At 41.4% G+C, this 115,343-nt stretch carries 99 protein-coding genes, 6 pseudogenes and 1 riboswitch (1 of these 106 only partly in view); of the genes and pseudogenes, 79 read left to right on the forward strand and 26 right to left on the reverse strand.

All coding sequences use genetic code 11. The features are described 5' to 3' along the window. From AC4HAO_RS01430 to AC4HAO_RS01445, 4 genes are all read left to right on the forward strand, one after another. Entirely contained in the window at positions 1 to 303 is a 303-nt protein-coding gene (locus tag AC4HAO_RS01430; protein ID WP_491092489.1) for a DUF3165 family protein, read from the forward strand. Between the two features lie 216 nt (positions 304 to 519). After that, positions 520 to 1,875 (forward strand): UDP-N-acetylmuramoyl-L-alanine--D-glutamate ligase, encoded by a 1,356-nt coding sequence (gene murD, locus AC4HAO_RS01435; RefSeq protein WP_491092488.1) that lies wholly within the window; start codon positions 520 to 522, stop codon positions 1,873 to 1,875. Positions 1,876 to 1,877: 2 nt separating this feature from the next. Then, complete coding sequence (locus AC4HAO_RS01440) at positions 1,878 to 2,957, forward strand: UDP-N-acetylglucosamine--N-acetylmuramyl-(pentapeptide) pyrophosphoryl-undecaprenol N-acetylglucosamine transferase (protein WP_491092487.1); 1,080 nt, start codon at positions 1,878 to 1,880, stop codon at positions 2,955 to 2,957. Positions 2,958 to 2,967: 10 nt separating this feature from the next. After that, positions 2,968 to 4,146: a cell division protein FtsQ/DivIB gene (locus AC4HAO_RS01445; protein WP_491134356.1), complete on the forward strand. Its 1,179-nt coding sequence runs from the start codon at positions 2,968 to 2,970 to the stop codon at positions 4,144 to 4,146. Positions 4,147 to 4,324: 178 nt separating this feature from the next. Here AC4HAO_RS01445 and lrgB read toward each other — a convergent pair whose 3' ends face one another. The 5 genes from lrgB to AC4HAO_RS01470 all read right to left on the reverse strand — a co-directional run bounded on the left by lrgB (position 4,325) and on the right by AC4HAO_RS01470 (position 8,839). Continuing rightward, the gene (gene lrgB / locus AC4HAO_RS01450; RefSeq protein WP_447452434.1) at positions 4,325 to 5,050 is read right to left on the reverse strand and encodes an antiholin-like protein LrgB; all 726 of its coding nucleotides are present in this window, start codon (positions 5,048 to 5,050) and stop codon (positions 4,325 to 4,327) included. Between the two features lies 1 nt (position 5,051). Beyond that, entirely contained in the window at positions 5,052 to 5,516 is a 465-nt protein-coding gene (locus AC4HAO_RS01455) for a CidA/LrgA family protein (protein WP_491134357.1), read from the reverse strand. 153 nt (positions 5,517 to 5,669) lie between these two features. After that, a complete protein-coding gene (locus AC4HAO_RS01460; RefSeq protein WP_491092482.1) occupies positions 5,670 to 6,404 on the reverse strand; it encodes a LytR/AlgR family response regulator transcription factor in 735 nt (244 codons plus the stop codon). Continuing rightward, a complete protein-coding gene (locus AC4HAO_RS01465; RefSeq protein WP_491134358.1) occupies positions 6,385 to 8,136 on the reverse strand; it encodes a LytS/YhcK type 5TM receptor domain-containing protein in 1,752 nt (583 codons plus the stop codon). Before AC4HAO_RS01465 ends, AC4HAO_RS01460 begins: the two co-directional genes overlap by 20 nt. A gap of 58 nt (positions 8,137 to 8,194) precedes the next feature. Continuing rightward, complete coding sequence (locus AC4HAO_RS01470; protein ID WP_491134359.1) at positions 8,195 to 8,839, reverse strand: HAD family hydrolase; 645 nt, start codon at positions 8,837 to 8,839, stop codon at positions 8,195 to 8,197. 315 nt (positions 8,840 to 9,154) lie between these two features. On the opposite strand from AC4HAO_RS01470, the gene AC4HAO_RS01475 reads away from it, so the two are divergent. The 4 genes and pseudogenes from AC4HAO_RS01475 to AC4HAO_RS01490 form a co-directional block, all read left to right on the forward strand. Beyond that, complete coding sequence (locus tag AC4HAO_RS01475) at positions 9,155 to 10,699, forward strand: peptide chain release factor 3 (RefSeq protein WP_491134360.1); 1,545 nt, start codon at positions 9,155 to 9,157, stop codon at positions 10,697 to 10,699. Positions 10,700 to 10,916: 217 nt separating this feature from the next. Next, positions 10,917 to 11,037 (forward strand): annotated as a pseudogene (locus tag AC4HAO_RS01480) (YSIRK-type signal peptide-containing protein); the annotation flags it as partial. Positions 11,038 to 11,381: 344 nt separating this feature from the next. Then, positions 11,382 to 11,576, forward strand: a pseudogene (locus AC4HAO_RS01485) (hypothetical protein); the annotation flags it as partial. Between the two features lie 33 nt (positions 11,577 to 11,609). Next, positions 11,610 to 13,328, forward strand: a pseudogene (locus tag AC4HAO_RS01490) (PHB depolymerase family esterase); the annotation flags it as partial. A gap of 60 nt (positions 13,329 to 13,388) precedes the next feature. On the opposite strand, the pseudogene AC4HAO_RS01495 reads toward AC4HAO_RS01490, so the two are convergent. The 4 genes and pseudogenes from AC4HAO_RS01495 to AC4HAO_RS01510 all read right to left on the reverse strand — a co-directional run. Further along, positions 13,389 to 13,648, reverse strand: a pseudogene (locus AC4HAO_RS01495) (transposase); the annotation flags it as partial. Positions 13,649 to 13,674: 26 nt separating this feature from the next. Further along, on the reverse strand, positions 13,675 to 14,052 hold the full coding sequence (locus tag AC4HAO_RS01500) for a hypothetical protein (protein WP_491092478.1): 378 nt from the start codon (positions 14,050 to 14,052) through the stop codon (positions 13,675 to 13,677). 350 nt (positions 14,053 to 14,402) lie between these two features. Beyond that, the gene (locus AC4HAO_RS01505; RefSeq protein WP_491134421.1) at positions 14,403 to 16,178 is read right to left on the reverse strand and encodes a glycerophosphoryl diester phosphodiesterase membrane domain-containing protein; all 1,776 of its coding nucleotides are present in this window, start codon (positions 16,176 to 16,178) and stop codon (positions 14,403 to 14,405) included. A gap of 451 nt (positions 16,179 to 16,629) precedes the next feature. Then, positions 16,630 to 17,487 (reverse strand): metallophosphoesterase, encoded by an 858-nt coding sequence (locus AC4HAO_RS01510; protein ID WP_491092477.1) that lies wholly within the window; start codon positions 17,485 to 17,487, stop codon positions 16,630 to 16,632. A gap of 172 nt (positions 17,488 to 17,659) precedes the next feature. On the opposite strand from AC4HAO_RS01510, the gene prfB reads away from it, so the two are divergent. From prfB to AC4HAO_RS01585, 15 genes are all read left to right on the forward strand, one after another. Then, a protein-coding gene (prfB, locus tag AC4HAO_RS01515; protein ID WP_491092476.1) for a peptide chain release factor 2 occupies positions 17,660 to 18,758 on the forward strand; the annotation gives its coding sequence in 2 pieces (ribosomal slippage) (positions 17,660 to 17,731 and positions 17,733 to 18,758; 1,098 coding nt in all). 22 nt (positions 18,759 to 18,780) lie between these two features. Next, complete coding sequence (gene ftsE / locus AC4HAO_RS01520; RefSeq protein WP_447452425.1) at positions 18,781 to 19,473, forward strand: cell division ATP-binding protein FtsE; 693 nt, start codon at positions 18,781 to 18,783, stop codon at positions 19,471 to 19,473. Beyond that, positions 19,466 to 20,380: a permease-like cell division protein FtsX gene (ftsX, locus tag AC4HAO_RS01525; protein WP_447452424.1), complete on the forward strand. Its 915-nt coding sequence runs from the start codon at positions 19,466 to 19,468 to the stop codon at positions 20,378 to 20,380. The genes ftsE and ftsX overlap by 8 nt, the downstream gene beginning before the upstream one ends. A gap of 656 nt (positions 20,381 to 21,036) precedes the next feature. Further along, positions 21,037 to 21,351 carry a PadR family transcriptional regulator gene (locus tag AC4HAO_RS01530; protein ID WP_491134361.1) on the forward strand — a complete coding sequence of 105 codons (315 nt, stop codon included), beginning with the start codon at positions 21,037 to 21,039 and terminating at the stop codon, positions 21,349 to 21,351. 31 nt (positions 21,352 to 21,382) lie between these two features. Then, on the forward strand, positions 21,383 to 22,024 hold the full coding sequence (locus AC4HAO_RS01535) for a DUF2812 domain-containing protein (RefSeq protein ID WP_491134362.1): 642 nt from the start codon (positions 21,383 to 21,385) through the stop codon (positions 22,022 to 22,024). A 536-nt stretch (positions 22,025 to 22,560) separates the two neighbouring features. Then, positions 22,561 to 23,553: an aspartate--ammonia ligase gene (asnA, locus tag AC4HAO_RS01540; protein WP_491092474.1), complete on the forward strand. Its 993-nt coding sequence runs from the start codon at positions 22,561 to 22,563 to the stop codon at positions 23,551 to 23,553. 956 nt (positions 23,554 to 24,509) lie between these two features. Beyond that, positions 24,510 to 25,595 carry an MmcQ/YjbR family DNA-binding protein gene (locus AC4HAO_RS01545; protein WP_491134363.1) on the forward strand — a complete coding sequence of 362 codons (1,086 nt, stop codon included), beginning with the start codon at positions 24,510 to 24,512 and terminating at the stop codon, positions 25,593 to 25,595. 48 nt (positions 25,596 to 25,643) lie between these two features. Continuing rightward, positions 25,644 to 26,183 (forward strand): 16S rRNA (guanine(966)-N(2))-methyltransferase RsmD, encoded by a 540-nt coding sequence (gene rsmD, locus AC4HAO_RS01550; RefSeq protein WP_491092472.1) that lies wholly within the window; start codon positions 25,644 to 25,646, stop codon positions 26,181 to 26,183. Continuing rightward, positions 26,173 to 26,664 carry a pantetheine-phosphate adenylyltransferase gene (coaD, locus tag AC4HAO_RS01555; protein WP_491092471.1) on the forward strand — a complete coding sequence of 164 codons (492 nt, stop codon included), beginning with the start codon at positions 26,173 to 26,175 and terminating at the stop codon, positions 26,662 to 26,664. Before rsmD ends, coaD begins: the two co-directional genes overlap by 11 nt. Next, positions 26,654 to 27,739 (forward strand): SepM family pheromone-processing serine protease, encoded by a 1,086-nt coding sequence (locus AC4HAO_RS01560; RefSeq protein ID WP_491092470.1) that lies wholly within the window; start codon positions 26,654 to 26,656, stop codon positions 27,737 to 27,739. The genes coaD and AC4HAO_RS01560 overlap by 11 nt, the downstream gene beginning before the upstream one ends. A gap of 195 nt (positions 27,740 to 27,934) precedes the next feature. Then, the gene (locus AC4HAO_RS01565) at positions 27,935 to 28,510 is read left to right on the forward strand and encodes a YutD family protein (protein ID WP_491134364.1); all 576 of its coding nucleotides are present in this window, start codon (positions 27,935 to 27,937) and stop codon (positions 28,508 to 28,510) included. A gap of 2 nt (positions 28,511 to 28,512) precedes the next feature. Beyond that, the gene (gene rlmN / locus AC4HAO_RS01570) at positions 28,513 to 29,619 is read left to right on the forward strand and encodes a dual-specificity RNA methyltransferase RlmN (RefSeq protein ID WP_491092468.1); all 1,107 of its coding nucleotides are present in this window, start codon (positions 28,513 to 28,515) and stop codon (positions 29,617 to 29,619) included. Further along, complete coding sequence (locus AC4HAO_RS01575; protein WP_491134365.1) at positions 29,619 to 30,158, forward strand: VanZ family protein; 540 nt, start codon at positions 29,619 to 29,621, stop codon at positions 30,156 to 30,158. Before rlmN ends, AC4HAO_RS01575 begins: the two co-directional genes overlap by 1 nt. Before the next feature lie 747 nt (positions 30,159 to 30,905). Then, entirely contained in the window at positions 30,906 to 32,648 is a 1,743-nt protein-coding gene (locus tag AC4HAO_RS01580) for an ABC transporter ATP-binding protein (protein ID WP_491134366.1), read from the forward strand. Beyond that, positions 32,638 to 34,380, forward strand: coding sequence for an ABC transporter ATP-binding protein (locus AC4HAO_RS01585; protein WP_491134367.1), 1,743 nt, complete (start codon positions 32,638 to 32,640; stop codon positions 34,378 to 34,380). Before AC4HAO_RS01580 ends, AC4HAO_RS01585 begins: the two co-directional genes overlap by 11 nt. 472 nt (positions 34,381 to 34,852) lie before the next feature. On the opposite strand, the gene AC4HAO_RS01590 is transcribed toward AC4HAO_RS01585, so the two are convergent. Continuing rightward, complete coding sequence (locus AC4HAO_RS01590) at positions 34,853 to 36,412, reverse strand: putative cross-wall-targeting lipoprotein signal domain-containing protein (RefSeq protein WP_491134368.1); 1,560 nt, start codon at positions 36,410 to 36,412, stop codon at positions 34,853 to 34,855. Positions 36,413 to 37,367: 955 nt separating this feature from the next. On the opposite strand from AC4HAO_RS01590, the gene AC4HAO_RS01595 reads away from it, so the two are divergent. From AC4HAO_RS01595 to AC4HAO_RS01615, 5 genes are all read left to right on the forward strand, one after another. Then, positions 37,368 to 38,210 carry a DegV family protein gene (locus tag AC4HAO_RS01595; RefSeq protein WP_491092463.1) on the forward strand — a complete coding sequence of 281 codons (843 nt, stop codon included), beginning with the start codon at positions 37,368 to 37,370 and terminating at the stop codon, positions 38,208 to 38,210. Continuing rightward, positions 38,203 to 39,054: an SGNH/GDSL hydrolase family protein gene (locus tag AC4HAO_RS01600; protein WP_491134369.1), complete on the forward strand. Its 852-nt coding sequence runs from the start codon at positions 38,203 to 38,205 to the stop codon at positions 39,052 to 39,054. The genes AC4HAO_RS01595 and AC4HAO_RS01600 overlap by 8 nt, the downstream gene beginning before the upstream one ends. Beyond that, entirely contained in the window at positions 39,032 to 39,631 is a 600-nt protein-coding gene (locus tag AC4HAO_RS01605) for a YpmS family protein (protein WP_491134370.1), read from the forward strand. Before AC4HAO_RS01600 ends, AC4HAO_RS01605 begins: the two co-directional genes overlap by 23 nt. A 214-nt stretch (positions 39,632 to 39,845) precedes the next feature. Continuing rightward, the gene (locus AC4HAO_RS01610) at positions 39,846 to 40,121 is read left to right on the forward strand and encodes an HU family DNA-binding protein (protein ID WP_002962273.1); all 276 of its coding nucleotides are present in this window, start codon (positions 39,846 to 39,848) and stop codon (positions 40,119 to 40,121) included. Between the two features lie 70 nt (positions 40,122 to 40,191). Next, on the forward strand, positions 40,192 to 40,377 hold the full coding sequence (locus tag AC4HAO_RS01615) for a hypothetical protein (RefSeq protein WP_491092460.1): 186 nt from the start codon (positions 40,192 to 40,194) through the stop codon (positions 40,375 to 40,377). 54 nt (positions 40,378 to 40,431) lie between these two features. Here AC4HAO_RS01615 and AC4HAO_RS01620 read toward each other — a convergent pair whose 3' ends face one another. Both AC4HAO_RS01620 and AC4HAO_RS01625 read right to left on the reverse strand, forming a co-directional pair. Further along, complete coding sequence (locus AC4HAO_RS01620; protein WP_491134371.1) at positions 40,432 to 41,469, reverse strand: oxidoreductase; 1,038 nt, start codon at positions 41,467 to 41,469, stop codon at positions 40,432 to 40,434. Positions 41,470 to 41,589: 120 nt separating this feature from the next. Continuing rightward, the gene (locus AC4HAO_RS01625) at positions 41,590 to 42,525 is read right to left on the reverse strand and encodes a dihydroorotate oxidase (protein ID WP_491134372.1); all 936 of its coding nucleotides are present in this window, start codon (positions 42,523 to 42,525) and stop codon (positions 41,590 to 41,592) included. A 277-nt stretch (positions 42,526 to 42,802) separates the two neighbouring features. Between AC4HAO_RS01625 and AC4HAO_RS01630 the strand changes: the two genes are divergently transcribed. From AC4HAO_RS01630 to recR, 3 genes are all read left to right on the forward strand, one after another. Continuing rightward, on the forward strand, positions 42,803 to 43,495 hold the full coding sequence (locus AC4HAO_RS01630; RefSeq protein WP_447452404.1) for a phosphoglycerate mutase: 693 nt from the start codon (positions 42,803 to 42,805) through the stop codon (positions 43,493 to 43,495). Positions 43,496 to 43,814: 319 nt separating this feature from the next. Then, on the forward strand, positions 43,815 to 45,983 hold the full coding sequence (gene pbp2b / locus AC4HAO_RS01635; protein WP_491134373.1) for a penicillin-binding protein PBP2B: 2,169 nt from the start codon (positions 43,815 to 43,817) through the stop codon (positions 45,981 to 45,983). Positions 45,984 to 46,047: 64 nt separating this feature from the next. Further along, the gene (gene recR / locus AC4HAO_RS01640) at positions 46,048 to 46,644 is read left to right on the forward strand and encodes a recombination mediator RecR (protein ID WP_491092456.1); all 597 of its coding nucleotides are present in this window, start codon (positions 46,048 to 46,050) and stop codon (positions 46,642 to 46,644) included. 376 nt (positions 46,645 to 47,020) lie between these two features. Here the strand turns inward: recR and AC4HAO_RS01645 are convergent. From AC4HAO_RS01645 to AC4HAO_RS01660, 4 genes and pseudogenes are all read right to left on the reverse strand, one after another. Next, a pseudogene (locus tag AC4HAO_RS01645) lies at positions 47,021 to 47,270 on the reverse strand (transposase); the annotation flags it as partial. Between the two features lie 168 nt (positions 47,271 to 47,438). After that, a complete protein-coding gene (locus tag AC4HAO_RS01650; protein WP_491134374.1) occupies positions 47,439 to 49,967 on the reverse strand; it encodes an LPXTG cell wall anchor domain-containing protein in 2,529 nt (842 codons plus the stop codon). Between the two features lie 583 nt (positions 49,968 to 50,550). Next, a complete protein-coding gene (locus tag AC4HAO_RS01655) occupies positions 50,551 to 51,117 on the reverse strand; it encodes an NAD(P)H-dependent oxidoreductase (RefSeq protein WP_491134375.1) in 567 nt (188 codons plus the stop codon). After that, entirely contained in the window at positions 51,114 to 51,710 is a 597-nt protein-coding gene (locus AC4HAO_RS01660) for a TetR/AcrR family transcriptional regulator (RefSeq protein ID WP_491092453.1), read from the reverse strand. The genes AC4HAO_RS01655 and AC4HAO_RS01660 overlap by 4 nt, the downstream gene beginning before the upstream one ends. Positions 51,711 to 51,864: 154 nt before the next feature. Between AC4HAO_RS01660 and AC4HAO_RS01665 the strand changes: the two genes are divergently transcribed. From AC4HAO_RS01665 to AC4HAO_RS01675, 3 genes are all read left to right on the forward strand, one after another. Next, positions 51,865 to 52,344 (forward strand): MarR family transcriptional regulator, encoded by a 480-nt coding sequence (locus tag AC4HAO_RS01665; protein ID WP_491134376.1) that lies wholly within the window; start codon positions 51,865 to 51,867, stop codon positions 52,342 to 52,344. After that, positions 52,334 to 53,572: an acyl-CoA thioester hydrolase/BAAT C-terminal domain-containing protein gene (locus AC4HAO_RS01670; RefSeq protein WP_491134377.1), complete on the forward strand. Its 1,239-nt coding sequence runs from the start codon at positions 52,334 to 52,336 to the stop codon at positions 53,570 to 53,572. The genes AC4HAO_RS01665 and AC4HAO_RS01670 overlap by 11 nt, the downstream gene beginning before the upstream one ends. Positions 53,573 to 53,653: 81 nt before the next feature. Next, the gene (locus AC4HAO_RS01675) at positions 53,654 to 54,700 is read left to right on the forward strand and encodes a D-alanine--D-alanine ligase (protein ID WP_491092450.1); all 1,047 of its coding nucleotides are present in this window, start codon (positions 53,654 to 53,656) and stop codon (positions 54,698 to 54,700) included. A gap of 257 nt (positions 54,701 to 54,957) precedes the next feature. On the opposite strand, the gene AC4HAO_RS01680 is transcribed toward AC4HAO_RS01675, so the two are convergent. Then, positions 54,958 to 55,848, reverse strand: a complete 891-nt coding sequence (locus AC4HAO_RS01680) for a MurR/RpiR family transcriptional regulator (RefSeq protein WP_491134379.1) — start codon at positions 55,846 to 55,848, stop codon at positions 54,958 to 54,960. A gap of 102 nt (positions 55,849 to 55,950) precedes the next feature. Here AC4HAO_RS01680 and gnd point away from each other — a divergent pair, with 102 nt between their 5' ends. From gnd to AC4HAO_RS01730, 10 genes are all read left to right on the forward strand, one after another. Continuing rightward, complete coding sequence (gnd, locus tag AC4HAO_RS01685; protein ID WP_491134422.1) at positions 55,951 to 56,904, forward strand: phosphogluconate dehydrogenase (NAD(+)-dependent, decarboxylating); 954 nt, start codon at positions 55,951 to 55,953, stop codon at positions 56,902 to 56,904. Between the two features lie 10 nt (positions 56,905 to 56,914). Then, positions 56,915 to 57,922 carry a D-isomer specific 2-hydroxyacid dehydrogenase family protein gene (locus AC4HAO_RS01690; protein WP_491134380.1) on the forward strand — a complete coding sequence of 336 codons (1,008 nt, stop codon included), beginning with the start codon at positions 56,915 to 56,917 and terminating at the stop codon, positions 57,920 to 57,922. A 1-nt stretch (position 57,923) separates the two neighbouring features. Next, the gene (locus AC4HAO_RS01695) at positions 57,924 to 59,030 is read left to right on the forward strand and encodes an iron-containing alcohol dehydrogenase family protein (RefSeq protein ID WP_491134381.1); all 1,107 of its coding nucleotides are present in this window, start codon (positions 57,924 to 57,926) and stop codon (positions 59,028 to 59,030) included. 11 nt (positions 59,031 to 59,041) lie between these two features. Continuing rightward, positions 59,042 to 59,866 (forward strand): PTS mannose/fructose/sorbose/N-acetylgalactosamine transporter subunit IIC, encoded by an 825-nt coding sequence (locus tag AC4HAO_RS01700; RefSeq protein WP_491134382.1) that lies wholly within the window; start codon positions 59,042 to 59,044, stop codon positions 59,864 to 59,866. A gap of 16 nt (positions 59,867 to 59,882) precedes the next feature. After that, positions 59,883 to 60,746: a PTS system mannose/fructose/sorbose family transporter subunit IID gene (locus AC4HAO_RS01705; protein WP_491134383.1), complete on the forward strand. Its 864-nt coding sequence runs from the start codon at positions 59,883 to 59,885 to the stop codon at positions 60,744 to 60,746. A 13-nt stretch (positions 60,747 to 60,759) separates the two neighbouring features. After that, a complete protein-coding gene (locus AC4HAO_RS01710) occupies positions 60,760 to 61,263 on the forward strand; it encodes a PTS sugar transporter subunit IIB (RefSeq protein ID WP_491134384.1) in 504 nt (167 codons plus the stop codon). A gap of 72 nt (positions 61,264 to 61,335) precedes the next feature. Beyond that, a complete protein-coding gene (locus AC4HAO_RS01715) occupies positions 61,336 to 61,770 on the forward strand; it encodes a PTS sugar transporter subunit IIA (RefSeq protein WP_491134423.1) in 435 nt (144 codons plus the stop codon). Beyond that, positions 61,757 to 62,428 carry an HAD family hydrolase gene (locus tag AC4HAO_RS01720; protein ID WP_491134385.1) on the forward strand — a complete coding sequence of 224 codons (672 nt, stop codon included), beginning with the start codon at positions 61,757 to 61,759 and terminating at the stop codon, positions 62,426 to 62,428. The genes AC4HAO_RS01715 and AC4HAO_RS01720 overlap by 14 nt, the downstream gene beginning before the upstream one ends. Positions 62,429 to 62,445: 17 nt before the next feature. Beyond that, entirely contained in the window at positions 62,446 to 63,081 is a 636-nt protein-coding gene (locus AC4HAO_RS01725) for a bifunctional 4-hydroxy-2-oxoglutarate aldolase/2-dehydro-3-deoxy-phosphogluconate aldolase (protein ID WP_491134424.1), read from the forward strand. Between the two features lie 249 nt (positions 63,082 to 63,330). Then, positions 63,331 to 64,281 (forward strand): bile acid:sodium symporter family protein, encoded by a 951-nt coding sequence (locus AC4HAO_RS01730; protein WP_491092449.1) that lies wholly within the window; start codon positions 63,331 to 63,333, stop codon positions 64,279 to 64,281. A gap of 149 nt (positions 64,282 to 64,430) precedes the next feature. On the opposite strand, the gene AC4HAO_RS01735 is transcribed toward AC4HAO_RS01730, so the two are convergent. Further along, positions 64,431 to 64,997 (reverse strand): folate family ECF transporter S component, encoded by a 567-nt coding sequence (locus AC4HAO_RS01735; RefSeq protein WP_491134386.1) that lies wholly within the window; start codon positions 64,995 to 64,997, stop codon positions 64,431 to 64,433. Positions 64,998 to 65,100: 103 nt separating this feature from the next. Continuing rightward, a riboswitch (THF riboswitch) is annotated at positions 65,101 to 65,190 on the reverse strand. Positions 65,191 to 65,375: 185 nt separating this feature from the next. Here AC4HAO_RS01735 and AC4HAO_RS01740 point away from each other — a divergent pair. From AC4HAO_RS01740 to AC4HAO_RS01810, 15 genes are all read left to right on the forward strand, one after another. Beyond that, entirely contained in the window at positions 65,376 to 66,737 is a 1,362-nt protein-coding gene (locus AC4HAO_RS01740; RefSeq protein ID WP_491134387.1) for a UDP-N-acetylmuramoyl-tripeptide--D-alanyl-D-alanine ligase, read from the forward strand. Positions 66,738 to 66,770: 33 nt separating this feature from the next. Next, a complete protein-coding gene (locus AC4HAO_RS01745; RefSeq protein ID WP_491134388.1) occupies positions 66,771 to 67,448 on the forward strand; it encodes a YwaF family protein in 678 nt (225 codons plus the stop codon). 388 nt (positions 67,449 to 67,836) lie between these two features. Beyond that, entirely contained in the window at positions 67,837 to 69,498 is a 1,662-nt protein-coding gene (locus tag AC4HAO_RS01750; RefSeq protein ID WP_491134389.1) for a ribonuclease J, read from the forward strand. An 84-nt stretch (positions 69,499 to 69,582) separates the two neighbouring features. Next, positions 69,583 to 70,368 (forward strand): alpha/beta hydrolase, encoded by a 786-nt coding sequence (locus AC4HAO_RS01755; protein WP_491092444.1) that lies wholly within the window; start codon positions 69,583 to 69,585, stop codon positions 70,366 to 70,368. Positions 70,369 to 70,474: 106 nt separating this feature from the next. Next, the gene (locus AC4HAO_RS01760) at positions 70,475 to 71,188 is read left to right on the forward strand and encodes a matrixin family metalloprotease (protein WP_447452389.1); all 714 of its coding nucleotides are present in this window, start codon (positions 70,475 to 70,477) and stop codon (positions 71,186 to 71,188) included. An 18-nt stretch (positions 71,189 to 71,206) separates the two neighbouring features. Next, the gene (locus tag AC4HAO_RS01765) at positions 71,207 to 71,572 is read left to right on the forward strand and encodes a hypothetical protein (RefSeq protein WP_491134390.1); all 366 of its coding nucleotides are present in this window, start codon (positions 71,207 to 71,209) and stop codon (positions 71,570 to 71,572) included. Positions 71,573 to 71,873: 301 nt separating this feature from the next. Further along, on the forward strand, positions 71,874 to 73,805 hold the full coding sequence (locus AC4HAO_RS01770; protein WP_491134391.1) for an ABC-F family ATP-binding cassette domain-containing protein: 1,932 nt from the start codon (positions 71,874 to 71,876) through the stop codon (positions 73,803 to 73,805). Positions 73,806 to 73,985: 180 nt separating this feature from the next. After that, on the forward strand, positions 73,986 to 74,954 hold the full coding sequence (locus tag AC4HAO_RS01775) for a thiamine pyrophosphate-dependent dehydrogenase E1 component subunit alpha (RefSeq protein WP_491134392.1): 969 nt from the start codon (positions 73,986 to 73,988) through the stop codon (positions 74,952 to 74,954). A gap of 102 nt (positions 74,955 to 75,056) precedes the next feature. Then, a complete protein-coding gene (locus tag AC4HAO_RS01780) occupies positions 75,057 to 76,055 on the forward strand; it encodes an alpha-ketoacid dehydrogenase subunit beta (RefSeq protein ID WP_491134393.1) in 999 nt (332 codons plus the stop codon). A 96-nt stretch (positions 76,056 to 76,151) separates the two neighbouring features. After that, the gene (locus tag AC4HAO_RS01785; protein ID WP_491134394.1) at positions 76,152 to 77,540 is read left to right on the forward strand and encodes a dihydrolipoamide acetyltransferase; all 1,389 of its coding nucleotides are present in this window, start codon (positions 76,152 to 76,154) and stop codon (positions 77,538 to 77,540) included. 189 nt (positions 77,541 to 77,729) lie between these two features. Then, positions 77,730 to 79,496 (forward strand): dihydrolipoyl dehydrogenase, encoded by a 1,767-nt coding sequence (gene lpdA, locus AC4HAO_RS01790; RefSeq protein WP_491092438.1) that lies wholly within the window; start codon positions 77,730 to 77,732, stop codon positions 79,494 to 79,496. 239 nt (positions 79,497 to 79,735) lie between these two features. After that, positions 79,736 to 80,725 (forward strand): lipoate--protein ligase, encoded by a 990-nt coding sequence (lplA, locus tag AC4HAO_RS01795; protein WP_447452383.1) that lies wholly within the window; start codon positions 79,736 to 79,738, stop codon positions 80,723 to 80,725. A 198-nt stretch (positions 80,726 to 80,923) separates the two neighbouring features. Further along, positions 80,924 to 82,759, forward strand: coding sequence for a GbpC/Spa domain-containing protein (locus AC4HAO_RS01800; protein WP_491092436.1), 1,836 nt, complete (start codon positions 80,924 to 80,926; stop codon positions 82,757 to 82,759). A gap of 113 nt (positions 82,760 to 82,872) precedes the next feature. Continuing rightward, on the forward strand, positions 82,873 to 83,106 hold the full coding sequence (locus AC4HAO_RS01805) for a hypothetical protein (RefSeq protein ID WP_491092435.1): 234 nt from the start codon (positions 82,873 to 82,875) through the stop codon (positions 83,104 to 83,106). A 317-nt stretch (positions 83,107 to 83,423) separates the two neighbouring features. Continuing rightward, positions 83,424 to 85,352: a GbpC/Spa domain-containing protein gene (locus tag AC4HAO_RS01810; RefSeq protein ID WP_491092434.1), complete on the forward strand. Its 1,929-nt coding sequence runs from the start codon at positions 83,424 to 83,426 to the stop codon at positions 85,350 to 85,352. Between the two features lie 178 nt (positions 85,353 to 85,530). Here AC4HAO_RS01810 and gatD read toward each other — a convergent pair whose 3' ends face one another. After that, positions 85,531 to 86,319, reverse strand: coding sequence for a lipid II isoglutaminyl synthase subunit GatD (gene gatD / locus AC4HAO_RS01815; RefSeq protein ID WP_491092433.1), 789 nt, complete (start codon positions 86,317 to 86,319; stop codon positions 85,531 to 85,533). Then, a complete protein-coding gene (murT, locus tag AC4HAO_RS01820) occupies positions 86,319 to 87,662 on the reverse strand; it encodes a lipid II isoglutaminyl synthase subunit MurT (RefSeq protein ID WP_491092432.1) in 1,344 nt (447 codons plus the stop codon). The genes gatD and murT overlap by 1 nt, the downstream gene beginning before the upstream one ends. A 113-nt stretch (positions 87,663 to 87,775) precedes the next feature. Here murT and cdaA point away from each other — a divergent pair, with 113 nt between their 5' ends. The 4 genes and pseudogenes from cdaA (at position 87,776) to tnpA (ending at position 91,661) form a co-directional block, all read left to right on the forward strand. Next, complete coding sequence (gene cdaA, locus AC4HAO_RS01825; RefSeq protein WP_491092431.1) at positions 87,776 to 88,633, forward strand: diadenylate cyclase CdaA; 858 nt, start codon at positions 87,776 to 87,778, stop codon at positions 88,631 to 88,633. Continuing rightward, complete coding sequence (locus tag AC4HAO_RS01830) at positions 88,623 to 89,609, forward strand: CdaR family protein (RefSeq protein ID WP_491092430.1); 987 nt, start codon at positions 88,623 to 88,625, stop codon at positions 89,607 to 89,609. The genes cdaA and AC4HAO_RS01830 overlap by 11 nt, the downstream gene beginning before the upstream one ends. Positions 89,610 to 89,663: 54 nt before the next feature. Continuing rightward, a complete protein-coding gene (gene glmM / locus AC4HAO_RS01835) occupies positions 89,664 to 91,022 on the forward strand; it encodes a phosphoglucosamine mutase (RefSeq protein WP_447452375.1) in 1,359 nt (452 codons plus the stop codon). A gap of 219 nt (positions 91,023 to 91,241) precedes the next feature. Continuing rightward, positions 91,242 to 91,661: pseudogene (gene tnpA / locus AC4HAO_RS01840) on the forward strand (IS200/IS605 family transposase). 75 nt (positions 91,662 to 91,736) lie between these two features. Here the strand turns inward: tnpA and AC4HAO_RS01845 are convergent. Then, on the reverse strand, positions 91,737 to 91,958 hold the full coding sequence (locus AC4HAO_RS01845) for a hypothetical protein (RefSeq protein WP_491134395.1): 222 nt from the start codon (positions 91,956 to 91,958) through the stop codon (positions 91,737 to 91,739). 251 nt (positions 91,959 to 92,209) lie between these two features. Here AC4HAO_RS01845 and AC4HAO_RS01850 point away from each other — a divergent pair, with 251 nt between their 5' ends. From AC4HAO_RS01850 to AC4HAO_RS01860, 3 genes are all read left to right on the forward strand, one after another. After that, positions 92,210 to 92,338: a DUF4044 domain-containing protein gene (locus tag AC4HAO_RS01850; RefSeq protein ID WP_447452374.1), complete on the forward strand. Its 129-nt coding sequence runs from the start codon at positions 92,210 to 92,212 to the stop codon at positions 92,336 to 92,338. Positions 92,339 to 92,671: 333 nt separating this feature from the next. Further along, the gene (obgE, locus tag AC4HAO_RS01855) at positions 92,672 to 93,985 is read left to right on the forward strand and encodes a GTPase ObgE (RefSeq protein WP_491134396.1); all 1,314 of its coding nucleotides are present in this window, start codon (positions 92,672 to 92,674) and stop codon (positions 93,983 to 93,985) included. A 143-nt stretch (positions 93,986 to 94,128) separates the two neighbouring features. Then, the gene (locus tag AC4HAO_RS01860) at positions 94,129 to 94,311 is read left to right on the forward strand and encodes a hypothetical protein (RefSeq protein ID WP_491134397.1); all 183 of its coding nucleotides are present in this window, start codon (positions 94,129 to 94,131) and stop codon (positions 94,309 to 94,311) included. A 731-nt stretch (positions 94,312 to 95,042) separates the two neighbouring features. Here AC4HAO_RS01860 and AC4HAO_RS01865 read toward each other — a convergent pair. Further along, the gene (locus AC4HAO_RS01865) at positions 95,043 to 96,548 is read right to left on the reverse strand and encodes an ATP-binding cassette domain-containing protein (RefSeq protein WP_491134398.1); all 1,506 of its coding nucleotides are present in this window, start codon (positions 96,546 to 96,548) and stop codon (positions 95,043 to 95,045) included. 533 nt (positions 96,549 to 97,081) lie between these two features. On the opposite strand from AC4HAO_RS01865, the gene AC4HAO_RS01870 reads away from it, so the two are divergent. Further along, on the forward strand, positions 97,082 to 97,870 hold the full coding sequence (locus tag AC4HAO_RS01870; protein WP_447452439.1) for a carbonic anhydrase: 789 nt from the start codon (positions 97,082 to 97,084) through the stop codon (positions 97,868 to 97,870). A gap of 80 nt (positions 97,871 to 97,950) precedes the next feature. Here the strand turns inward: AC4HAO_RS01870 and AC4HAO_RS01875 are convergent, their stop codons facing one another. Both AC4HAO_RS01875 and AC4HAO_RS01880 read right to left on the reverse strand, forming a co-directional pair. Then, positions 97,951 to 98,691, reverse strand: a complete 741-nt coding sequence (locus tag AC4HAO_RS01875) for an amino acid ABC transporter ATP-binding protein (RefSeq protein ID WP_491134399.1) — start codon at positions 98,689 to 98,691, stop codon at positions 97,951 to 97,953. Further along, positions 98,691 to 100,883, reverse strand: a complete 2,193-nt coding sequence (locus AC4HAO_RS01880; RefSeq protein ID WP_491134400.1) for an ABC transporter substrate-binding protein/permease — start codon at positions 100,881 to 100,883, stop codon at positions 98,691 to 98,693. Before AC4HAO_RS01880 ends, AC4HAO_RS01875 begins: the two co-directional genes overlap by 1 nt. 181 nt (positions 100,884 to 101,064) lie before the next feature. On the opposite strand from AC4HAO_RS01880, the gene uvrB reads away from it, so the two are divergent. Next, complete coding sequence (uvrB, locus tag AC4HAO_RS01885; protein WP_491092425.1) at positions 101,065 to 103,056, forward strand: excinuclease ABC subunit UvrB; 1,992 nt, start codon at positions 101,065 to 101,067, stop codon at positions 103,054 to 103,056. Between the two features lie 376 nt (positions 103,057 to 103,432). On the opposite strand, the gene AC4HAO_RS01890 is transcribed toward uvrB, so the two are convergent. Then, positions 103,433 to 104,026: a class I SAM-dependent methyltransferase gene (locus AC4HAO_RS01890; protein ID WP_491134401.1), complete on the reverse strand. Its 594-nt coding sequence runs from the start codon at positions 104,024 to 104,026 to the stop codon at positions 103,433 to 103,435. Between the two features lie 322 nt (positions 104,027 to 104,348). Here AC4HAO_RS01890 and AC4HAO_RS01895 point away from each other — a divergent pair, with 322 nt between their 5' ends. The 4 genes from AC4HAO_RS01895 (at position 104,349) to rpsU (ending at position 106,854) form a co-directional block, all read left to right on the forward strand. Next, positions 104,349 to 105,074, forward strand: coding sequence for a DUF554 domain-containing protein (locus AC4HAO_RS01895; protein ID WP_491092423.1), 726 nt, complete (start codon positions 104,349 to 104,351; stop codon positions 105,072 to 105,074). Positions 105,075 to 105,086: 12 nt separating this feature from the next. After that, the gene (locus tag AC4HAO_RS01900) at positions 105,087 to 105,551 is read left to right on the forward strand and encodes an 8-oxo-dGTP diphosphatase (RefSeq protein WP_491092422.1); all 465 of its coding nucleotides are present in this window, start codon (positions 105,087 to 105,089) and stop codon (positions 105,549 to 105,551) included. Between the two features lie 99 nt (positions 105,552 to 105,650). Then, entirely contained in the window at positions 105,651 to 106,469 is an 819-nt protein-coding gene (locus AC4HAO_RS01905; RefSeq protein ID WP_491134402.1) for a transporter substrate-binding domain-containing protein, read from the forward strand. A 208-nt stretch (positions 106,470 to 106,677) separates the two neighbouring features. Next, complete coding sequence (gene rpsU, locus AC4HAO_RS01910) at positions 106,678 to 106,854, forward strand: 30S ribosomal protein S21 (RefSeq protein WP_002963309.1); 177 nt, start codon at positions 106,678 to 106,680, stop codon at positions 106,852 to 106,854. 235 nt (positions 106,855 to 107,089) lie between these two features. Here rpsU and mscL read toward each other — a convergent pair whose 3' ends face one another. Continuing rightward, positions 107,090 to 107,470 carry a large conductance mechanosensitive channel protein MscL gene (mscL, locus tag AC4HAO_RS01915; RefSeq protein ID WP_447452363.1) on the reverse strand — a complete coding sequence of 127 codons (381 nt, stop codon included), beginning with the start codon at positions 107,468 to 107,470 and terminating at the stop codon, positions 107,090 to 107,092. Between the two features lie 242 nt (positions 107,471 to 107,712). On the opposite strand from mscL, the gene dnaG reads away from it, so the two are divergent. The 7 genes from dnaG to AC4HAO_RS01950 form a co-directional block, all read left to right on the forward strand. Continuing rightward, positions 107,713 to 109,488: a DNA primase gene (gene dnaG, locus AC4HAO_RS01920; RefSeq protein WP_491134425.1), complete on the forward strand. Its 1,776-nt coding sequence runs from the start codon at positions 107,713 to 107,715 to the stop codon at positions 109,486 to 109,488. Between the two features lie 8 nt (positions 109,489 to 109,496). Continuing rightward, positions 109,497 to 110,606, forward strand: a complete 1,110-nt coding sequence (gene rpoD / locus AC4HAO_RS01925; RefSeq protein ID WP_447452362.1) for an RNA polymerase sigma factor RpoD — start codon at positions 109,497 to 109,499, stop codon at positions 110,604 to 110,606. A gap of 486 nt (positions 110,607 to 111,092) precedes the next feature. Then, complete coding sequence (locus tag AC4HAO_RS01930) at positions 111,093 to 111,428, forward strand: metal-sulfur cluster assembly factor (RefSeq protein ID WP_447452361.1); 336 nt, start codon at positions 111,093 to 111,095, stop codon at positions 111,426 to 111,428. A 157-nt stretch (positions 111,429 to 111,585) separates the two neighbouring features. Beyond that, positions 111,586 to 112,512 (forward strand): glycosyltransferase family 2 protein, encoded by a 927-nt coding sequence (locus AC4HAO_RS01935; RefSeq protein ID WP_447452360.1) that lies wholly within the window; start codon positions 111,586 to 111,588, stop codon positions 112,510 to 112,512. A 98-nt stretch (positions 112,513 to 112,610) separates the two neighbouring features. After that, complete coding sequence (gene rfbD / locus AC4HAO_RS01940) at positions 112,611 to 113,462, forward strand: dTDP-4-dehydrorhamnose reductase (protein WP_491134403.1); 852 nt, start codon at positions 112,611 to 112,613, stop codon at positions 113,460 to 113,462. Positions 113,463 to 113,643: 181 nt separating this feature from the next. Then, positions 113,644 to 114,798 (forward strand): beta 1-4 rhamnosyltransferase Cps2T, encoded by a 1,155-nt coding sequence (cps2T, locus tag AC4HAO_RS01945; RefSeq protein ID WP_491092419.1) that lies wholly within the window; start codon positions 113,644 to 113,646, stop codon positions 114,796 to 114,798. Further along, a protein-coding gene (locus tag AC4HAO_RS01950) for a glycosyltransferase family 2 protein (RefSeq protein ID WP_491134404.1) crosses the window boundary here: on the forward strand, positions 114,788 to 115,343 show its 5' portion. 404 nt of this gene lie beyond the right edge of the window; 556 of the gene's 960 nt are visible here — the first part of the coding sequence; its start codon is at positions 114,788 to 114,790; its stop codon lies beyond the right edge, outside the window. Before cps2T ends, AC4HAO_RS01950 begins: the two co-directional genes overlap by 11 nt.

Here is a 115,343-nt window from a genome sequence, read left to right on the forward strand (position 1 = left end):
ATGTTTTATTTTATTGTAGCAATTCTCATTGCGATTTATTATTTCTTTGCGGCTCCTAAGACCGTCAAGAATACTATGAATATGATTTCAACCATGGGAATTGTGGCAGTCCTACTGGTTATGTCCATTTTGGGATTCGTCAAGTTGATTCAGTCGCCTCCTGAAGTTTTTGTAGGGATAGCGATGATTGGAGTGGCTTATTTTAGTCTGCGGGATGTTATCAGGCTTTCATCTAGGCCTAATAAACACCGCAAGTATATCATTGGTTTTAGAGATTTTATCATTAATCATTTTAAATCATAGTTTGAAGAGCCGGACGATTCAGTCAGGCTCTTTTTAGCTTAAACAAAAGGCCTTAAACCTCTGATGGGAGTCTTACCGACTACAGAAACTATAAAGCCAAAGAAGGCTGACTGTCCTCTTTATTAGAAAAGGATCAACATTTTTTCTTTATCTTGAAAAAGCAGGAGATTAAGGGTAAAATAAAGAGAACTATACTAGGTTAGAAGTGGGCGCGATATGAAAGCAATTAAAGAATTTGAAAATAAAAAAGTGCTGGTTCTGGGGTTGGCCCGTTCAGGTGAGGCGGCTGCCCGTCTTTTATCAAAACTGGGTGCTATTGTGACGGTGAATGATGGTAAGCCTTTTGAGGAAAATCCGTCAGCTCAAGCGCTGCTGGAAGAAGGAATTAAGGTTATTTGTGGTTCTCATCCTATAGAACTTTTAGATGAGGACTTTGCCTGCATGGTAAAAAATCCAGGCATCCCTTATGATAATGCTATGGTTGTTAAAGCTTTGGAGAAGGGGATTCCTGTCTACACAGAAGTTGAACTAGCCTATCGTATTTCTGAAAGTCCAATTATTGGTATTACAGGCTCCAACGGTAAAACAACAACAACGACTATGATTGCGGATGTTCTCAACAATGGCGGCCTATCCGGTCTATTGTCTGGTAATATTGGCTACCCAGCTTCTGAAGTTGCCCAGTCAGCTACCACAGAGGATATTCTTGTTATGGAGCTGTCTTCTTTTCAGTTGATGGGAATAGAGAATTTTCATCCTCACATAGCAGTTATTACCAATCTTATGCCAACTCATCTTGATTATCATGGCTCCTTTGAGGCTTATGTTGCGGCTAAGTGGAATCTTCAAAAAAATATGACGGCAGATGATTATTTAGTGCTTAATTTTAATCAAGATTTGGCTAAGGATTTAGCTACCAAGACTGCCGCAGGCATCGTACCCTTTTCAACACAAGAAGTTGTAGATGGCGCCTATCTGCTCGATGGTCAGCTTTATTTCAAGGGGGAGGCTGTTATGGCGGCAGATGATTTGGGAGTGCCCGGCAGTCATAATATTGAAAATGCCCTGGCGACAATTGCTGTTGCTAAGCTATCGGGGATTTCTAATCAAGCTATTGTTGAGACTTTGTCGCAGTTTGGGGGTGTTAAACATCGTCTGCAATCTCTAGGACAGGTCGATGGTGTAGCCTTCTACAACGATAGTAAATCAACTAATATTTTAGCTACTCAAAAAGCTCTGTCTGGCTTTGCTAATGGTAAGGTTATCCTCATTGCCGGTGGTTTGGATCGTGGAAACGAATTTGATGATCTAGTGCCTGACATTGAAGGACTTAAAAAGATGGTTATTCTAGGTGAGTCAGCTCCCCGTCTCAAACGAGCCGCTGATAAGGCTGGGGTCTCTTATATTGATGCTCAGGATGTTAAGGAAGCAGCGGGGTTGGCCTTTGAAGAAGCTGATGAGGGAGACACTGTTCTCCTTAGTCCTGCCAATGCTAGCTGGGATATGTATAAAAACTTTGAAGTCCGTGGTGACGAGTTTATCGCTGCTTTTGAAGCACTCCAAGGAGAATAGGCATGGCTAAAAGGATAGTTTTTACTGGCGGTGGGACGGTCGGTCATGTGACCTTAAATCTAATTTTGATTCCTAAGTTTTTAAAAGATGGCTGGGAAGTTCACTATATTGGTGATAAACATGGTATTGAGCATGAGCAGTTAAAACAATCAGGCTTTGACGTGACCTTTCACAGTATCGCAACCGGAAAATTGCGTCGGTATTTTTCTTTTCAAAATATGCTGGATATTTTCAAGGTTGGCTGGGGTGTTCTGCAGTCGTTAGCCATTATTGCTAGGATTAGGCCACAAGCTCTTTTTTCTAAGGGAGGTTTTGTTTCTGTCCCGCCGGTTGTAGCCGCTAAGTTGCTAGGTGTGCCTGTTTTTGTGCATGAGTCAGACTTATCCATGGGCTTGGCCAACCGCATTGCTTATAAATTTGCGACAAAAATGTACACAACCTTTGAATTGGGAACATCTTTAAGCAAGGCACAGCATGTCGGTGCCATTACTAAGGTTGTAAAGAAGGCTGCTGCAAAAATTTCGGAAGAGCCTGCTGAAATTGCTTCTATCAAGGCTCAGTTTGACTCACAGCTAAAGACCCTCCTGTTTATTGGCGGTTCGGCTGGTGCTAAGGTCTTCAATGATTTTATTAGTCACAATCCTGATTTACTGAGAGATTATAATGTTATCAATATTTCAGGTGATAAGAGCCTCAATAGCCTGAGCAAGAATCTCTATCGTGTAGATTATGTTACAGATCTCTATCAACCCCTGATGGATATGGCAGATGTTGTTATTACAAGAGGTGGTTCTAATACCATTTTTGAGCTCTTGGCCATGCGCAAACTGCATATCATTGTACCCTTGAGCAAAGAAGCTAGTCGCGGTGATCAATTGGAAAATGCTGCTTATTTCGAGAAAAAGGGCTATGCCCAGCAGCTGGCTGAGTCAGACTTGACCTTAGATGAGCTTGAATCCAAGTTAGATCAGCTTTGGGAAGAAAAAGATAGCTATCTGGCAGCTATGGCGGCAACAGAAGAATTGAAATCACCGGATGAATTTTACAAACTTTTAAGTGCTGCTATTATCCAGAAGAAATAGGAGGGAGACCTTGGCTAAAAAACCAACGAATGATTCCTCGAAAGGGGAAGAGAAAAACGGGCTGACGGAGTGGCAGAAACGCAATCTGGACTTTTTAAAGCAAAAAGAAAAAGAAAAGAAAGAGCAAGAAAAACTGCGTAAGGAACTGCAGGCACAAAAGCGAGCACATCTGCAAGCAAAATCTACTGGTAAAAAGGAGCTTGACGAGAAAAAAAGGGAATCTGAGTCTGCTACCCAGTCTAAATCTGCTAAGACCTCTTCAAAAAAAACAAAGGTGAAGCCAGTTAAGAAAAAAACGCAAAAGAAGGCAGCTGCCAAGTCGAAACCTAAAACTAACTCTCTTTCGACTAAGTTTAAGCGGCGAATGACTAGCGTCTTAGTGCCTGCTATTCTGGGGATAATCTTCTCACTTTATCTGATGACTCCAGCCAGCAAAATTAAGCAGGTTACCGTTGATGGGGCTAATAGAACAGACAGTCAAACTGTGGTTAAAGCTTCTGGATTAGCAGATGACTCCTATACCTTCTCAACGATTTTTAATCGTTCTGAATTGGCTCGCTCTATTGAGAAAAATGATGTTTGGGTTAAATCAGCCAAAGTAGATTACCACTTTCCTTTTACTTTCACCATTAAGGTAAAAGAACATAATATTGTAGCCTATGCCCAAACTGACCAAGGCTATGAGCCTATTTTAGAAAGTGGGACCCGTCTCAACAGTCTTGAGGCTAATGATTTACCTGAACAGTTTACAACGATCAATCTTGAAAATGGTAAGTACTTATCTAGTCTGATTAAAAAGTTAACCAAAATGGACCGAAACCTGATTTCAGAGATTAAGGTGATTAGCTTAGCAGGTTCGAAAACGACTTCTGACTTGTTGAAATTAGATATGCAGGATGGCAATATTGTTTATGTTCCCTTGTCGCAGATTGATAAGAAGCTGCCATACTATGATAAAATTAAGGATAATCTGAAGGACAACCATGTTGTCGATATGGAGGTCGGTATCTTTGCTACTAGTGATGAGGGTGATGACTCTAATCAGGAAGGTGAGACATCTGAAAGTTCGGCGGCAGATGATGCGGTCCCTGAAACTGACCCTAACCAAGACAATCAGCCTGATGTTTCTCAGCCTGAAGCTGAAAGTTCTGATAGTAATACAAATGAAGCAGCCAACTCAGAGCAGTAGGCTGCTTTTAAAAACTATAAGCTATGTTGTGTTTTAAGTGGAAGGAAGTGATAAAACTCTCTTTTTTTCTGTTAGGTTAAATGATTTGAGCTTGAATAAAAGTTGGCTTTATAAGGAGGTTTTGTCTACTTAGGCACAAGTTTTTAGAGAAGAGCGGATGACTCCCTTTTTTCTAGGTCTATAGGCCAGTTAGGTAGCTGAAAATAGGAATAACAAAATCAACAACTAGGCCGATAATAACCACAGCGATAGCAGCCATGGCTCCTTCCAGTTCTCCTAGCTCTAGAGCAAATGCCGCTCCAACGGTATGGCCTGAGGTGCCCAGCCCTAGGCCGACGCCAATTTCACTTTTATCAAGACGGAAGAATTTAACGAGTTTTTTACCTAAAGCGTAAATAATAACGGCGTTGAGAATACAAGCCATGGCGGTAACAGCTGAATTACCTCCAATGGCACTAGCGATAGGGAGGGCGATAGCTGTTGTTGCAGCCTGTGGCAGCATAGAAGCAGTGCTGACATGACTGAGCCCAATCATTTTAGAAATGCTAACAATGAGCATTAAAGAAATAACCATGCCTAATGTTAAGCTGGTGAGAATTTCCAACCAGTATTTTTTAATAGTGGCATTTTTCTTATAAAGCGGTACAGCAAAAGCAATGGTGGCTGGGTTGAGAAACCAGAAAATCAAATCGCCGCCGGGCTTATAGGCTTGGATGTAGAGGGTTTTAGCATCGGTACCCAGTCCTTTAGCCAGTAAAATCAAGAGAATAATACCGGCAACCATAGCAAAGAAAAGGGGCTGCAAGAGAAAGAATCCCTTGCTTTTCTTGAAGAGATACTGACCGATGGTATAGAGAATCAGTGAGAAGCAAATACCGAAAATAGGTGTTTTCAATAGTTCCATTTTATTTACCCTCTACTTCCTTTGCAAATTTTTTCGATGTATGAAAATGAAGTTTTTCTGCTAATTTAGCTAGACTGACTTGTCTTAGAGATAGAATAACTCGAGTAACATAAGTGACGATGACCAACATGGCAACTGTTGACAATCCAATGACCAGTATTAACTGTAAGCCTTCTGCCTGAAGGATATTGAGGTTGGCAGCGATAGAGATGCCTGATGGAACGAACATAAAACCAATCATACTGATAAGGAGAGAACCTAAGGAGTCTACCCATTCTATCTTGATGAGGTGGCTGCTGAGTAGAGCATACATCAAGATAAGCCCGATAACTGTAGCTGGAATGGGCAAGGCTTTGGGCAGCAGCTCAGAGATGATTTGAGAAACCAAAAGGATAGCTGTATAGATAGACATTTGGATAAACATAGGTGCTGATTTAGTTTGGTGGGACTCAGTTGTTTTTTTCATGATGCAGATAGCTCCTTTCTTTATTGAACGGCTTTATTATATAAAATTTTTTAGTAAACGTTTTCAACCCTAAGCTCGGTTGCAAAAAAAAGAAGCTGAAATGCAATTTTCAACTTCTCAACGACAACACATCTTTGTATTGATAGGTAACTTTTATAGGGTAAGGTGGTTGTTTAATGCTTTTAAATAGGAGCGTCCAACAGGGAATTTGTCACCATTAGTCATGACTAGCAGAAGGGTGTGATTAAACCAAGGCTGGATTTCTTTAATCATTTCAAGATTGACAATGGTATTGCGATGAATTTGCAAAAGATTGGGAGAAACCGTCCGCTTTTTAAACCAGTTTAGAGGCTTTTTGACGGTGTAACTTTTATCTTTGGTGCTGACAGTTAGCTCACCATCTTCAACGCTGGCGGCAACGACATCGGCTAGTTTTAAAACGACACTGCGGTCGGCTAGTGTCAAGGTCAGTAATTCAACACTTTTTTGTGATTTGGCAGTATCTGTCTCAGGGGTGTTTAGTTTCTGAATTTTTTGTACCTTAGCTAGAGCCTTGTCAACACGTTCCTGCTCAAAGGGTTTTAGGATATAATCTACAGCATTGCTGTCAAAGGCCTGAACAGCATAGTCGTCGTAGGCGGTGGCAAAAACAACAAGAGGCGGCTGGGCCAGTTGTTCTAATTGATTGGCTAGAGTAAAGCCATTCTCCTCACTGAGGGAGATATCCAGAAAAATCAAATCAATTGCCTGACGAAAGAGAATTTTTTCTGCTGAGCTAATATCTTCTGCCTCAAAAATTTCTGGCTGAGCAATCTGCTGGCTGTTCTGGATTAAAAAGTTTAATTCCTGCCTGGCTAGTTGTTCGTCATCAAGAATCAGAATTTTCATGCTTATCATCTCCGGTATTGATATTATTAGGAATAGTGTACCAGACAGTGGTTCCCTCAGAGTCACTGTCAAAATGCAGGCGGCTGACACTGCCGTAAAGAAGGTTAAGGCGATTGTTAAGATTGACTAAGGCAGTCCCCGAACCTGTACTTTCTGAGACAATTTCTTGACCTAGCTTATCAATGATGGCAGAAGAAATCCCTGTCCCATTATCCCTGACAACTATTTTATAACTGCCTTGCTCATCTGTTATCGTAATAAGAATACGGTTATTGGTTTTGCGGTCTTTAAAAGCATGGCGAACAGCGTTTTCGACTAAAACCTGAAGTCCAAAGGGGGGAAGAGTCATGGATTCTGGGACTGTAATGTTATAGTCTAACTGGTACTTGTCAGGAAAACGGAGCTTTTCAATATTCATATAAGCATCGACATGGGATTTTTCCTGCTCTAGGGTTACTTCACGATCTTGACCGCCTTGTAGGCTGGTTCTAAAGAAGGTACTCAGCTGCATGAGGGCGTAGCGTGCCTTACTGGCATCGATACGGATTAAGGCGCTGATGGTATTGATAGCATTGAAGAAAAAGTGGGGATTAATTTGAGCTTGAAGGGCTTTAATTTCAGCGATGCTGGCGAGCTTATTCTGCTCCTCAGCAATGCCTATGGCCAGCTGTCCTGAGAAGATCTGTGCTAAGCCTAGAGCTAAATTCTCTTCTACCTCTGTCATCTGTTTATCACCAGCAAAGTACATTTTCAGGGCTCCAACAGTCCTAGTGTTGATTTTGAGTGGAACGACAATAGCTGAATTGAGAAGGCAGCTTTTGTCAGGGCAGGAAATGGCTGATTTATCAAGGGCAGTCTGAGATTCTCCGCTTAAGATAACACTTTTAGAAAGGTCGGTTTTAACGGGCTGTCCAGCAATATGGTGATCCTGCCCTATTCCTATGTGGGCTAGAACATTAGTGCGATCCGTCAGACCTACGGCATCAAAATTGGTATGGGCTTTGATAATGGTGCAGACCTTAGCTGCTGATTGCTGACTCAGCCCCTGTCGGAGATAGGGCAGGGTTTGCCGCGTTAAATCTAGGACATCCCGTGTCTGGACAGCCCGCAGCTGCTGTTCATTAGAAAGATAAGTCTTGAGGATAGCCAGAAATAGGGTCGATCCCAGGCAGTTGAGCAGCATCATCGGGATGACGATTAATTTGACCAGATCCCAACCTGTAAAAAATCCAACAAAGAGCATCTGGATAGACTCTGCCAACAAGCTGATAAAGATCACTTGGGCCGTAGATGGATAGAGCCTTTTACCTCTTAGATAATCGCCAATGCGACCGCTGAGATAGCCGACTAGAGAAGAACTGACAATATAAAAGGCACCGGAAAAATTTCCTTGGAGGAAGCGATGAATACCGCCGATAAAGCCTACCACCGTACCGACTAGAGGTCCCCCTACTAGACTGGCGGTAGTGATGACTAGTGTCCTAGTATTAGCCAATGAATCAGAGTGTGAAATTGAGGTGAGGATCGGTCTTTCAACCAAGCTTCGATCTCCTCTGATTTCGATTCCCGTCATATTGGAGATGATGACAAAAATACCAAAGATGATCATCAAGGCAATTGTTTCACGCTTGGATCGTTCACCAATTAGCTGCCGAAAGTAACTGTTATTGACAAGTAAGAAGGCCAGAATCATAATAATTCCCAGCCTTTGGAAAAGCAGAATCATTAACATAGCGAGAGCCTCCCATAGCTGCCTGCTGTATGACTATCCCTAGTATCCCTCAAAGAGCCTATTTGGCTAAATAAGGATAGATAGCTTGGTAGTCTGTGATAATTTTATCAGCTGCACTTAAATCTTGGAGTGGATAATCGGGATTGGCAAAACCAAAGCAGTACATTCCAGCTGCTTTGGCGGCCAGACTGCCATTTTTAGTATCTTCGATAACGGTGCAGTCGGCGGGATTGACATTTAAAAGTTGAGCTGCTTTTAAAAAGACGTCGGGAGCCGGTTTTGAATGCGGTACTGCTTCACCAGTCACCATGTAATCAAAACAGTCTGCCAGCTCTAACTCTGTCAGCGCATACTGAATATCACCTAAGGGGGAGGATGATGCAACAGCCAAACGGTAATCATGATCGTAAAGCCAGTGTACTAACCGCTGGGCACCCTTGATGGGACGGATGCCATCGCGCGCTATCATTTCAGAACGCCGTTTATTCATTTCTGCAATGTAATCTGATACAGATTTAGGCAGTTGAAATTCGTCTTTCATTTTTTGCCACATGAATTCAAAGGTGGTCCCCATATACTGATATTGGTAACTTTCATCTGTATCAATCCCATGATCCCTCAGGATCTGCGTTTTTGTCTGCAAAAAAGTATACTCTGAGTCAACAATAACACCGTCCATATCGAAGATAATAATTTTTTTCATGGCTTCCTCCTCAATCTTGTGCCTCTATTGTAAACGTTATCTTTTACATTTTCAACTAGGAGATAGCCAGCCTGTTTCTTTGAGTATAAATAAGGAAAAGGCAAAGAAGCTATTAAAATTCAGTGGCATTAAGCTTTGAGGTTAGTTTGCAGGGGAACGAGAATTTTAAATCTAATTTGAAAATCTCTCCATCTTTCGCTATAATAGGACGTTGTTAGCTTGGCCTTTGGCCGGCTTGTAATAAATATAAGAATAGAGTTTGAAGTAGCAAGGGCTGGGGCTTGCCCTACTATTTCAAATAATAAAGGAAGCAAGATGACACTTCAAGATGCAATTAAAAGACGGCGAACCTTTGCGATTATCTCTCACCCAGACGCAGGTAAGACAACCATTACTGAGCAGCTGCTCTATTTTGGGGGTGAAATCCGCGAAGCGGGTACCGTCAAGGGAAAAAAAACTGGAACCTTTGCCAAGTCTGACTGGATGGACATTGAGAAACAGCGCGGAATTTCAGTAACTTCGTCTGTGATGCAGTTTGATTATGCTGGTAAACGGGTTAATATCCTCGATACCCCAGGGCACGAGGACTTTTCAGAGGATACTTATCGGACCTTGATGGCGGTGGATGCAGCTGTCATGGTAGTTGATTCTGCTAAGGGGATTGAGGCGCAGACCAAGAAGCTTTTTGAGGTGGTCAAGCATCGCGGTATCCCCGTTTTTACTTTTATCAATAAGTTGGATCGTGATGGGCGCGAACCCTTAGATCTCTTGGAAGAACTAGAGGATGTCCTAGGTATTGCCAGCTATCCTATGAACTGGCCAATCGGTATGGGGCGAGCTTTCGAAGGACTCTACGATCTTCATAATCAGCGATTAGAGCTCTACAAGGGGGACGAGCGTTTTGCGAGTATTGAAAAAGGTGATAGTCTCTTTGCTTCAAATCCCTTCTATGAGCAGGTTAAGGAAGATATCGAGCTTCTGACTGAGGCCGGAAATGAATTTTCAGAAGAAGCTGTCTCAGCAGGTGAGCTGACTCCCGTTTTCTTTGGTTCGGCTTTGACAAACTTTGGGGTACAGACCTTTCTTGATACCTTTTTAGAATTTGCCCCAGAACCACACGGCCACCAAACGACGGATGATCGTGTGATTGATCCTTTGGATAAGGATTTTTCCGGTTTTGTTTTCAAAATTCAGGCTAATATGGATCCCCGCCATCGCGACCGTATTGCTTTTGTGCGTATCGTTTCTGGTGAGTTTGAGAGAGGTATGTCAGTAAACCTAACGCGGACGGGTAAGGGGGCTAAATTGTCCAATGTTACCCAATTTATGGCAGAATCACGGGAAAACGTGGAAAATGCTGTTGCTGGTGACATTATTGGCGTCTATGATACTGGGACTTACCAAGTTGGGGATACTCTTACTGTCGGTAAGAATAAGTTCGAATTTGAGCCGCTGCCAACCTTTACACCCGAACTCTTTATGAAGGTTTCAGCCAAGAATGTCATGAAGCAGAAGTCTTTCCATAAAGGAATTGAGCAGCTGGTGCAAGAAGGGGCTATCCAGCTCTATACCAACTACCAAACCGGCGAATATATGCTGGGAGCTGTCGGTCAGTTACAATTTGAAGTTTTTAAGCATCGTATGGAGGGGGAATACAATGCTGAAGTGGTTATGACACCGATGGGCAGCAAAACGGTGCGTTGGATTAAGCCCGAGGATCTAGACGAGCGTATGTCGTCCAGCCGTAATATTCTTGCCAGGGATCGTTTCAATCAACCCGTTTTCCTCTTTGAGAATGATTTTGCCCTACGCTGGTTTGCAGATAAGTATCCAGATGTGGAGTTAGAAGAGAAAATGTAATTATGTGTAGAAGCTACCGTCAAGGGTAGCTTTTTATATGGGGTTCTTAGGTTAGGCAGATATTTAAGATTATCAAAACATCTCATTAATTAGTGATAAATCAGAAAAATTATTGATAGATATAGGTTTTGTAAGCAATTTGTTGTAGAGATGACAGCTTTTTTATATGAAAATTATGTTACAATAGCGTAAATTATCATTAAAAGGAGAAATGTCTATGTCATTGGAAAAAAAAGAATACTTCAGTTTTCGCAAATTGAAATTTGGGCTGGCTTCTGTCGCCGTTGCAGCCTCTTTAACAGGAGCAGCCAGCGCTGCTCAAGCTGATGAAGCGGATTATCAGGAAGCTCAACCAGGTAGTCAAGGGCAGACAGCTGTCAATCAGCTGCCAGAGTCAGAAGAGCACACTCAAGTAAAAGAGCAAGTAACAGCTGCTCCCACTGCAGTAGCGCCTTCAGAAGGACAAGATCAAGAACCTGCTTCCAGTCAGGAAGATGGAGCTGTTGGTAGCGAAGTTCAAGCGACTGAAACATCAGAAAATGCCGGCACAGCTGTCAGTCAATCGCTGGATTCTGAGTCGGTAGAGTTACAGACAGAAGCGGCGGTGTCTCGCATGCCAGCCCTTAGCCCAGAAGTCGCAAAATTAGCTTTTAGGCAGGCTGATGTTGCTAAGACGCGCTATCGTAACACTTTTGTTGATGATGGTCAGGGGAATTGGTACTATCTAGATAACGAGGGCAATAATGTCACAGGCAGCCAAACGATTCAGGGCAAGGAAATGTATTTTGCTCAAGATGGTAAGCAAATCAAGGGACAAGAAGTTACTATTGACGATAAGGTTTATTACTACGATGCCGATAGCGGTGAGAAGTGGTTCAATCGCTTCCGTATGGGTAGTGATGTCCAGACTTGGTTCTACTATGGCAATGATGGTGCCCGCGTGTCAGGAGCTCAATCTATCAATGGCCAGAATCTTTATTTTGATCCTGATACTGGTAAGCAAGCCAAGGGTGTTTTTGCGGTTGATAAGGATGGTAAAAACCACTACTATGATAGAAATAGCGGTAATCGTGTAGAAAATCGTTTCCTTCAAGTTGCTGATAAGTGGTATTATCTGGGATCGGATGGCGTTCCTCTAACCGGAGCGCAGACGATCAATGGTCAAGAACTTTACTTTAACGCCGACGGCAGTCAAGTCAAGGGAGATTTTGCAGAGTTTGATGGTGCTAAGCACTACTATGAGGCAGGTTCAGGAGATTTAGTCAAAAACACCACCCGAGTGATTGATGGTGTTACTTATGACTTTAATCATCAAGGGGAAGCAGTGGCTCTCAATCAGATTGAGACAGTTAAATCCAGTATTGTTGTCAGCAGCTATGAATTCGGTCCCAGTGTGTCAAAGGTGATCCTGCAGTTTAATCAACCAGTGACTCCTGCGGTTATCCACAATGAGGCGACTGTTACTACTGCAGGGCTTGAACGTAAAATTCTCAATTCTTATGTATCCGATGCAGAAGGCCATGTCGTCTATTTTGATAGTAGCAACTATGTGACCTTGGAGCTGGATGTTCCTTATGATACAGCAGATAGCAGTAAGAATGCTTCGCCATTCACTTTTGATCTTGCTGCCTTCCGTAATAACTGGGTTGGCAGTTACATAGTTAAGGTTGATAATTTACAAGTAGAGGCTGATGGTTCGGATAAGCATCAGACTGTAAATTCTGAACAAGATGCCATTAATAATCGTCTCTTACCCGATACTGATCGCTTTTCAGAACGCGGTAAACTCGGTCAATATCAGTATGCTGCCTACCAGCCTGAGCAGGCCAAAGCTGGTGAAAAGAATCCACTTATCGTCTGGTTGCATGGTGTTGGGGAGGTTGGTACAGATGTAAATATTCCTCTTTTAGCGAGCAATGCTGTTAAGCTAACTGAAGATTCTATCCAAGATCACTTTACATCAACAGGTAGGGGGAAGCAGAAAGGAGCTTACGTTCTTGTGCTGCAAACGCCAACGCCTTGGAATAAGGACGACACATCCAGTTTGATGGCAGCGATTCGTTCTTATGTAGCTGCGCATCCTGATGTTGACAGCCGGCGTATTTACCTATCCGGAGTCTCCAATGGTGGGGGGATGACCTTAGATATGGGGGTAGCCTATCCAAATTACTTTGCTGCCCTAGTACCAATCGCTGCTCCTTATGATGACTATCTTAGCAATAACAATGAAACGATTAGTGCTACGGCTATTAGCGCTTTGAGAAATCAACCCATGTGGCTGATTCATACGCGGGCAGATGATACTGTTGACCCTGATACTAATGTTTTGCCTTTCTATAAAGACTTGCTTAAAGCAGGTGCACAAAATAAATGGCTCTCTTACTTTGAGAGTAATGTCGGTCAATTTAATCCTAACATTACCTACAATGGTCACTGGTCCTGGATTTACTTCCTGAATGATCAGGTTACTGGTGTTCAAAATACGGATAATGCTAAAAACTGGGATGGTTTATCTGGAATGGTAGCGACTAATGCTACTCACGGTGGTGATGGTCAAGCTGTCGTAAATGATCGATCTTACGGCAATGTCTTTGATTGGCTCAATGCTCAGGTGAGACGCCGTCGGTAATCCTCTATAAAAAGAAAGATCTCAGATGTCCTATCTGGGATCTTTTTGTATGATGAATTGTCACATTAAGTGCATATTTTTTCCGTCGAACACTTCATAAGGAGTTTTCCAGCCTAGATATTTTCGTGGTCTGTTGTTTAACTTATCCTCCCATTCCTGAATGATTGGTATGCTTCTGTTAAATCCCTTCCTTTTGGGAAGTATTCCTGTAATAGTCTGTTTGTATTCTCATTTGTTCCACATTGCAAGGCGCATGAGTTAGGGAAATAAACCTCAACACTAAGCTTATAGGTGAGTTCATGATGTCTTGAGAATTCCTTTTTAAGCAGGCTTTAAGTGCATACAACTATTCTTTGAAATCTTTCAGGCCTTGTTTGTAAAAATAACCGCCTATGATACAGCTAATATCTGCGATAAAACCAAAGGAGATATTGACGGGGAGAGCAATGATAAAGAGGGTATGAGCTGCCGATGGAATGTTATTTTGTCCAGAATATTTTCTCTTAGCCAGAAGACCATAGATGAAGGTGATAATTTTTATTATGAGACTGATAAAAGCAAACACTAGATAGGTGAGTCCTGCTAGAGCTTCATCATCGGAAGTCGTTGACTGAATGGCCATATAGGAAAAAATGCTCCATTTTAACAGTCTTAAAACTAGAGCTAATCCCCCTCCATATAAGCCTAATTTAGCATTAATACTGGCTAAGTTATTCGATTCCATGTCTTTCTCCTTAGATACTTATCTTTGCTTGATTCAGTCTATCAGAGAGAAGCAGCTAATGCAAATTAAGTTGCGATGACAAAAGTTAAGCTGAAGTAGAATGGATAAACCAGCATCTGAGCATTGAACATTCATCACCTAAAAAGGCTCTGTAATTTCTGATGGGGATTTACCCACCGCAGGAATTACAGAGCCCAATAAATAGCAAGGGAAAACAAGGAAAATTGATAGCCTTACAATGATTGATTTTATTTTTCCTTTTCACAAGCGTTTTTTTGGCTAAATAACAGCAGAGAGGACTATCTATTATAAGTCAGGTTTTGAAAAAAGTAGATTTTAAGAAAGCACTATTAGGAGCCATTGAACTCAATGTTTAAGAGTCTTAAGGCACGATCGAAGTAACTGTCGTCATTAGCGATGTCATCTCTATCCTCTCTATACAGTTTTAAGTCGTCGGTAATAATACCTTGGATAGGACTCTGAAGGAATTGCATCATCAGGCTGTCTTGGTTGATAGTCCAAATATAGAGCTGTTTTCTTTGTTGGGCAGCTGACAGGAGAGTGATATCGTTGTAAGAAAATTCCTCTAAGGCATAAAAGTCAACCTGATAATCGGGAATTGGTCCAAATTGCAGGGAAATAAGATAACCGGTATCAGCCTGAGGCAGTTTAGTTTCAAGGTTTTCAATCAGCTGACGGTCCAGTGACATAATCTTGTTGTTTTTTGTGATATGCAGCTGTTTGGCCTCCTTGATAAAAGCATCAAGGAAGACTTGAGGGTTATGGTTGTAAGGCTTGAGTTCAATAGCAATTTTTTGGTGATCTTGCTGGGCTGCTGTCATAAAATCTTTAAAGGAAGCGATATGACTGGTATAGCCGTTTTGGTGAGTTTTAAGACTAGTGACTTCGGCTAAGGTCATGTCAGAAATATTTTTATTAATCCCTGTCAGCCGTTTGATGTTTTCATCATGACTGACGACAAATTGATGATCTTTGGTCATAACGACATCCATCTCCGAATAATCAGCTCCAGCCTTGTGAGCAGCCTGCATAGCAGGGATGGAGTTCTCAACGGCACGACTGACATCCCCACGATGGGCAACCATTTGGGGATGATTCGTATTCTGTAGGAGATATAAAGAGAGGCCGTTGGAGGCAATCCAAATGATTAGACTTAGTATAAAGATGGGCCGAGACCATTTAGGAATTGCTGTCCTGCTTTCCCTTTTAGTAGGTGAAGCTGTTGATAACAGCGCATTACTCAGGAAGAGCTGCTGTACTAGAGTGATGATAATGGCATATTTTACGGCGGTATGAAGGATAAATGTCAGGCTCCTCATCAAGCTGTAGAAAAAAGTTTCAATGACAAGATTTTGTCCATCTGGATCCAGAAGTGTAAAGAAGGGGATGCTGATACCGTAGAGCAGGGCTAAGAGTGTACTAGTTCCAAACGTATAGATACCAACTAGGCTTAAAAGCTTTATTTGCTGATTTTTAGTAAGCAACCAACTATCTCTTAGCGCTTGACTGGGCTTGTGGCTACTTAAGGTATAAAGAGGCAGAAAGTAGATAAATCGCAGGTTTAAGTAGGTTACCAGTCCAAGCATCGCCCAGTAGAAAACCTTACCTGTTTGTGTTTTAACCAGTTCTTCTGAAATAAAGTTAGGAATTTTAAAGTGTTCAAGGAGGGTTGAATTTAGTCCAAGATTAGCAATAGGGACCATGAGTAAAAGATAGCAGAGGAAAATCAACAACTGAGGCCCAAGGAGCTGACGGAGCTTATAGGGAAGCTCTTTCAGGCACTGCTTTAGGGAAGGTCCCTGATAGGTGTTGGCGACTGTCGCTGTTAAAATGGCAAATTCTAAATAGATCATGCTGGCCAAAAGTAGCAAGTAGATAAATAGAAAACTGAGGGCTAGTGGGTGTGCAAAAAGATCCGGCAGATCATCAGGGCTGAGACCGGTTATCCCGGCAAAAAGCAGAATACGGTTAAAGACAAAGGCCAGAATCCCCTTAGCGACATAAGCTAAGCCAATCTGGAGCACAATGCTGGTCAAGATGTAAGCCCAAATATAGGTATGCAAATTTTTCCCTACCTCTTTTAATAAAGATCGCAGCGACAAGATAAATCCTCCTTCTCTTAGAATACAAAACTGATTTGATAAATAATCTGGTTGACAGTTAGAGGTCGAAAAATAGGGTCAAAGCAGCAATAAATCAAGAAAAAAAACAACTGCTGACTATCCTTGGGTACAAACACAGATAAATTTATACGGTTCAACCGTGGCTGTGAGATCCTGGGCTTTATAAGTTCAAGATTGCCTGAAATAGCGGCAAGGACTCATACGCTCGCGCAGTTGGCCAAGGCAACCAGCAGACGAAATCTATCCAGTCGTATTGTGATCTTATTCAAAAGCGATCAAATCAGTTCAAATTGATTTATAGATAGTTTTAAGATTATTGTAACATAATCTTGGTTCAGGTTTGATTTATTTTATGACGTAAGTCTGGACAATTTATTAAGGCTAGGCGGACTATTAAAAATGACCTAGCTTTGAGCCAAACCATTTGTAATAATTACCCATCAAATACAGTCATAGATTTCTCTAATTCTTGTGACAGATGGCTTCGTTTATGCGCTTGGTAATCAGGATTATTTTTGACGAGATTATAGCGTTTGGAGAGATTCCAAGTCCCCGTAGGGTTGAGTTCAGGATGGTTGGATACAAAGTCGATCGTCAAATCCCATTCGCGGATATAGCCCAGAGGTCTTGAATGATAGGTGACGCCATCAATAGTAGTATCACCGTAGGAGCGATGAGCATGACCAAAAACGACATCTGCAACCCCGTAAGCTGAGAAGAGCTGGTGAAATTTCTGACTACCTAGAAAAGCATTAAATGGCATAAAGCGCTCATGGGTCATAGTGAACCGGCTATGGGGGACAAAATGCATGGCAATAATCAGCCGGCTGGTATCTAATTTATTTAGCTGCTCTTCTAATTTTGTTAAAATGCGCTCCGTAATCTGAGCGTCACCTAAGGAGCGATTCAGTCTGCGGTCAAACCAAAATGTTTTCTTGCGTCGTATAATTTGGTCAATGGGCTCAGGTGAGAAGGAGTAGTCATACCAACCATGAAGGGCTAAAAGCTGCCGCTGTCCCAAGTTGTAAACTTGGAAATCCAAAGTCTCGATTTCAGTATCGGATAGGTCTAGCATATCGTGATTTCCTAAGTTATAGGTTACTTCAAAATCCTGAGCTAGACTGTTTAGGAAGGGAAGAGAGACCTCTGTGTGGTGGTTGGAAATATCACCGGCGATATGAAGGTGGTCGATTTTTTTATCTATCAAGGTTGCGCGAAGAGTTCTTATTTCAAACTCGCTGAATCGGTTAAGATCGATGTGGAGGTCGCTCATAATTGCTAGTTTTGTCATGGGTCTATTGTAACAGAAAAATGCTTTCCGGTGTTAGCTATTTAGTCTGGGAGCCAGATCGTCGAGTCTCATTTTTGTAGTAGCAAATAGCAGAAGTAACAATACAACACATGGCAAATTTAAGGGCTTTGTGGTAAAATACTAGGGATACTAAGTAGATAGGAGAAACCTAATGGAAGTGGCTGAAATCCGTCAAAAAATAGTAGAAAATCAAGAGAAGTTGACTAGCTTCAGGAGGTCTCTTTGACCTCGATCGTCTAGAAGAAGACATCGCTTTGTTGGAAAACAAGATGACAGAGCCAGATTTCTGGGATGATAATATCGCTGCTCAAAAAACTTCACAGGAGCTCAATGAACTTAAGCAAAAATACGATACTTTTAAGCAAATGGAAGAGCTAGCAGAGGAGTCCGATCTTTATTTAGAAATGCTGGAGGAAGACAGCAGTGTTCAGGAAGAATTGGAAGAAACGCTTGAAAAATTAGATCGGATGATGACCAGTTACGAGATGGCCTTGCTCTTGTCCGAACCTTACGATAATAATAATGCTATCTTAGAAATTCATCCGGGTTCAGGGGGGACCGAGGCTCAGGACTGGGGAGATATGCTGCTGCGCATGTATCAACGTTATGGCAATGCCAAGGGATTTAAGGTTGAGACCTTAGATTATCAGGCTGGTGATGAAGCCGGTATTAAATCAGTAACCCTCTCTTTTGAAGGTCCTAATGCTTACGGTCTGCTTAAGTCGGAGATGGGGGTTCACCGCCTAGTTCGGATATCGCCTTTTGATTCAGCTAAACGTCGCCACACCTCCTTTACATCGGTTGAAGTCATGCCGGAATTGGATGACAGTATAGAGATAGAGGTGCGTGAAGATGACATTAAAATGGATACCTTCCGTTCAGGTGGTGCTGGTGGACAAAACGTTAACAAGGTTTCGACGGGTGTTCGTTTGACCCATCTCCCAACGGGCATTGTTGTGGCATCGACGGTAGACCGTACCCAGTATGGTAATCGTGATCGAGCAATGAAGATGCTCCAATCTAAGCTCTATCAATTGGAACAGGAGAAAAAAGCGCAAGAAGTTTCTGCTCTCAAGGGTGACAAGAAAGAAATTACTTGGGGCAGTCAAATTCGCTCCTATGTCTTTACCCCTTACACGATGGTCAAGGATCACCGTACCGGTTATGAAGTTGCTCAGGTTGATCGGGTTATGGATGGCGATCTTGATGGCTTCGTTGATGCCTATCTCAAATGGCGGATAGAAGAATAAGATAGATTCAGAAAGGAAAACTATGGCACTTATTGAATTAAAAAGAGTCTCTAAGAAATATGATCGCGGTGCTGCGGCCCTGCGGGATATTTCGCTGAATATCCGACAGGGAGAGTTTGTTTACCTAGTTGGTCCCTCAGGAGCAGGAAAATCTAGCTTGATTCGCCTGCTCTACCGTGAAGAGCCTGTTAGCCGAGGTTCGATCAAGGTTGGACAGTTCCACCTCAATAAAATCAAAAAGAGACAGATTCCTATCCTGCGTCGTTCCATCGGTGTGGTCTTTCAGGATTACAAATTACTTAACCACAAGACGGTTTATGAAAATGTGGCGTTTGCGATGGAAGTTATTGGTGAAAAGCCCCGCATTATTCAAAAACGGGTTAAGGAGGTTCTCAGACTAGTAGGGCTGAAACACAAAGAACGTTCTTTCCCTAAGCAGCTATCTGGTGGTGAGCAGCAGCGCGTCGCAATTGCGCGTGCACTGGTCAACAATCCGCGAGTTTTAATTGCGGACGAGCCAACTGGTAACTTAGATCCAGAAATTTCTGAGGAGATTATGACCCTTTTAGAACGTATCAATGAACAAGGAACAACGATCTTGATGGCAACTCATAATAGTACGGTTGTCAATACTCATAAGCATCGTGTTTTAGCCTTGGAAGAAGGTAAGATTGTCCGTGACGAAGAGAAAGGGGAGTACGGTTACAATGATTAGTAGTTTTTTCCGCCACTTAAAAGAATCCTTTGTTAGCCTGAGGCGGCAGGGATGGATGACCTTTGCGGCTGTGTCATCTGTAACCATCACTCTGGCTTTGGTTGGACTTTTTGCCGCTGTCTTGCTCAATATTAACAAATTGGGGAACGATGTCGAAAATAATCTGACAATCAATGTTTACATGGAAACCAATGTTTTTGATGGGCATCAGACAAACTCTGATGGCAGCAATAATGATAGTTATCATACTATTTATAATCAGATTCAGGCTATTGATGGTGTCAAATCTATTAAGTTCTCCGATCGGAATGAGCAGCTGAAAAATCTGCAGGATGAATATGGGGAAGCTTGGTCTTACGATGAAACCAACAACCCTCTCTACGATGCGTATTTAGTTAAAGTTGATTCAGCGGATGACATGAAAAAGATCTCCGAGGAGATTAAAAAAATTGAAGGCGTTAATGATGCTAATTACGGCGGTGTTGATACCGAACAATTAACTGCGGTAGTCGGTCGTATTCGAACTTGGGGAACGGCTGGTACAGTACTTTTGGTGTTAGTAGCGATCTTCCTAATTTCTAATACTATTCGCATTACTATTATGTCTCGTAAAGATGATATTGTCATTATGCGCTTGGTCGGTGCTAAGAATTCTTATATTCGAACACCCTTCTTCTTTGAGGGAGCTTGGATCGGTATTTTAGGTGCGATTGTGCCGGCCGTGGTTGTTTATTTCCTTTATAAGGCAAGCTTAAATGGTATTGGCCCATCTTTGGCAGCTGAAAACCTTGGCCTTTACCCAGCTGACCCCTTCCTTTACTATCTGGTGGGGAGCCTGTTTTTAATCGGTATTGTTATTGGTTCTATCGGATCCATGATTTCTATCAGTCGTTACCTTAGAGCCTAAGGCAGCAAAGTTAATATTTGAGTAGCCATTAGGTTGGTACCGGTTCGATTTAGAGAGTATAATCATAAAGACGCTATGATTTCAGTGTATCATTATCACAGTTAGTAGTTGAACAGAGAGTGGGGCTCAATCAGTAATCGTGGCAAAATCACGATTTTGATTGTCCTCGCTCTCTTATTTTGAGGCTCAGGCCTCTGCCACTTTCCTGTTTTTAGATGGCAGGCTTTGGCAGTCTATCCCCAAACTGTTGGAGCTATCACTTGGGTGGTAGTTAAACAGTCCACTGGACTGTTTAAGGGGGTGCCTAAGATAGGGAAGCGCCCCAAGATAAGGACCATCAATCAGCAGTGGTTCATTGGAGCTAAGGCACCTAATGAACTGTGCAGGGGTAAGACTTCTTGGCATAGCCAACAAGTCTTACCCCCAATCACTGCGCCAATCTGATAAATCTAGAGTATCTACTAAGGGTTTGGACTTTTGTCCCAGACTCTTTTTCTTACGGTTTCCAGTCAGTTTTTCTCAGAGAGAAAAACAAGAGAACCACCAGCTTAGTTGGTGGCTGATTATACAGTTGACATATATAGTTTAACTGTATATAATATCACTATAAAGTTTAACTGTATAGTTGAACGATATAATATTAGAAAGGACAAAACATGAGGCGCAATAAGAATCTTCCCTTAACGGAAACGACTTATTATATTTTATTGGCTCTATTTGAACCGGCTCATGGCTATGCCATCATGCAGAAGGTTGATGAGATGAGTGATGGCGATGTTTGGATAGCTGCTGGGACAATGTATGGTGCTATTGAAAATCTTCTCAAACTACAATGGATTCAATCAGTTCCAAGTAATGATAAACGTCGGAAAGTCTATCAAATAACTTCAGCTGGTAGAGAAATACTGGAATTAGAGATCCAGCGATTGAAAAAAATGGTGACCATAGCAAATAACTTGGATAAAAAATAATATACAGGAAGGATTTAGAAAGGGGCAAATTATGAAGAAATATCGTGTATTCTTTTATAATTTAAAACAAGAGGAAGAATGGATAAATGCTATTCAAAAAGGTGGCTATCGTCTCACTGCGGTAAATCCATTACTTTTTAGATACACCTTTGAAAAGTTACATGAAGAAGACTTTGTTAAACCAGTCAGGTTAGACTTTAGGAGTAAAATGACGAGGGAGGATTTTCAGGAATACTTGACCCTGTTTAATGACAGTGGATGGAAATTCATTTACGGTGATAAGTGGGCAGGAAAAAAATATTTTTTAAAGATACAAACAAATGCTCAGGATAGTAGTGATAATATTTTTTCAGATAAAGAGTCTAAAAGAGCTCTACAAAAGAGGATAATATCTAACCTAGGTGGCTTAGCGCTATTTTTCTTCTTATTAGCACTTATGGAATTTATCAGCAAGGCCAACAATGATTTTTTGTTTTCCTTTATGAACGTGAAAGAACAGTATTTAACCCCTGGTCTGTGGCAGCTAAGGGGGACCTCCTTCTGGTTTTCTTTCTTATTTGAAACACCGTTTGTTATCCTTTTTAGGACCCCAACGCTTGCTATTATTTATCTTTTAATTTCATTAGGCTATGTAAAAGTCTGTCTCAGTAGCTACAAGCAGTATCGCGGTTAAGGAAAATTGATTTCTGCCAAATCGTGATTCTTTAATCTCTAACCTTATAGATTGCATGATTGTATATTGGTATCTTATGTCTGTTTATGCCGCTTTTGTTTTCTTATTTAGAAATACTGAGATTCATGTGATGAGGCCTATCGTGACTAAGTTTGACAGGAAATTTGTAATTCAGGGTAGTACCTTGCTTTGTTGGCTTTCATTGTCATATTTCAGTTTAAAAACCCAGTTAACTCTACTTTTCTCCCTATTCGTTTGAGACGGTTTGATTCCCATTTTAGAAAGAAGGATTAGATTTTCAAAGTTTTCGGGCTCTAGAAGTTACTGTTACTTGTATTTTATGACCTACTCTTTTTGAAAATCTATTTCAGGAATTTTCAAAAAACTCTTTTCTTATGTGGTAAATAGGAGTATAATATGGTCATATTACTTTTAGCGGGCATAATGTGCTGACTCCAAATCTATTGAAAATACTTATATTTTTTGCAGGTTTGATAGAGTTAGATTAAGTCTCGTAGTTTAAGGAGGGAAAGCCTATGAAGAAGAGCTTCATTCATCAACAGCAGGAGATTTCTTTTGTGAAGAATACCTTCACTCAATATTTGATTGATAAGCTTGATATCGTCGAAGTACAAGGGCCTATTTTGAGCCGAGTCGGAGATGGTATGCAAGATAATTTGAGTGGGGTGGAAAATCCTGTGCGTGTGAATGTCCTCAAAATTCCTGACGAGACTTATGAAGTTGTTCATTCTCTAGCCAAATGGAAACGTCATACTTTGGCGCGCTTTGGTTTCAATGAAGGTGAGGGGCTCTTTGTTCATATGAAGGCTCTGCGTCCCGATGAAGATTCTTTGGATCAAATCCATTCCGTCTATGTTGATCAATGGGATTGGGAGAAGGTTATTCCTGATGGTCGTCGCAATATTGTTTATCTCAAAGAAACCGTTGAGCAAGTCTACAAGGCTATTCGCCTGACTGAGTTGGCCGTTGAAGCACGTTTTGATATTGACGCTGTATTGCCTAAGAAGATTACCTTTGTTCACACTGAGGAATTGGTTGAAAAATACCCTGATTTGACGCCCAAAGAACGTGAGGATGCCATTACCAAGGAGTACGGTGCCGTCTTCTTAATTGGTATCGGCGGGGAGCTAGCAGATGGTAAGCCGCATGACGGCCGCGCACCAGACTATGATGACTGGACATCTGAGTCAGAAGAGGGTTACCACGGCTTAAATGGTGATATTTTAGTTTGGAATGAGGCGCTTGGGCACGCCTTTGAACTTTCGTCTATGGGAATCCGGGTGGATGAGGAAGCGCTTAAACGCCAGGTTGAGATTACCGGCGATCAAGAGCGGCTGCAGTTGGAGTGGCATAAATCTCTGCTTAATGGTCTCTTTCCATTAACTATTGGCGGCGGTATTGGACAATCGCGTATGGCTATGTATCTTTTGCGCAAAAAGCATATCGGTGAAGTCCAATCCAGTGTTTGGCCAGATCAGGTACGTGAAGAATTTGATAATATTTTGTAGACCATAAAAGCAAGCGGGCTGGGCAGGCCTGTTTGTTTTTTTTTATAAATGTTATAATAAGAAACAGATCCATTTTCCATGCTCATACCCTTTAAAACTCAAAATAATGGGTTTTTGTACTTTTGAATATATGGTTTCTCGGTAAAGCTCAACTTAGGAATTAAAAAGCAATATTAGTAAAACAGAAAAAGACTGAAGCTTGGGGCTTTGTCAGCCTCCCTAAATTTCTTTGAGACGCTTAACGGCTTAGCGACATGAAGTTTGGCTAGTCGATTTTACTAACCAAACGGAGTTAGTGGGAGAGGTAGCCAATTCACCATAGTGATTGGCGTTTGTTATCAAGTGTAAAGCACTTAGATAACAAGCCTCTGCCGTATCTTGGTAATTGAACCCGCCTACGACTCTGTGAAATTAGACTCGCCTTCCTAGAATCTTCGGGGCTTCTTCGTCCGGCTCCCTAAATTTCTTTGAGTCGCTTAACGGCTTGGTATCTTAATAATCGAACCCGCCTACGTTCCTGTGGAATTAGATAAATGTCGCTCGATTCTTAATGAATCGTCACTCCATTTCCTAAATTCCTTTGGAACGCTTGACGGTTTAGTATCTTGATAATCGAACACGGGCTGCGGCTTGTGCAAAAAAGATAGTTTCTTCCTAGACGCAAGCGTCTTCGTCGAACCTCCTATTTTTGCTTAATCCGCGGACACCCTTTGTATCTTGATAATTGAACACGGGCTGCGGCTTGTGCAAAAAAGATAGTTTCTTCCTAGACGCAAGCGTCTTCGTCGAACCTCCTATTTTTGCTTAATCCGCGGACGCCCTTTGTATCTTGATAATTGAACACGGGCTAAAAGCTCGGGATTTAGATAAGCTTCCTTGTGTGCCAGCACACAGCGTCACCTTCCTAAAATCCTAGTCGCTTTTGACGCCCTTTGTATCTTAGTAAAGGAGAAAAAATGGCATTTGAAGATGAATTTTTTAGGCGTAAAACTCCTGATGAGCACAAATTGATAGCATATGGTTTTTATCAGACGCAGACAGGTTATTCTTATGCTGCTGATATTATGGAAGGGGATTTTGAGGCTCAGATTAATATAGCAAGGAATGGTCGTGTGAGTGGCTGCCTGATTGATAAAGACTTGGGTGAGGAATATACAGCTATTCACGTAACTGCGGGTGTGGGTCATTACGTTGGTCAGGTTCGAGAGGCTTACGGTGCGCTCTTAGAGGATATTGCACAAGCCTGTTTTGATGAGCATCCTTTTGATTTTCCGCAGTCCAATCGCTTAGCCCATCATCTAGCGATAAAATTTGGTGACCAATTTGACTATCCCTTTGCTAAATATCCTCAATATGCTGCCTTTCGTCACCCTGCTAATCAAAAATGGTATGCCTTACTTTTCCCCCTTGCATTTGGGAAATTGATTAAAGACGATAATCGTTTAGCTGAAAGAGATTTAGAGCGTCAGGTAGAGGTGATTAATATTAAGATTGCCAAAGAGCGTTTACCTGATTTGCTGCAGATAAATGGTATTTATTCTAGCTATCACATGAATAAGCAATCGTGGATTTCTATTGTTTTGGATGACAGCTTATCAGATAATCATATATTTGAACTCGTAGAACAGAGCCGATCTTTGGTTGGACCTAAAGGCTATAAATCAATAAGCGGTCCCGACTACTGGCTGATTCCTGCTAATCCTAAATATTATGATATTGATGCAGAGTTTGCGGCTAGTGATAGGATTAAATGGACGCAGAAGGCGCAGATTCAAAAGGGAGACTGGGTCTTTATTTATATGACTGCCCCTATAAAGGCAGTGCGCTATGCCTGCCGTGTGTTAGAGACTTATATTCCTAATGAAAGTTACCGCGATCGGTCGGACATTAAGGCCTTGATGGAAATTGAGAGGGTTAAGACTTTTGAAGATTGGGAACTGCCTATGGATCTGCTTAAAGAACAAGGAGTTAAAACGGTTCGCGGTCCCAGACGCATGACTAAGGAGCTAATTGACCATGTTGTCAATCAGCTAAAAGGCTAGGATACTTTGTTGGCGGCATGCTTGATAAATTTTGATATAATAGTGAACATGAGAATTATTGCTGGAAGATTTGGTGGTCGTCCTTTAAAGACTTTACCAGGCAAGATAACTAGGCCGACCTCTGATAAGGTCAAGGGAGCTATTTATAGTATGATTGGCCCATTTTTTAATGGTGGCCGCGTCTTAGACCTATATGCTGGTAGCGGAGGTCTTTCGATCGAGGCGATATCTCGTGGGATGACTGAAGCTGTTTTAGTAGAGAAGGATCCCAGGGCTCAGGCCATTATTGCAGATAATATTAAGATAACCAAATCGCAAGGGCAGTTCTATCTGATTAAAAAGAAGGCTCAACAAGCCTTGCGGCTATTGACGGGGCCCTTTGATTTAGTGTTCTTGGATCCTCCTTACGCAGAGGAAGAAATAGTTCAAAATATCCTCAGTTTAGAGAAGCTTAATCTCTTGTCCGAGGATGTGATGATTGTCTGCGAGACTGACAAGGCTGTCGTCTTGCCGCAGAATATTGGCCAGTTTTATACATGGAAACAGAAAATATATGGAATTAGTAAGGTAACAATTTATGTCAGATAAAATCGGTTTATTTACAGGATCTTTTGATCCTGTCACTAATGGCCACGTGGATTTGTTTAGGCGGGCTAGTCACCTTGTTGATCATCTCTATGTAGGAATTTTTTTTAATCAGGAAAAGCCAGGTTTTTTTAGTGTGGACAGGCGGCAATTCTTAATCGAACAGGCGGTTGCTGGTTTGCCTAATATTTCCGTCATTTCCTCGCATGATAAGCTGGCCGTGGAAGTTGCTAGAGATATTGGGGCTGGTATTTTGATACGTGGCTTACGAAATACTCAGGATCTTAATTATGAAACCAGTCTGGACTATTTCAATCATGACTTAGCCCCCCAGCTGGAGACGATTTATTTATTGTCCTCTCCCGAGTATTCACAGATTAGTTCTTCGCGTATTCGAGAACTAGTTCATTTTGGGGCAGATGTACGCCCTTATGTTCCTGAAGCAGTTGCCTTAGAATTGGAGAAAGTACAAAATGACGATTAGCTACGCTCAAAATGAGCAGTATCAGGGTTTCAGCGGCTTTGTTAAACGCTTTAAGTGGTGGCTGCTAGGTGGTCTACTGGGCAGCTTACTTCTGCTGCTTATTTTTTGCCTCTTTGCCCCTTTACCCTACTATGTAGAGGTTCCGGGGGGAGCCTATGACATCAACCAAGTTGTAACTGTAGACGGTAAAGCTAATAAGAGTAAGGGCTCTTATAATTTTGTAGCTGTAGAGGTACGGCGGGGAACTCCTGTTCAGCTTTTTTATGCTTGGCTGACACCCTATACGGATGTTGTCTCTGATGATGAGATGACTGGTGGTGCCAGTACCAAGGAGTTTGAATTAATGAATCAATATTATATGGAGAATTCCCAGAATACGGCTGTTTACCAAGCTATGAAGCTTTCTGATAAGAAGGTTCATATGGATTACAAGGGTGTCTATGTTTTGGATATTGCAGATAATTCAACGTTCAAAGGAGTTTTAGAGATTGCTGATACGGTGACAGGAGTCAATGGCAAGACCTTTAAAAATTCAAAGGACTTGGTAAAGTATGTTAGTGGGCTCAAGCGTGGTTCCAAAGTCAGCGTTCAATACACGCGCAAAAATCAGAAAAAATCAGCTGACGGTAAGGTTGTTAAGCTAAAAAACGGCAAGAATGGTATTGGTATCTCGCTGACAGATCATACCGAAGTTAGTTCCAAACAAAAGGTTAAATTTTCTACGGAAGGCGTTGGTGGTCCCAGTGCGGGTCTGATGTTCACCCTGTCTATCTATGACCAGCTCAATCAGGAAGACCTCTTGCAAGGGCGCAAGATCGCAGGTACAGGGACTATTGAACCAGATGGAAGCGTTGGTGATATCGGCGGTGTTTCACAAAAGGTGGTGTCAGCTGATAAATCAGGAGCGGAGATCTTCTTTGTTCCTGATAATCCTATTAAAAAGAATGAAGAACAGTACTACCCTAAAGGAAATAACTATGAAGAAGCCAAGAAGGCTGCTAAAGATATCGACTCTGACATGAAAATTGTTCCAGTTAAAACTGCACAAGATGCTATTGATTACTTGAAGAAATAAAAAAATCAAAATCACGGTGAAGGTCGTGATTTTTTGGTTCTCTGATTTTATATTCTCCACCTGAAATTATTGACCTACCCAAGCTGACTTTAGTCACTATATTACCTGCCATTTTATATCTGATTCAAAATAGTGTATAATAATAAGGTTAATGGAACTACTAGTGTTAGATTACTGCTGAAAGAAGGGAAGCCGATGAGACGAGAAATTTCCCCTGAAATGTTAAATTATAATAAATTTCCGGGGCCAAGTTTTGTGGTTTTTGATAATCATATTCAGTCTGATGGGATCAGTCTGGAATTGGTCGATAATTATCGGGAGGGTTTTAAGCTGGAGAATTTCCAGCAGCGTTTTTCGGAAATTTTGCTTAAATACGACTATATTCTCGGTGATTGGTCCAGTGATGAATTGCGCCTAAGGGGATTTTATAAGGATGATAGAGTTGTCAAAACGGATAGTAAAATTAGCCGTCTTGATGACTACCTGAAAGAGTATTGTAATTTTGGCTGCGCCTATTTCCTGCTGGCTAATCCTGAACCAAGAGAAGTGAAGTCTGATGAGGGAGATCGTCGTCGCCGCCGCGATAACCGCAAGCGTCGCTCTTCCCGCTCCCCAATTAATCCTAATGAGTCTTCTTTTAAGGTGAGAGATGATAATAGTCAGTCGCATCGTCATTTTAATAAAAGGGGAAGCAAAAAGAAGCAGGAAATAAACGATTCAAAAGAGGAAAACTACCATCAGCATTTCACGATTAGAAAGAAGGAAAATTGAATATGACTAAGGAAGGGATTGCCGTGAAGCCGTCAATTTACGGACTAACTCGAGATGAGTTGATTGATTGGGCTATGGCACACGGTGAGAAAAAATTTCGGGCCACTCAAATCTGGGACTGGCTCTATAAAAAACGCGTCCAATCATTTGAAGAAATGACTAATATTTCTAAGGAGTTCATCGCTGTTTTAGAAGAGAATTTTTGCTTTAATCCTCTTAAACAGCGCATCGTTCAAGAATCCGCCGATGGGACTATCAAATATCTTTTCGAGTTGCCGGATGGCATGCTGATTGAGACGGTACTTATGCGGCAGCACTATGGTTTATCTGTCTGTGTGACTACCCAAGTCGGCTGTAATATCGGCTGTACCTTTTGTGCCAGCGGTTTGATTAAAAAGCAGCGCGATCTTAACAATGGGGAAATTACTGCTCAGATTATGCTGGTGCAAAAATACTTGGATGACCGTGGTGAAGGCGATCGCGTCAGTCATGTTGTCGTTATGGGGATCGGTGAGCCGTTTGACAATTATGATAATGTTATTAGGTTCTTGCATACCATCAATGATGATAACGGCTTAGCCATCGGTGCTCGTCATATTACAGTATCGACATCAGGTTTGGCTCACAAGATTCGTGAGTTTGCTAATGAAGGTATTCAAGTCAATTTGGCTGTGTCTTTGCATGCTCCTAACAATGACTTACGTTCCAGTATCATGCGTATCAATCGGTCTTTCCCTTTAGAAAAGCTCTTTGATGCCATCGAATACTATATCAAGAAGACCAACCGTCGAGTGACCTTTGAATATATCATGCTCAATGAGGTCAATGATTCTCCTGAAAATGCGCAAGAACTGGCTGACTTAACCCAATCTATCCGCAAACTTTCCTATATCAACCTGATTCCTTATAACCCTGTATCTGAACATGATCAATACAGTCGCTCAACCAAGGACCGTGTGGATGCTTTCTATGATGTTCTTAAGAAAAATGGCGTCAACTGTGTGGTTCGTCAAGAGCATGGTACTGATATTGATGCGGCCTGTGGTCAACTTCGCTCTAATACGATGAAGCGCGATCGCCAAAAAGCAGTGGCAGGGGCTGCTAACTAATGACTAAAATTTTAGAACGGTTGTTTGATGGGGAGGCGGAAGTTACAGATTTAGGATATAAGCTTACTTGCTTCCTGTTGACAGGATACGGTCTCTGTCTGATCTATCTGTGTTTTGCTCCCCAGCCATTTGAAATGACTGGAGTTGAAACGCCTAATATCCATTACTTGGGTCGGGTTCCTGTCTTACTGGTACCCTTTAATTCTTTTATCAGTATTGGACAGCTAGATACTCTAAAGGAGCTTTTTTGGGTCATGGGGCAGAATTTCAGCAATCTCTTTTTACTGACTCCTGTCCTGCTGGGGCTTTTGGCACTGTTTAAAAGGTGGCGCCGCTGGCGTTTAGTCTTAGTGATGAGCTTTCTTATGAGTTTGTTCATCGAGTCTACTCAGATTCTCTTGGATCTGCTCTTTAATTTTAATCGGGTTTTTGAAATTGATGATCTTATCTTTAATACCTTAGGCGGATTAGTTGCTCTGTGGCTACTGCCTGTGTTACAATTTATAATTGTTAAGACATTGTCACATAAGAAGAAATAAACAGAGAGAGACTCAATCAGTAAATTGTGATGGAATCACGATTTTGATTTTCTTTGCTCTCCCATTTTAAGGCTCAGATCTCTACCACTTTCTTGTTTTTAGGTGGCAGGCTTTGGCAGTCTGGAAATATGATGAACAGAGTTCATGGTATTAGCTAACCTCCAACAAGTTTCCCTAGCTGTTGGAGCTATCACTTACGTGGTCGCGTTAAACAGTCCACTAAGGTAGCGCTTGAAAATGGGATTGAGCTCCACAAGATAAGGGTCGCCAATCAGCAGTGGTTCATTGGTACCAAAGCACCTAATGAACTGTTAGGGGTAAGACTTCTTAGCATAGCCAACACGTCTTACTCCCTCTACTGTATCAATTTAGTAAACTTAGAATATACTAATGAGTCTGGACTTTTGTCTCAGACTCTTGTTATGGCTAAAACTAAAAAAATGGACACTCTTTGAAAGTCACTAGAATTCTGTTAGTAAATGTGCCTTGCTCTTGGGGAGAAAGGCCACTTTTTAAGTTTTTAGCCTTAGTAAATTCACTGGATTTGGGACTGCACCCCCCATCTGAATTTCTTGACTTATACGGATGGACTTTACAACCATGTAAATCACCAGTGCAGTGCAAGTTAGTAAGTACTAAGCGACCAGGACTTTAACCCGAAGATTGCTAATTCTGGGTTGTTTATTTGATTTTTAAGAGATAGGGGGCTTTTAAACTCCCTTTTCCATTTTGAGAGAGGAATTAGAAGTGATTATAAAAAAACTTTGGTGGTTCTTTAAACTTGAGAAACGCCGCTATCTAATTGGAATTTTGTCATTGAGTTTAGTCAGTGTGCTTAATTTGATCCCACCTAAGGTGATGGGACAGGTTATTGATTCGATTGATGCTAAAGACTTAACCCTAACGAGCTTACTGACAAAATTAATTATTTTACTCCTAGCTGCCCTTGGTATGTATCTCTTACGATTAGTCTGGAGGGTTTATCTCTTGGGGACTTCCTATCGTTTGGGTAAAATTTTACGCAGTCGCCTGTTTGAGCATTTCACTAGAATGTCGCCTTCGTTTTTCCAGAAGTACCGTACTGGAGATCTAATGGCCCATGCGACTAATGATATTAATTCCCTGACGATGCTGGCAGGAGCTGGTGTTATGTCGGCTGTTGACGCCTCTATCACAGCTCTGGTAACACTTATTACCATGTTTTTTACTATTTCTTGGCAGATGACTCTGATTGCTATCATTCCTCTACCTTTAATGGCTTTTGCGACAAGCCGCCTGGGGCGTAAAAATCATGAATCGTTCAAGGGAGCACAGGCTGCTTTTTCTGATCTTAATAATAAGGTACAAGAGAGCGTGTCGGGGATCAAGGTAACCAAGTCCTTTGGTTATCAAGCGCAAGAATCTGATAGTTTTGCCAAAACCAATCAGGCAACTTTTGAGAAAAATCTCGTCAGCATGCGCTACAATAGCATGTTCACTCCGATTACGTTAATTTTTGTCGGTTCTAGCTATGTCCTAACTCTCCTAGTTGGTGCTTATTTGATTACAGCAGGTCTCGTGACAGTCGGTAGTTTAGTCACTTTCATTACTTACTTAGATATGTTGGTTTGGCCATTGCAAGCGATCGGCTTTCTCTTTAATATCAGTCAGCGTGGTAATGTCTCCTATGATCGCATTTCTGAGCTTTTAGCTCAAGAGAGCGATGTTATTGAGGCTAGGCAGCCCTTGGAAACTATTGAAAATGGTGCTATTAGCTACGATATTGATCGTTTTGATTATGAAGACGAGGAGAGTTTGGCCGATATTCATTTCACGCTTGAAAAAGGACAGACTCTGGGAATCGTCGGTCAGACTGGTTCTGGAAAAACGACCTTACTTAAGCTTTTGCTGCGTCAACATGATGTAACTTCTGGTATTATCAGCCTTAACGGTCATAATATTAAGGACTACCGTCTGTCTGACTTACGCAGTCTTATCGGTTATGTACCTCAGGATCAGTTTCTTTTTGCCATGACAATTTTAGAGAATATCCGTTTTTCCAACCCTGATTTAAGTATGGAGCAAGTTGAGATTGCTGCTAAACTAGCTCAGGTTTATGAGGATATTCAAGCCATGCCTGATGGTTTTGATACTTTAATCGGCGAAAAAGGTGTTTCGCTATCAGGTGGACAGAAGCAGCGGATTGCTATGGCTCGCGCTATGATTATGGAACCAGAAATCCTTATTTTGGATGATTCCCTGTCAGCTGTTGATGCTAAGACAGAATACACCATTATTGATAATCTTAAAGAAACGCGCCAGCAAAAAACAACTATCATTACGGCTCACCGCCTAAGTGCCGTTGTCCACAGTGATTTAATCCTAGTCATGAATAAGGGACGAATCATTGAACGCGGACGGCACGAAGAACTCTTGGAGCAAGGTGGTTGGTATGCCCAGACTTATGAATCACAGCAACTTGAAATGGAAGGAGAGCTTGATGGAAACTAAAGTAATGAGCCAGAAACTGGTATTTAAGCGACTCATGGCCTACCTGAAATCCTATAAGTGGTTAACTGCTTTTGCCTTGGCTTTCCTGCTTTTAACAACTATCGTGCAAACAGTAATTCCTCTAGTAGCACGTTATTTTATCGATCGTTATATTGAAAATGTCAATCAAGTAGCTCTGATGATCCTTTTGGGCTATTTTCTGCTTTATGTCTTGCAGATGATTTTCTCCTATGTAGGGAATTATCTCTTCTCCAAGGTGGCCTACAGTATTGTTCGGGATATTCGTCAGGACGCCTTTGACAATGTCCAGCATTTGGGCATGTCTTATTTCGATCAGACCCCAGCAGGATCCATTGTCTCTCGTTTGACCAATGATACTGAGGCTATTAGTCAGATGTTTTCAGGGATTTTATCTAGCTTTATTTCGGCTGTCTTCATTTTTGCGACAACCCTTTATACCATGATAGTCTTGGATATCCGTCTGACTGCCATTATTGTGTTCTTTTTGCCTTTTATCTTTATTTTAGTTGATCTCTACCGTAAAAAATCGGTCAGTGTTATTGAGGCAACCCGCAGCAAGCTGAGTGATATTAACACTAAGCTTTCTGAATCTATTGAAGGAATTCGGGTGATCCAAGCCTTTCGTCAGGAGGAGCGACTCAAAGAAGAGTTTGAAGAGATCAATCAGGATCACCTGCGTTATGCTAATCGCTCGGTACTCTTGGATAGTATTTTTCTACGGCCGGCTATGTCGCTTTTAAAGCTCCTAGGCTATGCTGTTTTGATGGCTTATTTTGGTTTGACTTGGCAAACGTTTGGAATCACAGCCGGACTTATGTACGCCTTTATCCAATATATCAATCGCCTTTTCGACCCGCTAATTTCAGTAACTCAGAATTTTTCAACTTTACAAACTTCCATGGTTTCGGCTGGTCGTGTTTTTATGCTGATTGATCGTGATGACTATGAACCAAAGCAACAGACACGGGATTTGAGAGTTGAAAACGGCGATATTGAATTTAAAAATGTTAGCTTTTCTTACGATGGCGAACGAAAAATTCTAGATAATATTAGTTTTAAGGTCAATAAGGGTGAAACAATCGCTTTTGTCGGTCCAACTGGCTCAGGAAAGTCCTCGATTATCAATGTTTTTATGCGTTTTTATGAATTTCAATCAGGTCAGGTCCTCTTGGATGGTCAGGATATTCGTAATTATTCGCAGGAAGAACTGCGCTCTGCTATTGGTTTAGTTTTACAGGATCCCTTTCTCTATCATGGAACAATCAAATCCAATATTCGTATGTATCAGGACATCAGTGATAAAGCGGTAGCAGAAGCAGCAGAATTTGTCGATGCAGCTGATTTTATTAAGCAGCTACCACAGGGCTACGATGAGCCAGTGACAGAGCGAGGATCAACTTTCTCGACTGGTCAACGTCAGCTTTTGGCTTTTGCACGAACGGTAGCCAGCCAGCCCAAGATTCTCATCCTTGATGAGGCTACGGCTAATATTGACTCAGAAACTGAGGAGGTTATCCAGACTTCTCTGAAAAAAATGCGCCAAGGCCGAACAACTATTGCCATCGCCCACCGTTTATCAACGATTCAGGATGCTAACTGTATCTATGTCTTAGATAAAGGGCGGATCATTGAAAGTGGGACACACGAGGAGCTCTTGGCTAAGCAAGGAACCTACTACCGTATGTACCAGCTCCAAGCCGGTATGCTTTAAACTACAAAATTAAACTGCCCATCCTTGATTTGATAGAAAATGAAGCAGCTAGACGAGCCTATTGCTTTGCCATCACTCTGTAAAAAGCATCTGTAAGAGATCGTGATTAGGTATAGCAATGTGCGTCTTTCTGTCCTTTGTTTTTCAAACTCATAGATTTATAAAAGGATAGTGCAGTTTCCTTGGTGAGTAAGAAACTAAACCAGACTCTATACTAAAAAAAGTAGAAGTTCAGATGGCGAGCTTCTACTTTTAATTTCAATTTTATTCTTCGGAAGGACATAGACTAGATAGATACGGATAGCCTGAGAGTAGGCCTTTGGCGCAGTACTGATGATGTTATTCAGAGAGCTATTTATTCATCAATTTTCTGATGCTGTTATAATTAGTCTTTTAAATTAATCTGTCCCAAGCACAAATATAAAGAGGTTGGAACATTACCAACCTCTTTTCTATAGGAGTATATATCACCTTAGTCTTCTGATCCTAATTTGCGCTTCGTTGTCAAACCGAGGCCGGCCAAGGCTAAAACGGCACCGACAGCAGTAAGGGCTGCTTGAGTAGACTCACCTGTGTTAGGAAGGCTATTGCTTTGCTTATCTTGAACAGAAGCACTACCTTTGCCATCTGTCTGAGCAGCATCGATCGTTACAGGTCGTGTACCAGCAGCCGTAGGAGCAGCTGCTTGAGTATTATTATTGCGGTTTCCATTATTGCCTGCTGCCGCCCCATTACCAGCACCGACTGGATCATTTCCGTTTGCTGGGTTATTCTGTTCAGTATTAGCACTATCATTACCAGTATTGGCATCATCGCTTGGATCAGATGTTTGGGCAACTGCTGAAGGATCCTTAGTCACATAGTGGAAAGTTGTTTTAGGCAAGAATTTTACCTGCTGCCCGTTGTAATTGAGAACATAGTTACCATTAGCGTCTGTTGTCGTAGTGAAACCATCCTCGTTTCGGATTTCACCATTGCTGCCGATTTCTAACATAGCGTAGAAAGCATCCTCACCAGCATTTGAGAGACCAAGAGCCATGCCCTCCCCGCTATTGGAAAGGATAGAAATGGCGTGTCCGAAAGATTCCATACCATCACCACTGGCAATATTAAAGTAGTCCGAGAACCAGCTTAATGCCAAGTAGTAGGCAGTCGCCTTGTCTGAACCTAAGTTTTGGCCTGCATCGTTCTTTTGAGCAATAGAGGCTAGTCCATCTTGGTGCCCGTTTTCAGAATAAGCAGTGACACCATCAGGGAAACCTAGATTGGTATCGTGGTCAATACCGTCAGTTTCAGATGCTTCTTCATCAGCACGCGCTTGTGCGTATGCCTTCATCAAATCGTTAGCTTCTGGTACTGGCACATTGATTCCGTTAAGTTGACGAAGTTGGGTCAAGTATTCATTCAGATACTTGGCGATGTTGTCCGCATTTGGTGTATAGGGCTGATTTGGATCAGCCACTTCGATATACTCATCAGCTGTACCATCGTAGTTAACATCCGTCACAGGGGCGGTTTTTGCTGTTGCAGTCAAAGTTTGGTCAAAGTCTACCGTACCGTATTCTTCTGTATTTTCTGGCTTAGTAGCAACCGAGTTAACGGACTGGGGCTGCGACGTTGAGTTAGCAGGAGCAGCTGCCTGCTGCTCAGCTTGTGGGGTTGCTTGGGCAGTATTGGCTGCTGTTGCAGAAGCATCAGCAACAGTGTTTGCAGCAGGTGCCGTGATCGTAACTGTTTCAGCTGGAGCTGATGATTCAGGGAGGACAGCAGCTACCGTGTCGGCTGCTGGAGCCGCAGCAGTATTAGCAGTATTGGCCGCAGTAGTTGATACCGGCTCGGTTTCAACCGTAATCTTTTCTTCCTTGTTGGCATCGGTCGCAGTAGTTTGTTGAGCTGCTGTATCAGTAGCCGCTGTCGCCTCGTCGGCTTGAACGGTCGTACCAACACCTACAGCGATAGTAGCAGTGGCAAGGATGGCTCCGCAGAGACCTGCGAATTTAGTTTTACGTTTGCTGAATGTATCTTTCTGCATAGTACTTCCTATCTAATAAAATTATTTGTTTTAACAGTGAGATATTTTATCACAGATTTAGGAATATGCAATATGCTATTCTAGGGCTAAAATACTTTTTTAGAGAAATAAGACAGATTATTTACTAGTAAAAAACCTTGATAGATTTCTGTTTAAAACAGTTGAGGAATTTCGAAAAGGTACTAGATTAAAAAAAGTTTCAAGTTTATTACAATTCATCTAAACTAATATTACCATTCTAAAACCCCTGCCTTAACAATGTTCTTGCCACTTCCTAATAGGTGTAGCAATAATCTTGTCTTTGCCGTGTTTTTTTCAGATTAATAGGATTATCAGATAATTCATATCAGTTACGCCTGTCATAAATTATCTGAAATAAATCTTGTAAACATGGATGGCCTATGTTATAATTTAGCCATATTTAAGGAAAGATTGAAAGTGATTTAAATAGGAGTAACCAAGTGAGGTTGGGGATTTGTTGGCAATATTTTTGCCATTTCCTATAATCCTCAATTGATAAGGCAAAAAAGAGGTTGGGCCCAAATTGGCCCAGCCTCCTTGTTTTGGTATAAACTTTTGGCGCAGTGGTTGAGACAAGACTTGTTGGCAACGTCAAGAAGTCTTACCCCTGCGCCGTTCATTTAGAGAGTGGAAATGCGAACCAAAATTTTTAATTTTTGGGCTGTTCCTGCTCCCTTTCTTTGTTCCTTCAAACATTATAGTTGGCAAATTAGGACTTAAAGCACTTATATTCCAGATCCTATTTGCAGGTAAATGTAGAGCAATCATTGTGCAGGCTTTATTCAGTATTGCCCTGTTTAAATTCTTTATCTTGTGCTGCAGTGAGGACCAGGTTGGTAGCGATAATTGAATATATCTGGTAGGATGTCCCAAACCTGTGCTTTTTTGGTATAATGGATAATGATTTTATAGAAAGAATAAAGTGAGAAGTAAGATGTCCAAGATAAAGATTGTTACAGATTCATCGATTACGATTGAACCTGAGTTGGTGGAGAGTTTAGGAATTACGGTAGTACCTCTGTCAGTCATGATTGATGGTGTTATTTATAGCGATAATGACTTAAAAGAAGAGGGGAAATTTCTCTCACTTATGCGTCAGAGTAAGGAGTTGCCCAAGACCAGTCAGCCCCCAGTCGGTGTCTTTGCTGATGTCTATGAAAAATTGGTGAGAGATGGTGCGGAGCACGTTGTTTCCATCCATATCACTCACAGCTTATCGGGAACGGTTGAAGCAGCTCGCCAGGGGGCTGCTATTGCAGGAGCTGATGTGACAGTGATTGATTCAACCTTTACGGATCAGTCCATGAAGCATCAAGTTGTTCAGGCTGCTATTCTGGCCGAGAAGGGAGCCAATCTTGCTGATGTTTTAGCCAAGGTTGAAGAGGTTCGTCAGAAGTCGGAACTCTTTATCGGTGTCTCTACGCTGGAGAATCTAGTCAAAGGGGGGCGTATTGGCCGTGTGTCCGGCATGCTATCTTCCCTTTTAAATATCCGTGTTGTGATGGAACTCAAGGATTCTGTCCTCAACCCAATTGTCAAAGGTCGAGGAAATAAGACCTTCGTTAAGTGGTTGGATAATTTTATTGAGCATGCTGAGACAAAAAAAGTAGCTGAGATCGGTATTTCATACTCTGGCGGTCCCGAATGGGCTCACAAGATGAAGGAAAGATTGCAAGAATTGGTGGAGAGCGATCGTATTTCTGTGATGGAAACTGGCTCGATTATTCAAACTCATACGGGTGAAGACGCCTTTGCAGTTATGGTGCGTTATGAATAAAAAACGATTATTAGCCCCGGCTTTCTTCCTATTTTGTCTAGTCGGTTTTGCTTTGGCTATTAATGTTCTTTTACCTAGAGCGGGTGGAGACCATGTTGCTTTTACCTTTAGAGTCGGTGCTGAAGGCAAGACCTTTAATTATTTAGCTCTAGGAGATTCTTTAACAGAAGGAGTTGGAGATACAACTGGTCAGGGTGGCTTTGTTCCCATTCTATCGCGGTCTCTTGAAAATGATTACGGTTATCAAGTGGCTTCCAATAATTATGGTGTTGCAGGCAATACCAGCCAGCAGGTTCTCAAGCGGATGCAAAACAAAAAGGATTTGCAAAAGGGTTTGCAAAAGGCTGATATGATGACGCTGACAGTCGGTGGAAATGATGTTATGGCTGTTCTTAGAAAAAATCTCAGCGCTGATCTAAAGGTAGACAGTTTCAAGAAACCAGCTCAAGAGTATCAGGGGCGCCTCCGTAAAATTGTTAAACTAGCCCGTCAGAGTAATCAGGAGCTTCCTATCTATATCGTAGGAATTTATAACCCATTCTATCTCAATTTTCCAGATATGACTGAGATGCAGACTGTCGTTGATAATTGGAATAACAGTACTCAAGCGGTAACAAAAGAGTATAAAAATGTCTATTTTGTCCCTGTTAATGACCTGCTTTATAAGGGAATCAATGGTGAGGAAGGGATTACTCAATCCTCAGATGGTGAATCTGGAGATGGCAGCAGTATTCAAAATGATGCTTTGTTTGAAAAGGATCATTTCCATCCCAATAACACGGGTTATCAAATAATGGCTGATGCTGTTTTGGAGAAGATAAATGAAACAAAAAGTAAATGGTAAAAGAAATTGGTGGCAGTGGGGCTTTCTTGCTCTGCTTGCTTTTAATCTGGCCTTGGTTGCTGTTCTAATATTGAGACTAGGCACTTTTGAAGAGTCGTCTAATCATGGAAATCAAGCGACTGTCAGTCAGTCTGATATCAAGATTGGAACATTTAGCTCATCGCGTGATGAGCTAAATGCCACGGTAGCCTCCTATTTGAAGCAGTATCAGACTAAAAAAAATAGCTATAGTTTTTCAGCGACTTCCAGTCATGTCGTCTTTGAGGGAACTTATACTCTTCTGGGATATCAAGTTCCGCTGCAAGTTTACTTCACTCCTGTTGTCCTAGAAAATGGCGGCATCCAGCTTGATGTCAGTTCTGTCTCAGCAGGAACCTTGTCGTTGCCAGTTTCTGAAGTGCTGAAATTTATAGCTTCCAGCTACGATCTACCAGATTTTGTTGAGGTAGATAGCAAGAAATCCGCTATCATCCTCAATCTTCCTAAGATGAAAAATAAAACAGGTGTCTATGTCAAAGCGACCGAGTTTAATTTAGTTAATGACAAGATTAGCTTTGATGTTTATAAGCGAAAGTAATTTTCGTGCTGATTTTAGGGAGATAAAGGCCAGTTCTGCGGGCGAATGATGACATTTTGTCATTTTGAACTCGTCTGGAAGATGAAATATTGTAAAAAAGGCCCAAATTAACGTTTTATACTTGACCTTGTAAGGAAATTTAGATATCATAGTCTCTGTTAAAGTCATAAGTGCATAGATTTATTGACTTAATAATATTTGGAGGATTAGTGAAATGGCTAATAAACAAGATTTGATTGCAAAGGTTGCTGAAGCAACAGAATTGACTAAGAAAGACTCAGCAGCAGCAGTTGATGCTGTATTCTCATCAATTGAAGGATTCCTTTCAAAAGGTGAAAAAGTTCAATTGATTGGTTTTGGTAACTTTGAAGTTCGTGAACGTGCAGCTCGTAAGGGTCGTAACCCACAAACTGGTGCTGAAATCAAAATTGCAGCTTCAAAAGTTCCAGCTTTCAAAGCTGGTAAAGCTCTTAAGGACGCTGTTAAATAAGAATCGTTTTGATAATGCAAAGGCTGGGAGTCATAATCTCCTAGCCTTTCTTAATTTAGAAGTGAATAAGATGGGAAAAACATTTTTAATTGCCTTACTGATTTTGCTGATATTTACCGCACTTAAATTTCTTGTATTTGGTGTCATGTTTAGAATCTTCAAGCCACAGGAAATGACGGAAGAAGAAAAGGCAGCTTTTGACCGTAAGATGGACGGCGAAGAAGAGAATGATGAGGTTGATTCTTTACTAAAATAGAGTAAAAAAGGCTCGAGGTAACATCACCACCTCGAGTCTTTTGAATTGAGTTATCTATTGAACTTGTCCCCTCTGATAGGAGTTGTTGTAGACCTTGAAATTATGATCATGCAGAACTTGGGCAGCGTAGGCAGGCCAGTTAGGATTGCGAATGAGGCCGCGACCAACTTCAATGAGGTCTGCCTGTTGGGTTTGTAGGAGATACTCGTCCAGCTCAGGAGCGTTTAGGAGGCCGACTGCTGTAACAGGGATATTTACAGCGGTTTTCATTTTACTAGTATAAGGAGCTTGGTAGCCGCCATAGACTGGAATGTTTGGTTTGATATCCATCAGGCCGCCAGTAGAGATATCAATGCATTGAATGCCATCTTCCTCTAACCAATGCCCAATAGTCTGCCAGTCTTCAATGCTATTTTGCTGGCCAGTCTCATCGTAGGCAGTCATAGAGAGACGGGTCCAGATAGAGCCATCGAAGTTTTGTCGAATAGCTGGTATTATTTCTTTAAGGAAGCGATAGCGATTCTCTAGACTACCGCCGTAAGCATCTTGACGGTGATTCGTTAAAGGTTCTAGGAATTGGTTGATTAAGTAGCCGTGGGCACCATGAAGTTCTATCATATCAAAACCGGCCTTTTGGGCTCTGCCAGCTGCTGTACTAAAGGCTTCTTGGGTCTGTTTAATGTCATCTACTGTCATTTCACGCGGCGTGGGGTAGTCTGCATTGTAAGCAATAGCGCTAGGGGCAATGCTGTCAACAGGATCTTTTGCCTTGCGTCCACCGTGACCTAGCTGAATACCAACCTTGGTGCCGAGAGTATGTAATTCGTTAACTAAGGCTTTGAGACCTGGGATATGATCATCACTCCAAATACCAAGATCATTATTAGTTAGTCGGCCATCGGGATGAACAGCCGTGGCTTCTAAGATAATCAAACCAGCCTGCCCTATAGCTCTAGCTCCGTAGTGAGCATGATGGAAGGGAGTGACCTTTCCATCTTCCTTGTCAACTACATACATGCACATGGGGGGCATGACAATACGATTCTTCAAATCCAGCCCCGCAATTTTAACAGGTGATAATAACTTTGACATTGCAATACCTCCAATAAAATTCTGTTTACATTATAACAAAAAGCTAATTTACGATATAAGAAAAAAATCCTCAAATTCCCTAACCTGCGGTTACATAGAAATTTGAGGATGTTTAGCTACTCAGACAATATAATTTAGCTGACCATGGAAATCTTCCAACTTGTCATAGCCCTTCTGGGTCATGATAGTCTTCAATTCTTTTGTAATACGCTCAAAAATAGCTGGTCCTTCTTGGTGAAGAGCTGTTCCAATCTGTATCATGCTGGCACCGCAAAGGATGTGCTCAAAGGCATCGCGGCCAGATTTTACTCCTCCGGTACCGATGATTTTGATAGAAGGGTTTAAGCGTTGGTAAAAGGCATGGACATTAGCTAGTGCTGTCGGTTTGATATAGTCACCACCAAGGCCCCCAAAACCATTTTTAGGTTTGATGACAACGGTTTCATCTTGGATGAAGAGGCCATTTCCGATAGAGTTGACACAGTTGACGAAAGCTAGCGGAAATTGATTGAAAATGGCAGCTGCTTGATCAAAATGGGCAATATCAAAGTAAGGAGGCAACTTGATTCCAAGCGGTTTCGTGTAGTAGGAGAAGGCTTTTGCTAGAATTTGTTCAGTCGCTTCAAAATCATAGGCAATCTGAGGCTTACCAGGAACATTAGGGCAGGAAAGATTGAGTTCAACCATACCCTGATAATTACTAGCCTGAATGGATTTGAGGATGGTATGTGTCTCTTCTTGACTCATACCGACAACAGATAGAAAGTGATTCTTGGACCCTGGTTGATTCTGAAGCTCGATAACATAATCCAGATAGTAGGTGAATCCCTTGTTAGGAAGTCCCATCGAGTTGATGGAGCCTAAAGGAATATCAGCATAGCGAGGTTCTGGATTGCCTAAGCGCGGTTCTAAAGTGCCAGTTTTGGTTACAAAAGAGCCTGCAGCTGACTGGTCAATTTTTGCTAATTCTTCTTTGGTCATGCAGTAGACCCCTGCTGCATTCATCAGACAGTTGTCAAAGGTAAAATTTCCGATTTGTGTTGCTGTAGAAACCATGCGAATCCTCCAATAAATCAATTTTATTAGCTTACATTCTACTATTTATAAGCAGTGAAATCAAGATTAAACGAATATTTGATGGAGAATAAGGAATATATGTTCGTATAATACTGCTTTAGTTTGAGATGTTCCTATAAAATTAAGGATTTAGCTGAACAAGTCCAAGGTAACACTGGATTTTTTGGCCATTTTTTTGTAAAATGTAAAGGTAATGGTATAATGCCGTAACGAATTTGACCCTGTAAGGGTTCATTTTAAGAAGGAGACACTACTAATGGTAAAATTGGTTTTTGCTCGCCACGGTGAGTCAGAATGGAACAAGGCAAATCTTTTCACTGGTTGGGCTGATGTTGATCTTTCAGATAAGGGGACACAGCAAGCGATTGACGCTGGTAAACTGATCAAGGAAGCAGGTATTGAATTTGACCTTGCCTTCACATCAGTTTTAAAACGTGCTATCAAGACTACTAACCTTGCACTTGAAGCAGCTGATCAACTCTGGGTTCCTGTTGAAAAATCATGGCGTTTGAATGAACGCCACTACGGCGGATTAACCGGCCAAAATAAGGCAGAAGCTGCTGAAAAATGGGGTGACGAGCAAGTTCATATTTGGCGCCGTTCTTATGATGTTTTGCCACCGGCTATGGCTAAGGATGATGAGCACTCAGCACATACAGATCGTCGTTATGCCTCTCTTGATGATTCAGTTATTCCAGATGCTGAAAATCTGAAGGTGACCTTGGAACGTGCGCTTCCGTTCTGGGAAGATAAAATTGCACCAGCCCTTAAAGATGGCAAGGATGTGTTTGTAGGTGCACATGGTAACTCAATCCGTGCCCTTGTTAAACATATCAAACAATTGTCAGATGATGAAATCATGGATGTTGAAATTCCCAACTTCCCACCATTGGTATTTGAATTTGACGAAAAACTTAATCTTACAAAGGAATACTATCTAGGTAAATAAAAAGGTCCGGTGGATCTTTTTATCCCGAACTCAAAAATAAAGAAGTGAGGCAGGTCCAGTGGACCTAAGTTTTCCCAGTTTTTAAAAAGCTGGAGGAGTAGACAGCCTCGATGATTTTGATTTTGAGATAGTTAGTTCACACCTCTTAGGAAGGATTACCTAAGAGGTGTTTTTACATATTCTCAACTGGCTAACTTCGTTTAGAACTTTCATGTTTCTTACCAATATTGAACCTGAAAAATACTTTTTGTTGACTGGGGTTTTTTTTCTTGAATTGTGATAGAATAGTCCTGATAGATTTTATTGAAGTGAGGAGACCATGGAGATCAGAAATCCATTTAAGAAAAAGGAAATAGTAAACGATACTGAGGAGAAAAAAGAACAAAAAGCAGACAAAGTTTTAGCTCGAAAAACCAAGAAAAAAATAAAGAAAGTAGGTTTTCTTTCTAGTATAACCAGCCGTCTTTATATTATTTTTGCCTTGGTTTTAGTTCTTTTAGCAGTCTTAATTGGACGTCTAGCTTATATGCAGGTCAGTAACCGGCAATTTTACTTAGATAAACTCAATAAGCAAACGACTTATACTGTTACCCAATCTTCAGAACGGGGACAAATTTATGATGCAACTGGTCAAGCACTGGTCGATAATGAGAAGAAGACCGTTGTGACCTACACGCGTAGCAATAAGGCTACAGCTCAGGATATTCGTGATATTGCCAAGCGCTTATCAACCATGGTCAATCTGACAGAGACCAAGGTTACTGAACGCCAGAAAAAAGATTTTTACCTAGCAGATTCTAAGCATTACAAGGCTATTGTGGATAAGTTACCGGACAATAAAAAATACGATAGCTACGGTAATAATTTAACCGAATCGGCTATTTATAAAAACGCTATTGCAGCTGTCCCTAAAAGTAAGATTAACTATTCAGAAAATGAGTTGAAGCAAGCCTTTATCTTTAATCAGATGAATGCTGCTTCAAATTTCAGCACAGTCTATCTCACGACGGGGGATTTGACTGAAGATCAGATTGCCTATATCACAGCAAATAAGTCTGATCTGCACGGTATTAGTGTAGGGTCTGACTGGAATCAAACAGTAACGACCTCATCTTCATCCTTGTCAGATATTATAGGAACACTCTCTAGTGAAGAGACTGGTTTACCTCAGGAGAGTGCTGATGAATACTTGGCTAAGGGGTATTCTCTGAATGACCGTGTCGGAACCTCTTATTTACAAGAGCAGTATGAAGATGTTCTTCAGGGAACGCGGACGACTACCAAGATTAGTGTTGATAACGAAGGCAATGTTATTAAAAATAAGCAAACCTCACAGGGCAGTAAGGGGAATAATATTAAGTTGACTATTGACCTCGGTTTCCAAAATGGTGTTGAAGGAATTCTTAACCAGTACTATGGACCAGAGGTTGCTTCTGGCAATGCTGCTAATTCGGAAGGCGTTTATGCTGTGGCCCTAAATGCAGATACGGGTGCTGTCCTAGCCATGGCAGGACTGGCACACGATACGGATACAGGAGAGACTAATTCTAATGCATTAGGAACAGTAACTAATGTTTTTGTGCCTGGATCTGTAGTCAAAGGGGCAACACTGACAGCAGGTTGGGAATCTGGCGTTCTGTCGGGAAATGATAGTTTGGTTGATCAAACTATCAGTGTCAATGGTTCCAACCCAATCAATTCTTGGTTTACAGGACAGGGCAGCCGGTCTATTACAGCAACCCAAGCCTTAGAGTATTCTTCTAATACTTATATGGTGCAAGTGGCACTCAAGATGATGGGACAGGATTATTATCCAGGAATGAGTTTGAGCAATGATGGTGTAGACTCTACTATGACATCTTTGCGCAATGCCTATGCAGAATATGGCATGGGTGTTAAGACAGGTATTGATTTGCCCAATGAGTCGGAAGGCTATAGGACTGACGATTACAAACCTGGTAACGTTCTGACTGAGGCTTTTGGTCAGTTTGATAGTTATACCCCGATGCAGTTAGCCCAATATTCTGCAACGGTAGCTAATGGGGGAACTCGGATTGCCCCGCGTTTAGTTCAGGGTGTCTATAATAATAATGCTGATGGTGGCCTCGGTGATATGGTTAGCTCAATAGATACCAAGGAGCTAAACAAGGTCAATATCTCCAGTGAGCAGATGGGCTTGATTCAAGAAGGATTCTACGAAGTGGTGAATAGCTCAGATGGTTATGCAACTGGTAAGGACATGGCAAGTTCCTCTATTAGTATCTCTGGTAAAACCGGGACGGCTGAAACCTTTGCGACCGACAGCAACGGTAATAGTGTAACAACGGTTAACCTCAATGTTGTTGCCTATGGAAGCGCCAATGATGGAACTAAAGTGGCGGTAGCGGTTATGTATCCCCATGCTGCCAACTCGGAAACCAAGGCTCATCAAAACATTGCACGTGAGATTTTAAATCTTTATCAATCTATGTACGGTGGTGGCCATTAATTTAAGAATAATTCCAAAAGGCTGGGAAATTTCCAGACCTTTTTAGTGAAATGAGGATATAGATTTGCTTTACCCAACTCCTATTGCGAAATTGATTGACAGTTTTTCAAAATTGCCGGGCATTGGCAGCAAGACTGCGACCCGTTTAGCTTTCTATACAATCGGTATGTCTGATGAGGATGTTAATGACTTTGCCAAAAATTTATTAGCTGCCAAGCGCGAACTAACCTATTGCTCAGTTTGTGGTAATCTCACAGATGATGATCCCTGTGCTATCTGTACTGATGAGACGCGGGATAAGTCCGTTTTGCTGGTTGTTGAGGAGAGCAAGGATGTCACTGCTATGGAGAAGATCCAAGAGTACCATGGTCTCTATCATGTCCTTCATGGCTTGATTTCTCCCATGAATGGCGTTGGTCCAGATGATATCAATCTCAAAGCCTTAATCAATCGTCTCATGGATAGCGAGATTAGTGAGGTGATTGTTGCTACCAATGCGACAGCAGACGGGGAAGCGACCTCCATGTATATCTCGCGTGTTCTCAAGCCTGCTGGTATCAAGGTAACGCGTCTAGCGCGTGGTCTATCCGTTGGCAGTGATATTGAGTATGCTGATGAGGTAACTCTTCTTCGTGCGATTGAGAATCGGACAGAATTGTAACCGTTAAATAGCTCTAATCAACTTGTTATATCTAGGACAGTTAAAACGAGGCTGAACTTTTGTTCCAATATCATTAAGTTAACTAGAGTCTGGGCAAAACTAGCTTTAACATAAAACCACACGGTGATTTCTATCTTGAACATAATCAGGATGAGATATACACCGTGTGGTTTTTGATTTTTTCGCGATTCAGTCGCCAGTTGTCTGGCTAATTTTGTTAGGTTCATGCTCATAAAAAGGAAACCAACCTTCGTTTGGACGGCTTGATTACCCCTGACGTGGACTCGATACGCTTCAATCTGTCAAAAACGGGTTCAGCATTCGTCTTACGTTTGGCATAGATTTGAGAGTCTTTTTCACTGGGCAGTTCTTCCTTGATAACTTCTTCGTTCAGCTGCACGATTTTACGACCAGAAAAGACTTGACGCATAGGTAAAGAGCGTCATTTTCAAAAGCGTAGCTGGATGGAAGGCCAGACGACCAGTAGGAGACTTTTCCTTAAGCAGTAGGTCACTAGGAATACTGTCGACAAACAGACTAATCAGTCTAGCCTCGTGTATCATAGGAATATCAACGACAAGATTTAATGCCAAAGTCAATTGAGTTGTATTATACTGTTTATACATTTATCATAGCTTTGTAGTTGTTTTGTCGTTACTATAATTAAACTATGACAGACAAAATGAGCACCTCCAATTGAGGAAATGCTCATTTTTTAGCTTCTGAGTCTCTTAAATAATTATAAAATAGATACTTCATTCTATCTTACGTTTCAAAATTGCAAAATAGTGAAATTAGTATTTCTTGCTTTTTCTTGTAAAGCCAATACCAAATAAGCTCAAGAGCAATCCTAAAACAGTAACTGTTGTCTGATTAGAATCACCAGTTTGTGGTAAACTTTGACGAGAGGAAGAAGAATTACTTGAAGTGTTTTGTTTAGAAACAGACGAATTTTCCACTGCTAAAGTGACATTATTAGCCAATTCTAACTCAGTAGTTAGAATGTTATTTCCTGAATGGAGTTGTTTGGTTTCCTTTTCAGGCGTTGTCGGAGCAGCGGGATCACTTTCTCCTTCAGAAGCAGGTTCATCAGATACTTGAGGTTGTTCGTCTTGGGTCTGCTGCGCGTCCTCCGCAGGTGTTGCAGGAACAGCAGGGCTGTTTTCCTCAGGCTCGCTTACCTCAGGTTGAGTAGTTTCTTCAGGCACTTGAGGTTGCTCATCCTGAGGTTGTTCCGCGTTCTTTTCAGGCGTTGTCGTCGGAGCAGCGGGTTGGTTTTCTCCTTCGGGAGTAGCTCTCTCAGGTGTCGGAGTGGCTTCATTTTGTTTTTCTTCCACTGGTAAGTTGTTATTGTTAGCCAGATTGTAAACTGTCATATCAATAACTTTGTTATTGTTAGGATCTTCTGAATAGAGTTTAAAATCTTGTGTGTCAGAATTTGCAAATCGAGCTACCGTATAAGACTGTCCATTTTCAAATAAAAACTCGACAGAGGTCTTATCAGTAACGACCTTAAAATTAGAAACTGTTCCAACATAACCAGAATAGGTTTTATTATAATTATTGGCTAAATCAGTTGGTAACTTGTCGGTATGGCTAGTAATTTGGTACCATCCAGTAGTGGGATCGTAATTTAAGGAAATTCTATCGCTGCCTTGCCAAATATCTAAATAGACACGACCTTCTGGGGAACTAACCGAAATATCGTACTCTTGTGCTGCAGGCTGCTCAGGGACATCGTAGAAACTATGAATATCACCGTTTGTATCTTGGCCCAGAATATATGCAGGACCTTGAGGATTGCTAGCTGTTAAGCTGTATGTACCGACTTCATTAGTCCTCATGCCCTGAAGTGCTGAACCTAGCACATCATTACGCAATTTAATATCATTATCTAATGTGAGGGTACGAGGAGTGCTGTAAGCACCAATCGTATGGTAAGGCAGATCGTCATTCCATGTTGTGTCTCTTAGATAGTTCCAGTTACCAATCCAGCCAAGAGCGGTTAAACTAGAGTTGATATCATCTAAGTTTGAAGAGCCATCTGTGTTGATTGCATAAAAATCAGAACCCAAATCTAAACGTTCGACATCTGTTTCAGCAACGAATCCGCCGTTTTCATCAAGGTGTCCGACAACATAGTAAGTACCAGTCGTTTCATTTTTCGAGTAATCTTTTGATCCGAAGATAAATACTTGCTTAATCCATCCGTTTGGCATAACCATTGTTTTGACAATCGGACATTCTACCGGTGCATTACCATCAAAGTCACGTCCATGGAAGAACTCATTTGCCTCAATTTTTGTGCTAGGTGTCCAATCTACACCGCCAGATGAAGTGTAAACGCCAAACTCGTTTCCTTCCGCCGTATACATATAGTATTTACCATCTTTGGTAAAGACATAGGGATCGCGGAAATCAAAACCATTTTTAGCATTATCCACTGTCAGCAGTGGATTACCATCGTTAAGCGGTTTGGTAAATGTTTCACCGTTATCCTCAGAAACAGCTCCAAAGATAGTTTGTTTTCGAGTATCTTGCTTAGCACCTGAGAAGTAAGCAACACGTTCGCCAGCCTTAGTACCAGGAATAGATCCATCAGAAATAATGATTGACCCCGTCATTGTTGATTCCCAACCATTAGTTGGGTCTCCACCGTTTGGCAGTAAGGCACTATTAGGAACCGTGTAGTTAACAAAATCTGTGGTAAATCGGTGTTCCCACTCTAAACCATGTAAGTAGTAGATATCCCATCCGTTTTTGCTATCATTTCGTACAATGGTTTGGACATCGTTTGAAAAAGTATCTGATACACCTAAGTGAGCATTAGGTCGCAGCTCATCAGTCTGTTGCGCAGCAAGCGATTGAGGTGTATCTTCTGTAAGTGTTTCAGGACTATTGGTATCAGCCACTAAAGAAACTGGTAGTAGTTCGGCGGGGAGAGCAGAATCCGGCTCCATGACTTCATCAGCAGCCAACTCATAGGTCGCAGTGGTTTGATCGCTGGAACTTTCAGGAGTATCGCTAAGAGCCAGAGTGTTTTCTAATGTCTCTTCGGTTGTCATTGGTGCAACCTCTTCTCCCTCAGTGATAGTTTCAGTCTCAGTTGTTACAGGAGCTTCTGGTTGATTTTCAGAAGGCAGAGGCTCTGATGGTGTTTCGTCTGGACTGCTAGTAGTTACTTCTGTTGTTTTCTCCGTTATTTCATCAGCTTGAACAAGGTTTTGTGACCCCCAAAAAACAGCTCCTGAAAGAGCGATAACTCCGATTGTTCCATATGCTTTTGATTTTCGAATGAAACCGTGACCTTTTTCTTTGAACATTAGATGTCCTTTCAATGTTTTTAATGTAATAAGATAGTCTGTCTTTAAATTCATGGCCTAGTTAAAAGAGAACCAAGGATATTTTTAGGCAGAAATAAAAATGAAAACATTTTCCTGAAACTTTTCACTAACTTTAATTATACTATTATTCTTGATAAAAGGCTTGGAATAGAAGTTTTTCATCTATTATTTTGATTGAAAATTGATCAAGCTAATCAAATCCTATTTCAGCTCATTGAATGCCTGAGGTTATTGGTTATAAGACCATTAAACTAAGGAAAAATGAGAAGAGAATGTGATAGACACCGTGATTGCTGAGTATTTGTCTAAAAATGGGCTAATCTGCAAGATTGCATGGAAGAAATTAATAAATTGAAGAAGTTGATTTTTTAGAAAGTCCCAGATTTCTAGTTGCTAACTTAAAAAACGTCCGCTAGAGAGTTTTACTCTCTTTTCATGTCTGGTTAGGATAATTCTTATCACTTGTGTAAAAATGAAGAAGGTCATTCAGTCAATAACTGCGTCTTGCATGTAAAACATTTAAAATACATAGGGATAGAAGCTTTTGTTCCTGCCTCGTTTTCTATTGTAGATTTTGGGCTCTTTGGACAATCTTGTCCAAAGCTTTTTGTCGCTTCTGATCAGAAATTTTTTCAACACCGGTAATTTGACTGATGGTGACTGAAGAAATGCCACATGCTTTTAAAATCTGATTTTTAAGGACCTTACCATAGTCTTGAGAAAATAGCGTAATAAAGGCAGGTGTATTGTGGGTAGTAATAATCCAGGCCTTACCATTGAGATGGCCTTTCAAGCCAATCTTAGTGTTGTGGTAAGCAAAGCCAGCGACAAAGACACGATCCATAAAGCCCTTAAGCACTGCTGGCATCCCTGACCACCAAATGGGAAAGATGAAAATGAATTGGTCTGCCCAAGTTACCAAATCACGGTATTTAGCGGTTTCAGGATCAGAGGCTAAATCACGCCTGCGATGGCTATTATCAAAACGTAAAACGGGATTAAATCCTTCAGCATAGAGGTCTAGTACCTCAAGATTGTGGGACTTATCAAGGTTTTCTCGCACTTGTTCGAAGATGTGTGCGTTGAAACTTTGTGGGTTAGGATGGGCCGTAATCATTAAAATATTCATGCGTTTTCTCCTTTGATGTAAATATCAAGCATATGTTCGATCATGGTTCGCAGAGATGCTTGTGAAAAGTCCGTTCCGATAGGACTTTTTGACAAAATAGCCAGACCTGAGATGAAGCTCCAGAAGTGAAAAAGAGTTTCGGCTTCACTATTGTGGAACCCTTCCTCCTGTCTCAGTTTAAGAACAACACACTTAAAAGCATCAAAACCGGGTAAGTCTTTGTCTGCTAAAATAGTATCTTCAGAAAGCTCCATGTATTTAAAGGGATATTTAATAAAAAGTGCTTCAAAGACATAAGGATTCTTTTGTGCGGCTAAAACAAAGTTAAATCCCATTTGAGCCAATTCATCTCTCGCCGATGAGGATGAATTGATATTTAAGGTCATTTCATTGGCCCAGAAATCAGAGAGGCGTGATAGAAGGAGTCTGAGATAACCATCTTTACTGCCAAAGTGTTTATAGGGAGCACCGTGTGTGACACCACATTTTTGTGAGACTGTTCTTAGCGATAGATTATCTATGCCATGCTGGCAAATTTCTTCTATTCCTGTTTGGATTAAATTTTCCTTGAGCTGCGCTGTATTTCGTTTCACATAATCTCCTTTCTCAAAAAAAGTATACACTGACTACTTTTTGAATGAAGTATACACCGTCTACTTTTGTTTGTCAAGAACTTTTTAATATTGACAAAAAATAATAAAAAAGATATTATGTTAAGCAGCTTAACATAATATAAGGAGAAAGTGGATGGCAGATAATCTGCTCAATTTGAGCCAAGAGTTGCAAATATTTGTAGAAAAATATAAAAGACTGGAACAGGAACAACACCATATTCCCAATAGGGATCTGACGATGGTTGAGGTTCATCTGTTAGTCTTAGTTGGGCAGGAGAGGGGAATTGGTCTGTCTCAGATTGCCAAAAAACGACAAATTTCCCGCAGTGCCGTTACTCAGCTGGTCAATAAGTTAGTCCTAAAAGGCTATCTGCAAAAGAAACTTTCGCCATATAAGAAGAGTGCCTATGGCGTGATTTTAACAGAGTTAGGGCAAGAAATTTACCAGCTGCATCTCTATCAGCACGAGTTTCTGAGGAAAAAGCTAGAGGAGGTTTTGGCGGTCTATCCCGAGCATTTTTTAGAAGAGGTAAGACAGTTGATGTCGGAAGTAGAAGGTGTCTGGGACGCCTTGGTAAAAAAGAATCGAGAAGGCTGGAACAATGGAGATTAGACTGATTAGTGATACTGCATTAGCAGACAGTGCTTTTGACATCATTATCAGTGGCTTAAAGCCTTCTAGCCCTTATCGGTTGGAGATGACCCTCTTGAATTACTATAATATCAACGCTCCTATGAACTTAAGTCGGAGAATTCCCTGGCGAGCCAGTGGTCTTTACGATTCAGATCAGCAGGGCTGTATTCGACTCAGCCAAGCAGCTTGCCAGTCTGGCTCTTATCGAGGACAGTATCCCATGGGGTTGTTTTTTAACAGTAGACCAGACAAAATAAAGAAAACAAGCCTGCCTTCGTGTTTAGAAGACATCTCGTTAGACGAGCGCTTTGATGTCCTTTTGGAAGTGTTTGAAGGGAAGCGAAAATTGGGAGAATTGCGGTTTCCGCGTTATTACCAACTGCCTCATATCAAGTGGCAGGATGTCTCCTTTTCCCAAGCCAAAGCCAGACTTTTTTATCCAGAAAAGGCTCACAATTTACCAGCCATCGTTGTACTGAGCGGCAGCGATGGTCGGATTGAAAAAGCCCAAAATATAGCTCAATTACTGGCCAGTCATGGTTTTGTTACTCTAGCTGCAGCCTATTTTGGTTTGGAGGGCACTCCTGAAGCTTTAGATAGAATTGACTTAGGTTTTATGGAAGAGATCCTAACTTATCTTAGCTCTATGTCTCAAATTGATAAAGAAAGAATTGGGATTTATGGGCGGTCCAAAGGGGCCGAATTAGCTCTGATGGCGGCTGCTTTTTTTCCAAGATTCAAATGTATTGTTGTTAATTCCCCCTCTTGTGCTGTACTTGAAGGTATGAAGGGTTATCGAAACTCGGGACATTCGTCTTGGGTCTATCGAGGGCAGGAGCAGCCTTTTACTAAATTTTTGCTCAGAGATTTTTTGGTAAGTAAATTATCGAGAAAACCGCAAATTCATTATCAGGCAGATAGTTATATTCCAGTTGAAATCATTCAAGGGCATCTCTTATTGATAGGAAGTGAGCGGGATGAAGTCTGGCCAGCCGCTGACTCTATTAGAAGGGTAGAAGCCGCTTGGAATCAACACCAGCGGCCCCTTTATCATCTGGAAAGCCTCTTGCTTAAAAATAGCGGTCACATGCTGAGCATAGCTTTTCAGCCCAACCATCGGTATAAAAAAATTGCTTGGCCAGAGCTCTTAGCAGACAGTCAGAAATCTTGGCAGGCAACTTTAGATTTTTTCAAAAATTATCTGTAGACTCTTTCTGACTATCCCTAATCCTATCCAATTATGCTATAATAGTGGGCGGTTAAAAAATTAAGATAGAAAAGGGAACTTATGTCTAAACAAACATTAGTTTTATTATACGGTGGACGCTCGGCAGAGCGTGAGGTATCCGTCTTGTCGGCTGAAAGCGTCATGCGTGCCGTTGACTATAATAAGTTTACTGTCAAGACTTACTTTATCACCCAGGCTGGTGATTTTATCAAGACGCAAGAGTTTACCAGCCAACCTCAGGATGATGAGAAACTGATGACCAATGAAACGGTTAATATGACTGCAAAGATCAAGCCAAGTGATATTTATGAGGAGAAGGCTGTGGTTTTTCCAGTGCTCCATGGTCCTATGGGCGAGGATGGTTCTATTCAGGGTTTTCTGGAGGTGTTGAAGATGCCTTATGTAGGGACCAACCTCCTCTCATCCAGTGTTGCTATGGACAAGATTACCACTAAGCATGTTTTAGAATCAGCCGGTGTTCCTCAGGTGGCTTATGTCACTTATATGGAGGGACAGGATATAGCAGCTACTATTGCTCAGGTAGATAACCAACTTGTTTATCCAGTCTTTGTTAAACCAGCTAATATGGGATCTTCTGTAGGGATCTCTAGGGCTGGCAATCGGATCGAGTTGGAAGCAGCTATTACTCTTGCTCTCAAATACGACAGCCGTATCTTGATTGAGCAAGGTGTCAAGGCGCGTGAAATTGAAGTCGGTATTCTTGGCAATACTGAGGTTAAGACGACGCAGCCGGGTGAAGTCGTCAAGAATGTGGCCTTCTACGATTACGAGGCCAAGTATATTGATAACAAGATTACTATGGATATTCCAGCCAAAGTATCTGAGGAAATTATGACTAAGATGCAGACCTACGCTGAGACAGCCTTTCGTGCTATCGGCGGCTGCGGTCTGTCTCGCTGTGATTTCTTCCTAACTGAGAGCGGTGAGATCTACCTCAACGAGCTTAACACTATGCCAGGCTTCACTCAATGGTCCATGTATCCGCTTCTATGGGAAAATATGGGACTTCCATATAAAGAGTTGATTACCGAGCTGACCCGTCTGGCTCAGGAAATGTTTGGTAAACGCGAGGGACACTTATTATAAGTGTAAAACGAGCAAAACTATTGTGACTGTCAGCTTTGTAAGAGTATTTTCAGCTACCATTGAAAAAGAGAGTGGGAAAAAATCAGTTGATCAGGTTGGCTGTATCAATCTAGTAAATGTAGAATATGCTAAAAAGTCTGGACTTTGAACCAGACTCTTTTTATTATGGCTCTATAATTTCTGTAGCGGGTAACCCACTCTGGAGATTATGGAGTCTTTATTATTTGTAAGGGTAAGCTGCTCATTGAAATGTGTTTTTACCAAGTAGTATTGTTCCCATTTTTTGTTATTTTTAGGGCGTTACGGACACCCATTAGTGACTGGGTGTTGGAGGCTTCATCTTTAAACATTAGATTGACATAAATAATGTCTAAGATCGTTAAATAGAGTATTCGGGATGTTAGAGATTCAGCACGAAATAGAGAGTCCTGAGAATTAACGATAACACACTCATCTGATAGTTTGACTAGTTCTGATTTTGGGTTGCCAGTTAAAGAAATAATTTTCCCTTTTTTAGAGTGTACAGCGCGAGCTAGTTCAATCGTTTGAATAGATTCTCCCGAATGTGAAAACAAAAAGACACAGTCCCTTTCATTTAGTTTGGAGGCCTGACTCAATTGCATATGGTAATCAAAAATGTAGCTGCAGTTGTATTTCGTTCGCAAAAACTTGTGGTAACTGTCCCATGCTAGGATCGATGATCCCCCAATTCCCATGAAATAAATCGTTCTTGATTTTTCAATAATATTAATAATCTGATCAATAGGAATCTGAGGGATCGTTTCAATGATGGAATAAAGTGATTGAATATTAGAATAGATAACTTTTTCGGCAACTTCAGAGCTGGAATCTGAGTCAGAAATATCATTGATACTTGTTAAAATATTAGCCGGTCCATCGTTGGTATTTTCTTTTTTTAGATTTGAAGCAACAGATAATTTAAAATTTTGGAACCCTTTAAAACCGATTTTTTTAACAAAAGTAAAGATAGATGATTGTGAGACACCGATTTCCTCCGACAAGATAGCGATTGTTTTATTGATAATATCATCACCCAGAGAGAGAAAATATTTGGCGATCTGCTCATCGGTATTGCTAAATTCATACTTGTGCCGGTTAATAATAGTACTTAGATATTGATTTTTCAAACGAGTATCCATCCTCATCTTTTTGATAATAATTATAGGATAAAAGGTTATAAAAATCAAAATTATATAAGAAAAAAATTTTTTCGATATTTTATTTACAAAATAAATTTTTTATTATATACTAAACTCAAATTAAAACGAGGGAGGATATTTATGAAAACGATCGGTATTATTGGCTTGGGCAAAATGGGATTAAATCTGGCCTTAAATGCTCAGGATCATGGTTGGAATGTTATAGGATTTGACGAAGAGTCTCAAGTACGGAAAAAATCAGAAAAAGCAGGAATTCAAACGGCAGATTCGCTCGATAATTTATTTGACTTGCTGGGAAGCAAGAAGGTTATCCTTCTTAGTATTCCTGCAGGAGCAATAACAAATAATTTAATCGGCAAACTAAAGGAAGAACTACAGGCAGGAGATATTGTTATTGATAGTGGTAATTCACATTTTGAAGACAGCCTAAAAAATTATCATTCGTTAAAAGAAAAAAACATTGGTTTTATCGACTGCGGGACCTCCGGTGGTGTTTCAGGTGCCCGTTATGGAGCTTGTCTGATGATTGGCGGTGAGCAAGAAGTTTTTGATGGTCTAGCGGATTTCTTTGGAGATATTTCAATTGAGGGAGGATGCCTGTTTGTTCCTGAACCATCAGCAGGTCACTATCTAAAAATGATTCACAACGGTATTGAATATGGGATGATGCAGGCAATTGGTGAAGGTTTTTCTGTCTTGGAAGCGTCTGGTTTCAAGTATGATTATGCAAAAGTGGCTAATGTTTGGAATCATGGATCCGTTATCCGGTCTTGGCTGGTAGAAATTGCCGAAAAAGAATTTAAAAATGACTCTAAATTAGAAAAAATCGAAGGTGTTATTGATACTAATGGTGAGGCGCAATGGACTGTTGAAGAAGCCTTGCAGCTGGAGGTGCCTGTTCCTGTCATTGCCAACTCTTTATTTGTCAGGAATTCAAGTAAGCTTACTGACAGTTTTTCCAATAAAGTCGTTGCTGCCTTAAGGCATGGCTTTGGTGGGCATGCTGTAAAATTAAAGGAATGAGGAAAAAAAGATGCTGAAACATAAAATTGCTATTGTTAATTCCAGCAGCTTTGGAAAAATTTTTCCGGAACATATGGACCGTTTAAAGGCTCTTGGCCAAGTAGATTATTTTAGATTTGAACAGACGGTTTCTGGTAAAGAACTGGCAGTAGCTTTGCAAGGCTATGATATGATCATTGCCAGCGTGACACCATTTTTCAACCAAGATTTTTTTGAGCATAAGGATGATTTAAAACTTATTTCGCGTCATGGGATTGGTTATAATAACGTTGACTTGGAAGCAGCAAAGGTTCACGAGACAATTGTTTCTCTTGTTCCGGCTTTGGTAGAGCGTGATGCTGTGGCCGGTAACAATATAACTAATTTATTAAATGTTATGCGTAAGACCTGTCAGGCGCAGCAGAGAGTTAAGGACGATAAGTGGGAGGAACGAGCACAGTTTATCGGGCATACGCTTTATAACAAGATAGTTGGTGTCATTGGTCTTGGCAATACAGGAAGTTGCGTAGCTGAAACAGTGAGAAATGGTTTTCGCTGTCGAGTATTGGCTTACGATCCCCACCGTTCAAGGGCAGAGATTGAGCAATTTGGTGCTGAAAAGGTTGATTTTAACACAGTTTTAAGGCAGTCAGATATCATATGTCTGTGTGCCAACCTAACTGAAGAAAATTATCATTTCATCGGTAAAGATGAAGTTGCCAAAATGAAAAACAATGTTTATATCTCTAATTCTGCACGAGGAGCGCTGGTTTCAGAAGAGGCAATTGTGGAAGGTTTAAGCTCCGGGAAAATTGCTGGTTTTGCTACTGATGTTCTTGAGGTTGAACCTGGTCGCTGTGATCATCCTTATTTGGCCTTTGACAATGCCGTTGTTACACCACATACCTCAGCCTACACAATGGAGTGTCTGGAAGCAATGGGAGAAAAATGCGTTGAAGACTGTGAAAATATTTCTGCGAGGAAGTTACCTGTGCGCAGTGTTCAAGCGGAAAGTTCATGGATAGAAGAAGGGGGTTGAAATGCTGAAAGATTTTAAGGTCAAAGTTGGTCCTCAGTATTACCGCTATGGCGAAAATGCAATCGCAGATACTGAAAAACTGCTTAATTCTGCGCGGGCTAAAAGAGTGCTGGTAGTCCATGGGACAGTCTCTTGGGAAAAGGCCAAACCTTACCTTACGTTTCTAGCCTGTTCAGATTTTGAGTTTGAATTTCATCAATATACAGGTGAGTGCAGTTACTATGGTGCAGATTTAATTGTTAATAAAATAAAGAATGAAAAGATTGATTTTGTTATAGGAGTTGGCGGCGGTAAGCTTGTTGACCTTGTAGGTTATGCCAGCAATATTGCGAATAGACCTTTCGGTATTATTCCTACTTTAGCCAGTAATTGTGCGCCTTGGACACCTTTATCAGTAATGTATAAAGAAAGCGGGGAGTCTGAGGGAAAAACAGAACACTTTCTGCAGCAGGCTCGTTTTTTACTAGCTGATCCCAGATTGATTATTGATTCGCCTGTTAATTATTTTATCGCTGGAATAGCAGACACTCTGGCTAAATGGTATGAGAGTGATATGATAACCCAGCAAACTTTTTTACAGAGTGAACCTTTTGTGATATTGGCTCGTTACACAGCTCTTACCGCCAAAGATATTCTTATGCGAGATGGAAGCAAGGCCATTGAAGACATGAAAGATGTTAATGTTACAGACGAATTCATCCATTGCTCCGAGATTATTTTTGGAACAGCGGGTCTTGTTGGCGGGTTAGGTGATAAATATGCCCGTAATGCAGCTGCTCATGCTTTGCATGACGGGATTGCTAAATATATTCCGGAAAGTCATTCTTATTTACACGGTGAAAAAGTTGCTTACGGTATTTTTTATCAGTTAGCACTTGAGGATAAGTGGAACACTATTGATGAACTATTGCCTTACTATGATGAGATGAAGTTGCCGACTTCTTTGACTGCTATGGGAATTTTTCCTAAAAATGAAAGCGTTATCAATGATATAGTGGCTTTTATGGATAGTAAAGAAAAAGTTCATTTGATTCCGGTGGATACTAGCAAAAAGGCTTTAAAAGAAAAACTATTGAAGTTGGAAGATTATATTGCAAACAAAAAATAGGAGGAAAAAGGATGGAAACTTTAACAGCTGTTCAAAGTTTAGCCATAGGTCTATGGGTTGCTGCTATTATGTCCAGATGGTTGGGCGGCGGTGCAACATTGACTTTAAGATTTTCACCTCTTATGACGGGCTTGTTCTGTGGCTTTGTTATGGGAGATATCTATCATGCTATGATTGTTACTGCAGCACTGCAATTGATTTACATGGGGGTGTTTTCACCGGGCGGATCAATGCCTTCTGAACCAGCAGTTGCTGCTGCGATCGCTGTCCCTGTAGCACTGTTAGGTAACCTGAAACCTCAGGCAGCTATTGCAGTAGCGGTTCCTGTAGGCTTATTAGGCAGTTATTTATACCAGCTTCGCTTCTTTCTTAATACCTTTCTTGGTAAGTATACTGATCGTGCAGTTGAAAAGATGGATGAAAAAGCTATCAAGCGTTCAATCATTTTATATCCAACACTGGCCTCATTTATCTTATTTGTTCCTTTGATTTTTGTCGCTTTATACTGGGGAACACCAGTTATTGCTGATGTCATTGCTGCCTTAAAAGGAACTGTTATCTTACACGTTTTGGAAGTTGTCGGTGGGGGCTTAGCTGCTATCGGTATCGCGACCACTATCTATGTTATCGGGCGCAAAGACTATTTAGTTTTCTTCTTTTTAGCTTATTTTGCCAGTGTTATTATTCTTAAAGATTCCAATGTAACCATGGTAACCTATGCGATCTTGGGAACGATTGTCGCCGTGATTTTTGTAATGGCTACTAAAACAAATACACAAGTTGCTGGTTCCTCAGGGGCGTCAACCAGTCTGGAAGATGACGATGATGATTTTTAAATGAGAGGTAGATAAAATGGCTTCAAATATCAGTAAAACGACTAATGCCAATCAGCCTGAAGAAATTACGCAAAAAGATGTCAATAAAGCTTATCTAAGATGGCATTTTGCCAATGAAATTCCGCATTCCTTTGATCGTTATATAGCATCTTCCTTACTATATGCAATGATGCCGGTCTTGAATAAACTGTATAAAAATCCTGAGAAAAGGAGAGAAGCCTATAAACGTCAGCTGCTGTTTTTTAATACCCAGTTGACTTGGGGAGGCGGCGTGATAACCGGTCTTATGGCTTCTATGGAAAGAGAGCGGGCCCGCCAAGAAAGTGTGCATGAAGAAATTACAATGAGTGATGATTTAATGTATAACACAAAGGCAGGTCTAATGGGAGCTCTGGCAGGGATTGGTGATGCTATTGATTCCGGAACTATACAATATATCTTTATAGCTATTGCTGTACCATGGGCACAGTCAGGCAATGTGCTGGGGGCTTTATTTCCTTTTATTTGTTTTGCTGTTTACCAATTATTTGTTGGTTTGTTCTTTGCAAAACAAGGCTTCTCTTTAGGCCGCAATGCGACAAGCCTGATGCATAGCACAGGAGTACAGAATGCGATTAATTTATTGTCTATTTTGGGATTATTCATGATGGGGGTTCTTGCAGGAAATTATGTAACCGTAACATCGAGTTTGAAATTTAATCTTTCAGGCAAAGAGTTTATTATTCAGGATTTACTGGATAAAATTGTTCCGGGCTTATTGCCTCTGGCTGTAGTCATAGGGGTTTATTTATACTATGTTAAAAAGGGTCTGAAAGTTACACAATCATTGCTGTGGCTGACGCTTATTTTAGCTGTCTTGGCTGCAATTGGAATTTTATAAGGGGAAAAGAAGTATGGGAACTGTTAATTTAGCGAGAGTTGATGAACGTTTGATACATGGTCAAGTTATGATAACGTTGTCTCAGCGCAATGGTGTGAATTCAATTTTTGTTGTTGATGATGTTGTTGCTCAAGATAAATTTATGAAGGATTTATACAAAAGTGCCGGTAATAGGACGGGTCAAAAGACTATTGTTATGTCAGAAGATAGGGCAAAATACTACTGGGATGAATACCATTTTAAGGATTACAACTGTATTTTGATTGCTAAAACTGTTGGAACCATTGCAAATCTGGTGAGATACGGAATACCTGTTTCTGAGCTTAATATCGGCGGAATAGCTAAGAAAAAGGATGATGATATTTTAGTGACAAAATCTGTTCATTTGGGCAAGGCAGATGCAGAGTTATTAAAGGATTTAAGAGATGGCTATGGTGTTGGTGATATATATTTTCAAGCGACACCAGCAGCATCGAAAACATCGCTGAATGAAGTTTTGAAAAAATTCAGCTTATAATATAAGTTTGGTGAATATACTCTTTGGTTCTGAGTTCTAAAGCAGATACAGAAAGAGGTGGAACAATTGGATATGATCATTGCTAGTCATGGTAAACTTGCGGTAGGTTTTAGAGATGCTCTGGCTGTTATTTTGGGAGATGTTTCAGATATAGAAGTGGAAGAACTGTCAGCTGGAGAAAGTGTGGAGAACTTTGGCGAGCGTTTATTTGCCAAAATTAAAGAATCGGATTTGGCTAATGGAACGATTGTCTTTGTTGATTTGATAGGAGCTTCTCCCTATAACCAAGCAGTACTTGCTGTAAGGCGCTTAAGTAATGAGGAGGCAAAAAAAGTTTTTGTCATTAGTAATGTCAATCTGCCCATGGTTTTGGAAGCACTCAATCATAAAAATCTAGACTCTGATATCACAAGAGTAGTTGATAGTCTGGGGCAATTTATGCCTTCAAGAGAGACTATCTGGCATATCAGTGATTCTTTAAAGGAAGATGACGATGATGACTTCTAAAATAGAGGCTAAGGATAAATCGTTAGTGATTTTTGATATGGATGGTTTGTTTTTTGACTCTGAAAAAATTTATGCAGAAGGCTGGAAAAGAGGACTTAATGCCTTTGGGATTTGTGTTAGCGATGAGTTTATCAATTCAATGGCTGGCAAAAGCGCTCAAGACAATAATTTAGCTATTGGTAAATTTTTGGATAATGGTACGTTGCAAGGTGTTAGAGAAATTCGAGAGAATTATTTTTATCAAAAATTAACAGAAGATGAGGTTCTACCAGCATATTTTGCGGTAGAAATGGGCAGTCTTCTAAAAAAGACAGGTTATCAGATTGCTCTTGCTTCTTCTTCAAATGATCAACGTGTTTATGAGCTCTTGAGCTCACAAAGGCTTTGTAGCTTTTTTAACTATGTTGTGACGGGAGATCAGGTTGAGTGTGTAAAACCAGCACCGGATTTATATAATAAAGTCCTCGATTTAGCTGGTCAATCTCCTAGGGCAGCCCTTGCTTTTGAAGACACCTTGACAGGAGTCAAGGCTGCTCAAAATGCAGGAATTGATGTCTGTCTGATCTCTGAGGAATTGGGTCAACTGCCGCATGGCTCAGAAATATATCAGGAGGCCTTTCCAAATCTAAAAGAAGCCTATAAGAGTATTTTTAATTAGTACTAGGAGGCAATATGATTACAACACAGTTGTTAAATAATTATTTTTTCGCAGTCATTCGTGGGAAAAATGAGAAAGATGCTATCGAAATTGCTAAGCATTCTGTACTAGGGGGAATCAAAAATATTGAAATTACCTTTTCAACACCGAATGCAGACAAGGTTATTAAGGAGTTGGTAAATTACTACAAAAACGATAAGGGAGTTATCGTTGGAGCAGGGACCGTTATGAATATCGAGCAAGCGGAGCAGGCCGATAGAGCAGGGGCGAAATTTTTGGTCAGTCCACACTGTTCAGAAGAAGTGGCTACCTATGCTCGTGAGCATGATATTGTTTACACTCCCGGATGTGCTACCGTAACAGAGATTGTCAAGGCAACAAAAATGGGAGCAAAAATAATAAAATTATTTCCAAGTGAAACTATAGGTAAAGATTTTATAAAAGCTCTGCATGGTCCGCTTCCTGATATTAAACTCATGCCCTCCGGAGGTATAACGACAAATAATGTCAGAGATTGGAAAAAAGCAGGTGCTTGTGCAATTGGTGTTGGAAGTGTGCTGACCAAGAACGTTTCCAAAGAAGGCTATCAGAGTGTATCGCGAATTGCTCGTACTTTTATTGAGGCGGTGGCGGTCAAACCTACTTCATCATAGTGGTTAATCGTATAATTTCGTGTAATACCTCGAAGAAGGTGTAGGCTAAAGCTTTAGTAGGAAAAAATGCTCTTTTCTACCATTTGTCAGCTGTAGTGGGTGATGAAAAGTATACTCTGGAGAGAACAAAATTGGTTCTCTTTTTTCAATTTCCAGAAAAAGTTTCCAGAAAAACCCAAAAATAGTTTGAAAATTCAGATATATAGGTATATAATAGGGCCGAATTATGTAGAAATGAGGAGAAAGCTTATGCAAAAAGTTGAACAGTTTAGCAAATGGCTTAGTAAATGGTTCACGGTCATTGTTATCATTTGGGCAGCATTTAACTATGTCCTGCCGCAAACGAGCACTTGGGTTATTCCCAATACGTCCTACTTACTGGGAATTATTCTGTTTGGGATGGGTTTGACTCTAACGACTGAAGATTTTATTCGGATTTCTAAGCGTCCCATTCCTGTTGTTCTTGGAACAGTAGCTCACTATGTCATTATGCCAGGCTTGGCCTGGCTGCTCTGTCTGCTTTTCCACCTAAAGGGAGCAACAGCAGCTGGGGTAATTTTAGTTGGCTCTTGCCCTAGTGGGACATCATCCAGTGTTATGGCCTTCCTTGCGGGCGGAGATGTTGCTTTAGATGTCTCAATTGAAGTCTTATCGACCTTGCTGGCTCCTTTGATGCTGCCGACTCTCCTGTCCCTTTTGGCAGGACAATTTATTGCAGTTCCGGCGGCTAAGCTCTTTTTATCAACCTTACAAATTGTTGTTGTTCCTATCGTTTTGGGGGTTATCGTCCATCGACTCTTAGCTCATAAAATTGATTCAGTTATTAAACTCATGCCCCTGATATCCCAAGCAGCTATCCTTTTGATTATCGGTGCAGTCGTATCAGCTAATCATGCTAATATCTTTACTTCAGCTACGGCCTTAGTTATTCCTGTTGTGATGCTGCATAATCTTTGTGGTTATGGCTTAGGCTATGGCTTTTCTAAGTTACTGCGCTTGAAGGAACCTCAGCAAAAAGCTATTACCTTTGAAGTCGGCATGCAGGATTCAAGTTTAGGGGCAACACTGGCTATTAAATACTTCACTCCCCAAGCAGCCATTCCTTCAACCATTTTCTCTATTTGGCATAATATCTCAGGTTCGATATTATCGTCTTGGTGGAAGAATCACTCCAAGGAGCTGGTTGTCCAAGAAGATTAAGAAAGATTGGGAATTAAGCTTGACCGACTGAAGTGCAGTTGACTAGGCTTGTATAGTATAAAATCCCTGTTCACTGCGTAATGCACCCCAAAAGTTAGACAGATAACGAATGGAGGTCAATACATCGATGAGCAGGGATTTTATAGTGTTTATTTTTGACTAGTATTGGTCAATTGCCGCCAGTCTCTGAGACGTTGCAGTTGGGTCATGACCAGCATTGTTAAAATAATCCGAAATGGAATTTCAAAAATTTTAAGCCAGCGACCAGCTAGATACTGAACAGATATAGGGGTATGGTAATAAATTTGGATGAGCAAGGGGGTAAAAATAAAGGTTCCCACCAGCATGATCGTGAGTGTAGCTAGGCTAACATAGAGCCAATCTTTTTTAGCGTGCCAACTGAGTGCTTTACCATAGAAGAAAATACCATACAGTGCGCCTTGAGAGGCTTCAAGCAGGGTCCACCAGATGATAAACTGGGAGGTGCCACCAGACAGACTGTCTACAATGTCAATAAGACTGAGACAAATAAAGCTATACAAAGGTCCTCCGATTGCCCCAATCATGGTTGAGACAAGGAAGGTTAGGCTGAAGACCAGCTGCTGAGGGATGATTGGAATAGAAAATTTACTAACAGCGACTGATAGGGCTACTAGCATAGCTAACGTTACTAACTGTTTAGTTGTGAGCTGAGGGAAATAATTTTTTGAGAACATAAAAAGGCTCCTTACTAATTTTAGTGGAGCTGTTTAAAATGGAGACAGCCCTAAGTTAGATGTGTACAGAACGATGGCTAGGCTTAGGGAATCCTTGATTAAAAACAGCGGATGCAATGATTTACCGCGCTTGAGCTTCGTTATGTGACAACATCCCATTCACATACACTTGACGCAAATCATTTACTCTGTATTAAAAATACTTTGTTAGTCTAGCATTCTTTAGCGTATTTTCCTAGTTCTATAGATAATTTCATAGAAAACGTTCGTGTTTTTATGATTTCTACCCTAAATCTTAAAAGAGGCCAGTTTGATGGCAAATTTATGGTATAATTTCTTATAAATGTTTAGCTGAAGATAAATAATGAAGGAATTCTTATGAAATTAACGTTACACGAAATTGCAAAAGTGGTGAACAGTCTCAATGACGTTTCAGTTTTTGAAGATTTTTCTATCCATAATATTGAATTTGACAGTCGTAAGGTTGCAGCAGGCGATCTTTTTTTACCGCTCAAAGGGGCACGGGACGGTCATGAATTTATTCCGACGGCCTTTGAAAATGGTGCTGTGGCATCATTTTCTGAAATTGAACTAGCTGGTGTCCCCTATATACAGGTAAAAGACTGCCTGTCAGCCTTTCAACTTCTGGCTAAGTATTACCTAGATAAAATGGCAGCTGAGGTCATTGCTGTAACTGGTTCTAATGGTAAGACAACGACTAAGGACATGATTCATGATGTATTAGCGACGACTTATAAAACATATAAGACACAGGGAAATTACAATAATGAAATTGGTTTACCTTATACAGTTCTCCATATGCCTGATGATACGCAGAAGTTAGTACTGGAAATGGGGCAGGATCATCTAGGAGATATTGAGCTTTTGTCCAAGATTGCTAGGCCAAAAATTGGGATTGTGACCTTGATTGGTGAAGCTCATCTTGAATTTTTTGGCAGCAGGGATAAGATTGCTCAAGGGAAGATGCAGATTGCCTGTGGTATGCCTTCGGATGGTACCTTAGTAGTCCCTGCGGATAAAATTGTTAACGCGTATTTGCCTAAAGAGTGCCAAACCGTACGTTTTGGAGCGAATGAGGACATTTTTATTACTGATTTGGTCGAAGAAAAGGAAGGCTTGCATTTTAAGGTTAATTTTCTGGAGGGCGGTATTGAATTGCCTCTGCCTGGGCGCTATAATGCTACGAATGCGATGCTAGCAGCTTATGTCGGTCTATTGGAAGGGGTACCGGATTCTTGCATTCAGTCAGCTCTCAAACATTTGAGTCTGACTAAGAATCGTACGGAGTGGAAAAAGGCTGGTAATGGTGCGGACATCTTAGCAGATGTCTACAATGCTAATCCGACAGCGATGAAGCTAATTTTGGAGACCTTTCTTGCGATTCCTGCTAATGAGGGTGGCAAAAAGTTAGCTGTCTTGGCTGATATGAAAGAATTAGGTCCCCAGTCGGTACAGATGCACACCGATATGGTTAGGAACCTTAATCCTGACGATTTAGATATCCTTATCTGCTATGGAGAAGATATTGCTGGCTTGGCCCAGTTAGCTGGTCAAATGTTTCCGGTTGGTCGAGTTTATTACTTTAAAAAGACGGATCAAGAAGATCAGTTCGCTGAGATGGTTGACCAGATTAAGAAACTGTTGAAGCCTGAAGATCAAATTTTACTCAAGGGCTCGAATTCCATGCACCTTGACCAGGCTATAGAAGCCTTGTTGTAGGTACTGTAAGATTAGAGGAAAGGGACTTTTAGAATGGGAGAATTCTTTCTAAATTTTTTCACAACGGTAGAAACTCAACCCCCAGCTATCACAGGTTTTTGGTATCTGATGATTTTGATGGGAATAGTCGTTTTGATAGGCCTAACCGTCCGCTATTATAAAAGTTCAGCCTATGTTAATTTTTTTAAATGGTTGCAGATTGTGCAGTTACTGGTACTTTATAGCTGGTATTTGGTGTGCCATATCCCTTTAGCTAACAGCTTACCTCTCTACCATTGTCGTTTGGCTATGGTTGGTTTGGTGCTTTTGCCAAATAAGTTTCCTCTCAAACACTATCTTGCCTTGATGGGGTTTGGCGGAGCATTTTTTGCTCTGGGCTATCCTGTTCCAGACCCCTATACGTTTCCACATATTACAGGGATTTCCTTTTTCATTGGTCATTTTGCTCTTTTAGTTAACGGTCTAGCTTACTTGCTCAATTACTTTCAAGAGACTCGGTTCAGTTTGGCAAGGATAGTGGGGTATACCTTTGTCTTGGACCTGTTTCTTCTTTGGGTTAATCATCTGACTGGCGGTAATTACGGTCTTATGCGTTTTACACCGATTATTGATAACAGCAATGTTTGGGTAAATTATGTTGTTGTTTCTGCTGTTTTTAGCCTAGCCTTGGTTTTGGTTGAACTCTCTTTTAGAAGGTGGAAGAAAGCCTGAAGGCTTTTTCTTTTTGCTTTCGTCACTGTTCATATTCCTATCATTTATGCTATAATGATAGAGACTGTAATTCGACTTATTTTTCAGCATTATTGCCCGATTACTAGTTGGTGGAAGCTGAAAAACTAAGGACCGTTGGTGAAAATATGGTGTTTAACCATGATAATAACGTAAACAATCAGAAGCCATGCTCTAACATTATTAATTGAGCCTGCCCACAACTCTGTGGAGTTCGGTGTCCTAGTTTGAATCGCTGAAGCTTGTCGCCGAAAGATCAAGCAGCAAGAATAGTGAGAAAAAGGTGCGTATCTTAGGGATAACGGTTTTTCCTTTTGCACTTTTCTTTTGAGTCGCTTTAATGGCTTTGTATCTTAGAAAGGGAGTCACCATGAGTGATATTAAAATTATTGCCCTAGGGGGTGTTCGTGAAAACGGAAAAAACCTCTATATTGTTGAGATCAATGAATCTATTTTTATTTTAGACACTGGTCTCAAGTACCCTGAAAATGAACAATTAGGGGTCGATGTTGTTATTCCTAATATGGATTACCTTATTGAAAATAAGAAGCGAGTGCAGGGGGTCTTTCTGACTCACGGTCACGCCGATGCTATTGGTGCTCTGCCCTACCTTTTGCAGGATGTACGAGTTCCGGTCTTTGGTTCAGAATTAACCATTGAGTTAGCTAAACTCGTTGTGAAAAATAACGCTCAGACAAAGAAATTTAATAATTTCCATGTTGTTGATGCTGGAACAGAGATCGAGTTTCAGAATGCAGTCGTTTCTTTCTTTAGTACGACTCACTCAATCCCTGAGAGTCTGGGGGTTGTTTTAGGAACGGATCAAGGTAATATTGTCTACACTGGGGACTTCAAGTTTGACCAAGCAGCCAGTCAGGGGTATCAGACAGATTTTGCCCGCTTGGCTGAAATTGGCCGCGAAGGTGTTTTAGCTCTTTTGGCAGATTCAGCTAATGCTGACAGTAGGGTGCAGGTGGCCAGTGAAGCTGAAGTAGGGATTGAAATGGACGATGTCATCTCTGATGCTGAAGGTCGCATTATTGTCGCGGCGGTGGCTAGCAACCTCTCGCGTATCCAGCAGGTCTTTGACGCGGCTGCGGATTATGGCCGTCGAGTTGTGTTGACAGGCTTTGATGTGGAAAATATTGTGCGGACAGCGATTCGTTTGAAAAAGCTGAGTATTGCAGATGAAAAGCTCATTGTTAAGCCCAAAGAAATGCATAAATTTGAAGACCGCGAGCTAATTATTTTGGAAACAGGCCGTATGGGAGAACCTTTAGAAGGTTTGCGTAAAATGGCTATTGGACGCCACCGTTATGTTGAAATTAAAGATGGCGATTTAGTTTATATCGTGACAACACCGAGTGTCGCCAAAGAAGCAGTTGTGGCTCGTGTCGAAAATATGATTTACATGGCTGGCGGTTCTGTCAAGCTGATTACGCAAAATCTGCGCGTGTCAGGTCATGCTAATGGCCGCGATTTACAGCTGCTGATAAATATGCTGCACCCAAGTTATCTTCTGCCGATTCAAGGGGAGTACCGCCAACTGCAGGCGCAAGCCGATTTGGCTGAAGAGGTGGGGATCCTTCCTGAGAATATCTACATCATGAAGCGTGGTGATATCATGGTGCTTAATGAGGAAGGCTTTCTGCATGAAGGCGGTGTGCCAGCTAGCGATGTTATGATTGATGGTAATGCTATTGGTGATGTCGGGAATATCGTTCTGCGTGATCGCCGTATTCTGTCTGAAGATGGTATCTTTATCGTTGTTATTACAGTGAATAAAAAGCAAAAAACGATTGTCTCTAAGGCCAAGGTTCATACTCGTGGTTTTGTCTATGTCCGTAAGAGTAGGGATATCCTGCGTGAAAGCGCAGATTTGGTCAATAAGACGGTTGAAGATTATCTAGCAACAGACGGTTTTGAGTGGAGTGAATTAAAGGGACAGGTTCGTGATGAACTCAATAAGTTCCTTTTCGATCAAACCAAGCGCCGTCCGGCTATTCTACCAGTTATTATGGAAGTGCGTTAGGATGTTGGAATGATTTAGTCAGTAAAGCAAATAAATAAGGCAGGGAGTCCTGCCTTTTTCCTGTTGAAAAAAGGAGATAGATTTATGGCATCTTTTCAAATTGAATATCATTCGAAGGTATTGGGATATGAACGGCAGGTCAATGTGATTTATCCGGATGCTTTTAAAATAGCGCAAGAAGCTGTTGATGATACTGATATTCCGGTTCTCTATCTTTTGCATGGCATGGGAGGCAACCATAATTCGTGGCAGAAACGCACCAGTATTGAGCGCTTACTTCGTCACACTAACCTTATAGTGGTTATGCCTTCAACGGATCTGGCTTGGTACACGAACACGGCTTATGGTCTCAAATATTTTGATGCTATTGCTAAAGAGCTGCCTCAGGTTATGCGCCGTTTTTTCCCAAATATGACGGATAAACGGGAAAAAACCTATATTGCTGGTCTTTCTATGGGTGGCTATGGTGCTTATAAGCTAGCTCTGTTGACTAATAATTTTGGCTATGCCGGCTCTTTTTCTGGTGCTTTGCAATTTGATATGGGCAATCTGCGTGATAGTATTGAAGAAGATGTCAGCTATTGGCAGGGGATTTTCGGTGATTTATCGTCAAGTGATATTGAAAGGCATTACTTAACGACTATGGTGGCTCAGCACGATATGAAAACGAAGTTTTATGCTTGGTGTGGTGAGCAAGATTATCTTTACCCAGCAAATGAGAAAGCTGTGGCAGACTTTAAAGAGTTGGGCTTGGACATCACTTACAGAACAGCATCTGGCAGGCATGAATGGTACTATTGGGAGAAACAGCTGGAAGCTTTTTTAGAGTGGCTGCCTTTAGATTATGTAAAGGAAGAGCGCTTGTCCTAAGCCTTGCTTTACAAATTTGTGACAGGCTGACTTCTTGCTTGTGTTTTAGGGTCCCTCTTGTTATACTTATTTTCCTTTAGAATGATTGATAAAAAGGAGGGTATTTATGAGACGATTGTCAGGTATTATTCTTGCTGTTCCAAAAGCTATTTTTAGTTTTGCTTGGCGATTTTTCTGGGGAATGGTTAGGACTGTTCTAATCCTAGCGGCCTTGCTGCTGTGCTTATTTTGGTATGCCAACCACTCTCATTCGCCTGTAGCACAGTCTCTTCAGGAAGCTTTTGCAAATGTTAATGCGCAAATCTCTCCTAACAAAAATCTTGATCGGAACTTACAGGATTTAACAACGGATGTTACGGCAAATCACCAAAAGGGTGCTCGTTGGGCAGAACCGTCAGCAACTGTCTACCTTGAGTCAACTAATCCTAGTTTTGTTAAGGCTTACCAAGATGCGCTTGCTGCTTGGAATGCAACGGGAGCTTTTACCTTTAAGCAAGTTCATGATAAAGCTGGAGCTGACATCATTTTAAGTGATCATTCGGACGCTAACAGCCAAGCTGCTGGCGAGGCCCAGACAACGACAGAAAGTTTGAGTAATCGGATTACACATGCTGATGTTTATCTCAACAGCCACTACCTTTTGGATGCAGCCTATGGTTACACGCAGGAGCGCATTACTAATACGGCTGAACACGAATTAGGCCATGCTATCGGTTTGGAGCATGATGATAGTCAGACATCCGTCATGCAGTCGGCCGGTTCATACTATGGTATCCAAGAGGTTGATGTAGCTGCCGTTCAAGAACTCTACGCTGATTAGGATCAATTAGGAGGTCTTATGTTCTCATTTGTTAAAAATTGGGTACACCGATATCCTGAACAAGCCTTCTTAGTCATTTTTAATACGGGAATTTTTGCTTGGCTGCATACCACTGGCTCAGCAATTGCAAATCAATTGGGGCTGGCCTGGGATAAGACTCAGCTACCTACTTGGCTAACTAATCTAACCCATAATAGTCTGGCTAGTTTGCAGAATTTCTTTGGGCATACAGCTTGGACTTGGCTGATTATTTCCATGCTATTAACAGTGGTTTTGCGTTTTATGAGGGGGCTTCTCAAACTGATTTTATTTGTCCTTATTGTTGGTGCTGGACTCTATCTGGTTTACCGGCATCAGACTATTTTGGGGCAGTTGCCTGGTTAGAAATACGGGAATATCAGCATTAAACTATTGTTTTTGCTGTGTAAGCGATAGAACTAAGGTTTTGAAGCTCTTTGACAGTCTCATGATACGCCACTGGCTTATGATCTAGCTCTGTTAGTTTCATTTCCCGCCCCAGCAGATTCTCCAGTTCTTCTGAACTGTGAGGCAAGCTAAGCTGATTTTCTTTAAGTATAAAATATTAGTTGGTCAGTTGTTTTATATCTTAGGGATTGGAAGAATAAGAAATTTCAAACAAGGATTTTGGAGTTATTTCTTATTCTCTTTTTGTTATAATAAAAGTATGATTATTTTACAAGGAAATAAATTAGAACGCTCTTTTGCAGGGGACATCCTTTTTGATAATATTACTGTTCAGGTTAATGAGCGCGATCGCATTGCCCTAGTCGGCCGCAATGGAGCAGGAAAATCAACGTTGCTGAAAATTTTGGTTGGCGAAGAAGACCCAACCTCTGGTCAGGTTAATACTAAACGAGATTTGAGTCTTTCTTATCTGGCTCAGGACAGCCGTTTTAAATCTGAAGATACTGTTTATGGCAGCATGTTACGAGTCTTTGAAGATTTGCGCCGGCAGGAACATCAATTGAGGATGATGGAGCAGCAGATGGGAGAAGTCTCAGGTGCAAAGTTAGATAAACTAATGCAGGATTACGACCAGCTGTCTGAGAACTTTCGTAGCCAGGGGGGCTTTAACTATGAAGCAGAAATCAAGGCTATTTTAAATGGCTTTCAATTTGATGAGAGTATGTGGCAGACTCCGGTTTCTGCCTTATCGGGAGGCCAAAATACCCGCTTAGCTCTGGCTAAGATGCTGCTGGAAAAACCAGAACTTTTGGTGCTGGATGAACCGACCAATCACTTGGATATTGAGACCATTGCTTGGCTGGAGAACTATTTGGTTAATTACCAAGGAGCCTTGATTATAGTCAGCCATGACCGCTATTTTTTAGATAAGGTGGCAACGATTACTTATGACCTGACCCCCCATTCTTTGGACCGCTATGTGGGCAATTACTCGGCTTTTATGGACGCCAAGGCTGAGCGTTTAGAGTCGGAAGCCAAAGCCTATGAAAAACAGGCTAAAGAAATTGCTAAACTAGAGGACTTTGTTCGGAAGAATATTGTTCGCGCTTCAACCACCAAGCGGGCTCAGGCGCGTCGTAAACAGCTTGAAAAAATGGAGCGGTTGGACAAGCCCCAAGCGGGTCAAAAATCAGCTAACATGACTTTCCACTCGGATAAAGCATCAGGGAATGTTGTTTTAACGGTCAACGATGCTGCGATTGGTTACAATCAACAGATTTTGTCAGAGCCGATTAATTTGGATGTAAAAAAATTTGATGCCATCGCAATCGTTGGTCCAAATGGTATTGGTAAATCTACCTTAGTAAAATCCATTGTTGGGCAAACACCTTTTATTAAGGGGACTTCAATTTACGGAGCTAACGTTGAGGTTGGCTATTATGATCAAAGTCAAGGCAATCTGACCAGAAGCAATACGGTTTTGGATGAGCTTTGGAATGCTTTTTCAACCACACCAGAGGTGGAAATTCGTAATCGTTTAGGAGCTTTTCTTTTCTCTGGTGATGATGTCAAAAAATCGATCAGTATGTTGTCTGGGGGTGAGAGGGCGCGTTTGCTTCTCGCTAAACTGTCTATGGAAAATAATAATTTTTTGATTCTAGATGAGCCAACAAACCATCTGGATATCGATAGCAAGGAGGTTTTAGAAGCTGCCTTGATTGATTTTGACGGTACGCTGCTCTTTGTTAGTCATGATCGTTATTTTATCAATCGTGTAGCGACTAAAGTATTGGAAATATCAGCTCAGGGTTCAACGCTCTATCTGGGAGATTATGACTATTATCTTGAAAAGAAAGCAGAGCAGCAAGAATTAGCGCGCTTATCTGTTGATGGTGAGAACCTAGAACCCCAGCAAGATCCTGTTCAGGGTTCTCGGTTTGCTTCGGATTATCAAACTCAAAAGGCGACCCAAAAGGAAGTTCGTAAATTAACTCGGCGCTTAGAACAGCTTGAAAGTGAGTTAGAAGTTCTTGATGGCAGAGGTGTGGCTATTTCAGAAGAAATGGGGCAGACAAATGATGCCCAGACTCTGATGGATTTGCAGTCTGATCTTGATCTCCTCACTCAGCAGCAAGACGATCTGATGCTAGAATGGGAAGAATTACACGAGCAACTAGAAGAATTTGAGTGAGCAAGAACTGCTCCCTTGTCCTTAGATTAGTATCTGGGCAAGGGCTTTTTTAGTTTGTGAAAAAACACTCAATTTTATTTTGAAATCCCTTTCTTTCTTATAATATCAATGAGCTTCTTTTTTGCAGTTTGTGAAATTTTCGGATAAAATAGAGTTGTAAAAGATTATGTGGAGGTTGATATGGCAAAACTATCGAAAGAGCAATTGCTAGAATTATACTTGAAAATGGAGCGTATCCGTGAGTTCGATATGCGTATTAATAAATTAGTTCGTCGTGGCTTTGTCCAAGGGATGACTCATTTCTCAGTAGGTGAAGAGGCAGCTAGTGTTGGTGCAGTAGCCCACCTTGGTTACGACGACATCATTTTTTCCAACCACAGAGGTCATGGTCAGTCTATTGCCAAGGATATGGATCTCAAGGGTATGATGGCTGAGTTGGCTGGTAAAGTAACTGGTGTTTCTAAAGGACGTGGCGGTTCCATGCACTTGGCTGACTTTGAAAAGGGGAACTATGGGACCAATGGTATTGTTGGCGGTGGTTATGCCCTAGCAGTTGGGGCAGCCCTTACTCAACAATATAAAGAGACAGGTAACATTGTTGTAGCTTTTTCAGGTGATGGTGCTACTAATGAAGGCTCCTTTCACGAGTCAGTCAATATGGCTGCAACTTGGAAACTGCCAGTGATTTTCTTTATCATCAATAACCGTTATGGCATTTCAATGGATATCAATAAGGCGACCAATACCCCTCACCTTTATACTCGTGCAGAAGCTTATGGTATTCCAGGTTATTATGTCGAAGATGGCAACGATGTCATGGCCGTCTATGATAAAATGCAAGAAGTAGTTGAATATGTTCGCGCTGGTAATGGACCTGCTATCATCGAGGTTGAATCTTACCGTTGGTTTGGTCACTCAACAGCCGACGCTGGTAAATACCGTAGCAAAGACGAGGTGGATAGCTGGAAAGCCAAAGACCCTCTTCTCAAATTCCGCGATTATGCCGTTCAAAATACGGATATTACAGCAGCGGAGTTGGAAGCTATCCATGAGCAAGTCGTTAAGGAAATCGATGATGCTTATGAGTTTGCTCAGAACAGTCCAGATCCAGATCTTTCTGTGGCTTTTGAAGATGTGTGGGTAGATTAACTCTTTTATTCGAAAATTTGAGCGTTTGTCCAATGGGACTAAGACTAGGCTATTGGAGTAAAAAATCATTTATAATGACTTGATAGATTGATGGAGAAAATAATGACAGAAACGAAAAAAATGGCGCTGCGGGAGGCTGTTAATTTGGCCATGACCGAAGAGATGCGTAAGGATGAAAATATCTTCTTGATGGGAGAAGATGTCGGAATCTATGGTGGAGACTTTGGAACTTCGGTTGGTATGTTTGAAGAGTTTGGGCCCAAACGTATCAAGGACACTCCAATTTCTGAAGCGGCCATCGCCGGTTCAGCTATCGGCTCAGCCATTACGGGATTGCGTCCAATTGTAGATATTACCTTTATGGACTTTTTAACTATTGCTCTAGATGCTATCGTTAATAACGGTGCCAAGAATAACTATATGTTTGGTGGTGGTCTCAAGACCCCTGTAACCTTCCGTGTGGCATCAGGTTCTGGTATTGGTTCAGCAGCCCAGCACTCTCAATCTTTGGAAGCTTGGCTGACCCACATTCCAGGTATTAAGGTCGTTGCTCCAGGTAACGCTAATGAAGCCAAGGGTCTCCTCAAGTCTGCTATCCAAGATAATAATATCGTTGTCTTTATGGAGCCAAAGGCTCTCTACGGCAAAAAGGAAGAGGTCAGTTTAGATCCAGATTTTTATATCCCAATTGGGAAGGGTGATATTAAGCGAGAAGGAACGGATCTTACAATTGTGACTTACGGTCGCCTGCTTGAGCGCGTACTCCAAGCGGCTGAGGAAGTGGCAGAGCAGGGGATCAGTGTTGAAGTTGTGGACCCGCGTACTCTTATCCCGCTCGACAAGGAATTAATTATCAATTCTGTTAAAAAGACTGGTAAGGTAATGTTAGTCAATGATGCCTACAAGACAGGCGGTTTCACCGGTGAGATTGCGGCAATGATTACCGAAAGCGAAGCTTTCGATTATCTTGATCACCCAATTGTGCGTTTGGCCAGTGAAGATGTACCTGTTCCTTATGCGCGTGTCTTAGAGCAAGCTATTCTACCAGATGTTGGAAAAATTAAGTCAGAAATTATTAAAATGGCAAACAAGGGTAACTAAGCTCGATACCTAACGTCAGCCTAAATGATTAGAAAGGATGAGGATAAGTAAAGAAGCCTTGTTTAAAGGCTTTTGTCTGCTTATTCAAGACAAACTATGGCAGTTGAAATTATTATGCCTAAACTCGGTGTTGATATGGCCGAAGGTGAAATCATCGAGTGGAAAAAGCAAGAGGGCGACAGCATTCAAGAAGGTGACATCTTACTTGAAATTATGTCTGATAAGACAAATATGGAAATCGAAGCTGAAGACTCAGGTGTTCTGATCAAGATTGTCCACCCTGCTGGCGATACGGTCCCCGTTACCCAAGTTATCGGGTATATCGGCGAGGCTGGGGAAGTGGTTGAGGCTGATTGGCTAGCTGAACCAGCCTCAGATGCTGACCAGCAACCAGCCGCAGTTCCTCAGGAAGCACCGCGAGCAATGCCAGCTTCTTCAGCGGATTCAGATAGTCCTAGAGTGGCTACTACTAGCAAGGTTCGTGCCACACCAGCTGCTCGAAGGCTAGCTGAGGAGCAGGGGGTTGACCTTGGACAAGTGTCTGGTTCGGGCCCTCATGGGCGTGTTCATAAGGAAGATGTTGAGAACTTCAAGGGTGCCCAACCTAAAGCAACCCCACTGGCTCGTAAGATGGCCCTTGACTTAGGTGTCGATTTAGCAACAGTGAAGGGCAGTGGTGTTTTTGGTAAGATTACCAAGGAGGATATTTTGGCACTTAGTCAACCCCAACAGCCAACTGCTGATTCTACTACTTCAGAGGAACCCGTTCAAACTTTACCAGAAGGTGTTGAAATCAAGCCAATGTCGGCTATGCGTAAGGCTATCGCTAAAGGTATGACCAATTCCTACCTGACAGCACCAACTTTTACGCTTAATTACGATATTGACATGACCAATCTTATGGCTCTACGTAAGCAGATCCTTGAGCCAATTATGGCAAAAACGGGACAAAAGGTCACCTTCACGGATCTCATTGGCTTAGCTGTCGTCCGTACCTTGATGAAACCAGAGCATGAATATCTCAACGCTTCTCTTATCAATGATGCCAGTGATATCGAGTTACATCGTTTTGTCAATCTTGGTATTGCTGTTGGTTTGGACGAAGGCTTGATTGTTCCTGTGGTTCACAATGCTGATAAGATGAGCCTATCAGAATTTGTCGTCGCTTCAAAAGATGTTATCAAAAAGGCTCAAGCTGGTAAGCTTAAGGCGGCTGAAATGTCTGGCTCGACCTTTTCTATCACTAATTTGGGAATGTTTGGAACCAAGTCTTTTGATCCAATCATCAATCAGCCAAACTCAGCTATCTTGGGTGTGGCAGCGACAGTTCAAACGCCGACTGTTATTGATGGCGAAATTACCATTCGCCCTATTATGCAACTCTGCTTGACCATTGACCACCGGATCGTCGATGGTATGAATGGCGCCAAATTCATGGTGGACCTCAAGCATATGCTCGAAAACCCAATGGAACTCTTGATTTGATTAGAAATAACGAGATAGGTTATCAGTAGAAGAACCTTTAAACAAAACAAAGAAAGGATGTAGAGCAAGAGGAAGAAGGAACTGAGCCCGAGCCGAAAGCTCGGAAAAAAGATAAATCATTTGGGAAATCAGGATTTTCCACGCTTTCCTAGATTCAGTCGCTTTCTTTTCGCTCTTGGTATCTTAAATATGGCAGTTGAAATTATTATGCCTAAGCTCGGTGTTGACATGGCCGAAGGCGAAATCATCGAGTGGAAAAAACAAGAAGGTGATACAGTTCAAGAAGGTGATATCCTCCTTGAAATTATGTCCGATAAAACCAATATGGAAATCGAAGCGGAAGACTCAGGTGTTCTTCTGAAAATCATTCATCCAGCAGGTGACACAGTGCCTGTTACAGAAGCGATCGGCTATATTGGTGCAGAAGGTGAAGTTGTGGATACTGGTGCTGCGTCAGCCCCTGTTTCCCCAGAGCCAGCTGTCGAAGAAGCGGCTGCTAATTTAGAAGCCGCAGGTCTGCAAGTTCCTAAGGCTCCGGTTCCTGATGCTGTACCAACCCCTGCAGCCCTAGCTGATGATGAGTATGATATTGTTGTGGTCGGCGGCGGTCCTGCTGGTTACTATGCTGCTATTCGCGGTGCTCAGCTAGGCGGAAAGATCGCTATCATTGAAAAAGCCGAGTATGGCGGTGTCTGCCTCAACAAAGGCTGTATCCCCACTAAGACCTATCTGAAGAATGCCGAGATTTTGGATGGCTTAAAGATCGCGGCGGGTCGCGGTATCAATCTAGCCTCAACTAACTACAGCATTGATATGGACAAGACTGTCGACTTCAAAAATTCCGTTGTTAAAACGTTGACTAGCGGCGTTCGCGGTCTTCTCAAAGCAAATAAGGTCACCATGTTCAACGGTTTTGCTACCGTAAATCCTGATAAGACGGTAACAATCGGCTCTGAGACAATCAAGGGTCGAAACATCATCTTAGCGACAGGTTCAACAGTTTCTCGTATCAATATTCCAGGCATTGATTCTTCGTTAGTATTGACTTCTGATGATATTTTAGATCTGCGTGAAATGCCTAAGTCGCTAGCTGTGATGGGTGGTGGTGTTGTTGGAATTGAGCTAGGATTGGTTTGGGCTTCTTACGGTGTAGAAGTCACCGTCATTGAAATGGCTGACCGTATCATTCCTGCTATGGATAAAGAAGTATCCAAGGAACTAGAAAAAATCCTGACTAAGAAAGGTATGACAATTAAGACGCAGGTTGGTGTCTCTGAAATTGTTGAAGCTAACAATCAACTGACGCTTAAACTTAATAACGGTGAAGAAGTGGTTGCTGAAAAAGCGCTTCTGTCTATCGGTCGAGTGCCACAGCTGAAAGGTTTAGAAAAACTTGATTTAGAAATGGAGCGCGGCCGTATCAAGGTCAATGCCTATCAAGAAACCTCTATCTCAGGCATCTATGCACCGGGGGATGTCAATGGTACTAAGATGCTGGCCCATGCGGCCTATCGTATGGGTGAGATCGCTGCTGAAAATGCTATCTGGGGGAATGTCCGCAAAGCCCATCTTGATTTTACACCGGCTGCTGTTTATACGCATCCAGAAGTGGCCATGTGCGGTATAACGGAAGAGGATGCCCGTCAGCAGTATGGCAACATTTTGGTCGGTAAGGCTAGTTTTACTGGTAACGGTCGTGCTATTGCTTCGAATGAAGCACAAGGTTTTGTAAAAGTCATTGCCGATACCAAGTATCATGAAATTCTTGGTGTTCATATTATCGGTCCATCTGCTGCTGAAATGATTAATGAAGCTTCAACTATTATGGAAAATGAACTGACTGTCGACGAATTGCTCCAATCTATCCACGGTCATCCGACTTTCTCTGAAGTGCTCTATGAAGCCTTTGCTGATGTGCTTGGAGAAGCCATTCATAATCCGCCAAAACGCAAATAATCCGCTACTCTTTTTCTGCTCATTCATTTATAAGCAAGATAGAAGAAAAAGGACAAAAGTCCTGCCACCTAAAAACAGGAAAGTAGCAGAGGTTTGCGCCTTAAAATAAGAGAGCGAGGAAAATCAAAATCGCCACTTCATGACGATTGACCGATTTTTGTCCCACTCTCTTTTGTTTTGAAAATATGTCAAAATCATCATACTAATGAAATTTTATTCAGATGTGAGGTTCTTATTAAATGAAATATATCGTTAATAAATCTAACAATCCCGCCTACAATGTTGCCTTGGAAGCTTATGCTTTTCGAGAGCTAGTTGATGAGGATGAACTTTTTATTCTCTGGATCAACGATCCCGCTATTATTATTGGTAGACACCAAAATGCAATTCAGGAAATCAATAAAGAATATACAGATGCACATGGGATTCGTGTTGTTCGTCGGCTGTCGGGTGGTGGTGCAGTTTATCACGATCGAAACAATCTCAATTACACTATCATTTCTAATAAGTCTGATGAAGGAGCCTTTGATTTTAAAACCTTCTCAGAACCTGTAATTGCAACTCTAGCTGATTTGGGTGTTCAGGCAAAATTTTCCGGCCGTAATGATCTTGAGATTGATGGTAAGAAAATATGTGGAAATGCTCAAGCTTACTACAAGGGACGGATGATGCATCATGGCTGTCTCCTGTTCGATGTTGATATGACTGTCCTAGGCGATGCCCTAAAGGTAAGTAGGGATAAAATTGAATCCAAGGGAGTCAAATCCGTGCGCTCCCGGGTTACTAATATTTTAAGTGAACTACCAGAGAAGATTACAGTCCAAGAATTTTCAGATAAAATTTTGGACAAGATGAAGGAAATGTATCCTGACATGACGGAGTATGTCCTCAATGATGATGAACTAGCTAAAATTCAGAAATCTTACGAAGAGCAGTTTAATACTTGGGATTGGACTTACGGTCAGGCACCAGAATATACAATTGAACGCAATGTCCGCTATTCTGCCGGCAAGATCAATACCTTTGCCAATGTTGAAAATTCAATAATCAAAGGCATTAAGATTTATGGTGACTTTTTTGGTGTCTTAGATGTTGAGGCTATAGAGAATCTCTTATTGGGGTGCCGTTACGAATATCGAGACGTTTTGGAACATTTGAAAACAATAGATATCAGCCGCTATTTCTCAGGTATGAGCGCTGAAGAAGTAGCTAAGGCAATTGTAGCTTAACAGAAAAATTACATTTAAATAACAAGTATTACTTTGAAAATACGGGAGTGTTGAGTTTTTTTATAAAATATCCTTAAAGGCCGTCTGAGTTTGATTTTCTATAACTATTTTGTTACACTGTTTGACATAGCAAGGATTTTACAAATTAAATGAGTTTGTAACATTGCTAAATTTCTATAATCAAGAAGGGTTATTAAAATGGGAAAGAAGAAATTGACTCAATACTCATTGCTTAGTGGATTAGTATTGACGACTCTTGCTGCTGGTCAGTCAGTTCTTGCTGATGAAGCAACTGATGTAAATGCTAATAACACTGCCGCAGACAATCAGGCTTCAGAAGTATCAACATCTGGACCTCAGGTCAAAGTTATTAATCAAACAACTGAGGACAACAAAACAACGACTACTTCAGAAGTGACTTCACCAGAGTTGACGCAAGCAGTTGGTGATGTTAATAACTTTAACAAGGCTAACCAACCATCAACTGATGGCAATAAAGGTGATGCTAACGGTGGTACTCAAGATGCCAACTCTACACAGTCGGTGCCGGTTCCGCCTGTAACTATTTCTGAAGGCGAAACTAAGACTTATGATACTGTCGAAGAAGCTGATGCTGCCAATAAAGCCCAAGCAGAAGCTATTCAGAATACTTTGGCACAGTACCAAAAGAACGTCACTGATTATCGTGAGAAATTAGCAAACTATAACAAGGCAAATGAAGAATATGTTGCTGCTAAAGCTGCTTATGACGAAAAAGTTAAGGCTTACAATGATTACCATGAAAAGGTTAAAAACTTGACTAGTCCTGAAAACGCAGAAGTAGCTAAAGGTCTTGTTTACAATAATGAACCTAATGCTGTTGTTTCTGTTGAAGGCATTGACCAATACGTGACTAAGGAAGCGCAAGCTAACCACGTTCAAGATGAAATCCTTCAACAATTCAACACTGACAAATATCCAGATACTGATTTCACATCTGAAAATCCATATGCTTCCAATGAAGATGCATGGTTTAAGATGCATGTTGGTGATACAGTAACAGCTACTTACACTAATCTTGAAAATTCTAATTATCTTGGTACCAAGATTGCTAAAGCTGTGGCGACCTACACATTGACTGAATCAACAAGCGATGATAACACAGCAATCGCTAAACTTTACCATGATCCAACTAAGACAATCTTTGTTGGTGCACAAACATCAGATGATCCATCTAAAGCTGTTAAGATGGATATCCAAGTGAAGTTCTACGATGAAAATGGCAATCTTATCAATCTGTCGAACAATAACTCTGTTATCAGCTTAGCTTCTCTTAACCACTGGACTACCCAATATGGTGATCACGTTGAGAAAGTTCTGAATATCGGCGATAGTAAGTTTGTTCAATTTAAGGATTCATCTATTCGCCTTAATGAAGATGGTGCTATCTACTCACCAACTGAAAACCAATATGTTGCTAATGGTGCTACCATCAATGGTGACGGTGAAGAAGGTTGGGATAAAATCAATAAAGATGGCGAAAAGCGTACAACTTCTTCAAGCTATGGTGCTGCAGCTATGACTTATGCTGGTGAGCCATTTACGATCTCAGCTTCGGGTAACAATGCTGAAGTTCCAACAGCTATCTGGTTTGCGATTAACTCATTTGCTGTTCAAGAGCCAGGTGAGGCACCAAAAGAACCAGAAATGCCTAAGTTGTCAGCTGTTAGTGTTAAATATAACAAGGCTATTGTTAAAACGATTGCTGATAATCCAAAACCAGATGAGCCGGGTGAACCAACTCCGCCACCAACGACACCAGAGGTACCAACGACTCCAACGAGTCCAGAACCTCCTAAGTCTCCAGCTCCTAAAGCACCAGAAAAGACTATTACGGTTGCTAAGAGCGAACAAGCTGCTCCAGCGCCACAGCAAGCACAAGCACTTCCTTCAACAGGTGATGCTAATAGCTATGGTGTTGCAGCCTTTGGTGCCGGTGTTGTAGCCTTCTCGGCATTAACCTTGCTTGGAAGCCGCAAACGTAAAGAAGACTAATTTAATTATTTGATAGAGGTCTCTCGGAATTTGTCTGAGGGACTTTTTATTTTTGGTAAAAAGTGGTAAACTGAATCCTAGCCGAGAGAAATACAATATGGGAGGAAGGATGAATGACGGCAGATGAAAAGATTTTGGCCCTTGTTCGGCCAGAGTATATGAAACGTATTCCTAAGATATTTCAAAATCATGCTACCAAGGCTACATTGACAAAGATTGCTAGGGAGCATCCAGACCTTTATTCCAAGGCGGATATTGAAGGGGAGCTGCCAGCAGATGTGGCTCAGCAACTCTCTGATATCATTAATGGAATATTTGAGGAACGTATGAAAAAGCATAATTTTTAGACAGAGGATGTTTCAGGTCAGTGTCTAGAAATTAAAGAGTGGTCAGAGCCAAAATTTTTAGTTCTGGTCACTCTTTTTTGTTTCTCAAGGCTTACAAATAAGATTACTATATACTTTTGAAATTTAATAAAAATGAAAAGGAAGTAAATATTTTGAGGAATAAAATATTTTAATTAGCTCAATTAGTTTACAAAAATATTACGATGTGTTACTATTTTAAGGATGAGAAAAATTCAATGTGTAATCATTGACGATATTATGGGAGACTCATCGAGTAAATAATAATTAATTTCTATTATCATTGGGAGGATAATGAGATGACATCAAAAAAACGTACAAGCTACACCCTGTTTAGCAGCTTGTTATTGGCGACTGTATTGGCAGCTAATTCTGCTCTTGCGGATGATATTACTGCTAGTGACCAAGCTAATCAACCCTCTGCTGTTCAAGAGCAGTCAGGGGGTAATCAAGCAACAGATCAAGCAGCAGCTGCTGATAATCAAACAATTTTGTCTGAGGGTGGCAATGAGGCTTCAACCGATTCAGAGGTAGCAGTGCCTGACCCAACTGTGACAGAAGTTTCACGTGTTGAAAACAGCAATGGTACGATACAGGTTACTTCTGAGGTGACTTCAAACGATTTAGAAGAAGCAAAGTCTGCCGTTACGACTTTTAATCAGGATAATAACCTGACTGGTGATCAGGTAGCTCGCTTACAAGAGATTCAAACACAAACACAGCCTAGTATAGACGCTGCCCATGCTGATAATCAAAGGCAGGCCCAAGCGATTCAGCTGGCTTTACAAGATCAAAGGCAAAAACTGGATAATTATAGGGTAGCGTTTGAAAAATATCAGCGTGATCTTGCTGCTAAACCTGAGTTAGACAAGCTGTATCAGGAAGCTCTGGCAGCTTATCAAGTTGAAAAGAAAGAATATGATGCTAAGCTAAAAGCGTGGCAAGAATATCAGGAGCAGGTTAAAAACGGTACTGCAGCTGGTCGTGTTGAGACTGCTCAAGGTCTTGTTTACCAGAGCGAGCCTGGAGCCATCATCAGTCTTGAAGGTGTGACCGATTATATCACTAAGGAAGGGATGCGGGAAGTAACCTCTAATAGTGATGTCCTTCAGCACTATAATACCGATAATTATGGTCCTGATAAATTAACGACAGAAAATCCTTACTCTGGTTCAGAAGATACTTGGTTCAAGATGAAGGTTGGCGACACGGTAACAGCTACATATTCAGATTTGACCAAGTCTAGCTATGGCGAAAAACAGATTAAAAAAGTTACTATCACCTATAGACTTAACAGTTCAACCAGTGCTGATGGGACTGCTATTGTCGAACTCTATCATGATCCGACCAAAACGATCTTTATTGGTGCTCAGGTCCCTGAAGGTGGTGAAAAGGATCCTGTCAGTGTTACCATGCAGATTCGTTTCTTTGATCAAAATGACAATGAAATTGATATGAGCGACAACAAAGCTATCATGAGTCTGTCTTCACTCAATCATTGGACGAGTGATTTAGGGGATCATATTGAGAAAGTTTCAGTCGGTGCTAACGAATTTATCAAAATCCCAGGCTCCTCAGTAGATTTGCATGGTGAGTATATATATGCAGAACAGCAAAACCAGCGTAAGTCGCAGGGAGCAACTTTTGATGCTGAAGGGGCAGATGGCTGGGATGCTATTAATGCTGACGGTACGCCGCGGTCTGTAACAGCTTTTTATGGGGCTGGTGCAATGACTTATAAGGGGAAAGAATTTACCTTTACGGCCAGTGGTAATAATCCCTATATTCCGACAACAATTTGGTTTTCTACGAATTCAGTTGTTGCTGTTCCGGAAAATCCCGGCGATGCTCCTCTACCACCAGAGCCAGCCGAAGACCCACATAAGCCAGAGGAGCCAGCACCGTTGACATTAGTTTGGCACAAGAACTTGGTGGAGGATCTCCAAGTAGTTCCGCCAACTGTTCCTAAAACACCGTTGACTATCTCGGAGGAGGTCTCAAAACCTAAGGATCCAGACCCTGAAAAACCACTGCCTCAGGCTCCTAATTCCCCTATTCCTGTACAATTGGCAGAACCAGAGTCGGCTAGTCCCATAGACCCTCAAACTCCACTCCCTAAAACAGGTGATTCAAAGGGGTATGGTATTGTAGCATTTGGAGTTGGTGTCATTTGCTATGCAGTATTAACCTTACTTGGTAGCAGCAAAATAGATAAAAATGAGGACTAATTTTCTTTTTTGAATAGTGTATTTAGTGACGTAAAAATCCCTGTCTTTAGTAGAAGACAAGGATTTTTATTTAGCAAACATGATGATGGGAAAAATGGAAAAATCAAAGATAGTTTTGGGAATGATTAATCCTAAATCCATATTTTCAGCACGGTAGGCAATATAGGATCAGGACCTTTTAACTATCGAATTCAGCCTTGCTTTTAATATCTGCATATTCTTCAGGAATTTCTTGGCTGAGGATATCATCATAGCTAGCCAGCGAAATATCAGCTCCGTATTTATTGTGCAAGGCTGTCGTCACTAAACGGTAGGCTAAATTAGCATTGCGCGATAGAATAGGACCGTGAAAATAACTGCCAAAAACATTCTTATAGTGGACACCTTCGGAGCCATCTTCCCGATTATTGCCATTGCCATAGACACACATACCAAGTGGCTTTTCATCCTTTGACAGAAAGGTACGGCCTTGGTGATTTTCAAAACCATAATAGGTTTCATCGAACTCTTCATTATGAATTTTTATATCGCCGATATAGCGATTATTTTCTTGGTTGAGTGTATAGTGGCCCATGACACCGATACCATTGATACGCTCGCCATTAGCTTGGATATAGTATTTTCCCAAAAGCTGAAAGCCACCACAGATAGCTAGCATTACACCAGCGTTTTCGATATAGTGAGCGATAGCATCCTTGATATTAGGGAGGTCATGAGCTACGATAGATTGCTCGTAGTCTTGGCCACCGCCGAAAAAGACAAGATCATAGTAGCTATCATCGAACTGATCTCCCAGAGAGACAATATCAACTGTTACCTTGGCTCCTAACTTCTCTGAAACGTATTTGAGCATGAGGACATTACCGTTATCTCCATAAGTATTCATAAGATTACCATAGAGATGAGCAATGTTTAGCTCGTAGGTATAGTCTTGCTTGTCAGGAGACTGAAGAGATGTGTAGACCATTAACGCAACTCCTTTCCAACTGCATGTCGATTGGCTAATAATTCTCGGAATTCCAACATTGCCGTGTAGGTTGCAAGAATATAAGCATGCTCCTCTTTTTGATTCTCAATTAGAGACAAGATATCTTTGAGGCTTTCTGCTTGCGTAATCTGTTCTTCTGGATAACCAGTGACCCGCAGTCGACGAGCGATTTCTGAATGGCGAACACCCCCTGCATTGATTTCAGGGATATCCATATCGTGAATCGCTTCAAAGTCAGCATCCCAAATCCAGCTGGTATCGATTCCATCGGCATAATTAGCATTGAGAAGTACAGATAGACTGAAAGGATAAGGAGCCAGTTTAATCATTTCTAAGGCTTGACTGGCCCCAACCGGATTTTTAATTAGGACCAATGTACAAGTTTTGTCACCGATTTTAAAGGTTTCTTGACGCCCAAAGACAGCTCGACTCTTGTTGAAGCCGGTTTTTATTTTATCGGGAGCAACATCGAAGAACTCAGCAACAGAAACGGCTGCTAAAGCATTGTATATATTATATAAACCACCAACATTTATTTTATAATTCTGGCCATCAATGATAAACTCGGATTTTGTGTTGGTGATATCAGTCAATTCTGTTAGGGTATAATCCAGCTTGGGCCGCTTAAAATCACAATTTGGACAGGTGTAATCACCTAGGTTAGCATAAGTATTGAGGCGGTATTCTAGGATATGCTGACATCTTGGGCATAAGATACCTTCTGTATTATAATGAGCTTGCTTTGGTGAACTTTTTCCGGTGTCAAAACCATAGAATTTCAAGGGATTGATGACGTCTTTGGAGTTGAAGAGGGGGCTATCCCCGTTAGCTAAGATAGTGGCTTTAGGAGCCTTTGCAGCCCCATCCAGAATCAGCTGGTAGGTTGTGTAAATTTCACCATAGCGATCCATTTGATCGCGAAAGATATTGGTAAAGACAAAGAGACTGGGGGTGATGTAGTCTGTGATTTTTGGCAGACTGGCCTCGTCAATTTCTAGGACTGCAATCTTTTTGCCAGATTTCGCCTTTTTTGCTGTTAAAAAAGTTGACGTAATTCCCGTAATCATGTTGGCACCGCTGGGATTAGTCACGACCTGACCAAAAGCTTCTTTGAGGATGCCAACCGTTAGGGCTGTTGTCAGGGTTTTCCCATTGGTTCCTGTGACAACGACGATTTCGTAATCTTTAGCTAAATCATCTAAGATATGTTTGTCAAAATTTAGGGCAATTTTACCAGGGAGAGTTGACCCTCGTCCCATCTTATTTAAAACAAAATGAGCAGATTTACCTGCTGTAATTCCTAGTAATGTTTGTAATTTCATAACAATATTTTATCATAAAAAATGGCTGGAATGATAGAGAAAAACCATTCAAAAAGTGCTATAATAGTTAGTGCTGATTTTTTACAATAGATAAGTATGAGAGAGAGGAATGTATGAACGATGTCATTAATTTAGATCCAGAATTTTGGCGATCTATTTTTAACAGTCCTTGGGCCATTGTAGTCAATATCTTGGATATTTTAATTGTTGCTTACTTGATTTATAAATTTATCAATGCCTTGGCAGGAACTAAGGTCATGTCTTTAGTACAAGGGGTGGTTCTTTTTGTGCTCCTGCGTTTTCTAGCGCAAATTGTTGGACTGACGACCGTCAGCTACATTATGAACCAAGTTATTACTTATGGTGTTATCGCAGCTGTTGTTATCTTTGCCCCTGAAATTCGGACAGGCCTGGAAAAATTTGGGCGCACTCCGCAAGCTTTTATTCAGACTAATAATATGCCAGAGGATGAACAGCTCGTTGACGCCTTGATGAAGGCTGTTGCCTATATGAGTCCGCGTAAGATTGGAGCCTTAATCGCGATTGAAGGGACACAAACGCTGCAGGAATATATTGCAACAGGGATTGCTCTCAATGCGAATGTCACTAGTCAGTTATTGATTAATATCTTTATTCCTAACACACCTTTGCATGATGGGGCCGTTATTATCCGCGGAAATAAAATTGCTACGGCTTGTTCTTATTTGCCCCTATCAGAATCTGGTAATATTTCTAAGGAATTTGGGACTCGGCACAGGGCTGCTATTGGTCTGTCGGAAAACTCGGACTCCTTAACTCTGGTTGTCTCTGAGGAAACCGGCGGTCTTTCTGTTACGTATCGAGGAGAATTCCGACATGATTTAAGCAAGGAAGAGCTGGAAGCCTTTCTGCGGGATAAACTAGTTCAAGTTAATCCTGAAAAAACTAGCCTGCTCAATCGTTTGAGAGGGGGGCGCAAATATGAAAAATAAGACATTTCGGTGGTATATTAAGCGCAGTACAATTCGTCGCATTGGAACAGGAATTTTTTCTCTGTTGTTGGCCACTTTGATTTTTATGACTGTTATTAGTGGTGATGGGACAAATAAAGGGACCGCTAACGGTAATTCTTCATCAACTTTTAGCAATACTCTGGAAAATGTTCCTATCAATTTTAAGTATGATAGCAGTGAGTACTACATTTCAGGCTATGCTTCTGGCGTCAATGTAACCCTGAGTTCTTCCAATCGGGTTAATTTGGCGGCTGAGACTGATAAGGCAACCCGTAATTTTCAGGTTACAGCTGATTTGACTAATCTGAGGGAAGGAACTTCTAAGGTTCAACTGGATGTTAAAAATCTTCCTGCTGGAATGACGGCTAAAATCGCCCCCAATACGGTAACGGTGACAATTGGTAAAAAGAGCAGCAAGAGTTTTGAAGTGAAAGCTGATCTTTCTGACGATCAGATAGCTCGAGGTTATAGGGTTAAATCTACAGATCTGGATATCAATAAAGTTAAGGTTACCAGCAATGAGACAACAATTAGCCAGATTGATCATATCAGAGCTACCTTGCCAGATAATGAACCTGCCTTGACTTCTGATTTTAATGGTAAGGTAAATCTGCAGGCTGTCGATAGTAATGGTAATGTCCTGGCAGCAACTATTGCTCCGGAGACAGCTGAAATGTCAGTGGATGTTAGTCCTATTTCTAAGAAGGTACCTGTTAAGATTAAGTTCACTGGTAATATGGATAGTTCGCTTTCAAATATTAACTATACGACTGATACTTCAACAGTTACGATTCAGGGCGATCAAGCGACGCTTGATAACATCAGCGAGTTAACTGCTTTTATCGATATTTCTGATATTAAGGGAAATACCACGAAGAAGGTAAAGTTATCAGCTGACGGTGTAACAGTTGATCCAAGCGAGATTAGCGTTAAAATCAACACGACTAAGAAATAAGTCGAATAAAGAATGTTAAGAATGGAGGAAGGTGCCTAGCACTGGTGAAATACTATGGGAAACTATTTTGGAACGGACGGTGTCCGTGGGGAAGCAAATGTCGAATTAACTCCAGAATTAGCTTTTAAACTGGGTCGTTTTGGCGGCTATGTGCTCAGTCAGCATGAATCAGAGCGTCCGCGTGTCTTTGTAGCGCGTGATACTCGCATTTCAGGTGAAATGTTGGAATCCGCCCTGATTGCAGGTTTACTGTCAGTTGGCATCGAAGTTTATAAATTGGGTGTTTTGGCGACTCCAGGTGTATCTTATTTGGTTCGAACTGAGAAGGCCAGTGCTGGTGTTATGATTTCAGCTAGCCATAATCCTGCTTTTGATAATGGAATTAAGTTTTTTGGCGGTGATGGTTTTAAACTGGACGATGACCGAGAAGCTGAGATTGAAGCGCTGCTGGATGCAACAGAAGATACCTTACCTCGACCGTCAGCACAAGGCTTAGGAACCTTGGTCGATTATCCTGAAGGGTTGCGCAAGTATGAGAAGTTCCTGATAGAAACCGGCAGTGATTTAGAAGGTATGAGGGTTGCTCTTGATACAGCTAATGGGGCTGCTTCAGTTTCAGCGCGTGATGTCTTTTTAGATCTAAATGCAGAGATTACTGTTATCGGTGAGAGTCCAGATGGCCTTAATATCAATGACGGCGTAGGCTCCACTCACCCAGAGCGGTTACAGGAAACTGTCAAAGAAACAGGCGCAGCTATCGGCCTAGCTTTTGATGGAGATAGTGACCGTTTGATTGCGGTTGATGAAAACGGTGATATTGTTGATGGAGACCGCATCATGTTCATCATAGGTAAGTACCTATCAGAGCAAGGAAAATTAGCGCAGAATACGATTGTAACGACAGTTATGTCTAATCTTGGTCTCCATAAGGCTTTGGAAGAAGCAGGGATGCACAAGGCGGTAACGGCTGTTGGCGACCGCTACGTGGTCGAAGAGATGCGTAACAAAGGTTATAATCTAGGTGGTGAACAATCTGGTCACGTCATCATTATGGATTATAATACGACAGGAGATGGTCAACTGACAGCCATTCAGCTGGTTAAAATTTTGAAGGAGTCAGGGAAAACCCTGTCAGAATTGGCTGCTGAGGTTAGGATCTATCCGCAAAAGTTAGTTAATATTCGTGTAGATAACAACATGAAAGAGAAGGCTATGGAAGTACCGGTCATTGCTGAGGTTATTGAAAAGATGGAAGCTGAGATGGCAGGTAATGGTCGTATCTTAGTGCGTCCAAGCGGCACGGAACCTCTCCTTCGTGTGATGGCAGAAGCACCGACGAAAGAAGCGGTTGATTATTATGTTGATAGTATTGCCAATGTTGTCCGTCAGGAAATTGGCATAGATGAAGTTTAGTGATTTAAAGAGTCTGAGACAAAAGTCCAGACTCTTTAGCATATTAGTGACTTTAGTCCGTTTCGCTCCGAATGTGCGAAATAAAAAACCACCCGCTATGCGGGTGCGCATCGAAAGTTATACTAAAAAATCTCCCAACGTGGTACAATAAAGGTGTTCAAGCCTATTGTAAAGCGAAAAGAGAAAAATATAGCACATAGTTTATCGCACACAAAGTGGATGTGTAATACCACATTGTGTTCACTCCCAAGTATAGACGAAAAGTAATCATCAATATCGCAACAGTTTAGGTGAGATATTTCACCGATTATGTCGCTATAAGGGTGTTGAGATTATTGAAGGGCATTTGATGCTTGATCATGTTCATATGTTAGTCAGTATTCCGCCTAGAATTAGCGTTTCAAGTTTCATGGGGTGTTTAAAAGGTAAGAGTGCTCTGATGATGTTTGACAAACACGCCAATCTCAAATATAAATTTGGGAATCGCCATTTTTGGGCAGAAGGCTACTATGTCAGTACAGTTGGACTTAATGAAGCCACCATAAAGAAGTATATTTTGGGACAAAAAAACCATGACATAGCCCTTGATTCTTGAGTGTGAAAGAATGCGAAGATCCCTTTAGGGATAGTAGCAAGTAATACGAATGCCTCTTTAAGAGGCTGGTGACGAGAGTCAAGAGCAATGAGGCTTGAACAAAGTGAAAGCCAGCGTCTTTAGGCGCTGGCTGGTATTTTGGGCTTATAGCCCTTGTTCAAACCACCCGTTTGACGAGTGGTTATGATTTCTAGGTCTACCAGATTGGCGTCTGAAAATGGGAGAACGAAGAAAATCAAAATTGTGACTCCATCACGATTTACTGATTTTTGTCTCACTTTTTTCATAATCCTTGCTTTTTTGATGAAATGCCGAATATGCCAGATGGTCTTTGCAGTCATGGATAGTCAGGTTAGCTCCTCAGATCTCCTAGCAAGATCATTGTGACAGCTAGACAGTTTTTGTGGTGATCTCCCAGTTAGCAGACAATGCTTCTCGTTGGTGTGAGCAGTAGATTTTGTATATAGCAACTCCAACAAAGATGATTGCAGTAGAGGTATATGGAGCTTTTGTAAAAGAGGTCTTGAGTTGCTTAATCTCAGTAATCATGATAAGATAAGTAAGAATAATGTAATAAAGAGGTAGAAAAAGTATGGCTTTTGGAGATAATGGCTCACGAAAGAAGACAGGATTTGAACATTTAACGCGCTTTGTTATGCTGATCATGATCATTGTAACGGTCGCTGCTATTGTTTTAGGAGCATTAGCTGCTATTTTCTAAGGCGTTAAACGTTAAGGGGCTGGGACAAAGGTGTTCTGGCCTTAAATTTTGCCGGCGCTAATACTAATAGCGGTAGTGATCAGTGTTCCAAAGACAGTGATGAGATTCTCTACGGTTTGCTGAAAAGTTGAAATAGCGTTTGTCTAGTGAGCAACTAAAGTTAATCCGATGGATTTGTTGAGGTTGAAAATAAAAAGAGGAAAGGTCTATTTAGACCTTTGCGCGGAGCGTACCTCGAACAATCAATTGGGCAATGTTCAGAGATTATTGGGAGCAGAGTCAGCTGTCTGTCTCACTCCTTTTTTAGAATTTACAAGATAGGAACTAATTTGAATGAGTATGTTTTTGGATACAGCTAAGATCAGCGTCAAAGCCGGTCGTGGCGGTGATGGTATGGTGGCCTTTCGCCGTGAGAAATATGTCCCTAATGGTGGACCGTGGGGCGGCGATGGCGGCAAGGGTGGCTCGGTTATCTTTAAGGTAGATGAAGGTTTGCGTACTCTGATGGATTTTCGTTATAACCGTAAGTTCAAGGCTAAAAATGGTGATAAGGGGATGACTAAGGGGATGCACGGACGTGGTGCTGAGGACCTCATTGTTGCTATTCCACCCGGTACAACGGTGCGCGATGCTGAAACTGGCAAGATTCTGACTGATTTAGTTGAGAATGGTCAAGAATTCGTGGTTGCTAGAGGTGGCCGCGGTGGACGTGGAAATATCCGCTTTGCAACACCACGCAATCCGGCACCGGAAATCTCTGAAAATGGGGAACCAGGAGAAGAACGTAAGCTTCAGTTAGAGCTGAAAATTCTTGCCGATGTTGGATTGGTCGGTTTTCCTTCGGTTGGGAAGTCAACCTTGCTTAGCGTAGTGACAGCAGCTAAGCCTAAAATAGGAGCCTACCACTTTACAACTATTGTGCCTAATCTTGGGATGGTACGTACTAAATCGGGTGAGAGCTTTGCTATGGCGGATTTACCTGGTCTTATTGAAGGGGCCAGTCAAGGTGTTGGACTTGGAACTCAGTTCCTCCGCCACATTGAGCGCACCCGCGTGATCCTGCATGTGGTTGATATGTCTGCTTCTGAAGGGCGTGATCCTTATGAAGACTACCTTTCTATCAACAATGAATTGGAAGCCTATAATCTTCGCCTCATGGAGCGTCCGCAGATTATTGTGGCTAACAAGATGGATATGCCTGAAGCGCAGGAAAATCTCAAGATTTTTAAGGAAAAACTTGCTGCTAATTACGGTGAGTTTGAAGATCTTCCTATGATTTTCCCAATCTCAAGCTTGGCGCATCAAGGCTTGGAAAATTTATTAGAAGCGACGGCAGAGTTGCTTGACCAAACGGATGAGTTTTTGCTCTACAGTGAAGAAGATATGGAACAAGAGGAAGCCTACTATGGCTTTGACGCTGACGAACAGCCATTTGAAATCTCGCGTGACGATGATGCGACTTGGGTATTGTCTGGGGCTAAGCTGGAAAAACTCTTTGTCATGACCAATTTAGAGCGTGACGAATCTCTTATGAAATTCGCTCGCCAATTGCGCGGTATGGGTGTTGACCAGGCTTTGCGTGAGCGCGGTGCTAAAGATGGTGATCTGGTTCGTATTGGCAATTTTGAATTTGAATTTGTGGATTAATTTCTCTAGGGACCTTGCTAGTTCGAAAAGCGAATCGTTTTTCTTACGCCGTAACCTTTTGGATAGAGGTGCGGTGAAGACTGTGTACTAAGTAGGCCGCTTCAGTCTGGTTATTTACTAATTCAAACACGTGAGGTAATTTTATGGGAGATAAACCAATATCATTTAAAGACAAGGATGGCAATTTTGTTTCCGCAGCTGATGTCTGGAATGCTGAAAAGTTAGAAGAATTATTTAACAAGCTTAACCCCAACCGTAAGCTGCGCTTAGAGCGAGAGAAGAAGGAAACGGATCGGGCTGCTAAAAATAAAGAAGATAGAGAGTAGGGCAAAAAACGCGTCCAGTATTTCTCTTTTGAAATAAATTCTTGGAGCACAGTGGTTGACCGCTATCATTTGCATGGTAGTTAAACAGTCCAGTGGCTATTTAAGTTGGCTGCTTAAAAACTAAGAAGCTCCAGTTACAGAAAGCCAACAGCAGTGGTTCATTGGTGCTAAAGCCCCTAATGAATTGTGCAGGGGTAAGATTTCTTGGCATGGCCGACAAGTCTTACTCCCAACCACAGCGTCAAACTGTCATTACTGCAAGAAATAGAAGGCTGGAATATTTTTTCAGCCTTAATAAATCACTGCTGGCTGGTTTTCTTTTTGCTGCAAGGGCCAAGACCAAAGCGGAAAACCTAAAATGATGACCATCGTTCCTCTTATTTCCAGCCTCAAAAGGTTCGGAGGTGGGTTAAAAAGGTCTGGGAGACCTTTTTTAATCGGGAAATGAAGCTTGCAAAGCAAGTGTCAAAAACGGTCTTAGGAGAGACTGTTTCAGGTCACCACCTTAAAACCAGGACGTGGTGAGATCCAAAATTTTCGATTTTGGGGTTGATTCCACTCCTTTTTGAAAGAGTCGGGAAGCAAAGGTTTTCATTTTAGCAATTCCTTATGACCAACTCTCATTCCACCAGTCATAAGCTATAAAGCGAACAATGATGAATGTCACATGATTAAAATTCTAACATTGTTCGTTTTTTGATTACGGGTGAGCTTGTGGCCCATGCTCTCCATTATTTTTGCCGGATAAGTTTATCTTTGGTTAGTTGATAAGTCGTCTGGGTTACTTGCTCAATAAAAGTGCGGTCATGCGAGATGCTGATGATAGCACCTGGATAGTCTGTAAGAAGTCGTCTGATTTCTGGTTGAGAAGTAGGAGAGAAGTGTCGGGTTGGTTCATCAAGGAGCAGGACGTTATTGCGTTCAAAGACCATTTTTGCCAAGAAAAGCTTGGCTTTTTGTCCGCCTGATAGCTCACTGATAGGATGGAGAATTTCCTTGCGATTGAATTTGAGACTGGCTAGTAGTGTGCGTGCTTCTTCTTCACGGCCGGTTTGATTGAGGAAGTTTAGGGCTGTCTGGTTTTGGTCAATTGTTTCTGTGTATTCTTGGGGCAGATAGCCAACAGAAATGCCAGTCTTAGCTGTCAAATCCTGATAGATTTTTCGGATGAGCATGGTCTTGCCAATTCCATTGCGACCGATGAGAGCGATTTTTTCTTGGCCTTTGATGGTTAGATCAATGACTTGGCCAGTGATTAGCTTTTCTGCGTGATAGGATAGAAGTACTTTCTGAGCTGGCAGAGGCTCACTATCTGCAAAGAAGAGACCAATTGTATCGGGGTTGTCAGGTAATTCAGTGAAGTTTTCCGCTTCTCGGTTAAAACGTTTTTCCCGTGATAGCAAGTTTTTCATTTTTTTAGAAAGCAGGCGTCCTTGAACGTCATTCTTTGTGACTGTTAGGTCGTGTCGTACTGCAGATTTGGCACGATTGAGTTTTTCTAAGCGTTCTTGTTGCTTCTCGCGCTCTTTCCGTGCTGTTTTTTCCTGCTTCATCCGTGCTTCCTGACGGTTGTTTTTGTAAGTTTTGTAATCAAGAGCAGAGCTGGTCGATTGAGCTTGACTTCCTTTTTTGATTTGCTCCAAGTGAATGATATGGGTCGCAGTCTTGCTGAGCAATTGTTCATCGTGGGAGATAAAAAGAATCGTCAAGGGGCTTTGGGCGATAAAATGTTCCAACCAAGTCAAGGTTTCTATATCTAAATCGCTAGACGGTTCATCCAGCAAGAGCAGGTCGGGTTGATGGGCTAGAATTTTTAAGAGCTGGAGTTTGATTTTTTCACCACCTGAAAGTTGTCCGACCGTCTGTTTGTCGTCCTCAAAACGCTGACTGTCAAAGTGCAGGGTTGCCGCGAATTGATAAAGCAGATGGAAGTCGAATAAGTCATAGTTTATGTCTTTGTAGAGGTAGTCTCTAATAGATAATGGATTGTCTTCCTGAGGTAAGGTTTGAGGCAAGTAGCCCATGGCACAGAAGTGATTGGCGATCTGTCCTGATACGTTGGTATAATTTGCAATGAGCTCAGGCGAATAGATGTATTGGAGCAGAGTTGATTTGCCAGTGCCTTCTTCTCCGATAATTGCCACCTTGTCACCGGCATTGATGGTCATCGTTAATTTTTCAATCAGAGTATGCCAATCTTTTTCTTGGATAATGGTTAAATTTTGTATTTGTAGCATAAAGGCCTCCGTACAAGGATTAAAAAACAAGTCCTACCTTATCCAGTAGAACTTGTTGGTTGCACAAAAAGACCAGAAACTAGTCAAGTATTGGAATCAATGCACACAAAAATTTTCTTCTGGTTTAAGGATACTATCACTTTGGTGATTTCATTCTAAACGAACCGGCATCAAGCAATAACCGTAAAGAATTGAAATCAAATGAGAAGAAAATTAATTGTTCAATGCACCTTTACCTCCGTCTTATTTGTTTTTATTATACCATAAAGTTTGGGTAGGACAAGGAGTAGAAGAAGATTATTAATCTTGGAAATACGAAAAACGCCTTGACATGGTACTGCACCCCAATGATGAGACGGAAGTTCTATTTTTAGGAAAATTATCAGAAATTTAACAGATTTTTATGATTTTTGGAGTATGATATTCTATCGTAGGGCATTAATATGAAAAACTACTATAGATATAGTTGTAGGGAGGTGAGGCTCTATGAATAGGCAGTAGCAAAAATGGAATTTAATGGAATTGAAGCGGTTATTTATAATCATAGTGAGGAGTCAAGAAGGATGAAAAGAAACTACTTAGTGTTGCTTACAGTTTTATGTTCCCTAGTTTTAACGGTTTTAGCTCTAGATGGACAAGTCCATGCTCATGGCCATCAGCAGTGGGGATATACGGGAAGCACTTCCCCAGAGCATTGGGGGGAGGTAACGGAAGATTACCAAGGAAACGGTCAAATGCAATCTCCAATTAATATTACAGGTGCTACCGATGTTGATTTACCTGCTCTTGATTTGCATAGTAAGGCATCTAAAGCTACTATTGAAAACAACGGCCATACTATTGAAGTTAGTTTCAAAGAACCCCAAAACACCCTAACTTTTGAAGGTAAAACTTATACACTTGAACAATTTCATTTCCATGCACCAGGTGAAAATGAAATAAATGGGCGTTCTTATCCTTTAGAGGGGCATTTTGTTTATAAAACTAAAGATGGTGAAATTACCGTTATTTCAGTCCTTTATCAGTATGGTAAGGAAAATGGAAAATTAAAGAAAATTTGGAAAAAGCTACCTAAAGCTGTCAATAAGCCAAGTAAATTATCCAAGGCAATTACTGTGAACAAACTCTTTCCTAAAAGCTTAGATTATTATAATTTTGAAGGTTCTTTAACAACTCCTCCCTGCACCGAAGGTGTTAACTGGATTGTTTTTAAAACACCAGAAACTATCAGTAAAAAGCAAGTGAATAAATTTTCTAAAACTATTGGTTTTGATAACAACAGGCCAATTCAAGATTTAAATGGACGTGAAATCAAGGAATAGTCATACTAGTAGCTGATTGATATTTTGTAATTTTCCCTGAAAAAAGAACCTGAGACAGCGCCGCAGGTTCTTTTTGAGAGTTAAGCATTCAATACCTTGTCTAAAAATTCTTTGAGACGGGGATGCTGAGGATTATCAAAGATTTGCTCTGGTGAACCGTCTTCAAGGAATTGACCGCCATCAGTGAATATAACGCGGTTAGCAACCTTGCGGGCAAAGCCCATTTCATGGGTGACAATCAACATGGTCATTCCTTGCTCAGCTAAGTCTCGCATAACATTGAGAACATCGCCGACCATTTCAGGGTCGAGGGCTGATGTTGGTTCATCAAAAAGCATAATGTCAGGATTCATAGCTAGACTGCGAGCGATAGCAACACGCTGCTTTTGCCCTCCTGAAAGGCTTTCAGGACTGACGTCGCGCTTATCTGATAAGCCAACCTTTTCTAGTAAATCTATACCGACTTTTTCGGCCTCTTCCTTGGACATTTTTCCTAGTTCTATAGGAGCAAAAGTAATATTGTCCAGAACAGTCATATGTGGAAAAAGGTTAAAGTGTTGGAAGACCATGCCGATATTTTCGCGTACCTTATCGACATTAGTTTTAGGGTCAGATAGTTCATAGCCATCTACAAAGACCCGACCGCTTGTAATGGATTCTAAAAGATTCAGTGTTCTCAGGAAAGTTGATTTTCCAGAACCAGAAGGACCGATGATACAAACAACATCACCCTCCTTGAATTGGGCAGAAATTCCCTTTAATACTTCGTTTTCACCATAAGATTTATGGAGATTCTGCACATCAATTTTCAAGTCTGCCATTATTTAAGCTTCCTTTCTAATCGTTTTGCCAAGCGGGTCAATAGGGTAATGATAACCAGGTAGATAAGAGCTAAAATTGCGTACATTCGGAAGGATTGATAATTGCGGGCAATGATAATCTTACCTGTTTGGAAAAGTTCTACCAGACCGATAGCCGATACGATAGTGGTATCTTTGAGTGAGATGACGAATTGATTGATAAAGTTAGGTAGCATGACGCGCACAGCCTGAGGCAAAATAACCTTGCGCATAGTGGTGCGGTAAGGAATACCCAGACTGCGACTGGCTTCCATCTGACCTTTAGGTACGGCTTCGATACCGCCGCGGACAATTTCAGCAATGTAAGCACCGCCGTTGAGAGACAGAGCGATTGTAGCGGCAACGAAATCATTAATAGGAGACTGCTGTCCTGTAATAGATTCGATTAGATTTGGAATACCCCAGTAGATGAAGGCTGCTACAATCATAAGAGGAATACCGCGGACAACATCGACAAAGACTTGGGCGATAGTTCGAAGAGTTTTACTTGGAGCAACAGCCATCATACCAAAGATGACACCAATGAGCATAGCAATAGCAAACGATAGGAGGGTCAAACCAACGGTAATCCATAAACCAGTTAGCAACTGCTTGTAGTTGTTTTGAATCAAACCGACGATAGTTGTTTCATCCGCTGATTTTTTCTTACTTTTATCAGTTGCTAAGTATTTGTTGACAATCTTATCGTATTTGCCCGACTTAACCAAGGCTGCCAGGCCGTTGTTGAACATTTGGACTAATTCAGGGTTAGAGCCTTTCTTAACTGCAAATCCAATATCTCCTGATGCCTCACCTTTGATTGGAGTTTTGAATTTACGACCTTGTTTGATAGCATACTTAAGGACAGCTTCGTCGTCCATAATAGCGTTAACAGAACCGTTTTGCAGGCTGTCATATAAGGTAGAGCCATCGTCATAGGCGCGGACCTTGAAGCCGTATTGATCAGCATGTTGAGTCAGCCAGTCATAAGAGGCTGTTCCCTTTTTGGCACCAACCGTTTGCCCTTTCAGGTCGGTGTATTGGCTAACCTTAGATTTTGAAGGCACCGCAACGGTAATGTTAGCGGAGTAATAGGCATCCGAGAAATCAAAGGTATTTTTACGTTCATCAGTAATGGTCATCCCTGCTATCACAGCGTCAGCTTGGCTGGATTGAACAGCATTGAGGGCAGCGTCAAAACCTGGATACTGAAGTTTTACCTTGAAACCTTGCTGCTTAGCGATGGCTTTAATTAATTCGACATCGATACCAGTGTACTTACCAGCGCCGTTTTGATATTCAAATGGAGCAAAAGAGGAATCGAGAACGATGGTGTAAGTATTTTTTACCGGTGTCGCTTTTTGGCTGGCATCACCAGTTAAGTGAAGCTTTGAAGAAGGCGTCGTTGAATTTTCATTAACGGTGTCTCCCAACCATTTTTTCATGATTTTGTCATAGGTGCCATCTTTTTTCATGGCTGCGAGTGCTTTGTTGAAATCATCAATTAAGTAGGCCTTTTTACTGCCTTTTTTTACGGCAAAAGCAAAACTGCCGACCGACTCACCTTCCATATTCATATCGTATTGCTTGCCTTGCTTAATAGCGAATTGGACAACGGGTTTATCATCCATAGCAGCATCAACAGCACCTTGATCCAGGCTGTTATTCATCAGATCGCTAGTATCAAAGGTTTTAACGGTGTAACCGTATTGCTTGGCGTGCTCATCCAACCAGGTTTGGGCAGCTGTTCCGTTTTTAACACCAACTGTTTTTCCTTTTAACTGGTCATAAGAAGAAATACTAGTTGTTCCCGATTTAGTATAGACAACAATCGATGTGTCATAGTAAGTATCTGAGAATTTAAAGACCTTTTTACGCGCATCTGTCACAGTTGTTCCTGCCATAAGGGCATCAGCCTGACCAGATTGAACGGCATTGACGGCTGCATCAAAACCAGGATAGGTCTGTTTGTAGTCCCAGCCTGAGCGTTTGGCAACTTCCTTGATGATATCAACATCAATTCCTTTGTAAGTTTGGTCAGAATCTTTAAATTCAAAGGGGGCATAAGCTGTATCCGACACAATTGAAATCTTATCGTCAGCCTTAACCGGTCCACTGAAAATAAAGAAGGCTGACAGAACACTCAGAAGGAGTGTCAGCAGTTTATTCTTCATGATTGTCTCCTTATATGATAGTAAGATACACCTTCATTCTACCAGAAAATAGGGGGCTAGGCAAATTTTTGTCGAGCTTATGTTAGAAAACCTAACATAAGTTTGCTATCTAATAATTGGATTTGAGCTGTTGAACTGTGCTAAAATAGAAGTTGAAAATATATTAGAAAAGAAGAATGTTATGATTGATAGAACCGAAAATCATCAGTTTAAACTAGTATCAAAATACCAACCATCTGGCGACCAACCGCAAGCTATTGAGCAGCTGGTCGATAATATTGAGGGTGGTGAGAAGGCTCAAATATTACTAGGTGCAACAGGGACAGGAAAGACCTATACCATGAGCCAAGTCATCAGCAAGGTCAACAAGCCAACCCTAGTTATCGCCCATAACAAGACCTTAGCGGGTCAGCTCTATGGGGAATTTAAGGAGTTTTTCCCTGACAATGCTGTGGAGTACTTCGTCTCTTACTATGATTATTACCAGCCAGAGGCTTACGTCCCTTCGTCCGATACCTATATTGAAAAGGATAGCTCGGTCAATGATGAAATTGATAAGCTTCGCCACTCGGCTACATCAGCACTTTTGGAGCGCAACGATGTTATCGTTGTAGCCTCCGTCAGCTGTATCTACGGTCTGGGATCACCAAAAGAATATTCAGATAGTGTGGTCAGTCTACGGCCAGGTCAAGAAATCTCACGCGATCAGCTGCTCAATGATTTGGTTGATATTCAATTTGAACGCAATGACATTGATTTCCAACGGGGGCGCTTCCGAGTTCGGGGCGATGTGGTTGAGGTCTTCCCAGCCAGCCGTGACCAGCATGCTTTTCGTATCGAATTTTTCGGGGATGAAATCGATCGTATTCGGGAGATTGATGCTTTAACTGGCCACAATCTTGGTGAAGTTGATCACCTAGCTATTTTTCCAGCCACCCACTTTATGACCAATGATGAGCATATGGAGGTGGCTATCCGCAAAATTCAGGCAGAATTGGAGCAGCAGCTGCAGCTCTTTGAATCCGAAGGTAAGCTTCTGGAAGCTCAGCGCCTCAAACAGCGGACGGACTATGATATTGAGATGCTGCGTGAGATGGGCTATACTAATGGTGTCGAAAACTATTCCCGTCACATGGATGGGCGCAGTGAAGGAGAGCCGCCTTATACCTTGCTGGATTTCTTCCCAGAGGATTTCCTCATCATGATTGATGAAAGCCACATGACAATGGGACAGATCAAGGGTATGTACAATGGTGACCGTTCCCGCAAGGAGATGTTGGTTAATTATGGTTTCCGTCTCCCCAGTGCTCTGGACAATCGCCCTTTACGCCGTGAGGAATTTGAAAGTCATGTTCACCAGATTGTCTACGTATCTGCCACCCCGGGTGACTATGAGATGGAACAGACTGACACAGTGATAGAGCAGATTATTCGTCCGACAGGACTCCTAGACCCCGAGGTTGAAGTCCGTCCTACTATGGGGCAGATGGATGACCTGCTAGGTGAAATTACCATTCGTGCCGAAAAAGGGGAACGTACCTTTATCACGACTCTCACTAAAAAGATGGCAGAGGACCTGACCGACTATCTCAAAGAGATGGGAGTCAAGGTTAAGTATATGCACAGCGATATCAAGACGCTGGAGCGGACGGAGATTATTCGTGATTTGCGGCTTGGGATCTTTGATGTTCTCATTGGGATCAATCTCCTGCGAGAAGGAATCGATGTACCTGAGGTCAGTTTGATTGCCATCCTGGACGCTGATAAGGAAGGATTCTTACGCAACGAACGAGGTCTCATCCAGACCATAGGTCGTGCTGCCCGAAATAGCGAGGGGCACGTTATCATGTATGCAGATACGGTGACAGAGTCTATGCAAAAGGCTATGGATGAAACTGCCCGTCGTCGGGAAATTCAGATGGCTTATAATGATGAGCACGGTATCGTTCCGCAGACCATTAAAAAGGAAATCCGTGACCTTATTGCTATTACCAAAACCAACGAGGAAACTCAAGTGGCAGAAGAGATGGATGTTTCGACCATGTCCAAGAAGGAGCGCCAAGAAGCTATCAAGAAGCTCCAAAAGGAAATGCAGGAAGCCGCCGAGCTGCTTGACTTCGAACTGGCCGCTCAGATCCGTGATATGGTACTGGAGCTGAAGGCCATGGATTAGGATTAAGTACTGAGAGTCAGGAAACTTTCTTATAACGGAGAGAGTAGAATTCAATCGGTAAATCGTGATAAAATCACGATTTTGATTTTCTTCGTTCTCCTATTTTAAGGCTCAAATCTCCGCCACCTTCCTATTTTTGGGTGGCGCCTGAAAATGGGACCGAGCCCCAAGATAAGGATGGCCAATCAGCAAGTGGTTCATTGGGTGCTAAAGCACCTAATGAACTGTGCAGAGGTAAAACTTCTTAGCATAATCAACAAGTCTTATTTCCAACCACTGCGTCATGGTGAATCTAGAACAATGCTAACGAGTCTAGACTTTTCTACCAGACTCTTTCGAAAGACAAAAATAAGCAGAGCTAGTGCAGTAGCTCTGCTTATTTTTGACAAATAAATCCGATATAGGTTTGATCAATTTTGACGGTGACTTTTCGAAAACCTACTTGTTTTAATAAAGCTGTAAAGTCAGATGACTCTCTATAAGCTGGTAGATGGTAGTCAATTTTATTTTTTTCAGTGCTGATGAGCAACTGACCATCCTCTTTTAAAACACGAGCACATTCTGAAAGTCCGTTATCTAATTCACTCCAATATATATGGGTTTGTGTCGCGATGATGAGGTCAAAGCTTTGGTCTTGAAAAGGAAGCGACGCAACGTCAGCAAGACGAAGCTGAACCTGGCCTTTTTGGATAAGGTGCTGGTTGACTTTGCTGGCTTGCTTATAAGCTTCTTTAGAAGCATCGATGCCGTAGATAGTTGATTTTTTAGCTAGGCTGGCTATCGTTTTGATGTTACTCCCACCGCCAAAACCAATATCCAGAATGGCAGTTCTTTGTGGAATATCTGTTAAATCGAGGGTCCACAGACTCAATTTTTGAAAATAAGAGGACCAGATTTTAGTGAGAATACGGCCAACAAAGCCAGAAGGTTTTTTCGATTGCGTAATTAAATAATTGATAAGAGTAGACATGATGGCTTTATTATAGCGATTTTTCTGTTAAAGTCAATGTTCATTAGATAGTGGTCCGGTGCTTGGCAAGGATTTTGTACCATTCTTAGGAATATTGGAGAGTAAAAATCGGTAGCAATATGAGTAGATAAGGCAGATTGAAAATAGGTTATGTCTTCAGAGCTAATTTATTGGTCGAAAAAGGCTTTGACGAATCGAAAAAACGGTTAGTGTGAATTGGTAAATGTAGCTTTGATAGAAATGTGACGGCTTAGTTATCTTTATTTTTGTCCTTGGTCGTGCTAAAATAAGATTTAATTAAAGCTAAAAAGGAAGTGTTGATATGCCTTTAGGCGTTATCGTAAATAGTCTCTCCATCATCTTGGGCGGCCTTTTGGGTGGCTCGTTCGGTCATCATTTGGATGATGATTTTAAGGTTAAGATGAACATGATTTTTGGTGTGTGTTCTATGGGAATGGGAATTGCTTCCATTACCAAAATGTCCTATATGCCTGCTGTTGTCTTTGCGGTTGTACTAGGGACCATTGTGGGGCTTGTGCTTGATTTTGACAAATGGATTAACCGAGGCGGCCTCTTTTTAGAGAAGGGAATGTCTAAAATTTTTCCTTCCAAGTCTGATTTGCCTAAAGAACGTTTTTTAGCTGATCTGGTAACAGTTATTGTTCTTTTTTGTGCCAGTGGAACTGGTATTTACGGTAGTTTGGTCAATGGGATGACTGGTGACGCCAGTATTTTGATTTCTAAATCGATTCTGGATTTTTTCACGGCAGCTATCTTTGCCTGTAACCTAGGGTATGTCGTTGCCGCTATTGCTTTGCCGCAATTTCTTATTTTTACGGTTCTTTATTATTTAGCGGGTATTATTGTTCCCTTGACAACACAGGAGGTTATTGGTGACTTTACAGCTTGTGGTGGTTTTCTCATGGTGGCAACAGGTTTCCGAATTATTCAAGTCAAGATGTTCCCAACGGCTGATATGATTCCAGCTATGCTGCTGATTATGCCTATTAGTTGGGGCTGGGTCAGTTGGATTTTACCATTACTGTAAGGAGGCAAAGTCATGGCACGCAGTCAGGAAGTTATTTTGACTAATATGTGTTTGATTGAGGACGGTAAGGGAAATATTGTCATGCAGTTTCGCGATCCTGAGCGATATTCTTGGTCTGGGGCAGCTCTGCCGGGCGGACACGTCGAAGTAAGAGAGTCCCTTCACGATGCTGTTGTCCGTGAGATTTTTGAAGAGACTGGTCTGACCATCCAGCATCCTCAATTAGTGGGGATGAAGCACTGGTATACAAATGAAGGCATCCGTTATCTGGTTTTTCTCTACAAGGCTTCTTTCTACTCAGGAGAACTGCGTTCATCAGAGGAAGGAGAAGTTAAATGGGTTAATCGTAAAGACCTGCCGCACATGGATTTAGCCTACGATATGCTTAACCTTTTACGTGTTTTTGATGAAGATAGATTATCGGAGTACGTCTATGAGGATCAAGAAGACGGCAATCGTCGTAAAAATTTTTATTGAAGCATCTATCCGATCTCGGCTTGACAGATGTATTTTTATAATCTAAAATAGTATAAAAATAAATTTTGACTGTATACCAGTCAGTTGAATGGTGAAAATATGTCAGTGAAAAAGCTATTGGCGCTAACCACGATTTTTATGACAACTTTTGTCTTGGTAGCCTGCGGTGTTTCCAAATCATCCAAATCTAAGGATACATCGCTGAGTGATGTTCAAAAGAGTGGGACTTTGGTTGTGGCTACTAGTCCGGATTTTGCTCCTTTTGAATTTAAACGTCTGGAAAATGGTAAAGATACTGTTGTTGGTATCGATGTCGAATTGTCCAAAGAAATTGCTAAAGAATTGGGTGTTGACGTGCACTTTTTGACGGTGTCTTTCACTAATGTTTTGGGCAGTGTGTCTATTGGTAAGGCTGACTACGGTATTTCTGGTATTTCTGTTACTGAGGATCGTAAGGATTCTTTTGAGTTTACAGAACCCTACTTTGAATCCAAAAATGTTATTGTTGTCCGTAAGTCTGAATTAGCCCAGTATACATCAGTGGATGATTTCTCTGGTCACTCTGTCTCAGCTCAGAAGGGAACGATTCAAGAAGGCGTCCTAGCAGATCAAATTCCCAAGGCATCGGCCGTGTCCTTAACTCAAAACAGTGAAGGAATTAACGAGTTAAAGCATGGTCAAATTGATGGAATTGTCATGGAAAGTGCTATTGCACAGGGCTATATTTCTAATAACGATGATTTGGCTGTTTCCAATATCACTTTGAAGAAGGTTGATGGCAGTTCTTATGCTATTGCCCTACCTAAAGGTTCCATTGCCCTTCGTGATAAGCTTAATCAAATTATCACAAGGCTAAAAAAAGAAGGCAAGATTGATCAATATGTTCAAAAAGCCAATGCTGAGTCAGAGGCTGGATAGGAATTATTTAGTAATATCTCGGTATTCCTAAAATGAGAGAACAGGTTTCAATTGGTTGCAATCATAAATTGATATTATAGGCGAAAGAGTAGGAAAAATTTCCTTCTCTTTTTATTTTTTAATGGGTAACAGTTGACTTTACTAGGAAATTTAGGTATGCTACTAGGGAACGAAAAATCGTTACATTAGTCTTGGGGAGGTGAAATCCATGGCAAAAACAGTGGTACGTAAAAATGAATCACTTGACGATGCTCTTCGTCGTTTCAAGCGTTCAGTCACAAAAGCGGGAACTCTTCAAGAAGCTCGTAAACGTGAACACTATGAAAAACCTTCTGTAAAACGTAAACGTAAATCAGAAGCTGCTCGCAAGCGTAAAAAATTCTAAGCGTGGCTAAACTGGAGCTTGAGTTGGACTCAAGCTTTTTTACATCTTAATTTTTTGTTAAAACACATGCCGACATCACCCTCATGTGTGTTTTCCCTGATGATTAGCCTTGCTAGTTTTATTCATAAACAATTGTGTTAGATAGTAAATTTTAGAGTAAAAAAAGAGTACCGATATCTATGTATCAGTACTCTTTTCCTATCTTAGGTTAGGTACCTCAGCTGCTGCTTAGGTCTTATTTCTTAGCTAAAAGATCACGAATTTCTGTGAGCAATTCTTCCTGCGAAGGTCCAGCAGCTTCTGCAGCCTCATCTTCTTGTTTTTTGTTAAGAGCGATAGCTTTATTGCCAGCTTTAACTACAAAGAAGAGAGTCGTTCCGACGATAAGGAAGTTGATCACGGCACTTAAGAAGCTTCCGTAAGTAATTCCGTTCCAAGTCAGTTTGGAGAGATTTTCAACGCCAGCAGCCTTAACGACTGGGTTTAAAATCACAGGAGTGATGATGTCGCTTACTAGCGATGTGATGATGGCATTGAAAGCAGCCCCCATAACAACGGCCACGGCAAGATCAAGGACATTGCCCTTAAACAAAAAGTCTTTTAATTCTTTAATCATTGTGATAAATAGAATCCTTTCAAATTTTTACTTGAAGAGTATAACTAAATAACTAGACAAAGTCAAGGTAGTTGTCTAAAAACTGTAAATGTTAATTTTAGTTAATATTTTTGTGAGTTTTGAAAAGAGTTTGTTATGCTGATTTAGATAATTTACAAGGTAGTACAGAAATGCTATAATAAGGGGTAAAACTAAAATTATTGTCTTAGTCGGGAGGTGGTAGCTTGGCCGTTGATAAAGAGATGATTGCTGACATAAAAGCAAATGTCAATATTGTTGATGTTATCGGTGAAGTTGTCAGTCTTACCAAGGCTGGCCGTAATTATCTTGGACTTTGTCCCTTCCACCAAGAAAAAACACCGTCTTTTAATGTTATTGAGGATAGACAGTTCTTTCATTGTTTTGGCTGTGGCAAGTCCGGTGATGTTTTTAAGTTTCTGGAGGAGTATCGTCATATAACTTTTTTGGAGAGCGTCAAGATTTTAGCTGAGCGAATTGGAATGGACCTGGTTATTGATACTCCAGTTCAGAGCCAGCAACACCGCCATCCCCAGCAAAAGCTGTTTGACATCAATCAGGATGCCAGTAAGTTTTACCACGCTGTTTTGATGACCACTAAAGTGGGGGAGGCTGCTAAACAGTATCTCTACCAGCGGGGGTTGACGGATCAGATGATTGACTATTTCAATATCGGTTTGGCACCTGATGAGGTTAATTATCTCTATCAGAGTTTATCATCTCGTTATGATGAAGAGACTATTCTTAACTCGGGATTGTTTAATCTCTCAGAACGAGGAGGGATCTTTGACAGTTTCCGCAATCGGATTATGTTCCCTCTGACGGATGAAAATGGCTATGTTATCGGCTTTTCGGGGCGAATCTGGACAGAAACTTCCGATCATAAAAGAGAAGCTAAGTATAAAAATACGCGTTCGACACCTATTTTTAACAAATCCTATGAACTTTATCATCTAGACAAGGCCAAACCAGTAATGGCTAAGAACCATGAAGTTTATTTGATGGAAGGCTTTATGGATGTTATCGCTGCTTATCGGGCAGGGATTGAGAATGCGGTGGCTTCTATGGGCACGGCTTTGACTTCGGAGCATGTCAATCATTTAAAAAAATTTACGAAAAAGGTAATTTTAACTTATGATGGTGATAAGGCCGGCCAGAATGCTATCGCTAAATCATTGAAGATTTTGGATGATTTGACGGTGGAGATTGTCCGCATTCCTAATCAGATGGACCCCGATGAATTTATAGCAGCAAATTCAAAAGAGGAGTTAGCTAAACTCCTGACACAGTCGCGAATTTCTAGTACAGAGTTTTGGATTCATTACCTCAAACCTGATAATGTCGATAATTTGCAGGCTGAAATTACTTATGTGGAACAGATCGCTGAGATTATTGCAGGTGTAACATCTATCACAGCGCAAAATACATATATCAATATGGTAGCTGAACTTTTGCCAGACTTTGATTATTTTCAAATTGAACAGTCCGTTAATAATGAGCGTTTGAAATTGCGTGCTTCTAGAGGAGGCGCGGTTCAGGAAAGATCTGTTCAAGTGCAGGGGCCTTTGATAACAGAGCTGCCAGCAACTAAAAGTTTGACAGCTATGCAGCGAGCGGAGAATCAGCTGTTTCATCGCCTCCTGCATCATGAATACCTACTAAATGAGTTTAGACACCGTGATGATTTTTCCTTTGATAGTCTTCAGTTACAGAAGCTCTATCAATTGCTGTGCAGACAAGGAGAAATTTCAGATCTTGATTTAGCAGATATGTCGGAAGATTTGCGGCAGGCTTATTACCAAATTTTAGAAGAGTCGTTGCCCGAGGAGATTGCTGAGGATGAGATAAATCTTTTAGAAAAGCGAATAGATCAGTATCGGCAAGAACGAGACTTGCGTAAACGCAGTAAATTGATTCGTGAGACTAGTAATCATGGTGACACAGAACGTGCCACAATGGAATTAGAGGCTTTTATTGCCCAAAAAAGAAGTATGGAATAGAGGAAACTATGGCAAGTAAACAATCAAATACAACCTTTAATGTACAAGTAGCAGACTTTATCCGCAACCACAAGAAGGAAGGGACAGCAATTGATGATGAGGTGACAGAGAAGTTAGTCATCCCCTTCGTGCTTGACGCCGATCAGATTGATGATCTGTTGGAACGTCTGACAGATGGTGGCATCTCTATCACTGATAAGGATGGCAATCCATCTAGTAAATATGTAGTTGAGGCACCGACACCTGATGAGTTGACGGATGAGGAGCTTATTGGTAGCAATTCAGCCAAGGTTAACGATCCTGTTCGGATGTATTTGAAAGAAATCGGAGTTGTCCCGCTTTTAAGCAATGATGAGGAAAAAGATCTAGCTGTCGCGGCAGCGGAAGGAGATCTGCAAGCTAAGCAGCGTCTAGCTGAAGCCAATTTGCGTTTGGTTGTCTCTATTGCTAAGCGTTATGTCGGTCGCGGTATGCAGTTTCTTGACCTGATTCAAGAAGGGAATATGGGTCTTATGAAGGCGGTTGATAAATTTGATTATTCTAAGGGGTTCAAATTTTCAACTTACGCTACTTGGTGGATACGTCAGGCTATTACTAGGGCCATTGCTGATCAAGCACGAACTATTCGAATTCCAGTGCACATGGTTGAAACCATTAACAAGCTGGTTCGTGAGCAGCGCAATCTCTTGCAGGAATTAGGCCAAGATCCGACTCCGGAGCAGATTGCAGAGCGCATGGATATGTCTCCAGATAAGGTTAGGGAAATTTTAAAAATTGCTCAAGAGCCTGTCTCTCTAGAAACACCAATTGGTGAAGAAGATGACAGCCATTTGGGAGATTTTATCGAAGATGAAGTGATTGAAAATCCCGTTGATTATACAACGCGTATTGTCCTTCGGGAACAATTGAACGAAGTTCTCGATACTTTGACTGACCGCGAGGAAAATGTTCTTCGTCTGCGCTTTGGATTAGATGACGGCAAGATGCGTACGCTTGAAGATGTGGGTAAGGTCTTTAATGTTACGCGTGAACGCATTCGCCAAATCGAAGCTAAAGCGCTACGTAAATTACGTCATCCAAGCCGCAGTAAACAGCTTAAAGACTTTATGGAGGATTAAAACAGTCCAGTGGACTGTTTTAACCGCTCCTGGAAAATTAGAGAGGAGCGAAGAAGTACCAGTGGACTGTTTTAACCGCTCCTGGAAAATTAGAGAGGAGCGAAGAAGTACCAGTGGACTGTTTTAACCGCTCCTGGAAAATTGGAGAGGAGCGAAGAAGTACCAGTGGACTGTTTTAACCGCTCCTGGGAAATTGGAGAGGAGCGAAAGTCCAGTGGACTGTTTTTACTTGAGTTTTAAGATCAGAAAGAGTCTACCTAAGTCTGAGACAAGGTATTGACTGTCTCCTTCTAATTTTTGAGAAGTGAACTGCTGATCATTTGACGTTCGCTTAGAAATAAATGGCAAAAGCAATGATGTCTAGTGGAAGTTCTGCTGGAGATTGGCTACTGCCGTTTGAAAATAAAAATAGTAGCTGCACACTATTCGTAAATTAGCGTAAGCAGGGGCGTTTTGCTAGGATAATGCTTGAGGAGGATGAATTAAATGTCAGAAAAAACATACACACCTGAAGAAGTCGAAAAAATTAAGGATCATATCCTTGAAGTATTAGAAATGGTTATTGATCCTGAGTTGGGTATCGATATTGTCAATCTCGGCTTAGTTTATGAAATTCGTTTTGAAGAAGATGGCTACACTGAAATTGATATGACTTTGACAACAATGGGCTGCCCCTTAGCTGATCTGCTGACTGATCAGATTTACGATGTTATCCGTGAAGTTAAGGAAGTTACCAAGGTAGAAGTTAAATTGGTGTGGACTCCAGCTTGGACAATTGAGCGAATGAGTCGCTATGCCCGTATTGCGCTGGGAATTCGATAAATCAAAGAGTGTGAGTAATTCATGGAGCTCACGAAAAGGCGAGCAGCAGTTGCTAGAGTTTATTATTTACAGATCTGGGTGTTCCAAGGTAGGCTATAGCGAAAATGATTTTTTTGATTGAATTCTCAAAAGCTTTGTATTTCGATAAGGATTGGAAATGAAAAAGTTAAGTATTGTAGTGCCATGTTACAATGAAGAAGCGACCATTGAGTCCTTTTTAGCGGCAACTAAGCAAGTTGAGGCTTCTATAGCTAGGGAGTTAGTGTTTGACTATCTTTTTGTTAATGACGGTTCCAAAGACCAGACTTTATCCGTTTTGCGACGGGTTTCTAAGCAGTTTGATAACGTCCATTATCTGTCGTTTTCTCGTAATTTTGGAAAGGAAGCAGCTCTGTTAGCTGGCTTGGAAGAGGTAGATGGTGATCTTATCACTGTCATGGATGTCGATTTGCAAGATCCCCCGGAAATGCTAGCAGATATGTACCAAAAGATTAAAGATGGTTATGATGTTGTTGGTACGAGACGGGCAGATCGCAAAGGAGAACCGATAATCCGTTCTTTTTTTGCTAAGACTTTTTATTGGCTAGTCAATAAAATTTCAGATACGGAAATGGTTGATGGTGCGCGTGATTTTCGCTTAATGACTCGCCAAGTTGTTGACAGCATTTTGGAGCTGGGGGAGGTCAATCGCTTCTCCAAAGGCCTCTTTGCTTGGGTAGGTTATGATGTCATTTATCTTCCTTATGAGAATCGCGAGCGTGTAGCTGGTGATACTTCTTGGAATTTTTGGTCCTTACTTAGATATTCGATTGATGGTTTTATCAATTTTTCGGAAGCTCCTTTAAATTTAGCAACTTGGGCAGGGTTGGGCAGCTTTATGTTGTCAATTTTTGCCATTCTGTTTGTTGTTGTTCGCCGTTTGCTCTTTGGTGACCCAGTGAGTGGTTGGGCCTCTACTATATCTGTTATCTTGTTTTTAGGTGGATTGCAGCTTTTGGCACTGGGGATTATTGGAAAATATCTGGCGAAAATCTTTTTAGAAACTAAAAAGCGTCCAGTTTATATCATAAAAGAAAAAGGGTGAAATTCATCCTTTTTTTTGTTAGAATGAAAAGGATGACAAACCGATGCTGGAAGGCTTCGCCTGAGGTTATTTCAGTACCAACGGAAAGGAAATTGTAAATGATTTTAATTACTGGCAGCAAGGGCCAGCTTGGTACAGAGCTGCGCCATTTGCTTGATGAGAGAAACGAAGATTATGTCGCTGTGGATGTCGCTGAAATGGATATTACAGATGCTCATAAAGTTGATGAAGTCTTTGCTCAAGTTAAGCCTACTTTAGTTTATCATTGTGCCGCTTATACGGCTGTCGATGCGGCAGAAGATGATGGTAAGGAATTAGATTATGCTATCAATGTGACGGGGACCGAGAATATTGCTAAAGCAGCATCGAAGCACGGTGCTACGCTGGTTTACATCTCGACAGACTATGTTTTCAATGGTGAAAAGCTTGTCGGTCAAGAATGGCTGGAAACAGATGAGACAGATCCGCAGACAGAGTACGGTCGCACTAAGCGCATGGGTGAAGAGGCTGTTGAGAAGCTGCATGATAAATATTATATTATCCGTACTGCTTGGGTATTTGGAAATTACGGGAAAAACTTTGTCTTTACTATGCAAAACTTGGCTAAAACTCGTTCGCGTTTGACAGTTGTGAATGACCAGCATGGACGTCCGACTTGGACTAGAACTTTGGCAGAGTTTATGACCTATCTGACCGAAAATCAAAAGGAGTTTGGCTATTATCATCTGTCAAATGATGCAGCAGAAGATACGACTTGGTACGATTTTGCTAAGGAAATACTTAAGGATACTGGTGTAGAAGTAGTACCAGTTGACTCCAGCCAATTTCCAGCAAAAGCTAAACGTCCGATGAACTCAACGATGAGTTTGGCTAAGGCCAAAGCAACTGGTTTTGTCATTCCGACTTGGCAGGAAGCGTTAAAAGAATTTTACAAGCAGGGGAAAAAATAAAATGAAGCAGACAAGTTGAGGAAAGCTTGTCTGCTTTTTAGATTCCCCTCTTTGGAGTATAGGCGAAACTTGGCCTTGTGTAAGCAATGAAGGACGCTATATTTTTACAGTTATGGGTGAAAAGGTCAGTGATTTTATGATATAATAGAGTGATTGTATTGCTAGAATGGAGTTTTTGTGTATGCAGCATGTTTTTATCATCGGAAGCAGGGGTCTGCCTGCCAAATATGGTGGCTTTGAAACCTTTGTGGAAGAATTGGTGAAAAATCGCTTATCAGATAAAATCAGCTACCATGTTGCCTGTCTCAGCGATGAGCTGACGGGTTCCCATTCTACATACATGGGAGTAGATTGCTTTACAGTCAAACCTCCCAAACTTGGTCCAGCACGGGTTATTGCCTATGATATGCAGGCTATCAGCTACGCTTTAAAGCTGATCAAGCAAGAGGAAATCCGGCATCCTATCTTTTATATCTTGGGCAATACTATCGGAGCTTTTATTAGTCCTTTTGCACGACGGATTCATAAAATTGGCGGTCAGCTCTTTGTTAATCCCGATGGCTTGGAGTGGAAGCGTTCTAAATGGGCTAAGCCTGTTCAAGCTTACCTCAAATATTCTGAGAAGGTGATGACTAAGAGAGCTGACTTGGTCATTTCGGATAACACGGGGATTGAGAGTTATATTAAGGAGACTTACCCTTGGTCTAAAACGGCTTTCATTGCCTATGGAACAGATTTAAGTTCGTCAGGGTTGACAGCCCAGTCTGCTCAAGTTCGAGATTTTTTTGAAACTTGGCAAAGTACTGAAAAAGGCTATTATCTGATTGTTGGGCGCTTTGTCCCAGAGAACAACTATGAAGTGGCTATTCGTGAATTTATGGCCTCGCAGACCAAACGAGACCTGATTATTATCTGTAATCATGAAGGCAGCAGCTACTTTGAGGAACTGCGTCAGAAAACAGGTTTTGAGAAAGATGAACGGATTAAGTTTGTTGGGACAGTTTATAATCGTGCTTTACTGACTTATATTCGCCAAGCAGCTTTTGCCTATATTCATGGGCATGAAGTAGGCGGTACGAATCCTGGATTATTAGAAGCATTGGCCCATACAGATTTAAATTTAGTGCTGGGTGTTGACTTTAATAAAGGTGTTGCTCAAGACACAGCCCTCTATTGGGATAAAAAAGCTGGCAGTCTGGCTCAGTTAATCAATCAAAATGATGAGCAAGAGGATTTCAGTGAGTTGGGGCGAAAAGCTCGTCAGCACATGGAGGAGGCCTATACTTGGCCCAAAATTGTAGGAGAATACGAGGAGCTGTTTTTACATGAAAGTTAACATACTCATGTCCACCTACAATGGTGAGCGTTTTTTGGCTCAGCAGATTGACAGTATTTTAGAGCAGACCTTTTCTGACTGGACGCTGTTGATTCGCGATGATGGTTCCAGTGATCGGACACCAGAGATTATTGCAAATTATGCTCAGAGGGACAGTCGTATCTGCTTTATCAATGCTAAACAGCAAGAGAATATTGGCGTCATCAAAAACTTTTATACGCTGCTTAACTATGAGGAAGCTGATTATTACTTTTTCTGTGATCAAGATGATATCTGGTTGCCAGAAAAACTAGAGCACTGTCTCGAGGAAGGTCAGCGGCATGATCAGCATCAACCTCTCTTGGTATACACAGATCTTAAGGTGGTTAATCAAAATCTGCAGGTTTTGCATGAAAGCATGATTCGTACACAGTCAGGTCATGCCAATACAGCGCTTTTACAGGAATTAACAGAAAATACTGTAACAGGAGGAACTGCCATGATTAACCATGCAGCAGCCCAACTTTGGCATGAAGATGCTGTTGAATCTATACTCATGCATGATT

The organism is Streptococcus sp. ELY_137 (genome assembly GCF_058314515.1).

Bases quoted from the DNA above. Each gene is read 5' to 3' on its own strand.
- AC4HAO_RS01500 (WP_491092478.1), bottom strand. From the start codon at position 14,052: ATGGAATCGAATAACTTAGCCAGTATTAATGCTAAATTAGGCTTATAT.
- rpsU (WP_002963309.1), top strand. From the start codon at position 106,678: ATGGCAAAAACAGTGGTACGTAAAAATGAATCACTTGACGATGCTCTT.
- AC4HAO_RS01700 (WP_491134382.1), top strand. From the start codon at position 59,042: ATGGAAACTTTAACAGCTGTTCAAAGTTTAGCCATAGGTCTATGGGTT.
- AC4HAO_RS01620 (WP_491134371.1), bottom strand. From the start codon at position 41,469: ATGTCAAAGTTATTATCACCTGTTAAAATTGCGGGGCTGGATTTGAAG.
- ftsE (WP_447452425.1), top strand. From the start codon at position 18,781: ATGGCACTTATTGAATTAAAAAGAGTCTCTAAGAAATATGATCGCGGT.
- AC4HAO_RS01655 (WP_491134375.1), bottom strand. From the start codon at position 51,117: ATGAATATTTTAATGATTACGGCCCATCCTAACCCACAAAGTTTCAAC.
- AC4HAO_RS01830 (WP_491092430.1), top strand. From the start codon at position 88,623: ATGAAAAATAAGACATTTCGGTGGTATATTAAGCGCAGTACAATTCGT.
- glmM (WP_447452375.1), top strand. From the start codon at position 89,664: ATGGGAAACTATTTTGGAACGGACGGTGTCCGTGGGGAAGCAAATGTC.
- lplA (WP_447452383.1), top strand. From the start codon at position 79,736: ATGAAATATATCGTTAATAAATCTAACAATCCCGCCTACAATGTTGCC.
- AC4HAO_RS01475 (WP_491134360.1), top strand. From the start codon at position 9,155: ATGACACTTCAAGATGCAATTAAAAGACGGCGAACCTTTGCGATTATC.
- AC4HAO_RS01865 (WP_491134398.1), bottom strand. From the start codon at position 96,548: ATGCTACAAATACAAAATTTAACCATTATCCAAGAAAAAGATTGGCAT.
- lrgB (WP_447452434.1), bottom strand. From the start codon at position 5,050: ATGGAACTATTGAAAACACCTATTTTCGGTATTTGCTTCTCACTGATT.
- mscL (WP_447452363.1), bottom strand. From the start codon at position 107,470: ATGATTAAAGAATTAAAAGACTTTTTGTTTAAGGGCAATGTCCTTGAT.
- AC4HAO_RS01615 (WP_491092460.1), top strand. From the start codon at position 40,192: ATGGGAAAAACATTTTTAATTGCCTTACTGATTTTGCTGATATTTACC.
- AC4HAO_RS01530 (WP_491134361.1), top strand. From the start codon at position 21,037: ATGAGGCGCAATAAGAATCTTCCCTTAACGGAAACGACTTATTATATT.
- AC4HAO_RS01740 (WP_491134387.1), top strand. From the start codon at position 65,376: ATGAAATTAACGTTACACGAAATTGCAAAAGTGGTGAACAGTCTCAAT.
- ftsX (WP_447452424.1), top strand. From the start codon at position 19,466: ATGATTAGTAGTTTTTTCCGCCACTTAAAAGAATCCTTTGTTAGCCTG.
- gatD (WP_491092433.1), bottom strand. From the start codon at position 86,319: ATGGTCTACACATCTCTTCAGTCTCCTGACAAGCAAGACTATACCTAC.
- AC4HAO_RS01595 (WP_491092463.1), top strand. From the start codon at position 37,368: ATGTCCAAGATAAAGATTGTTACAGATTCATCGATTACGATTGAACCT.
- AC4HAO_RS01590 (WP_491134368.1), bottom strand. From the start codon at position 36,412: ATGCAGAAAGATACATTCAGCAAACGTAAAACTAAATTCGCAGGTCTC.
- AC4HAO_RS01605 (WP_491134370.1), top strand. From the start codon at position 39,032: ATGAAACAAAAAGTAAATGGTAAAAGAAATTGGTGGCAGTGGGGCTTT.
- AC4HAO_RS01455 (WP_491134357.1), bottom strand. From the start codon at position 5,516: ATGAAAAAAACAACTGAGTCCCACCAAACTAAATCAGCACCTATGTTT.
- AC4HAO_RS01465 (WP_491134358.1), bottom strand. From the start codon at position 8,136: ATGTTAATGATTCTGCTTTTCCAAAGGCTGGGAATTATTATGATTCTG.
- AC4HAO_RS01440 (WP_491092487.1), top strand. From the start codon at position 1,878: ATGGCTAAAAGGATAGTTTTTACTGGCGGTGGGACGGTCGGTCATGTG.
- AC4HAO_RS01935 (WP_447452360.1), top strand. From the start codon at position 111,586: ATGAAAAAGTTAAGTATTGTAGTGCCATGTTACAATGAAGAAGCGACC.
- AC4HAO_RS01780 (WP_491134393.1), top strand. From the start codon at position 75,057: ATGACAGAAACGAAAAAAATGGCGCTGCGGGAGGCTGTTAATTTGGCC.
- AC4HAO_RS01675 (WP_491092450.1), top strand. From the start codon at position 53,654: ATGTCTAAACAAACATTAGTTTTATTATACGGTGGACGCTCGGCAGAG.
- AC4HAO_RS01895 (WP_491092423.1), top strand. From the start codon at position 104,349: ATGCCTTTAGGCGTTATCGTAAATAGTCTCTCCATCATCTTGGGCGGC.
- dnaG (WP_491134425.1), top strand. From the start codon at position 107,713: ATGATTGCTGACATAAAAGCAAATGTCAATATTGTTGATGTTATCGGT.
- AC4HAO_RS01630 (WP_447452404.1), top strand. From the start codon at position 42,803: ATGGTAAAATTGGTTTTTGCTCGCCACGGTGAGTCAGAATGGAACAAG.
- AC4HAO_RS01745 (WP_491134388.1), top strand. From the start codon at position 66,771: ATGGGAGAATTCTTTCTAAATTTTTTCACAACGGTAGAAACTCAACCC.
- AC4HAO_RS01720 (WP_491134385.1), top strand. From the start codon at position 61,757: ATGATGACTTCTAAAATAGAGGCTAAGGATAAATCGTTAGTGATTTTT.
- pbp2b (WP_491134373.1), top strand. From the start codon at position 43,815: ATGGAGATCAGAAATCCATTTAAGAAAAAGGAAATAGTAAACGATACT.
- murT (WP_491092432.1), bottom strand. From the start codon at position 87,662: ATGAAATTACAAACATTACTAGGAATTACAGCAGGTAAATCTGCTCAT.
- obgE (WP_491134396.1), top strand. From the start codon at position 92,672: ATGAGTATGTTTTTGGATACAGCTAAGATCAGCGTCAAAGCCGGTCGT.
- AC4HAO_RS01715 (WP_491134423.1), top strand. From the start codon at position 61,336: ATGATCATTGCTAGTCATGGTAAACTTGCGGTAGGTTTTAGAGATGCT.
- AC4HAO_RS01560 (WP_491092470.1), top strand. From the start codon at position 26,654: ATGACGATTAGCTACGCTCAAAATGAGCAGTATCAGGGTTTCAGCGGC.
- AC4HAO_RS01735 (WP_491134386.1), bottom strand. From the start codon at position 64,997: ATGTTCTCAAAAAATTATTTCCCTCAGCTCACAACTAAACAGTTAGTA.
- AC4HAO_RS01585 (WP_491134367.1), top strand. From the start codon at position 32,638: ATGGAAACTAAAGTAATGAGCCAGAAACTGGTATTTAAGCGACTCATG.
- AC4HAO_RS01705 (WP_491134383.1), top strand. From the start codon at position 59,883: ATGGCTTCAAATATCAGTAAAACGACTAATGCCAATCAGCCTGAAGAA.
- AC4HAO_RS01535 (WP_491134362.1), top strand. From the start codon at position 21,383: ATGAAGAAATATCGTGTATTCTTTTATAATTTAAAACAAGAGGAAGAA.
- AC4HAO_RS01875 (WP_491134399.1), bottom strand. From the start codon at position 98,691: ATGGCAGACTTGAAAATTGATGTGCAGAATCTCCATAAATCTTATGGT.
- AC4HAO_RS01470 (WP_491134359.1), bottom strand. From the start codon at position 8,839: ATGAAAAAAATTATTATCTTCGATATGGACGGTGTTATTGTTGACTCA.
- AC4HAO_RS01775 (WP_491134392.1), top strand. From the start codon at position 73,986: ATGGCAAAACTATCGAAAGAGCAATTGCTAGAATTATACTTGAAAATG.
- AC4HAO_RS01810 (WP_491092434.1), top strand. From the start codon at position 83,424: ATGACATCAAAAAAACGTACAAGCTACACCCTGTTTAGCAGCTTGTTA.
- lpdA (WP_491092438.1), top strand. From the start codon at position 77,730: ATGGCAGTTGAAATTATTATGCCTAAGCTCGGTGTTGACATGGCCGAA.
- AC4HAO_RS01760 (WP_447452389.1), top strand. From the start codon at position 70,475: ATGAGACGATTGTCAGGTATTATTCTTGCTGTTCCAAAAGCTATTTTT.
- AC4HAO_RS01770 (WP_491134391.1), top strand. From the start codon at position 71,874: ATGATTATTTTACAAGGAAATAAATTAGAACGCTCTTTTGCAGGGGAC.
- AC4HAO_RS01785 (WP_491134394.1), top strand. From the start codon at position 76,152: ATGGCAGTTGAAATTATTATGCCTAAACTCGGTGTTGATATGGCCGAA.
- asnA (WP_491092474.1), top strand. From the start codon at position 22,561: ATGAAGAAGAGCTTCATTCATCAACAGCAGGAGATTTCTTTTGTGAAG.
- AC4HAO_RS01510 (WP_491092477.1), bottom strand. From the start codon at position 17,487: ATGACAAAACTAGCAATTATGAGCGACCTCCACATCGATCTTAACCGA.
- AC4HAO_RS01460 (WP_491092482.1), bottom strand. From the start codon at position 6,404: ATGAAAATTCTGATTCTTGATGACGAACAACTAGCCAGGCAGGAATTA.
- coaD (WP_491092471.1), top strand. From the start codon at position 26,173: ATGTCAGATAAAATCGGTTTATTTACAGGATCTTTTGATCCTGTCACT.
- AC4HAO_RS01690 (WP_491134380.1), top strand. From the start codon at position 56,915: ATGCTGAAACATAAAATTGCTATTGTTAATTCCAGCAGCTTTGGAAAA.
- AC4HAO_RS01880 (WP_491134400.1), bottom strand. From the start codon at position 100,883: ATGAAGAATAAACTGCTGACACTCCTTCTGAGTGTTCTGTCAGCCTTC.
- AC4HAO_RS01625 (WP_491134372.1), bottom strand. From the start codon at position 42,525: ATGGTTTCTACAGCAACACAAATCGGAAATTTTACCTTTGACAACTGT.
- cdaA (WP_491092431.1), top strand. From the start codon at position 87,776: ATGAACGATGTCATTAATTTAGATCCAGAATTTTGGCGATCTATTTTT.
- AC4HAO_RS01650 (WP_491134374.1), bottom strand. From the start codon at position 49,967: ATGTTCAAAGAAAAAGGTCACGGTTTCATTCGAAAATCAAAAGCATAT.
- uvrB (WP_491092425.1), top strand. From the start codon at position 101,065: ATGATTGATAGAACCGAAAATCATCAGTTTAAACTAGTATCAAAATAC.
- AC4HAO_RS01765 (WP_491134390.1), top strand. From the start codon at position 71,207: ATGTTCTCATTTGTTAAAAATTGGGTACACCGATATCCTGAACAAGCC.
- AC4HAO_RS01575 (WP_491134365.1), top strand. From the start codon at position 29,619: ATGACTAAAATTTTAGAACGGTTGTTTGATGGGGAGGCGGAAGTTACA.
- AC4HAO_RS01610 (WP_002962273.1), top strand. From the start codon at position 39,846: ATGGCTAATAAACAAGATTTGATTGCAAAGGTTGCTGAAGCAACAGAA.
- AC4HAO_RS01565 (WP_491134364.1), top strand. From the start codon at position 27,935: ATGAGACGAGAAATTTCCCCTGAAATGTTAAATTATAATAAATTTCCG.
- AC4HAO_RS01845 (WP_491134395.1), bottom strand. From the start codon at position 91,958: ATGACTGCAAAGACCATCTGGCATATTCGGCATTTCATCAAAAAAGCA.
- AC4HAO_RS01850 (WP_447452374.1), top strand. From the start codon at position 92,210: ATGGCTTTTGGAGATAATGGCTCACGAAAGAAGACAGGATTTGAACAT.
- cps2T (WP_491092419.1), top strand. From the start codon at position 113,644: ATGCAGCATGTTTTTATCATCGGAAGCAGGGGTCTGCCTGCCAAATAT.
- rfbD (WP_491134403.1), top strand. From the start codon at position 112,611: ATGATTTTAATTACTGGCAGCAAGGGCCAGCTTGGTACAGAGCTGCGC.
- AC4HAO_RS01670 (WP_491134377.1), top strand. From the start codon at position 52,334: ATGGAGATTAGACTGATTAGTGATACTGCATTAGCAGACAGTGCTTTT.
- AC4HAO_RS01860 (WP_491134397.1), top strand. From the start codon at position 94,129: ATGGGAGATAAACCAATATCATTTAAAGACAAGGATGGCAATTTTGTT.
- rlmN (WP_491092468.1), top strand. From the start codon at position 28,513: ATGACTAAGGAAGGGATTGCCGTGAAGCCGTCAATTTACGGACTAACT.
- AC4HAO_RS01890 (WP_491134401.1), bottom strand. From the start codon at position 104,026: ATGTCTACTCTTATCAATTATTTAATTACGCAATCGAAAAAACCTTCT.
- AC4HAO_RS01710 (WP_491134384.1), top strand. From the start codon at position 60,760: ATGGGAACTGTTAATTTAGCGAGAGTTGATGAACGTTTGATACATGGT.
- AC4HAO_RS01695 (WP_491134381.1), top strand. From the start codon at position 57,924: ATGCTGAAAGATTTTAAGGTCAAAGTTGGTCCTCAGTATTACCGCTAT.
- AC4HAO_RS01665 (WP_491134376.1), top strand. From the start codon at position 51,865: ATGGCAGATAATCTGCTCAATTTGAGCCAAGAGTTGCAAATATTTGTA.
- rsmD (WP_491092472.1), top strand. From the start codon at position 25,644: ATGAGAATTATTGCTGGAAGATTTGGTGGTCGTCCTTTAAAGACTTTA.
- AC4HAO_RS01805 (WP_491092435.1), top strand. From the start codon at position 82,873: ATGACGGCAGATGAAAAGATTTTGGCCCTTGTTCGGCCAGAGTATATG.
- rpoD (WP_447452362.1), top strand. From the start codon at position 109,497: ATGGCAAGTAAACAATCAAATACAACCTTTAATGTACAAGTAGCAGAC.
- AC4HAO_RS01755 (WP_491092444.1), top strand. From the start codon at position 69,583: ATGGCATCTTTTCAAATTGAATATCATTCGAAGGTATTGGGATATGAA.
- AC4HAO_RS01900 (WP_491092422.1), top strand. From the start codon at position 105,087: ATGGCACGCAGTCAGGAAGTTATTTTGACTAATATGTGTTTGATTGAG.
- AC4HAO_RS01750 (WP_491134389.1), top strand. From the start codon at position 67,837: ATGAGTGATATTAAAATTATTGCCCTAGGGGGTGTTCGTGAAAACGGA.
- AC4HAO_RS01800 (WP_491092436.1), top strand. From the start codon at position 80,924: ATGGGAAAGAAGAAATTGACTCAATACTCATTGCTTAGTGGATTAGTA.
- AC4HAO_RS01430 (WP_491092489.1), top strand. From the start codon at position 1: ATGTTTTATTTTATTGTAGCAATTCTCATTGCGATTTATTATTTCTTT.
- AC4HAO_RS01600 (WP_491134369.1), top strand. From the start codon at position 38,203: ATGAATAAAAAACGATTATTAGCCCCGGCTTTCTTCCTATTTTGTCTA.
- AC4HAO_RS01545 (WP_491134363.1), top strand. From the start codon at position 24,510: ATGGCATTTGAAGATGAATTTTTTAGGCGTAAAACTCCTGATGAGCAC.
- AC4HAO_RS01730 (WP_491092449.1), top strand. From the start codon at position 63,331: ATGCAAAAAGTTGAACAGTTTAGCAAATGGCTTAGTAAATGGTTCACG.
- AC4HAO_RS01905 (WP_491134402.1), top strand. From the start codon at position 105,651: ATGTCAGTGAAAAAGCTATTGGCGCTAACCACGATTTTTATGACAACT.
- AC4HAO_RS01930 (WP_447452361.1), top strand. From the start codon at position 111,093: ATGTCAGAAAAAACATACACACCTGAAGAAGTCGAAAAAATTAAGGAT.
- murD (WP_491092488.1), top strand. From the start codon at position 520: ATGAAAGCAATTAAAGAATTTGAAAATAAAAAAGTGCTGGTTCTGGGG.